This window comes from Devosia equisanguinis, assembly GCF_900631955.1.
In the GTDB taxonomy this organism is placed as follows: Bacteria; Pseudomonadota; Alphaproteobacteria; order Rhizobiales; family Devosiaceae; genus Devosia; species Devosia equisanguinis.
The window spans coordinates 230,204-345,546 of the sequence record NZ_UZWD01000038.1 but is presented as its reverse complement, the minus strand read 5'-3'; the positions used below and the strand labels follow the sequence as shown (position 1 = coordinate 345,546).

The 115,343-nt window shown below is 61.8% G+C and carries 103 protein-coding genes, 5 tRNA genes, 1 pseudogene and 1 riboswitch (2 of these 110 running past the window's edge); of the genes and pseudogenes, 66 read left to right on the top strand and 43 right to left on the bottom strand.

The window, feature by feature from the left end:
• The 5 genes from DEVEQU_RS16560 to DEVEQU_RS16540 all read left to right on the top strand — a co-directional run.
• On the top strand, positions 1–169 hold the final stretch of the coding sequence (locus DEVEQU_RS16560) for a sugar ABC transporter substrate-binding protein (RefSeq protein WP_126151686.1). The gene continues 782 nt to the left of window position 1, outside the view; the window shows 169 of its 951 coding nt (coding positions 783–951); the start codon falls outside the window, past its left edge; its stop codon occupies positions 167–169.
• 86 nt (positions 170–255) lie between these two features.
• Entirely contained in the window at positions 256–1,380 is a 1,125-nt protein-coding gene (locus DEVEQU_RS16555) for an ABC transporter permease (RefSeq protein WP_126151685.1), read from the top strand.
• A 2-nt stretch (positions 1,381–1,382) separates the two neighbouring features.
• Positions 1,383–2,165: an ATP-binding cassette domain-containing protein gene (locus DEVEQU_RS16550; RefSeq protein WP_126151684.1), complete on the top strand. Its 783-nt coding sequence runs from the start codon at positions 1,383–1,385 to the stop codon at positions 2,163–2,165.
• Positions 2,166–2,230: 65 nt separating this feature from the next.
• Entirely contained in the window at positions 2,231–3,268 is a 1,038-nt protein-coding gene (gene iolG, locus DEVEQU_RS16545) for an inositol 2-dehydrogenase (RefSeq protein ID WP_126151683.1), read from the top strand.
• A gap of 84 nt (positions 3,269–3,352) precedes the next feature.
• Complete coding sequence (locus DEVEQU_RS16540) at positions 3,353–3,823, top strand: hypothetical protein (protein WP_126151682.1); 471 nt, start codon at positions 3,353–3,355, stop codon at positions 3,821–3,823.
• A gap of 1 nt (position 3,824) precedes the next feature.
• On the opposite strand, the gene iolB is transcribed toward DEVEQU_RS16540, so the two are convergent.
• The 6 genes from iolB to DEVEQU_RS16510 form a co-directional block, all read right to left on the bottom strand.
• A complete protein-coding gene (gene iolB / locus DEVEQU_RS16535; protein WP_126151681.1) occupies positions 3,825–4,625 on the bottom strand; it encodes a 5-deoxy-glucuronate isomerase in 801 nt (266 codons plus the stop codon).
• Positions 4,570–4,821, bottom strand: a complete 252-nt coding sequence (locus DEVEQU_RS16530) for a DUF3329 domain-containing protein (protein ID WP_206437873.1) — start codon at positions 4,819–4,821, stop codon at positions 4,570–4,572. Before DEVEQU_RS16530 ends, iolB begins: the two co-directional genes overlap by 56 nt.
• Before the next feature lie 59 nt (positions 4,822–4,880).
• Positions 4,881–5,798, bottom strand: a complete 918-nt coding sequence (iolE, locus tag DEVEQU_RS16525; RefSeq protein ID WP_126151680.1) for a myo-inosose-2 dehydratase — start codon at positions 5,796–5,798, stop codon at positions 4,881–4,883.
• 221 nt (positions 5,799–6,019) lie between these two features.
• Positions 6,020–7,867, bottom strand: a complete 1,848-nt coding sequence (gene iolD, locus DEVEQU_RS16520) for a 3D-(3,5/4)-trihydroxycyclohexane-1,2-dione acylhydrolase (decyclizing) (RefSeq protein ID WP_126151679.1) — start codon at positions 7,865–7,867, stop codon at positions 6,020–6,022.
• Between the two features lie 260 nt (positions 7,868–8,127).
• The gene (locus DEVEQU_RS16515; protein WP_223214268.1) at positions 8,128–10,041 is read right to left on the bottom strand and encodes a bifunctional 5-dehydro-2-deoxygluconokinase/5-dehydro-2-deoxyphosphogluconate aldolase; all 1,914 of its coding nucleotides are present in this window, start codon (positions 10,039–10,041) and stop codon (positions 8,128–8,130) included.
• A 161-nt stretch (positions 10,042–10,202) separates the two neighbouring features.
• Positions 10,203–11,036, bottom strand: coding sequence for a MurR/RpiR family transcriptional regulator (locus DEVEQU_RS16510; protein WP_126151677.1), 834 nt, complete (start codon positions 11,034–11,036; stop codon positions 10,203–10,205).
• A gap of 125 nt (positions 11,037–11,161) precedes the next feature.
• On the opposite strand from DEVEQU_RS16510, the gene DEVEQU_RS16505 reads away from it, so the two are divergent.
• Positions 11,162–12,277 (top strand): Gfo/Idh/MocA family protein, encoded by a 1,116-nt coding sequence (locus DEVEQU_RS16505; RefSeq protein WP_126151676.1) that lies wholly within the window; start codon positions 11,162–11,164, stop codon positions 12,275–12,277.
• Between the two features lie 116 nt (positions 12,278–12,393).
• On the opposite strand, the gene DEVEQU_RS16500 is transcribed toward DEVEQU_RS16505, so the two are convergent.
• The gene (locus DEVEQU_RS16500) at positions 12,394–13,365 is read right to left on the bottom strand and encodes a DMT family transporter (protein WP_126151675.1); all 972 of its coding nucleotides are present in this window, start codon (positions 13,363–13,365) and stop codon (positions 12,394–12,396) included.
• A 99-nt stretch (positions 13,366–13,464) separates the two neighbouring features.
• A riboswitch (FMN riboswitch) is annotated at positions 13,465–13,614 on the bottom strand.
• A gap of 249 nt (positions 13,615–13,863) precedes the next feature.
• Here DEVEQU_RS16500 and DEVEQU_RS16495 point away from each other — a divergent pair.
• The 3 genes from DEVEQU_RS16495 to DEVEQU_RS16485 all read left to right on the top strand — a co-directional run bounded on the left by DEVEQU_RS16495 (position 13,864) and on the right by DEVEQU_RS16485 (position 18,757).
• Complete coding sequence (locus tag DEVEQU_RS16495) at positions 13,864–15,486, top strand: ABC-F family ATP-binding cassette domain-containing protein (protein WP_126151674.1); 1,623 nt, start codon at positions 13,864–13,866, stop codon at positions 15,484–15,486.
• 440 nt (positions 15,487–15,926) lie between these two features.
• The gene (locus DEVEQU_RS16490; RefSeq protein ID WP_126151673.1) at positions 15,927–17,345 is read left to right on the top strand and encodes an MFS transporter; all 1,419 of its coding nucleotides are present in this window, start codon (positions 15,927–15,929) and stop codon (positions 17,343–17,345) included.
• Between the two features lie 113 nt (positions 17,346–17,458).
• On the top strand, positions 17,459–18,757 hold the full coding sequence (locus DEVEQU_RS16485; protein ID WP_126151672.1) for a diguanylate cyclase: 1,299 nt from the start codon (positions 17,459–17,461) through the stop codon (positions 18,755–18,757).
• Positions 18,758–18,833: 76 nt separating this feature from the next.
• Here DEVEQU_RS16485 and DEVEQU_RS16480 read toward each other — a convergent pair whose 3' ends face one another.
• From DEVEQU_RS16480 to DEVEQU_RS16460, 5 genes are all read right to left on the bottom strand, one after another.
• Positions 18,834–20,837, bottom strand: a complete 2,004-nt coding sequence (locus tag DEVEQU_RS16480; protein WP_126151671.1) for an aldo/keto reductase — start codon at positions 20,835–20,837, stop codon at positions 18,834–18,836.
• Positions 20,838–20,865: 28 nt separating this feature from the next.
• Complete coding sequence (locus tag DEVEQU_RS16475; protein ID WP_126151670.1) at positions 20,866–21,945, bottom strand: ABC transporter ATP-binding protein; 1,080 nt, start codon at positions 21,943–21,945, stop codon at positions 20,866–20,868.
• Positions 21,946–21,957: 12 nt separating this feature from the next.
• Positions 21,958–22,776, bottom strand: coding sequence for a carbohydrate ABC transporter permease (locus DEVEQU_RS16470; protein WP_126151669.1), 819 nt, complete (start codon positions 22,774–22,776; stop codon positions 21,958–21,960).
• Positions 22,773–23,603 carry a carbohydrate ABC transporter permease gene (locus tag DEVEQU_RS16465; RefSeq protein WP_126151718.1) on the bottom strand — a complete coding sequence of 277 codons (831 nt, stop codon included), beginning with the start codon at positions 23,601–23,603 and terminating at the stop codon, positions 22,773–22,775. The genes DEVEQU_RS16470 and DEVEQU_RS16465 overlap by 4 nt, the downstream gene beginning before the upstream one ends.
• A 198-nt stretch (positions 23,604–23,801) precedes the next feature.
• Positions 23,802–25,076, bottom strand: a complete 1,275-nt coding sequence (locus DEVEQU_RS16460; RefSeq protein ID WP_223214267.1) for an ABC transporter substrate-binding protein — start codon at positions 25,074–25,076, stop codon at positions 23,802–23,804.
• A gap of 130 nt (positions 25,077–25,206) precedes the next feature.
• Here DEVEQU_RS16460 and DEVEQU_RS16455 point away from each other — a divergent pair, with 130 nt between their 5' ends.
• The 3 genes from DEVEQU_RS16455 to DEVEQU_RS16445 all read left to right on the top strand — a co-directional run bounded on the left by DEVEQU_RS16455 (position 25,207) and on the right by DEVEQU_RS16445 (position 29,418).
• Positions 25,207–26,094 (top strand): helix-turn-helix domain-containing protein, encoded by an 888-nt coding sequence (locus DEVEQU_RS16455; protein WP_223214266.1) that lies wholly within the window; start codon positions 25,207–25,209, stop codon positions 26,092–26,094.
• Between the two features lie 11 nt (positions 26,095–26,105).
• On the top strand, positions 26,106–28,190 hold the full coding sequence (locus DEVEQU_RS16450; RefSeq protein ID WP_126151667.1) for a CHASE2 domain-containing protein: 2,085 nt from the start codon (positions 26,106–26,108) through the stop codon (positions 28,188–28,190).
• A 220-nt stretch (positions 28,191–28,410) separates the two neighbouring features.
• The gene (locus DEVEQU_RS16445; protein WP_126151666.1) at positions 28,411–29,418 is read left to right on the top strand and encodes a DUF4214 domain-containing protein; all 1,008 of its coding nucleotides are present in this window, start codon (positions 28,411–28,413) and stop codon (positions 29,416–29,418) included.
• 78 nt (positions 29,419–29,496) lie between these two features.
• Here DEVEQU_RS16445 and DEVEQU_RS16440 read toward each other — a convergent pair whose 3' ends face one another.
• The 6 genes from DEVEQU_RS16440 to DEVEQU_RS16415 form a co-directional block, all read right to left on the bottom strand.
• Positions 29,497–30,477 carry a phosphotransferase enzyme family protein gene (locus tag DEVEQU_RS16440; protein WP_126151665.1) on the bottom strand — a complete coding sequence of 327 codons (981 nt, stop codon included), beginning with the start codon at positions 30,475–30,477 and terminating at the stop codon, positions 29,497–29,499.
• 58 nt (positions 30,478–30,535) lie between these two features.
• A tRNA-Pro gene (locus DEVEQU_RS16435) sits at positions 30,536–30,612 on the bottom strand.
• Between the two features lie 150 nt (positions 30,613–30,762).
• Positions 30,763–32,049, bottom strand: coding sequence for an O-antigen ligase family protein (locus DEVEQU_RS16430; protein ID WP_126151664.1), 1,287 nt, complete (start codon positions 32,047–32,049; stop codon positions 30,763–30,765).
• Entirely contained in the window at positions 32,046–33,569 is a 1,524-nt protein-coding gene (locus DEVEQU_RS16425; RefSeq protein WP_126151663.1) for an undecaprenyl-phosphate glucose phosphotransferase, read from the bottom strand. The genes DEVEQU_RS16430 and DEVEQU_RS16425 overlap by 4 nt, the downstream gene beginning before the upstream one ends.
• 66 nt (positions 33,570–33,635) lie before the next feature.
• Positions 33,636–34,772, bottom strand: coding sequence for a glycosyltransferase family 4 protein (locus DEVEQU_RS16420; RefSeq protein WP_126151662.1), 1,137 nt, complete (start codon positions 34,770–34,772; stop codon positions 33,636–33,638).
• 5 nt (positions 34,773–34,777) lie between these two features.
• Entirely contained in the window at positions 34,778–35,332 is a 555-nt protein-coding gene (locus DEVEQU_RS16415; protein WP_164550453.1) for a polysaccharide biosynthesis/export family protein, read from the bottom strand.
• Positions 35,333–35,483: 151 nt separating this feature from the next.
• Here DEVEQU_RS16415 and DEVEQU_RS16410 point away from each other — a divergent pair, with 151 nt between their 5' ends.
• Complete coding sequence (locus tag DEVEQU_RS16410; RefSeq protein WP_164550452.1) at positions 35,484–37,910, top strand: GumC family protein; 2,427 nt, start codon at positions 35,484–35,486, stop codon at positions 37,908–37,910.
• A gap of 13 nt (positions 37,911–37,923) precedes the next feature.
• Positions 37,924–38,964, top strand: coding sequence for a polysaccharide deacetylase family protein (locus DEVEQU_RS16405; protein ID WP_164550451.1), 1,041 nt, complete (start codon positions 37,924–37,926; stop codon positions 38,962–38,964).
• On the opposite strand, the gene DEVEQU_RS16400 is transcribed toward DEVEQU_RS16405, so the two are convergent.
• A complete protein-coding gene (locus tag DEVEQU_RS16400) occupies positions 38,954–39,181 on the bottom strand; it encodes a DUF2842 domain-containing protein (protein ID WP_164550450.1) in 228 nt (75 codons plus the stop codon). The genes DEVEQU_RS16405 and DEVEQU_RS16400 overlap by 11 nt on opposite strands.
• A gap of 78 nt (positions 39,182–39,259) precedes the next feature.
• Here DEVEQU_RS16400 and DEVEQU_RS16395 point away from each other — a divergent pair, with 78 nt between their 5' ends.
• The 6 genes from DEVEQU_RS16395 (at position 39,260) to DEVEQU_RS16370 (ending at position 44,352) form a co-directional block, all read left to right on the top strand.
• Positions 39,260–40,321 (top strand): COX15/CtaA family protein, encoded by a 1,062-nt coding sequence (locus tag DEVEQU_RS16395; RefSeq protein WP_223214265.1) that lies wholly within the window; start codon positions 39,260–39,262, stop codon positions 40,319–40,321.
• A gap of 208 nt (positions 40,322–40,529) precedes the next feature.
• On the top strand, positions 40,530–40,994 hold the full coding sequence (rplM, locus tag DEVEQU_RS16390; protein ID WP_126151657.1) for a 50S ribosomal protein L13: 465 nt from the start codon (positions 40,530–40,532) through the stop codon (positions 40,992–40,994).
• 1 nt (position 40,995) lies between these two features.
• Positions 40,996–41,475, top strand: a complete 480-nt coding sequence (rpsI, locus tag DEVEQU_RS16385; RefSeq protein WP_126151656.1) for a 30S ribosomal protein S9 — start codon at positions 40,996–40,998, stop codon at positions 41,473–41,475.
• A 186-nt stretch (positions 41,476–41,661) separates the two neighbouring features.
• The gene (locus DEVEQU_RS16380; RefSeq protein WP_126151655.1) at positions 41,662–41,943 is read left to right on the top strand and encodes a GIY-YIG nuclease family protein; all 282 of its coding nucleotides are present in this window, start codon (positions 41,662–41,664) and stop codon (positions 41,941–41,943) included.
• Positions 41,944–42,172: 229 nt separating this feature from the next.
• Positions 42,173–42,811 (top strand): SdpI family protein, encoded by a 639-nt coding sequence (locus DEVEQU_RS16375; RefSeq protein ID WP_126151654.1) that lies wholly within the window; start codon positions 42,173–42,175, stop codon positions 42,809–42,811.
• Positions 42,812–42,978: 167 nt separating this feature from the next.
• Positions 42,979–44,352: a dicarboxylate/amino acid:cation symporter gene (locus DEVEQU_RS16370; protein WP_126151653.1), complete on the top strand. Its 1,374-nt coding sequence runs from the start codon at positions 42,979–42,981 to the stop codon at positions 44,350–44,352.
• 215 nt (positions 44,353–44,567) lie between these two features.
• Here DEVEQU_RS16370 and DEVEQU_RS16365 read toward each other — a convergent pair whose 3' ends face one another.
• On the bottom strand, positions 44,568–45,824 hold the full coding sequence (locus DEVEQU_RS16365; RefSeq protein ID WP_126151652.1) for a cytochrome P450: 1,257 nt from the start codon (positions 45,822–45,824) through the stop codon (positions 44,568–44,570).
• Between the two features lie 135 nt (positions 45,825–45,959).
• On the opposite strand from DEVEQU_RS16365, the gene DEVEQU_RS16360 reads away from it, so the two are divergent.
• The 7 genes from DEVEQU_RS16360 (at position 45,960) to DEVEQU_RS16330 (ending at position 50,769) form a co-directional block, all read left to right on the top strand.
• Positions 45,960–46,208: a BrnT family toxin gene (locus DEVEQU_RS16360; protein ID WP_126151651.1), complete on the top strand. Its 249-nt coding sequence runs from the start codon at positions 45,960–45,962 to the stop codon at positions 46,206–46,208.
• Positions 46,205–46,489 (top strand): BrnA antitoxin family protein, encoded by a 285-nt coding sequence (locus DEVEQU_RS16355; protein WP_126151650.1) that lies wholly within the window; start codon positions 46,205–46,207, stop codon positions 46,487–46,489. Before DEVEQU_RS16360 ends, DEVEQU_RS16355 begins: the two co-directional genes overlap by 4 nt.
• 13 nt (positions 46,490–46,502) lie before the next feature.
• The gene (locus DEVEQU_RS16350) at positions 46,503–46,733 is read left to right on the top strand and encodes a hypothetical protein (RefSeq protein WP_126151649.1); all 231 of its coding nucleotides are present in this window, start codon (positions 46,503–46,505) and stop codon (positions 46,731–46,733) included.
• 4 nt (positions 46,734–46,737) lie between these two features.
• The gene (locus DEVEQU_RS16345; protein ID WP_126151648.1) at positions 46,738–47,064 is read left to right on the top strand and encodes a hypothetical protein; all 327 of its coding nucleotides are present in this window, start codon (positions 46,738–46,740) and stop codon (positions 47,062–47,064) included.
• A 242-nt stretch (positions 47,065–47,306) separates the two neighbouring features.
• Positions 47,307–47,936 carry an ATP-dependent Clp protease proteolytic subunit gene (locus tag DEVEQU_RS16340; RefSeq protein WP_126151647.1) on the top strand — a complete coding sequence of 210 codons (630 nt, stop codon included), beginning with the start codon at positions 47,307–47,309 and terminating at the stop codon, positions 47,934–47,936.
• Between the two features lie 173 nt (positions 47,937–48,109).
• Positions 48,110–49,387 carry an ATP-dependent Clp protease ATP-binding subunit ClpX gene (gene clpX / locus DEVEQU_RS16335; protein ID WP_126151646.1) on the top strand — a complete coding sequence of 426 codons (1,278 nt, stop codon included), beginning with the start codon at positions 48,110–48,112 and terminating at the stop codon, positions 49,385–49,387.
• A gap of 206 nt (positions 49,388–49,593) precedes the next feature.
• The gene (locus DEVEQU_RS16330) at positions 49,594–50,769 is read left to right on the top strand and encodes a GGDEF domain-containing protein (protein ID WP_126151645.1); all 1,176 of its coding nucleotides are present in this window, start codon (positions 49,594–49,596) and stop codon (positions 50,767–50,769) included.
• Here the strand turns inward: DEVEQU_RS16330 and rocF are convergent, their stop codons facing one another.
• The gene (gene rocF / locus DEVEQU_RS16325; protein WP_126151644.1) at positions 50,770–51,738 is read right to left on the bottom strand and encodes an arginase; all 969 of its coding nucleotides are present in this window, start codon (positions 51,736–51,738) and stop codon (positions 50,770–50,772) included.
• Positions 51,739–52,010: 272 nt separating this feature from the next.
• Between rocF and lon the strand changes: the two genes are divergently transcribed.
• The 3 genes from lon to DEVEQU_RS16310 all read left to right on the top strand — a co-directional run bounded on the left by lon (position 52,011) and on the right by DEVEQU_RS16310 (position 55,502).
• The gene (gene lon / locus DEVEQU_RS16320; protein WP_126151715.1) at positions 52,011–54,437 is read left to right on the top strand and encodes an endopeptidase La; all 2,427 of its coding nucleotides are present in this window, start codon (positions 52,011–52,013) and stop codon (positions 54,435–54,437) included.
• A 152-nt stretch (positions 54,438–54,589) separates the two neighbouring features.
• On the top strand, positions 54,590–54,862 hold the full coding sequence (locus tag DEVEQU_RS16315; protein WP_223214264.1) for an autorepressor SdpR family transcription factor: 273 nt from the start codon (positions 54,590–54,592) through the stop codon (positions 54,860–54,862).
• Complete coding sequence (locus DEVEQU_RS16310; protein ID WP_126151643.1) at positions 54,855–55,502, top strand: SdpI family protein; 648 nt, start codon at positions 54,855–54,857, stop codon at positions 55,500–55,502. The genes DEVEQU_RS16315 and DEVEQU_RS16310 overlap by 8 nt, the downstream gene beginning before the upstream one ends.
• A gap of 270 nt (positions 55,503–55,772) precedes the next feature.
• On the opposite strand, the gene DEVEQU_RS16305 is transcribed toward DEVEQU_RS16310, so the two are convergent.
• Positions 55,773–57,104: a glycosyltransferase gene (locus DEVEQU_RS16305; RefSeq protein ID WP_126151642.1), complete on the bottom strand. Its 1,332-nt coding sequence runs from the start codon at positions 57,102–57,104 to the stop codon at positions 55,773–55,775.
• Between the two features lie 411 nt (positions 57,105–57,515).
• Here DEVEQU_RS16305 and DEVEQU_RS16300 point away from each other — a divergent pair, with 411 nt between their 5' ends.
• The 14 genes from DEVEQU_RS16300 to DEVEQU_RS16235 all read left to right on the top strand — a co-directional run bounded on the left by DEVEQU_RS16300 (position 57,516) and on the right by DEVEQU_RS16235 (position 74,210).
• Positions 57,516–58,730, top strand: coding sequence for an LL-diaminopimelate aminotransferase (locus tag DEVEQU_RS16300; RefSeq protein WP_126151641.1), 1,215 nt, complete (start codon positions 57,516–57,518; stop codon positions 58,728–58,730).
• A gap of 70 nt (positions 58,731–58,800) precedes the next feature.
• Complete coding sequence (rlmC, locus tag DEVEQU_RS16295) at positions 58,801–59,949, top strand: 23S rRNA (uracil(747)-C(5))-methyltransferase RlmC (protein WP_206437871.1); 1,149 nt, start codon at positions 58,801–58,803, stop codon at positions 59,947–59,949.
• 80 nt (positions 59,950–60,029) lie between these two features.
• Entirely contained in the window at positions 60,030–61,010 is a 981-nt protein-coding gene (locus DEVEQU_RS16290) for an ABC transporter substrate-binding protein (protein ID WP_126151640.1), read from the top strand.
• Positions 61,011–61,111: 101 nt separating this feature from the next.
• A complete protein-coding gene (locus DEVEQU_RS16285) occupies positions 61,112–62,083 on the top strand; it encodes an iron-siderophore ABC transporter substrate-binding protein (protein WP_126151639.1) in 972 nt (323 codons plus the stop codon).
• A gap of 254 nt (positions 62,084–62,337) precedes the next feature.
• On the top strand, positions 62,338–63,678 hold the full coding sequence (locus tag DEVEQU_RS16280) for a homoserine dehydrogenase (protein ID WP_223214273.1): 1,341 nt from the start codon (positions 62,338–62,340) through the stop codon (positions 63,676–63,678).
• Positions 63,679–63,715: 37 nt separating this feature from the next.
• The gene (gene glpX / locus DEVEQU_RS16275; protein ID WP_126151637.1) at positions 63,716–64,702 is read left to right on the top strand and encodes a class II fructose-bisphosphatase; all 987 of its coding nucleotides are present in this window, start codon (positions 63,716–63,718) and stop codon (positions 64,700–64,702) included.
• Between the two features lie 47 nt (positions 64,703–64,749).
• Positions 64,750–65,124, top strand: a complete 375-nt coding sequence (locus DEVEQU_RS16270) for a VOC family protein (protein WP_126151636.1) — start codon at positions 64,750–64,752, stop codon at positions 65,122–65,124.
• A gap of 163 nt (positions 65,125–65,287) precedes the next feature.
• Positions 65,288–67,078, top strand: coding sequence for a single-stranded-DNA-specific exonuclease RecJ (gene recJ / locus DEVEQU_RS16265; RefSeq protein ID WP_126151635.1), 1,791 nt, complete (start codon positions 65,288–65,290; stop codon positions 67,076–67,078).
• Positions 67,079–67,314: 236 nt separating this feature from the next.
• On the top strand, positions 67,315–68,550 hold the full coding sequence (locus DEVEQU_RS16260; RefSeq protein WP_126151634.1) for an SAM-dependent methyltransferase: 1,236 nt from the start codon (positions 67,315–67,317) through the stop codon (positions 68,548–68,550).
• A 184-nt stretch (positions 68,551–68,734) separates the two neighbouring features.
• A complete protein-coding gene (locus DEVEQU_RS16255) occupies positions 68,735–69,676 on the top strand; it encodes an ABC transporter substrate-binding protein (RefSeq protein ID WP_164550449.1) in 942 nt (313 codons plus the stop codon).
• 3 nt (positions 69,677–69,679) lie between these two features.
• Positions 69,680–70,705, top strand: coding sequence for a FecCD family ABC transporter permease (locus DEVEQU_RS16250; protein ID WP_126151632.1), 1,026 nt, complete (start codon positions 69,680–69,682; stop codon positions 70,703–70,705).
• Positions 70,702–71,754 (top strand): FecCD family ABC transporter permease, encoded by a 1,053-nt coding sequence (locus DEVEQU_RS16245; RefSeq protein ID WP_126151631.1) that lies wholly within the window; start codon positions 70,702–70,704, stop codon positions 71,752–71,754. Before DEVEQU_RS16250 ends, DEVEQU_RS16245 begins: the two co-directional genes overlap by 4 nt.
• A 14-nt stretch (positions 71,755–71,768) precedes the next feature.
• Complete coding sequence (locus tag DEVEQU_RS16240; protein WP_126151630.1) at positions 71,769–72,596, top strand: ABC transporter ATP-binding protein; 828 nt, start codon at positions 71,769–71,771, stop codon at positions 72,594–72,596.
• A 126-nt stretch (positions 72,597–72,722) separates the two neighbouring features.
• A complete protein-coding gene (locus DEVEQU_RS16235; RefSeq protein WP_126151629.1) occupies positions 72,723–74,210 on the top strand; it encodes a hypothetical protein in 1,488 nt (495 codons plus the stop codon).
• 11 nt (positions 74,211–74,221) lie between these two features.
• Here the strand turns inward: DEVEQU_RS16235 and DEVEQU_RS16230 are convergent, their stop codons facing one another.
• The 5 genes from DEVEQU_RS16230 to DEVEQU_RS16210 form a co-directional block, all read right to left on the bottom strand.
• Positions 74,222–75,187, bottom strand: coding sequence for a glycosyltransferase family 2 protein (locus tag DEVEQU_RS16230; protein WP_126151628.1), 966 nt, complete (start codon positions 75,185–75,187; stop codon positions 74,222–74,224).
• A 394-nt stretch (positions 75,188–75,581) separates the two neighbouring features.
• Positions 75,582–75,656: transfer RNA gene (locus DEVEQU_RS16225), tRNA-Glu, on the bottom strand.
• 44 nt (positions 75,657–75,700) lie between these two features.
• A tRNA-Glu gene (locus DEVEQU_RS16220) sits at positions 75,701–75,775 on the bottom strand.
• A 74-nt stretch (positions 75,776–75,849) separates the two neighbouring features.
• Positions 75,850–76,326: a YcbK family protein gene (locus DEVEQU_RS16215; RefSeq protein ID WP_126151627.1), complete on the bottom strand. Its 477-nt coding sequence runs from the start codon at positions 76,324–76,326 to the stop codon at positions 75,850–75,852.
• A 147-nt stretch (positions 76,327–76,473) separates the two neighbouring features.
• Complete coding sequence (locus DEVEQU_RS16210; RefSeq protein WP_126151626.1) at positions 76,474–76,890, bottom strand: VOC family protein; 417 nt, start codon at positions 76,888–76,890, stop codon at positions 76,474–76,476.
• 240 nt (positions 76,891–77,130) lie between these two features.
• On the opposite strand from DEVEQU_RS16210, the gene DEVEQU_RS16205 reads away from it, so the two are divergent.
• Both DEVEQU_RS16205 and DEVEQU_RS16200 read left to right on the top strand, forming a co-directional pair.
• Positions 77,131–77,706 carry a cold-shock protein gene (locus DEVEQU_RS16205; protein WP_223214272.1) on the top strand — a complete coding sequence of 192 codons (576 nt, stop codon included), beginning with the start codon at positions 77,131–77,133 and terminating at the stop codon, positions 77,704–77,706.
• Entirely contained in the window at positions 77,706–78,284 is a 579-nt protein-coding gene (locus DEVEQU_RS16200) for a DUF192 domain-containing protein (protein WP_223214263.1), read from the top strand. The genes DEVEQU_RS16205 and DEVEQU_RS16200 overlap by 1 nt, the downstream gene beginning before the upstream one ends.
• 50 nt (positions 78,285–78,334) lie before the next feature.
• Here the strand turns inward: DEVEQU_RS16200 and trhA are convergent, their stop codons facing one another.
• Complete coding sequence (trhA, locus tag DEVEQU_RS16195; RefSeq protein WP_126151624.1) at positions 78,335–79,024, bottom strand: PAQR family membrane homeostasis protein TrhA; 690 nt, start codon at positions 79,022–79,024, stop codon at positions 78,335–78,337.
• 167 nt (positions 79,025–79,191) lie between these two features.
• On the opposite strand from trhA, the gene DEVEQU_RS16190 reads away from it, so the two are divergent.
• Positions 79,192–79,653, top strand: a complete 462-nt coding sequence (locus DEVEQU_RS16190; protein WP_126151623.1) for an ArsR/SmtB family transcription factor — start codon at positions 79,192–79,194, stop codon at positions 79,651–79,653.
• 56 nt (positions 79,654–79,709) lie between these two features.
• On the opposite strand, the gene DEVEQU_RS16185 is transcribed toward DEVEQU_RS16190, so the two are convergent.
• The 3 genes from DEVEQU_RS16185 to DEVEQU_RS16175 all read right to left on the bottom strand — a co-directional run bounded on the left by DEVEQU_RS16185 (position 79,710) and on the right by DEVEQU_RS16175 (position 81,825).
• On the bottom strand, positions 79,710–80,489 hold the full coding sequence (locus tag DEVEQU_RS16185) for an HAD hydrolase-like protein (RefSeq protein ID WP_223214271.1): 780 nt from the start codon (positions 80,487–80,489) through the stop codon (positions 79,710–79,712).
• Positions 80,490–80,615: 126 nt separating this feature from the next.
• Positions 80,616–80,692 (bottom strand) — tRNA-Arg (locus tag DEVEQU_RS16180).
• Positions 80,693–80,781: 89 nt separating this feature from the next.
• Positions 80,782–81,825 carry a LacI family DNA-binding transcriptional regulator gene (locus DEVEQU_RS16175; protein ID WP_223214262.1) on the bottom strand — a complete coding sequence of 348 codons (1,044 nt, stop codon included), beginning with the start codon at positions 81,823–81,825 and terminating at the stop codon, positions 80,782–80,784.
• 223 nt (positions 81,826–82,048) lie between these two features.
• Here DEVEQU_RS16175 and DEVEQU_RS16170 point away from each other — a divergent pair, with 223 nt between their 5' ends.
• From DEVEQU_RS16170 to DEVEQU_RS16135, 8 genes are all read left to right on the top strand, one after another.
• Entirely contained in the window at positions 82,049–83,278 is a 1,230-nt protein-coding gene (locus DEVEQU_RS16170; protein ID WP_126151621.1) for an ABC transporter substrate-binding protein, read from the top strand.
• A 75-nt stretch (positions 83,279–83,353) separates the two neighbouring features.
• Positions 83,354–84,244 carry a carbohydrate ABC transporter permease gene (locus DEVEQU_RS16165; protein ID WP_223214261.1) on the top strand — a complete coding sequence of 297 codons (891 nt, stop codon included), beginning with the start codon at positions 83,354–83,356 and terminating at the stop codon, positions 84,242–84,244.
• A 55-nt stretch (positions 84,245–84,299) separates the two neighbouring features.
• Positions 84,300–85,181, top strand: coding sequence for a carbohydrate ABC transporter permease (locus DEVEQU_RS16160; RefSeq protein ID WP_126151620.1), 882 nt, complete (start codon positions 84,300–84,302; stop codon positions 85,179–85,181).
• A gap of 4 nt (positions 85,182–85,185) precedes the next feature.
• Positions 85,186–86,271 carry an ABC transporter ATP-binding protein gene (locus tag DEVEQU_RS16155; RefSeq protein ID WP_126151619.1) on the top strand — a complete coding sequence of 362 codons (1,086 nt, stop codon included), beginning with the start codon at positions 85,186–85,188 and terminating at the stop codon, positions 86,269–86,271.
• Positions 86,272–86,444: 173 nt separating this feature from the next.
• The gene (locus DEVEQU_RS16150) at positions 86,445–87,194 is read left to right on the top strand and encodes a sugar phosphate isomerase/epimerase family protein (protein ID WP_126151618.1); all 750 of its coding nucleotides are present in this window, start codon (positions 86,445–86,447) and stop codon (positions 87,192–87,194) included.
• Between the two features lie 4 nt (positions 87,195–87,198).
• Positions 87,199–88,341, top strand: a complete 1,143-nt coding sequence (locus DEVEQU_RS16145) for a Gfo/Idh/MocA family protein (RefSeq protein WP_126151617.1) — start codon at positions 87,199–87,201, stop codon at positions 88,339–88,341.
• 162 nt (positions 88,342–88,503) lie between these two features.
• Positions 88,504–89,562 carry a sugar phosphate isomerase/epimerase family protein gene (locus DEVEQU_RS16140; protein ID WP_126151616.1) on the top strand — a complete coding sequence of 353 codons (1,059 nt, stop codon included), beginning with the start codon at positions 88,504–88,506 and terminating at the stop codon, positions 89,560–89,562.
• A gap of 132 nt (positions 89,563–89,694) precedes the next feature.
• Positions 89,695–90,846, top strand: a complete 1,152-nt coding sequence (locus DEVEQU_RS16135) for a Gfo/Idh/MocA family protein (protein WP_126151615.1) — start codon at positions 89,695–89,697, stop codon at positions 90,844–90,846.
• Positions 90,847–90,911: 65 nt separating this feature from the next.
• Here the strand turns inward: DEVEQU_RS16135 and DEVEQU_RS16130 are convergent, their stop codons facing one another.
• The 4 genes from DEVEQU_RS16130 to metC form a co-directional block, all read right to left on the bottom strand.
• The gene (locus DEVEQU_RS16130) at positions 90,912–91,778 is read right to left on the bottom strand and encodes a TraB/GumN family protein (protein WP_164550447.1); all 867 of its coding nucleotides are present in this window, start codon (positions 91,776–91,778) and stop codon (positions 90,912–90,914) included.
• Between the two features lie 127 nt (positions 91,779–91,905).
• The gene (locus DEVEQU_RS16125; RefSeq protein WP_126151613.1) at positions 91,906–92,211 is read right to left on the bottom strand and encodes an ETC complex I subunit; all 306 of its coding nucleotides are present in this window, start codon (positions 92,209–92,211) and stop codon (positions 91,906–91,908) included.
• A gap of 28 nt (positions 92,212–92,239) precedes the next feature.
• Positions 92,240–92,316: transfer RNA gene (locus DEVEQU_RS16120), tRNA-Pro, on the bottom strand.
• A 96-nt stretch (positions 92,317–92,412) separates the two neighbouring features.
• Positions 92,413–93,600 carry a cystathionine beta-lyase gene (gene metC, locus DEVEQU_RS16115; RefSeq protein WP_126151612.1) on the bottom strand — a complete coding sequence of 396 codons (1,188 nt, stop codon included), beginning with the start codon at positions 93,598–93,600 and terminating at the stop codon, positions 92,413–92,415.
• Positions 93,601–93,820: 220 nt separating this feature from the next.
• Between metC and DEVEQU_RS16110 the strand changes: the two genes are divergently transcribed.
• The 5 genes from DEVEQU_RS16110 to DEVEQU_RS16090 all read left to right on the top strand — a co-directional run bounded on the left by DEVEQU_RS16110 (position 93,821) and on the right by DEVEQU_RS16090 (position 99,330).
• Positions 93,821–94,837, top strand: a complete 1,017-nt coding sequence (locus tag DEVEQU_RS16110) for an amino acid ABC transporter substrate-binding protein (protein ID WP_126151611.1) — start codon at positions 93,821–93,823, stop codon at positions 94,835–94,837.
• Positions 94,838–94,945: 108 nt separating this feature from the next.
• Entirely contained in the window at positions 94,946–96,136 is a 1,191-nt protein-coding gene (locus tag DEVEQU_RS16105; RefSeq protein ID WP_126151610.1) for an amino acid ABC transporter permease, read from the top strand.
• A 9-nt stretch (positions 96,137–96,145) separates the two neighbouring features.
• Positions 96,146–97,273, top strand: a complete 1,128-nt coding sequence (locus DEVEQU_RS16100) for an amino acid ABC transporter permease (RefSeq protein ID WP_126151609.1) — start codon at positions 96,146–96,148, stop codon at positions 97,271–97,273.
• Between the two features lie 4 nt (positions 97,274–97,277).
• On the top strand, positions 97,278–98,078 hold the full coding sequence (locus tag DEVEQU_RS16095) for an amino acid ABC transporter ATP-binding protein (protein WP_126151608.1): 801 nt from the start codon (positions 97,278–97,280) through the stop codon (positions 98,076–98,078).
• Positions 98,079–98,307: 229 nt separating this feature from the next.
• On the top strand, positions 98,308–99,330 hold the full coding sequence (locus tag DEVEQU_RS16090) for a transporter substrate-binding domain-containing protein (RefSeq protein WP_126151607.1): 1,023 nt from the start codon (positions 98,308–98,310) through the stop codon (positions 99,328–99,330).
• 6 nt (positions 99,331–99,336) lie between these two features.
• Here the strand turns inward: DEVEQU_RS16090 and cls are convergent, their stop codons facing one another.
• On the bottom strand, positions 99,337–100,788 hold the full coding sequence (gene cls / locus DEVEQU_RS16085; protein WP_223214260.1) for a cardiolipin synthase: 1,452 nt from the start codon (positions 100,786–100,788) through the stop codon (positions 99,337–99,339).
• A gap of 241 nt (positions 100,789–101,029) precedes the next feature.
• On the opposite strand from cls, the pseudogene DEVEQU_RS20280 reads away from it, so the two are divergent.
• A pseudogene (locus DEVEQU_RS20280) lies at positions 101,030–101,194 on the top strand (glyoxalase superfamily protein); the annotation flags it as partial.
• A 633-nt stretch (positions 101,195–101,827) separates the two neighbouring features.
• Here the strand turns inward: DEVEQU_RS20280 and DEVEQU_RS16075 are convergent.
• The 5 genes from DEVEQU_RS16075 to DEVEQU_RS16055 form a co-directional block, all read right to left on the bottom strand.
• A complete protein-coding gene (locus tag DEVEQU_RS16075) occupies positions 101,828–102,874 on the bottom strand; it encodes a cysteine synthase A (protein WP_126151605.1) in 1,047 nt (348 codons plus the stop codon).
• A gap of 162 nt (positions 102,875–103,036) precedes the next feature.
• A complete protein-coding gene (locus DEVEQU_RS16070; RefSeq protein ID WP_126151604.1) occupies positions 103,037–104,449 on the bottom strand; it encodes a cryptochrome/photolyase family protein in 1,413 nt (470 codons plus the stop codon).
• A gap of 65 nt (positions 104,450–104,514) precedes the next feature.
• Positions 104,515–104,967, bottom strand: a complete 453-nt coding sequence (locus tag DEVEQU_RS16065) for an SRPBCC family protein (protein ID WP_126151603.1) — start codon at positions 104,965–104,967, stop codon at positions 104,515–104,517.
• Positions 104,964–106,184, bottom strand: a complete 1,221-nt coding sequence (locus DEVEQU_RS16060; RefSeq protein ID WP_126151602.1) for an MFS transporter — start codon at positions 106,182–106,184, stop codon at positions 104,964–104,966. The genes DEVEQU_RS16065 and DEVEQU_RS16060 overlap by 4 nt, the downstream gene beginning before the upstream one ends.
• A gap of 116 nt (positions 106,185–106,300) precedes the next feature.
• Entirely contained in the window at positions 106,301–107,806 is a 1,506-nt protein-coding gene (locus DEVEQU_RS16055; RefSeq protein WP_126151601.1) for an acetyl-CoA hydrolase/transferase family protein, read from the bottom strand.
• Between the two features lie 333 nt (positions 107,807–108,139).
• Here DEVEQU_RS16055 and ssb point away from each other — a divergent pair, with 333 nt between their 5' ends.
• Positions 108,140–108,664, top strand: coding sequence for a single-stranded DNA-binding protein (gene ssb / locus DEVEQU_RS16050; protein ID WP_126151600.1), 525 nt, complete (start codon positions 108,140–108,142; stop codon positions 108,662–108,664).
• A 72-nt stretch (positions 108,665–108,736) separates the two neighbouring features.
• On the opposite strand, the gene DEVEQU_RS16045 is transcribed toward ssb, so the two are convergent.
• A complete protein-coding gene (locus tag DEVEQU_RS16045) occupies positions 108,737–109,261 on the bottom strand; it encodes a hypothetical protein (protein ID WP_126151599.1) in 525 nt (174 codons plus the stop codon).
• Positions 109,262–109,389: 128 nt separating this feature from the next.
• Positions 109,390–111,789 (bottom strand): efflux RND transporter permease subunit, encoded by a 2,400-nt coding sequence (locus DEVEQU_RS16040; RefSeq protein WP_164550446.1) that lies wholly within the window; start codon positions 111,787–111,789, stop codon positions 109,390–109,392.
• A gap of 228 nt (positions 111,790–112,017) precedes the next feature.
• On the opposite strand from DEVEQU_RS16040, the gene DEVEQU_RS16035 reads away from it, so the two are divergent.
• The 4 genes from DEVEQU_RS16035 to gyrA all read left to right on the top strand — a co-directional run.
• On the top strand, positions 112,018–112,425 hold the full coding sequence (locus DEVEQU_RS16035) for a winged helix-turn-helix transcriptional regulator (RefSeq protein WP_126151597.1): 408 nt from the start codon (positions 112,018–112,020) through the stop codon (positions 112,423–112,425).
• Between the two features lie 66 nt (positions 112,426–112,491).
• On the top strand, positions 112,492–113,088 hold the full coding sequence (locus DEVEQU_RS16030; protein WP_126151596.1) for an ArsR/SmtB family transcription factor: 597 nt from the start codon (positions 112,492–112,494) through the stop codon (positions 113,086–113,088).
• Positions 113,085–114,308: an MFS transporter gene (locus DEVEQU_RS16025; RefSeq protein WP_126151595.1), complete on the top strand. Its 1,224-nt coding sequence runs from the start codon at positions 113,085–113,087 to the stop codon at positions 114,306–114,308. Before DEVEQU_RS16030 ends, DEVEQU_RS16025 begins: the two co-directional genes overlap by 4 nt.
• An 86-nt stretch (positions 114,309–114,394) precedes the next feature.
• A protein-coding gene (gene gyrA, locus DEVEQU_RS16020) for a DNA gyrase subunit A (protein ID WP_223214258.1) crosses the window boundary here: on the top strand, positions 114,395–115,343 show its 5' end (the start). Its footprint extends 1,802 nt past the window's final position; the window shows 949 of its 2,751 coding nt (coding positions 1–949); the start codon lies at positions 114,395–114,397; its stop codon lies off the right edge, out of view.

Below are 115,343 nucleotides of genomic sequence, written 5' to 3'. Positions count from 1 at the left end.
CTTCGCCATCGATCAGCAGCCCTTCCTGCAGGGCTATCTGCCGGTGGTCGTGCTGACCAATCTGTCGCGCTATGGCGTGGTCCCCGGCAATTCGATCAATTCCGGCCCTGGCTTCATCACCAAGGACAATATCGATCTGGTCGAGAAGTTTGCCGGTCAGTACCGCTAAGCCGAAAAGGGGCCGCGTCAGCGGCCCCATCCCTCTCGACGCGGCCGCAGCGTCCGGCGCGTTTTCCCCGATCGAGGAATGTTTCGATGAGTGAGCAGCCTGTGGCCGCGCCTCCGGTCGACGAGCGCGTTCAGCGCCAGTCGCCCCTGCGCCGGGCCTTCGTGCGCCCAGAATTGGGTGCCATGGCCGGCACCGTTCTCGTCTTTATCTATTTCGCCATCGTCGCCGGCGGCACCGGCATGTTTGCCGCTGACGGCATCATGAACTGGGGCGTGGTCTCGGCCCAGTTCGCCATCATCGCCGTGGGCGCATGCCTGCTGATGATCGCCGGCGAATTCGACCTCTCCGTCGGCTCGATGATCGGCTTTGCCGGCATCGTCATTGCCCTTCTGAGCGTCCATATGGGCCTGCCCATGTGGGTGTCGATCATCGCCGCCTTCATCACCGCCATGCTGATCGGCGCGGCAAATGGCTATCTGGTCATCAAGACCGGCCTGCCATCTTTCATCGTCACCCTGGCCTCGCTCTATATCCTGCGCGGCCTCACCATCTACCTGTCCATCTCCACCACCCGCCAGACCATTATTGGCGGCGTGCGCGAGGCGGCGCAGGGCGATTGGCTCGCTGCCCTGTTCGGCGGTAAGGTTTTGGGCTTCGTCTTCACCTGGATGGCCGATATGGGCCTGATCGCCACCTTCCAGGCCGGCAACAAGGCGGGGCAGCCGGTGGTCGATGGCATTCCCATGCTGATGGTCTGGGCGCTTGCCCTCATCATCTTCGCCCATATCCTGCTGACCCGTACCCGCTTCGGCAACTGGATCTATGCCGCTGGTGGCGATGCCAAGGCAGCCCGTTATGTTGGCGTGCCGGTAGACCGGGTCAAGATCGCCATGTTCGTGTTCTCGGCCTTCTGCGCCACGGTCTTCGCCACCTGCCAGGTGATGGAATTCGGCTCGGCAGCCGCCGACCGCGGCCTGCTCAAGGAATTTGAAGCCATCATCGCCGTGGTTATCGGCGGCGCGCTGCTCACCGGCGGCTACGGCTCGGTCATCGGCGCTGCGCTCGGCGCGCTCATCTTCGGCGTCGTACAGCAGGGTCTGTTCTTCGCCGGCGTCGAAAGCTCGCTGTTCCGGGTGTTCCTGGGTGTCATTCTGCTGCTGGCAGTGATCCTCAACACCTATATCCGCCGTCTCATCACCGGGGAGCGCTGATCATGGCCGATACGCCTCTCATTGAACTTGTCGATATCAAGAAGCAGTTCGGCCCCGTCATCGCTCTTAATGGCGTCTCCGTCTCGGTCATGCCGGGTGAGTGCCATTGCCTCCTGGGCGATAATGGTGCGGGAAAATCCACCTTCATCAAGACCATGGCCGGCGTCCACAAGCCGACCTCGGGCGAAATCCGCATGAACGGACGGAAGGTGGATTTCGCCAATCCGCGCGATGCCATGGAGGCGGGTGTGGCCACGGTCTATCAGGACCTGGCGATGATCCCGCTGATGTCGGTGACCCGCAATTTCTGGATGGGCCGCGAGCCGCGCAAGGGTTTTGGGCCGTTCCAGTTCCTCGACATGGACGAGGCCAATCGCGTCACCATGGCCGAGATGCGACGCATGGGCATCAATCTGCGCGAGCCCGACCAGGCGGTGGGCACCTTGTCGGGTGGCGAGCGCCAGACCGTGGCCATCGCCCGTGCCGTCTATTTCGGCGCCAAGGTGCTGATCCTCGACGAACCGACTTCGGCCCTCGGCGTGCGCCAGACCGCCAATGTGCTGGCCACCATCGACCGTGTCCGCAAGACCGGCATCGGCATCGTGTTCATCACCCACAATGTGCGTCATGCCATGGCCGTGGGAGACCGCTTCACCGTGCTCAACCGTGGCAAGACCCTGGGTACTGCTCGGAAGGGTGAGTTGAAGCCCGAGGAGTTGCAGGACATGATGGCTGGCGGCGCGGAACTGGCCGAGCTCAATACCTCACTGGGCGGCACCGTCTGACCCAGCGACCGCAGCGAAATTCCGGCCGGGCAGGGTGCCCGGCCGCTTGTTTGGAGAGACTACACATGACCGTTCGTTTCGGCCTGCTCGGCGCGGGCCGCATTGGCAAGGTTCACGCCAAGGCGGTGACATCCAATCCCCTGGCCCGGCTCGTCGCCGTCGCCGACGCCTTTCCCAAGGCCGCGTCCGATCTTGCAACCCAGTATGGCGCCGAAGTGCGCAGCATTGAAGAGATCGAGGCCGCCAGCGACATCGACGCGGTGGTCATCTGCACGCCGACCGATACGCATGCCGATCTGATCGAGCGCTTCGCTCGCGCCGGCAAGGCCATCTTCTGCGAAAAGCCGATCGATCTCGATGTCGAGCGCGTCAAGGCCTGCCTCAAGGTGGTTGATGCCGAAGGCGGTACGCTGATGGTCGGCTTTAACCGCCGCTTCGACCCGCATTTCCAGGCGGTCAAATCCGCCATTGCCGAGGGCCAGATCGGCGATGTCGAGATGATCACCATCGTCTCCCGCGATCCCGGCGCCCCGCCGGTCGACTACATCAAGCGCTCGGGCGGCATTTTCCGCGACATGACCATCCATGATCTCGACATGGCGCGGTTCCTGCTCGGCGAAGAAGTCGATACCGTCACCGCCTTTGGCTCGGTCCTGGTCGACAAGGCCATCGGCGAGGCCGGCGACTATGACAGCGCCTCGCTCATTCTCACCACCGCCTCGGGCAAGCACGCCACCATCTCCAATTCGCGCCGCGCTACCTATGGCTATGACCAGCGCATCGAGGTGCATGGCTCCAAGGGCTCGGTCGCGGCCGAAAACCAGCGTCCGGTCTCCATCGAAATCGCCAATGGCAATGGCTATACTCGCCCGCCGCTGCACGACTTCTTCATGACCCGCTATACCGAGGCTTATGCCCGCGAAATCAGCGCCTTCATCGATTGTGTTGAATCGAAGTCTCCGGCTTCGCCCAGCGGGGTCGATGGCCTCATCGCCCTCGCCCTCGCCGACGCCGCCCTGAAATCGGTCAAGGAGGGCAGGGCGATCAAGGTCAGCGAAATCACTGGCGCCATGGCCGACAAGAGCGTGTTCCAGGGGCGGTAACGGGCTCACAACGCTCGATATCTGGCGTATGGGAGAAGGCGTCCATCCGATGCCTTTTCCTTTTTCCGATAGCCTCAAGAGCCCATGAAATATCTTCCTCTCATCGCCAGCCTGCTGATCGTCTCACCCGCCTTCGGCCAGGGTGCCGAGCCACTCTCCGTCTTCACCCTGCGCGGCGACTGCGAGGAATTGCGTGTGGGCGAACAAGACCTGCTCGCCATCTGCGCCGACGAATTCATGCAGGTGTCCTATGACGGTGGCGCCATGGAGTTGTCGATCTGGACCGATGATCCGACCGGCCGCTTCTTCGTCTTCTCCGGCATGGCTGAGCGCACCGACGCCGGCTTTGCCGTGCAGCTCGACAGCATCATCGAAAGCAAGGACAGCGCCGGCGAGGATATCACCGAGCATCAGGCCAGCGGCCAATGCGCGCTGAGCGGCGACCCCGCCACCGCCCCGGCGCAATACAAGTGCACCGCCACCGACGCCAATGGCCGCGACTACGCGTTCGCCTTCCACACTGACGGCAGTCAGCCGGAAAGCATGCTCGACTGAATTACCCCAGCATCCACTCATGCTCAGGCGCATTGTGGAATTTCCACACGCGCTTCGGGCCTGCCATGACGTTGAGATAATAGAGATCATACCCCGCCGTCGTCGCCACCGGATGATAGCCGCGCGGCACCAGCGTCACGTCGCCATCCTCGATCGCCATCGCCTCATCGAGGCTCCGATCGTCGGTATAGACCCGCTGGAACGCAAAGCCCTGCGGCGGGTTGAGCCGGTGATAATAGGTCTCCTCCAGAAAACTCTCATGGGGGAGATTGTCCTGGTCATGCTTGTGCGGCGGATAGGACGAGGTATTGCCCTGCGGCGTGATCACCTCCACCACCAGCAGCGCATTCGCCGCCCCGTCATCCTCCGGCATGATATTGTGCACATGCCTGACATTGGCGCCCTTGCCGCGATGGATCTGCTTATGCGTCCCCGCCGGGATCGCCCGCGCCTTGAAATCGCCGCCCCCCGGCGCCGAGCAGATCGCCAGCTCCAATTCGGTGGTCGCATCCACCGCCCAAGTGGCACCCGCGGGCACATAGAGCGCCCAGGGCGCCCCCTCGAACGGGCTCATCCGCTCGCCGAGCTCACCGAAATGCTCGCCATCCACGGCAAAGCGCCCCTTGCCGCTCACCAGCACCAGGCACACTTCGCGCGCGCCGGTGGCCTCGCCATAGGCCTCGCCCGGCTTCAGCCGATGCAGGCCGAAGCCGACATGTGTCCATCCCGCCGAAGCGGGGGTCACATCATGGATCTTGCCGCTCGTCGCCGTCGGGCGCACGAGGAGGGGGGATTTGCTCATGGTTCGGCTCCTCCTTGGGGAAGGCGTAGAAGAAATTGTAGAGCGAGTAAGCCAGCGCTGCGCCGACCAGGATCATCCACAGCTGCTCGCCGGTATAGAACACTTCCCAGCCTAGCCAGATGCAGAGGAACACCACCACGGCAACCCGCCGCCACAGCGGCCGGAACCAGCTTACTTCGTTTTCCTTCAGCGCCATGCCATCGCCTCCCGCTTGATTCAATCCGGTAAGGCTTTAGCACAAGCGCTTCGAAAGACTCACCCTTTCGGGAAACCCTCGGTCTCGACGGTGTAGCCGGCCGCCGTCATCACCCGCATCAGCTCCTTGTGGCCCACCTGGGCCATTTTGAGCGGCGGATTGGCCACCGGGTCCTGCTCGGCCTCGACCACGAACCAGCCCTCATAGCCATAGTCCGCAAAGCGCTGCACGATAGCGCCGAAATCCAGCGATCCATCGCCCGGCACGGTAAAGGCGCCCAGTGCCACCGCATCGAGAAAGCTCTGCCTGCTGCGATCGAGCCCATCCACCACCGAGCGGCGGATATCCTTCACATGCACATGGTTGATGCGCGCATGATGCTTGTCGATTGCCCGCAGCACGTCGCCGCCGGCAAAGGCGAGGTGCCCTGCATCGAGCAGCAGCGGAATGCCTGCCCCGGACGCGGCCATGAAGGCATCGAGCTCCGCCTCGGTCTCGACCACGGCGGCCATGTGGTGATGATAGGAGAGCGGCATGCCCTGCTCGGCGCACCATTCCCCGAACGCCGTCACCTTGCGCGCATAGGTCTGCATCTCGTCGTCCGACAGGCGCGGCTTCTGCGCCAGCGGCACGTCTCGCTTGCCCTGGATCGAGCGGCCGACTTCGCCATAGACGATGCAGGGCGCGTTCACCGCCTTGAACAGCTCGATCATCGGCGCGATGCGGTCCTTGTTGGCCGCCAGTTCCTCGTCCACCAGCGTGCCCGAGAACCAGCCGCCGCACAGCGTCACATCGGCCGCGCGCAGGATCGGCAGCATGGTCGCCGGATCGTCCGGAAAGCGCCGCCCCTTCTCCATGCCGGTAAACCCGGCCGAGCGCGACTGCCGCAAACACTCTTCCAGCGACACGTCATCGCTGAGTTCCACCAGATCGTCGTTCCACCACGCGATGGGCGACATGCCAAGTTTGGCTTTCATGCTTCTCTCCTGCGCCCTACAGCGCCAAAACCCCTCACCCGTCTCGGCCTTTGGCCGATCCACCCTCTCCCGCAAGGGGAGAGGGGTGAGCCGGTGGATGTTCAAAACGCGGTGCCTCCCTTCTCCCCCACGGGAGAAGAATGGATCGACGGGCACCTTCTATTCCTCTCCCTCTCGGGGAGAGGGTGGATCGCGCGAAGCGCGAGACGGGTGAGGGGGCCTCACCCCGCCCGCTGCGCCCGCAATGCCTTCACATAGGCCTCGCGCGCCGCATTGACGCTGGGTCGTTCGCTCACCTCCGGCACTGCCACATCCCACCAATGCCCACCGGCCTCGGTGGTCACCAGTGGATCGGTATCGATGACGAAGACATGCACGCCACCGGCCCCTTCGCTTTCCGCCAGCGCCGTTTCCAGCTCTGCCACCGAAGCTAGCTTCTTCGCCTTGGCGCCCATGGATGCGGCATGCGCCGCAAAATCCACGTTCGGCATTTCGACATGGAAAGTGTCGCGGAACAAATTGTTGAAATTGGCGCCACCGGTGGCCATTTGCAGCCGGTTGATGCAGCCGAAGCCGGAATTGTCGAGCACCACGACAGTGAGCTTGAGGCCCATCATCACCGCCGAGACGATTTCCGAGTTCATCATCAGATAGGAGCCGTCGCCGACCATCACCACGACATCGTCTTCCGGCCGCGCCAGCGCCACGCCCAGCCCGCCGGCGATCTCGTAGCCCATGGTCGAAAAACCATAATCGAGGTGATAGCTGCCCGGCCCATCGGCGCGCCACAGCTTGTGCAATTCGCCCGGCAAACCGCCCGAGGCGCAAACCAGGGTGGCCTTTGTCCGGCCGCGCTGCACGGCGCCGATAACCTGCGCGTCGGAGGGCAGTTCGACATTGCTGGCAGCCCGTGCCGCATCGGCGTCAGCAAGCCAATCTTCCTTGAGTTTCAACGCTTTCTGCGTCCAGGCGGAATCAACCTGCCAACCCATCAGCGCCGCATCCAGCGCTTCGAGACCCACCCGCGCATCCGCCACCAGCGGCAGCGCGTTGTGCTTATGCGCGTCGAAGGGCTGCACATTGAGCCCGATGAGCTTGAGATTCTCGTTCTTGAACAGCGCCCAGGAGCCGGTGGTGAAATCCTGCAGCCGCGATCCCACCGCCAGCACCACATCGGCCTCTTCGGCCAGCGTGTTGGACGCCGAAGTGCCGGTCACGCCGACCGAACCCATATTGAGTTCGTGCACATGGGGCAGGGCGCTCTTGCCGGCCTGCGTCTCCATCACCGGAATGCCATGCTCCTCGGCAAAGGCGGCGAGGCTCTCGCTGGCTTCCGAATAGAGCACGCCACCGCCGGCAATGATCACCGGCTTCTTGGCCAGTTTCAGAGCAGCGGCCGCCATGGCGAATTCGTCGGCATCCGGCATGATCCGGCGCGGCACCCATACTTTTTCGGCAAAGAAGCTCTCGGGATAGTCATAGGCTTCCGCCTGCACATCCTGACACAGAGACAGCGTCACCGGGCCGCATTCGGCCGGGTCGGTCAGCACCTGCATGGCGCGGCGCAGCGCGGGAATGATCTGTTCGGGCCGCGTGATGCGGTCGAAATAGCGGCTCACCGGCCTGAAGCAGTCATTGACGCTCACCGTGCCGTCGCCGAAATTTTCGCCCTGCTGCAGCACTGGATCGGGCAGGCGATTGGCGAACACGTCGCCCGGCAGCAGCAGCACCGGAATGCGGTTCACATAGGCGAGGCCCGCCGCCGTAACCATGTTCAGCGCGCCGGGCCCGATCGAAGTGGTCGCGGCCATGAAGCGGCGCCGGAAACTGGCCTTGCCATAGGCGATGGCGGCATGCGCCATGCTCTGCTCGTTCTGGCCGCGATAGGTCGGCAGCTGATCTTTGACCGCATAAAGCGCCTCGCCGATCCCCGCGACATTCCCATGCCCGAAAATCGCCCACACCCCACCAAAGATCGGCAGCGTCTCGCCATCAATCACAGTCATCTGCGCCGTCATGAACCGCGCCACGGCCTGCGCCATCGTCAATCGAACAGTTTTTTGGCTCATTGCCGTTTCCTCAATAATCCTTCACCAGGGCTGCCCCCTCAATTCTTCTCACCCTTTGGGAGAGGGTGGATCGGCCGAAGGCCGAGACGGGTGAGGGGGATGCCGCAGCGCACTAGGGCGTTTCAAATTCTGGTTGGTGCGGTTCCATCGCTCCCTCCCCCCTTGAGGGGGAGGGCCGGGGTGGGGGGTGGTTCAGTGACACACCGATGGACCCCCACCCTCATTCCCTCCCCTCAAGGGGGAGGGAGGCGAAAGCACCACTAACCCGCACGCTCCCAAATCTCCACCAGCGCCCCGAACCGTTTCGCCATATCGGCAACGGCCTCCTCGTCGCTTATCTTCCCATCCAGCCAGGCCCGCGCCGCATCGGCAAAGATCGTGCGGCCCACGGCAAAACCCTTGACCGTGCGCGCCGACTTGGCCGCCTTGAACCCGGCCTCCAGCTGGTCCAGCGGCGCATCCAGCCCCAGCAGCACCACGCCACGACAGAGCGGATCGCGCGCTTCGATCACCGCGTCGGTCTGGGCCCAGGCCGCCACGTTGTTCTGTGGCTCGAGCTTCCACCAGTCCGGCTTGATCCCGGCATCGTAGATCTCTGTCAGCGCCCGCGCCACCGTATCATTCTCGAGTGGTCCATTCTTGCCGGCAATGATCTCGACCAGCAGTTCGCGGCCGACCTTGCGGGCGGCATCGAAAGCCGCGCGCAGCTTGGCGATCTGCTCCTGGCGCAACGCCGCCGGATCATCAGGATGAAAGAAGCACAATACCTTGATGCAATGATCCACCGGCCACTCGACCAGCCGCGAGCCCAGATCCTGGGTAAACTCGAACTGCAGTGGCCGCGACCCCGGCAGCTCGATCGGCTTGGCGACCCAGAAATTCTTGAGGGCACCTGCGGCATAAAGCGCGTCGCGCCCATATTTGTCGTCGAGCAGCGTGCCGAAGCCCTCCCGCCCATCGGCCACCTGCGCCGCCGCCTTGATCGCCAACACCTTGAAATCGGGAATGCGGGCCAGCTTCTGCGCATCACCCCCGACCATGTCCTCGAACTGGCTGCGATGGTCGATGGCCAGCGCCTTGAGCACAGGGATGGGACGACGACGCGTCGTGGCCCAGTGCACATGGTTGATCGCCTCGTCCTTGCGCAGCGCCCGCTCCTTGCTGCCATGCTCGAGGAAAAACTGCAGTTCGGTCCAGGTAGGAATTTCGGGTGCGCAGAGCAGCCGGCTCACCGCAAAAGCGCCGCAGGCATTGGCCCAGGTGGCGCTGGTGGCATGGCTTTCGCCGCGCAGCCAGCCGCGCAGGAACCCGCTCATGAAGGCGTCGCCGGCCCCCAGCACATTATAGACCTCGATCGGAAATCCCTTGCCGACAATGCCGTCTTCGAGATCGTCGGGAATGGCGCCGTCATAGACAATGCAGCCCATGGGACCGCGCTTCAGGACGATCACGGCGGAGGAGAGGGACCGGATCGTCCTGAGCGCAGCATGGAGATCGTCGGCACCGGCCGCGATCAAAACTTCTTCTTCCGTGCCCACGATCAGATCGCATTCTGGCAGCACTGTCTTGAGATGTGCCGAGACCTTGTCCGAGGCGATATAGCGGCTGTCACCGGCATCGTGCCCGGCCAGGCCCCAGAGATTGGGGCGGTAATCGATGTCGAAGACGATCTTGCCGCCATTTTCGCGGGCAATTCGCATCGCCTTGCGCTGCGCCCTGTCGCTATGCGGCTTGGAAAAATGCGTGCCGGTCACCAGCACCGCACGGGCCGAGCGAATGAAATTCTCGTCGATATCGCCCTCATCCAGAGCCGCATCGGCGCAGTTGTCGCGATAAAAGATCAGCGGGAACGACTTGTCATTCTCGACCGCCAGCAGCACCAGTGCCGTCAGGCGCTCGGGATCGGTGACCATCCCGGCCGTTTCGACACCCTCGCGCTCAAGTTGCTCGCGGATGAAGCGGCCCATCTGTTCATTGCCGACGCGGGTGACCAGCGCCGATTTGAGGCCCAATCGCGCCGTACCGACCGCAATATTGGTGGGGCAGCCGCCCACCGATTTGGCAAAGCTGGCAATATCCTCGAGCCGCGTGCCGATCTGCTGGCCGTAAAGGTCCACCGAGGCACGCCCGATGGTAATCACATCGAGCGGTCTGTTCGCCAATTCGGTAGTCACCCTTATCTCTCCCGCACTCTGTCGTCATCGCTTCGCGCTATGATGCGCTTCAGGAATAATGAAATACAGGTTCTGAAACTGCGTCAAGATAGAATATACGTTCCGAACGTGGAATGTTCAGAATTCGTTCATATCGCGGTCAGGAAACACGCATCGGAAGGTCAGCCGCGGCGGCGCTTTTCTGCGACCGACACGGTCAGCGCCATGGCAAAGGCCATGCTTCCCGACAGCGAGCGGAAGCCGGCATGGTCGGCCTCGACCAGTTCGAACCACACGGTCGAGCACTCGGCCAGCGGCGAAAATGCCGAGTCGGTCAGCGAGACCAGCGGCACATTGCGCCCAGCCAAAGCCCGCGCCTGCGCCGCGCTTTCCGAGGCATAGGGCGAAAAACTCACGGCGAAAGCGGCATCTTTTTCGCTGGCAAAGGCCAGGAGATCGTCATCGATTCCCGCCGCCGTCCCCACCAATTGGCACCGCACCTTCAGCTTCCCAAAGGCATAGGCCATGTAGTTGGAGATCGGATAGGAGCGCCTTTTGGCGATGAGGTAAATGGTCTCTGCTCGCGCTAAGATACTGACAGCACGGTCGAAATTCTCCGGGTCCACCGCATTGGCGAGGCTGTCGACGCTGCTATGCGCCGCTGAAATGAACTTGTTGAGAATGCCAGCGCTCTCCGAAAGCGCCGGCCCGCCTTCCTCGAGACTACGCAGCCGATCCTCATAGCTGGAATTGCGTTCGCGCAGGCGTAGTCGGAACAATTGCTGCAGTCCCGAAAATCCGTCGAAGCCAAAATGCTGCGCAAACCGCACCAGCGTGGAGGGCTGCACCTGCGCCGAACTGGCAATGCTCGCCGCCGTACCGAAGGCGATCTCGTCCGGATGATCGAGCGCATAGGCCGCCACCTGCGTCAGCCGCTTCGGCAATTCCGCCTTGCGCTCCAGGATCGCCATGCGCAAAGCCTCGAAATCCTGCGGCGGCAGCCCCGAACCCGTCATTTTCACTCACCCCATCACCAACACCCCCTCCTACCACAAACCCCATTTTCCTGACCAGCAGCCCCATTCCAAAAACGGAATAAATGTACTATTGAACATGCGTTTCATTGTGGCGGAGGGATGGAATGAAATCTTCGATCGGCGTTGGCCTCATCGGCACAGGCTATATGGGCAAGTGCCACGCGCTCGCCTGGACCGGCGTGAAGGCGGTTTTCGGCGACGGGCCGCGCGTGCGCCTCGAGCATCTGGCCGAGGTCAGCCAGGAGATCGCCGACCGCAAGGCCGAGGAATTTGGCTTTGCCCGCGCTAGCGGCGACTGGCGCACGCTGATCGCCGATCCCGCCGTCGATGTCGTCTCCGTCACCACCCCCAACGCCTTCCATGCCGAGATGGCCATCGCGGCTCTGGAAGCCGGCAAGCATGTCTGGTGCGAAAAGCCCATGGCGGTGGCGCTCGACGATGCAATGCGCATGGAGGCTGCGGCTCGGGCGAGCGGCCGGGTCGCCGTGCTCGGCTACAATTACATCCAGAACCCGATGATCCGTCACATCGGGCGGCTTCTGGAGGAAGGCGCCATCGGCACGGTCAACCATGTACGCCTCGAAATGGACGAAGACTTCATGGCCGATCCCGAGGCGCTGTTCTACTGGAAGAGCGAGGCCAGCTCCGGTTATGGAGCGCTTGACGATTTCGGCGTGCATCCACTCAGCATGCTCTCCGTGCTGTTCGGGCCGGTCACCAAGGTGTTCGCGCATCTGGCCAAGCCCTATCCCGACCGGCCGACCAAAGAGGGTACGCGCCGAAATGTCGAAACCTACGACATTGCCAGCGTGCTGGTCGAACTGGGCGATGGGATCAGCGGCGTGCTGGCCTTCAACCGCTCCGCCTGGGGCCGCAAGGGCCGCATCGCCGTGCAGATCTTCGGCTCCAGGGGCAGCATCACCTATGACCAGGAGCGGATGAACGAGCTTCAGCTCTACAGCACTGCCGACCGCGCCAGCGAACAGGGCTTTCGCACTATCCTCGCGGCTCCGGTGCACCCACCCTATGACCGCTTCATTCCAGCGCCCGGCCACGGCCTTGGCTTCAACGATCTCAAGATCATCGAATGCCACGAATTGCTGCGCGCCATTCGCGGCGAGCCGGCCCGGGTGATCGATTTTGCGGCAGGTCTGCAGATCGAGAAGACGGTGCACGCCATGGCCCGAAGCCATCATGAGGGGCGCTGGGTCGCGCTGTAGCCCTCTGCGCCGGAACCGCCGCAATCCCGCAAATCACCCCAATCGCCCTCGGGTTGACCCGAGGGGACTGTGTTTTGCGAACCTGTCGGAACGTGGCGAATACTGGAGGGAGCCGATCAGGCGGCCGCCAGGCTCGCCTTGGGCCCATTGTCGCGTTCAGCCCAATAGATCAGCGCTGACGCGGCAACGATCAGCAGTGCACCGGGCCAGAACCAGGTCGAGGGCATCTGGCCGAGAGCGATCCATCCGAGCAACCCGCCCAGCAAAACCTTAACATCGGCAAAGGGCTGCAGATAGGTAGCGTCGGCATTGCGATAGGCGAAGGCGAGCAGATATTGCGCCGCCGCGGTGAGCGCCCCGAGCAGGAGCAGCAGCACGAGGCCATTGCCACCCGGCAGGGCAAAGGGGAAGCCGGGCGCCATGCCAACGGGCAGCACGCCCGCAAAGGCATTTGCCGCCAGCAGAATCGCGAGGTGATTGGGCGTCATCAGCACCAACAGCGAAATAGTCAGCGTTTCCGGGCGCTCGCCCTTGCGGGTCAGGTGCTTGGTCAACACGTCTGTTGCGGCCCAGAGCGCAGCGGCGGTAATCGGGATCAGCGCCTGCAGGCCTATGCCTTCCGTCCCCACGCCGGAGATGATGATCGCACCGGCAAAACCCAGCGTTGCGGCAACGAGGCGCGCCAGCGACACTTTCTCGCCCAGCAGCAGCACCGAGCCGATGATGATGAACAGCGGACCGGTGGCCAGTAGCGTCACCATCTGCCAGATCGGCACGCCGGACGCGTAACCATAAACGAACACATGCACGCCCAGCGCCGATACAAAAGCCCGGATTTCGTGGGCGATCGGATGCGCCGTGCGCAGATTGTGGAGACCGATGCGCAGGATCAACGGCAGCGCCAGGATAGAGGCAATGAGATATTGCCAGAAGGCCATGCCAGTCGAACTCATGCCGATCCCGCCATACTCGACCGGGGTGGGCAGGATGGATTGCAATGTGTTGGAGCCTGCAAACACCACGCTTGCGGCCAACATGAACAGCGCGCCTGTAGTGGCGGCGTTGCGGGAAGAGGAAATCTGGTTCATTCGTCGTCCTTTCCGTAACCAGTTTCCTCAGGGTTACGGGAGACGACAGGCCGGAACAGCGCAGCCAAATAGGCCACGCGCGCCCGGCAAGGCGCTTGGTCCCGTTCTCTTTCATCCGGACTATACCGTCGGCTCCGGAGTCACACCGGATCTGCTGACCCCAGGGACCAAATGGTCCGAAGGCGCTCGCGGGCTTGGCATTGCTGCCTTACCGCCGGTGGGGAATTTCGCCCCGCCCTGAGAACAATGCAGGCGAACCTGCACGAGAATAATTAGGGCAGGGCGGGGCCTGCGGCAAGTAAGCACATAGGTGTAACTGTGCGGCTTTCGCGAACGATGTAGAAAATCTGTTCGCAAAACCGCCGGTTCGTTTCGCTCATGGCATGGCCGTAACACGATCAAAAAACCGTTCCGCCTTGCGTCTGGTGCCTTGGGGTGTTTAAGAGCGGCCCAGGTTTTTCGGCGCGCGATCTTGCGTGCATATCCAGGTTTTCGCGCATGATCCGCCTTGAGAGTATCGGCAAGCAGAACGGCAAGCAGATTGTCTTCATCGAGGCGTCGGCGACGCTGATGCGGGGCGAAAAGGTCGGTCTGGTCGGTCCGAACGGCGCCGGCAAGACCACGCTCTTCCGCATGATCACCGGCGAAGAACAGCCCGACGAAGGCCAGGTCTCCATCGATCGCGGCACCTCCATCGGCTATTTCAGCCAGGATGTCGGCGACATGTCCGGCAAGCCGGTAGTGGCCGAGGTGATGAATGGCGCCGGCCCGGTCAGCGAGTTGATGGCCGAAATGGCCGAGCTTGAGGCCGCCATGGCCGATCCCGACCGTGCCGACGAGATGGACGAGATCATCACCCGCTATGGCGAGGTGCAGGGGCGCTTTCAGGAGCTCGACGGCTACTCCCTGGATGGTCGCGCCCGCGAAGTCTTGGCCGGCCTGGGCTTCAGCCAGGAGATGATGGACGGTGATGTCGGCGCGCTGTCGGGCGGCTGGAAAATGCGCGTGGCGCTGGCCCGCATCCTGCTGATGAAGCCCGATGTGCTGCTGCTCGACGAACCGAGCAACCATCTCGACCTCGAAAGTCTCATCTGGCTCGAGAGCTTTCTCAAGTCCTATTCCGGCGCGCTGCTGATGACCTCGCACGATCGCGAGTTCATGAACCGCATCGTCAACAAGATCATCGAGATCGATGCCGGCAATCTCACCAGCTATACCGGCGACTACGACTTCTATCAGGGCCAGCGCGAGATCACCGACCGCAACCAGCAGGCCCAGTTCGAGCGGCAGCAGGCTATGCTGGCCAAGGAAATCGCCTTCATCGAGCGCTTCAAGGCTCGTGCCAGCCACGCCGCCCAGGTGCAGAGCCGGGTGAAGAAGCTCGACAAGATCGACCGGGTGGAGCCGCCCAAGCGCCGGCAGACCGTCGCCTTCGAGTTCCGCCCGGCGCCCCGTTCGGGTGAAGACATCGTCCTGGTGAAGGGCGTCGACAAGGCCTATGGCAGCCGAACCATTTATGACGGGCTCGATTTCCACGTCCGGCGGCGTGAGCGCTGGTGCATTCTCGGCGTCAATGGTGCCGGCAAGTCGACTCTGCTCAAGCTGGTCGCCGGCACCGCCGATCCTGATGCCGGCACGGTGAGCCGCGGGCCGAGCGTCAAGATGGGCTATTTCGCCCAGCACGCCATGGACGTGATCGATGGCGACGACACTGTGTTTCAGGCGCTGGAATCGGCCTTCCCCCAGGCAGGGCAGGCGCCGCTGCGGGCGCTGGCCGGCTGCTTCGGCTTCTCGGGCGACGATATTGAAAAGAAATGCCGGGTGCTCTCCGGCGGTGAAAAGGCGCGTCTTGCCATGGCGCTGATTCTTTTCGATCCGCCAAATTTCCTGGTGCTGGACGAACCCACCAACCACCTCGATATCCAGACCAAGCAGATGCTGATCGAGGCGCTGTCCGCCTTCGAGGGCACCATGCTCTTCGTCAGCCACGACCGCCATTTCCTCGCCGCCCTCTCCAACCGCGTGCTGGAACTGACCCCCGATGGCGTCCACACCTATGGCGGCGGCTACACCGAATATGTGCAAAGCACCGGCCAGGAAGCCCCGGGTCTGCGGAGCTAGGCCTTTCATGTTTCGGTTGAACTCAAGGGCCTGAGGGGCGCCAGTCGGTGCTGCCTGTCGGCACGCGGTATCCCACCCACCGTTCCGCCCTCGGGCTCGCCCCGAGGGTCAATCTCCGCGATCACCAGCGCCGCAAGGCGCCCGCCGACAGGCCCTCGGATCAAGCCCGAGGGCGGAGCGTCGCTCGGTGGCCCCGTGCGCCGAAACCTAAAGATCCCAAAACATTTCAAGCGCAGCTGGCCTCCCACGACGCGAAGCAGCTCCTCCCCCTTCTCTAGGGAGAGGCAGGGAGGGGGTGTGCAGCCCACTCAAATCCATCGGCGCTAACTCCGCCAACACCGGAGTGATATCCCCCTTGCACAAATTCTATGCATCCCCCGATTGCCTTCCGCCATTCACAGGTTTAAACAAGCAAAATCTTGTTTAATTGGAATGCCGAGATGTCTGAGACAGTCGAGGGCCGGTGGGCCGAGATTTTTGGACCGCGTTATCTGCCGGTCACCACCATTCTGGCGCTGGGCGTCACGCTTTTCGCCTTCAATGCCTTCCTCTCGGCTGCCGCATTGCCGTCCGCGGTACACGAGCTGGGCGGCGTCGAGGTCATCTCCTGGGCCACGACCCTTTATCTGGTCTTTGCCATTGTCGGCGGCGCCGCTGCCGCCATGCTCAAGCGCCGGCTCGGGTCGCGGGGGGCACTTGTTGGGCTCGCCCTGGTCTTTCTCGTCGGCACGCTGATCGCCGCCATTGCCACCGACATGACGCAGGTGCTGGTCGGTCGCGCCGTACAGGGGCTGGGCGAGGGCGTTGTTGCCGCACTCTGCTTCGCGCTCATCCCCGAACTCTTCCCCAGCCGTTTGGTGCCAAAAGTGTTTGGCATGCAAGCGGTGGTCTGGGCCGTGGCGGCCTTTGGTGGCCCCGCAGGCGCCGGTGCGCTCACCGAGCTGATTTCCTGGCGCGCCGCCTTCCTGATCAATGTGCCCTTTGTGCTGATCTTCGTCACCATGGTGTTCATGGTGGTGCCGCGCGCCGAGCGGGCTCCCGACGCCCATGGTTTCCCGGGCCTGCGGCTCCTGACCATTGGTGCCGGGACAATGCTGGTGGCGCTGGCAGCCGTGGCGGCTCCGCTGCAGGCGGCACTTTCGCTTGTGGGCGCTGCGGTATTGCTGGTGGCCGCCGTCTGGCTGGACCGGCGCGCCGACCACCGCCTGATGCCGCCCGACGCCTTCTCCTTCAACACCGCCGTCGGCTCCGGGCTCTGGATGTTCCTGTTGATGCCGGTCGCGGGTGCGGCCACGGCCGTCTATCTCATCATGCTCTTGCAGCAGCTCTGGGGCTACGGTCCCACCCAGGCGGCCATCACAGGTGCCGTGATGGCGGTAGCCTGGAGCCTTTCCTCGGTGACAGTGGCCAATGTGCGCCAGCGCTCCACCCGTCGCATTCTGATCCGGACTGGCCCGCTGCTGCTGGCCGCCGGCCTCGTCTTGGTGCTGATCGGGCTCGAAACGACCCAGTTACCGGTCCTGCTGGTCGGGCAGGTGCTGATCGGCATGGGTTTTGGCACCTGCAACGGCTACACCATGCTCACCATCATGGAGGCCAGCACCGAGGCCGAGCGCGATCGGACCTCGGCCCTGTTGCCGACCACCCAGTCAGCGGGCAATGCCCTCGGGGCGGCACTGGCCGGTGTGGCCGCCAATGCGGCCGGCTACCCTTTGGCTGTGGAAAAAACCGAGGTACTGAGCTCTATCGTTCCGCTCTTCGTCATGGCCGCTTTGTTCGCAGTTCTGGCATTTTTCGCAGCCTTGCGCATGGTGGCCCTGGCCAAGAAAACACCTGTGAACACCTTCGCCGAGGGTTAAATGCGATACGTTGGTTTTGGGTGTTGTTAACCCACCGAAAATAGGGTCCCAGACATTCCTTTGTCTGAGACCGACCCATCCATGGGAAGCTCATAGTTCAGCGAGATATTCCCATGCTCAAGCTCTTCAAGACGCGGTCGCTGCGCTTCTGGGTCGCCTTGGGCATGATCCTCTCCGTGGCGCCGCTCACCTTCTCGGCCATATTTGGCTATGTGGTGCTCAACCGCGGCGTGATCGCTGCTTTCCATGACGTGTCGGAACGGCAGAGGACCGAACTCGGTCCCCTGCAGGATCTGCGTATCTTGGTCTGGGATACGCTGGTGCCGATCGATGAGCACGTCAACGAGGGTGGTTCGCAGCGCCCCTTGCTCTATCGCGAATTGCGCGGCCGCATCGAGACCGGCTTTGCACAGGTGCGCGCGCAGTTTTCCAATGATCCGCAGGCCCTTATCCATCTCGACAATGCCACGGAAAGCTGGGCGACCGCAGACACTCATGCCACAGAGCTCACCGCCGAAACGCTGGTAGCCGACGATCCGGAAGCCGAGCGCAAGGCGCGCCTGTTCCATGGCCACATCGCCGCGGTATCCGACCGCCTGGGCCAGGCCTATGCTGTGATCGCCGGCGCGGTTCAGGCCGACTACGACAATGCGGTTGGATGGAGCGAGAGTGCCACGATCATCTTCGCCGTCTCCCTGGGGCTCTCGCTCCTGGCCATGATTGGCGGCGTGGCGCTGGTGGGCCTGATCATGTCGCGCAGCGTCGACAGGCTGGTCGATGGTGCGGCGCGCTTTGCCAGTGGCGACCGACACCACCGGATCGATATCAGTGTGCCACCGGAATTGAGCCGGGTCGCGCAGGAATTCAACCGCATGATCGCGCGCATCGAGGCCTCGGAAACCGCGCTGGCCGATCTGGCGCGCGTCGATGAACTGACCCAGCTGCATAACCGCCGCGCCTTCGACGAGGCTCTGGCCCGCGCCCATGCATCATATCTGCGCGGATCGGGTTCGGCCACGCTCGTAACGCTCGATATCGACCATTTCAAGCAGATCAACGACACCCATGGTCATGCCGCTGGCGACGCAGTCTTGCGCGCCTTTGCCAATACCGTGCGCAAATCCCTGCGCACGTCCGATCAGCTCTATCGCATTGGCGGCGAGGAATTCGCCATCATCCTCTCCCAGACCGAACCGGAAATGGCGATCGATCTCGCCAACCGCATTCGCGAGGCCGTTGCCGCCCAACCCATCGCCTATCGCGACCAGGATATCGCCATCACCATCAGCCTCGGCCTTGCCAGCCTCGCCGATGGTGCAAACCCCGCCGAAATCGTCGAAGCTGCCGACGCGGCTCTCTATCGCGCCAAGTCCGGTGGCCGCAACCGCGTGGTCTACTGCGCCGGCGCCTGACCCCACCTGCGTCCAAGCTCTCCACGCGCCATCACGCAAGCAAAAACGCCGCCCCTTGGGGCGGCGCTTGTTTTTGTCAGCCCTGTTCGAGCCATTTCACCTGTTCGGGCGTGAGCTGGATATCGAAAGCCCGAAGGCTGTCTTCGAGCTCCACCAGGCGACGCGGCCCGATCAGCGGCACGCTGGGGAAGGGCTGGGCCAGCACATAGGCCAGCGCCACATGGATCGGCGACTGGCCGAGCTTCTGTGCCAGTTCGATGGCTCGGTCGCGGCGACCGAAATTCTGCTCATTGTACCAGACGCGCACCAGTTCCTCATTGTCCCGCTTGTCGCGACCGGCAAGGTCGGTAAAGAAACCGCGGGCCTGGCTCGACCAGGAGAAATTGGTCACTTGGCTATCGATCAGCCACTGCTTGAAATCAGGGGTGGAGGCGGTAACGCACCCGCCCCAGATCGGGTCCAGCATTTCGGCCAAAGCGAAGTTGTTGGACAGCGCTTGCGGCGGCGTCTTGCCATTGGCCTTGGCATAGGCAATGGCCTCGCTCATGCGCTCCTTGGTCCAGTTCGACCCGCCATAAGGCCCGCGAATGCGGCCTGCCTTGACCTCGGCATCCATGGCATCGACGAACTCGCCCACCGGCACGTCGGTATTGTCGCGGTGCATGAAATAGACGTCGACATAGTCGGTCTGCAGACGATCCAGCGACTGCGTCAACTGCTTGCCGATCACATCGGGATAGACCAGCGGCGAATGCGCGCCCTTGCCGATCACCACGGCCTCTTCGCGCACGCCACGGCTTTTCTGCCACTCGCCGAACAGCTTTTCGGTATAGCCGCCGGCATAGATATAGGCGGTGTCGAAGATATTGCCACCACGTTCCCAGAAGGCGTCGAGCAGGATGGCGCCAGATGAGAAGGTGCGGAAATCTTCAAAGCCCATCGCTACGGCCGAGGCTGGCTTGTCGAGGCCAGGGATCGAGCGCTTGGGGATGACACCCTTGTTGGGGCCGAGGCTGCGATTGTCCAGGGTTTTGGTGCGCACGCTGGACTTCTCGACGGAGAACTCGATACCGGCGTCGCTGCGCCACTTGTCGAGCACGCGCAGATTGCCCAGCGTGTCATTCCAGCTCATGCCCGGCGCGTCGAATTCCTGCTTGCCGGCGAGGATGGCCAGCGAAGCCGCTTCCGCCTCGAACGAATAGACATGGGCGCTTTCATTGACGCTGATCACCTCGGTCTTGCCGCCCTTGATCACCTCGATCTTGCCCAGGCCCTGGTCGCGATTGCCGCCAGCGAACCAGAAGTCCGGCACCTCGATCCGGCCTTCAGAGCCATGGATGCGCAGCACATTGTCAAGATTGGCCATGACGGCGCAGGACACCTGTGCGACCACGCCATTGCCGAAGCTCAACAGCGCAGCTGCGAAATCGTCGGTGCCCTCGGCATTGAGATGGGCCGTGCCGGCGACCTTGACCGGATCGGCAAAGGGCTTGCCCGTAGCTGCCCCCACCAGCAGGCGCGCCATTGAAACGGGATAGCAGCCCACATCCATGATGCCGCCCCCGGCCAGTTCCGAGGCGAACAGGCGATGCTGCGGCTGGAACTTGCCCATGTTGAAGCCAAAGCTGGACTGGATCATCCGCACTTCGCCGATCACGCCGGATTTCACCAGTTCGATAATCTTCGCGGTCTGCGGATGCAGGCGATACATGAAGGCTTCACCGGCAAAGGTGCCAGCCTTGCGATGGGCATGGAACACCGCGTCGGCCTCATGTGCCGACAGTGCCAGCGGCTTTTCCACCAGCACATGCTTTCCCGCTTCCGCAGCCTTGATCGCCCATTCTGCGTGGCCGGTATGCGGCACCGCGATATAGACCGCGTCCACGTCCTTGTCGGCCAGCAGCGCGTCATAGCCATGCACGATGCGCGCGCCGGGAAATTCCTCGGCAAGGCCCGGCTTGCCGGGATTGCGGGTGGCGATGGCGTTCAATTCGCCATGTTCGGCCTGTGCCACGCCGTCGCGGAAGGCCTTGGCGATGCTGCCCGGACCGATAATGCCCCAGCGGATTTTCGACGTCATTTTGATAGTCCTACGAAAATGAGAAATTCTAGCGGAGCCGCTGGCCCTGTTTGTCGAACAGATAGGCCCTGGCGGGATCGATGGAGACGGTGATGCGCTCGGCGCTGGTTTCGTGACGCGACTCCTCGCGCTCGATGATCAGCGGATCGCCGTCGGTGCGGGCATAGACATAAGAGGTTGTGCCCAGATGCTCGGCCACGTCGACATCCACGGTGATGTCGACGCCGCCCATGCCGGCGGCCGCGAAGTGTTCGGGGCGCACGCCCAGCGTCACCGCTTCGCCCATTTCAGCTGAGGTGATCGGCAGGGTCAGGCGCACATTGCCCTGCTGCGGCAGCGCCAGGGTGACACCATCAGGCGATTTTGCCACCACGCTTGCCGGGATGAAGTTCATCTTCGGCGAGCCGATGAAACCGGCGACGAACTGGTTGGCCGGGTCGTCATAGAGGTCCAGCGGCCGCCCGGTCTGTTCCACCAGCCCATCGCGCAGCACCACGATCTTGTCGGCCAGCGTCATGGCCTCCACCTGGTCGTGGGTCACATAGATGATGGTGGTCTGCAGTTCCTTGTGCAGGCGGGCGATTTCAATGCGCATATGCACGCGCAATTCGGCGTCGAGATTGGACAGCGGCTCGTCGAACAGGAACACTTCGGGATTGCGCACGATGGCGCGACCGATGGCAACGCGCTGACGCTGGCCACCCGAGAGCTCCTTGGGATAGCGGTCGAGCAGCGGTCCCAGCGCCAGGATGCGCGCTGCGTCGTCGACCAGCCGGGCGATCTCGTCCTTCGGAACCTTGGCGAAGCGCAGGGCAAAGCCCATATTTTCGCGCACCGTCATATGCGGGTAAAGCGCATAGGTCTGGAACACCATGGCGATGCCGCGCTGCGACGGATCGACATCGTTCATGCGCTTGCCGCCGATCTCGAGATCGCCGCCACTGATGGTTTCGAGCCCGGCGATCATGCGCAAGAGGGTGGACTTGCCGCAGCCCGAGGGCCCGACGAACACCACGAACTCCTTGTCGCCGATGTCGAGATCAACACCCTTGATGACGTTCACCGCCCCGAAGGACTTGCGGACATTGTTGAGACGAACACTGCTCATGGGATGAAGACCTTATTTAACCGCGCCCAGCATGCCTTCGACGAAGCGGCGCTGGAGCAGGAAGAAGATGATGAGAGTGGGCAGGGTGGCGAAAATCGAGCCGACCATGACGACGGCGAAGTCAGGTGTGTAGCCCTGACTGAGCGTGGCGACGACCAGGGGCAGGGTCTTCATGTCGTTGGTCTGCAGCACGATCAGCGGCCACAGGTAATTGTTCCAGTGCGTCATGAACACGATGATGGTTGCCGCCGCATAGGTGGAGCGCATCACCGGCATGTAGACGAAAAGGAAGATCTGCCATTCCTTCAGCCCGTCAATGCGGGCGGCATCGCGCAATTCGTGGGGAAAGGCCTTGGTCGCCTGACGGAAGTAGAAAATGATGAAGATCGACGCCACCGAAGGCAGGATGATCGCCTGATAGGTGTTCATCAGCTTGAGATTGGCCATCAGGATGAACAGCGGGATCATCAGAGCCGCAAACGGTACCGACAGCATCAGGAGCAGCACTGCGAACACCCGCTCCTTCATCCGCGTGCGGAAGATCTCGAAGCCGTAACCGGCCAGCGACGAGATGAGAAGGGTCAGCAGCGTGCCCACCCCGGCAATGAAGAACGAGTTGAAGAACACGCGCGGCATGTCGGCCGAGGTGAAGAACACCTCGATATTGCGCCATAGCGCATCACCGAAAGTGGATTTGCCGCGAATGAGGTCGGCATTGGTATTGGTCGAGCCAACCACCATCCAGAAGAACGGAAACACCGACACGAAGGCCGCGAGACTGAGCGCCACATAGGTGGCGCCACGTCCGATAAGGGCGAGGGGATTGCTCATGCGCGGCGATCCCTGGCAGCGAGAAACTGGAAGAAGCTCAGGATGGCCACCAGGATCACGATGACATAGGACACCGTGGCGGCATAGCCGAAGCTGGGCATGAACTTGAAGCTGAGATTGTAGATATACATCGACAGCGTCAGCGTGGAGTCCGAAGGCCCGCCCTGGGTCAGCAGGTTAGGCTCGTCGAACAGCTGCAGCGTGCCGATCGTCGAGATGACGGCGGTGAACAGGATCACCGGCTTCAGCATCGGCACGGTGATGTACCAGAAGCGCGCCCAGGCAGGCACGCCGTCGATCTTGGCCGCTTCATAGATCGAGCGGTCGATATTCTGCATGGCGGCTAGGTAGAAGATCATGTTGTAGCCAGTCCAGCGCCAGGTGATGGCCGAAATGACTACGACCTTGGCCCAGAATGGATCGGCCAGCCACGGAATGGGCGAGCCGATGATGTGCAGCCCCATCAGCATCTGGTTGATAATGCCGTCGGCGGCGAACATCGCCTTGAAGGTCACCGAATAGGCCACGAGCGAGGTGACGCAGGGCAGGAAGATGGCGGTGCGAAAGAAGCTGCGGCCCCATAGGCGCGGATCGTTGAGCGCGCTGGCAAACAAGAGTGCCAGGATCAGCATGACCGGCACCTGGATAGCCAGGAAGATCAGTGTATTGGTGAGCGCCCGGATGAAGATCGGGTCTTGGGTCAGCCGGATGATATTGGTCAGCCCGCCGAAACTGAACTGCATGCCGCGCCCGACCTGGAAGCTCATCCAGAGCGACCAGATGATCGGGTAGATCATGAAAATGCCGATGAGGATCAGCGCGGGCATGACGAAAGCCCAGCCATTGATCCGCTCGTTGCGCGCCAGATGCGATTGCGCCACGCCGTGGTCCTCCCTTGCCGACCAAATCCCTGTCACCCCCGAGTTCCGAGCCTGCGGCCGCCCGCCGCCTGATCGATGACCCCCGCCATGACGGCGAGGGCCTCGGGGAGGCCGGAAGCGGCGAACCGCTTCCGGATGCCGGTGTTACTGGGTCTGCTGGCGAACCTGGGCGTCGATCTGGCCGATGATCTCATCGACATTGCCGCCGCTGGTGATGGCCGGAATCTGCGCGACTACGGCGGAGTCGGCTTCTTCGGTGAAGATGCCGTAGTTCACCGGCGGGATCGCAGCCAGCCAGTTGGAGAAGTTCTGCCACACAGGGGCGCCGCCGAAGAATTCGTCGGTGGCCTTGTAGGCTTCGCCTTCACGTGCGGCCAGCAGCGAGCCGAGCGCGCCCTGGTTGACCAGGATCTTCTGATAGAAGTCCACGTCCTGGCCCCAGACGGTGGCGAGGAAGTCGATCGCGGTTTCCTTCTCGGGCGCCGAAGCGAGCACGTACCAGCTCGAGCCGCCGAGATTGGAGGCATTGACCGACGACTCGATGTCGCCTAGGCGCGGCACCGGCGCCACGGCCCACATGCCGGACTGATCGGCATTGGCCTTGATCGTGGCGGTCATCCACACGCCGGTGGGCGTTGCCAGCGTATCGCCGGAGGTGAAGCTGCCGGTATATTCGGTCCAGCCGGCAACCGGCTTGGTGATGCCGGCGGTCAGCAGTCGCTGATAGGTCTCGATGGTGCTCTTGAAGGCCGGGTTGTCGGCGATGGTCACATTGCCGCTGGCATCGAAATACCAGGTGCCGGCGGACTGCATCATGATGCGGAACAGGTCAGAAGCGTTCGGGTCGATCGGCAGCAGGATCTTGCCGGTCTTTTCCTTCACGGCCTTGCCGATCTCGATCAGCTGGTCCCAGGTGATGTTTTCGAGGTCGGCCGCAGTATAGCCGGCTTCGGCCAGGGCGTCGGAGCGATAGAACAGGCCCGTCACGCCGGAGTCGAAGGGCATGGAATAGGTCTGGCCGTCGACGGTCGAGACTTCCACCTTATAGGGGGCGAAGGCCGAGTAATCGATCTTGTCGGTCAGCGGTTCGAACGCGCCGGGGAAGGACAGGAGGTATTTTTGCGCGCGATAGTCTTCGACCAGCACGATGTCGGGAAGACCGTCAGTGGTCCCGGAAGCCAGCTGCGCCTGCAGCTTCTGCTCCATCGCCGCCTTGTCGAAGATCTGGATGTCGATGGTGGCGTCGGGATGGGCGGCCTTGTAGCGCGAGAACGCCTCTTCCATCGTGGCCCCATTGAAGTTGGGGTCCCAGCACCAGACAGTGAGCTGCTGGGCCGTCGCAGCGGTAACGCTGAGCAGGCTGGCGCCGGTCATGATCGTGGCAAAGGTGCGCGTCCACCGCGAAGTGATGCGGGTCATCATAGTTCCTCCCTTTTCGTTTGCTCTTCCTCTGAGCGCTACCTAAGCTAACGGTCAGGTTGGTGCCGTCACTCTCAATGGGTATTCAGATTTGGCGGAAAGTAAGATTAGTCGTACTTATTACGAGCCTTTGATCGACGGCGTCGAGGGCCTCCCCGGCGAACTGCGGCTGTTTCATGCTGCGCCATTGGTGATGCGCGCGCCGCACTGGCATGCGCAGGTCGAGGTCAACTTCATCGTCAAGGGCTGGGCCCATTACAAGATGAGTGGCCACGAGGTCACCTTTGCGGCCGGCGACCTCGCCCTGTTCTGGGGCGGACTGCCCCACTGGCTGGATGATGCTTCCGACGATCTGGTCTATGCCGGCGGACATCTGCCTCTGGTGCATTTCTTCCGCCTGCGCCTGCCCTCGGCCATGCAGGCGCGGTTGATGCAGGGTGCGACGCTTCTGACCCATGCCACCGATTCCTCGGATCCGGTCAATTTTGCCCGCTGGAACAGCTATGCGCGCTCTGGCGACGCCATGAAAGCCAGCGTGGCCGTCGACGAAATGCTGCTGCGGATCGAGCGCATCCGCTTCGAGCCCTATGCCCTGCTGCCCGAGGCCACCGAAGTGCGCGAAAATGGCGAATTCGACCAGCACGCCTCACCGGTCGTGGTGCGCATCTGCGAATATATCGCCGAGAATTTCCGCGAGGACATCGACTCCATCGACATCGCCGTGGCTGCCGACGTGCATCCGAAATACGCGATGAACGTCTTCAAGAAATCCACCGGCATGACGCTGAACGACTATGTCAACCTCATGCGCCTCAGCTATGCGCAGGCACAACTGATGCAGGACGACACCAATGTGTTGCAGGTGGCCATGGATAGCGGCTTCGGCTCGCTCAGCGCCTTCAACAAGTCGTTTCGCAAGGTGGCAGGCATGTCGCCGAGCGATTTTCGCCGTGAGGTTCGCTGCCGCCCGCGCCTGTCCAGCCAAAGCCAGTCGGCCGCCGATGCGCGCGTGAACTGATCGGGCAGGGCATGGGCAAGAGGGGCTGGGCGGCGCTGGTTTTCGGCCTCATCGTCATCATCGCGCTCACCCTGCTGCGCGCGGCCGACCCCTATCCCGTGCAGATGGCGCGCGAAACCAGCTTCGATGCCCTCCAGCAATTGCGCCCGCGCGAAGCGCCGCCAGGCCTGCCCATCCGCATCATCGACATTGACGAAAACTCCCTTGCCGCCATCGGTCAATGGCCCTGGCCCCGCAACACCATGGCCGAACTTGCCGAACGACTGACCGAGTTGGGCGCGGCAGCCATCGCCTTCGACATGCTGTTCAGCGAACCCGATCGCTTGTCCGCCATGGCGGGGCAGGGCGGTGACAACGATGCCCGTTTTGCCCAGGCGCTGGCCGGCGGTCCCACCATACTCAGCCTGTCGCAGAGCGTTCGCGCCCGGCCCTCGACGCTGGTGCCCAAGGGGGGCCTGGCGATGACCGGCGGCGATACGCTGGCGAGCCTGCCCGAACTCGGCGGTACGGCGCAGCCGCTCGCTGTTTTGGCAGATGCCGCAACGGGACTCGGCATTGCCAGCCTCGGCCAGGGCGAGGCCGGCATTGCCCGCCGTCTGCCGCTACTCTGGCGCAAGGACAGTGCAGTTTTTCCAGCCTTGGGCATCGAGGCCCTGCGGGTCGCCATGGGGGAAACGACGCTGGTGGTGCTCGGCGGCGCGGGGGACGGCGCGGCGGTGGAGTCAGTCCGCGTCGGCGATTTTTCAGTCCCCACCGGCCCCAGCGGCGACATGTGGCTCTACTATCGGCGCTTCCCGGCCGAGATGTACCTGCCGGCCGAATCCGTGCTGGGCCAGGACTATCAGACCCTGGCGCCGCTGGTTTCCGGTCACATCGTCCTGGTCGGCACCTCGGCCAGCGGCCTTCTCGACATCCGCGCCAGCACCCTTGGCGAGGCCGTGCCGGGCGTTTCCATCCACGCGCAGGCGCTCGAACAGATCCTCAGCGGCAGCTTCCTTGATCGGGCCGACTGGGTTGGCGGCCTCGAAATCGTCAGCTTTGCCCTCTCCGGCCTCGCCATCGTGCTGGCCGTGATCGTCACCGGCCCGATCATCGGGCTGATGGTGTCGCTGCTGGTCGCAGCGGGGCAGGTGGGTGTCAGCTGGTGGGCCTTCACCGGTCCGGGCCTCTTGATCGATCCCAGCTTCGCCCTGTTCGGCGCGCTGGTTCTATACGCCGCCATGGCCTTCTTTCGTTTTGCCGTCACCGACGCCGATCGCCGACGCATCCGACGGGCCTTTGCCCACTATGTCGAGCCCTCGCTGCTTTCCCGCATCGAAGCCGACGGCAATCTGCTCAAGCTGGGCGGTGATGTGCGTGAATTGACGGTGATGTTCTCCGACGTCCGCAATTTCTCCGCTTTGGCCGAGCGCAGTTCCCCGTCCGAACTCGTCGCCATTCTCAATCGCCTCTTTGCCGCCCTCGGCGCTGCCATCGTCAAGGAATTGGGGACCATCGACAAGTTCATGGGCGACGCGGTCATGGCCTTCTGGAATGCCCCGGTCGATGTCGATCGCCATGCGCTCCATGCCTGTCGAGCGGCGCTTTCCATGCGCGCGGCACTGGAGACGCTGAACGCGGAAGCCGGTCGCGAGCCCATAGCCATTGGTATCGGCATCGCCACTGGCGCGGCTTTGGTCGGCAATATGGGGTTCGAACAGCGCTTCGATTATTCCTGCATCGGCGACACGGTCAATGTGGCCAGCCGCATAGAGGGCGCATGCAAGAGTGTTGGCCACGAAATCCTGGTCACCGAAGCAACGGCCAAGCAGGCGCCGGAGCTGGCATTTCTCGATGCTGGTGCGGTGACTCTCAAGGGCATGAGTGGCCGCGAACCCATCCTGCTGCTTGTCGGAGACTCCGAGCTGCGCGACAGCCCCGCTTTCATCGCCTTGAAAACCGCGCATCAAGCCATGCTGCTCGATCTCGCCAATGGCCTCGCGGGCTCGCCAGCCCTGGACGACTGCTTGCGCCTAGCCTTGCAGGTCGACGGCCGCCTCGTCTCCTTCTACGCCGCATGTCGCCACCGCCTCGACGACTTTGCGCGGCGCACCTAGGCAAATCCCCATAGAAAAAGCCTCCGTCACCGGGGGAAGGTGCTGGAGGCTTTCTCGCGTCATGTCATGGGCATGCGCGTCATAAACGCGACAATCGGCAAATGGTTCCCGATGCCGGAACGTTTTGCTTTTTCATCACGTTCATCCCCGGTTCAGGCTCGCGATGCCATACCGGCGCCGTACTCGTGTGGCCATATTAGGCTTGTAGTTGGAGGTACTTATGGCAAAAGTCGTCGTATCGGTTGGCACAGATTTCCTGCACCAGCCAAAATGGACCGGGCAGACCTATCTGCAGAACAGCACGCAGATCGCGATTACCGCCAATGGCCGCACCGACGTCTACGAGGGCTACGGCTTCAGGTATGACGGCAACGGCAATATCTATGCCGGGACTTTGACGTCCTATACGCAGTATGCCGGTAGCATCCAGACCTTCAAGATCAGCGAGCTGCAGCTGCCGATGACCACCGTGGCCAGCTTCGCGCGCACCGGCGATGTGCCCGGTCTCATCACCAACATGCTGAGTGGCAACGACACCATCTTCGGATCTCAGTATCGTGACGTGCTTATCGGAAGCAGCGGCAACGACTATATCTATGGCGGTGGCGGCAACGACGAAATTTATGCTGGCAACGGCAACGACACCATCACGCTCGGCCGCGGCAATTCCTTCGTCGATGGCGGCAACGGCTTTGATATAGTAAATCTTCCTGGAAATGCTTCCAGCTACTACAAAGCGGCTATTCCGCAAGGCTGGCAGTTCTCAAGCAACGTGCAAGGCGTCACTGTGGATGTGACTGCAGTTGAACGCGTAAAATTCGGGGATGGTGGGGTCCTCGCCTTCGATATCGCGGGCAATGCCGGTCAGGCCTACCGCCTCTATCAGGCAGCGTTCCACCGCACGCCCGACACCGAAGGGCTGAGCTACTGGATCAAGGAAATGGACAAGGGCGTCCGGCTCAATGCCATTTCCGATAGCTTCATTCACTCACCGGAATTTGCGCGCGTCTATGGCGATCAGAGCACCGTCAGCAACGGGCGCTTCGTAGAACTGCTCTATGTCAACACTCTCGGCCGTGTTTCGGACCAGCAGGGTTTTGACTATTGGGTCAACAAGCTCAACACCAATCAGACGAACCGTGCCGACCTGCTCGCCTTCTTCTCCGAAAGCAATGAGAACAAGGCCAATGTCGATCCGCATATCCATGACGGTATCTGGTACGTCTGATCAGACGATCTGCTTTGAGATTGAGCCGGGCCCGCACAATGATGCGGGCCCGTTCATTTTGTCCAAGGTAATAGGCGCTCAGCCTTGCGCCGCCCGCCGCACCGCCAGATAGCGTTCCGCCAGATCGGCTGTGCCTTTGGCGAAGCCGGGGGCGTGGGTCTGGGCCAGTGTGGTTTCGGCATGGGAGCCGATCCAGGCGAGCAGCGCCATGCGCCGCAATAGGATCATCGTGTCAAGCGTGGCGATGTCACTGGCTGAGAGCGGCCGCACCCCTCGATACCCATCCAGCCAGGCCGCCTTCAGTGCCGGCACGGATGCATGCGTTTCGTGAAACGAAATCGCCGCCGCAAAATCGTAGGTGAACCAGCAGAAGCCGCAATCGTCGAAGTCGATCAGGCTGACATGCTCGCCATCAACCAGCACATTACCCAGCCGCATATCCGCATGGATGAGGCCATAGCGGTCCCCAGACGTGCCATAGGCGGCAAGGTCCTCGCGCAGCGCGGCATCGAGACGATCGAGAGTGGCGCGAAGGGTGGCGTCCACATCTGGCCCGTTGCGCCAGTCACCCCATAGCCCGTCCGCGTCGAGAATGCTCTCGGCTGTCCAGGCCTGACGCTGAAAGCCCTCCGGTCGCTGCCAATCCATGACATGCAGGTGCATGCGCGCCGCATAACCGCCGAGCACGCGGAAGAGGCCCACGAGGTCCTGTTCCGGCGTTGGCTCGCTCCCCGGCAGGAGATCGAACAGGACCGCAAAGCGCCCCTCTCCATACGGCGTTTCGAACCGCTGCAGCAATTGGCCATCGGCGCCCGAAAGGGGCACGGGGATCGGCAGCTCTGTGTCCCGCCGCAGCGCCGCCATCCACATCAGCTCACTGCTGATCGTGTCGCCGTTCTGATAGTCCGGCCGGTGCACGCGCAGCATGTAGGATGGCCGGCCGGGCGCATCGAAACGGAAAGTGTGATTTTCGGAATGATTGACCAGGCGCGCAGTGGCGCCCTGCAATTGCGGCCACAGGGACATGGCGGCGGCCAGATCGCTTTCGCGCAGCGTCATCGGCAGTTCCGGCAATACGATGCCGGCTGGGACAAGGCGCGCGGCGGATTTGGTGAAATGGTCGGAGCGGCCGGATTTGAACCGACGACCCTTTGTCCCCCAGACAAATGCGCTACCAGGCTGCGCTACGCCCCGACTGCGCGGAGACATAGGCAAATGGGGCTTTTGAAGCAAGCCCCTAAATGGGCTTGTGAAAACAAAACGGACATTCTTCCCGTTTTGCACATGCCAGCTGCCTGAGCTGGAAGCGCTGGCGAGCCCGCGCACCCCCTGCATCAAATCAGGCTAGATCAGCATCTCGTCGCGGGGCGCGCTGCGGCGACGGTCGTTGTGAATGGCGGTCGACAGCCCCCAGACCAGTCCGATCAGCAGATAGATGTGCCGCCAATGGTCGGAATCGATGATCGCCGATTCGCCGACCACGAGCGCATAGGTCGCGACCACCGGAATGGCCAGCAATCGGTAGGGGGACGGCCGGGTGATGATGGCCACGCCCTTCCACAGCGTGCCGAACACCAGGATGTAGAAGAAGGCCGCGCCGCCCCAGCCATAGACATGGATGACCGAGACGAAAACGTTATGCGGCTCCTCGATGATGCGCAGATTGCGGAATTCGCCGGGGCCCAAGCCCCAGGGATTGTTGAGCGCCAGCTCGAAGGCATAGCCCTGGCGGCCAAAACGGCCGGTCTCGCCGGTATCGTAGTTCTGCGAGGTCAGGCGCGCCGCGAAGAGGTCGGAAACCTCGGGGATGGACAACAGCCCCGCCATGGCCACGACGAGGAAAAATGCGCCACCCAGTGCCATCAGCATGATGCGTGCCTTGTCGCGGGCATTGGCTTCCAGCAAGAAGACCAGTCCCAGCACGACCGCTGAGGACAGCGCGAAATGCGCCCAGCCAGCGCGCGAAAAGCTGACAAAGACGCCGATGAACAGCGCGACATAGACCCCGCCGGCGATAATCACCTGCCAGCCGCGACCAAGCAGAATGCGCTGCAGCGCGAACATGGCCGGCAGGACCAGGAAGGGGGCGAAGACGTTGGGGTCCTTGAAGGCGGCCTTGGCGCGGCCATAGCGCACGAACAGATCAGCAGCCGGCATGATGCCGAGATAGGCCAGCGTACCGATGACAGCCGAAAGCACAGCAACTGCCGTATAGGCCGTCATGATCAGCCGCATCCGCTTGATGGTGCATTCGGCGATGAAATTGGCGACGAAATAGCTCGTGATCATCAGGAAGATGGTGACGATCGAAAAGATCAGCGCCTCGCTGATGGTGTTGTACCGCACCTGGAAACAGGCGATCAGCGCGAAGGGCGTAAACCCCAATATGATGGCCAGGAGTCCGAAGGTTGAGCGATAGAGCCCAACCCCACCCATGAGTGCCAGCAGCAGCACGAAGACGAAGGCCAGCTCATAGGGCGAGGGCTCGAAGAAGACGATGCCACCTGAAAAGATCCAGATCGACACCATGATGTCGAGCAGCCGCGTGGCCCGGCGTTTTGCAGCAGCATGGCCGGCCCCAGCGGAGCCGGCCATCGCCAGGCGCCCGTCAAAGGTGGCCGTTGCGCTCAATATGCGTTCTCGTTCTTCGAGATCAGCGAGACCGGCGTCATCAGCAGGATGTAGAGATCCAGCAGGATCGACCAGTGCTCGATATAATAGAGGTCGTGGTTCACCCGCTGCATGATCTTGTCGATCGTGTCGGTCTCGCCGCGCCAGCCATTGATCTGGGCCCAGCCGGTCATCCCCGGCTTGACCCGATGGCGGGCAAAATAGCCTTCGACAGCCTCGTAATAGAGCTTGTTGTCCGCCTTGGCCTGCAGCGCATGCGGACGCGGCCCCACCACTGACAGCTCGCCCTTGAGCACATTGAACAGTTGCGGCAGTTCGTCGATCGAGGTCTTGCGAATGAAGCGGCCGACGCGTGTGACGCGCGGATCGCCCTTGGTCACCAGCTTGGCCGCGGCGCCGTCGAGCATGTCGGTCCGCATCGAGCGGAACTTGTAGATGCGGATCAGCTCATTGTTGAAGCCATGGCGGTTCTGCATGAAGAACACCGGCCCCTTGCTCTCGAGCTTGATGGCGATGGCGGTAATGATCATCACCGGCGCCAGCAGGATCAACGAAACAACTGCGACCACCTTGTCGAAGACCCACTTGAACACCAGGTTCCAGTCGGAAATCGGCCGGTCGGCCATGTCGAGCACGGGCACTTCGCCGATATAGGAATAGGCCTTGTCGGTGAAGCGCAGCTTGCTCATATGCGCCGAGAGACGAATATCGACCGGCAGCACCCAGAGCTGGGTCAGCATGTCGAGTACGCGCTTTTCGGCCGACAGCGGCATGGAGACTAGCACCAGGTCCACCCGCGTCCGCCGTGCGAAATGGATGAGGTCGGAGACCCTGCCCAGCTTGTGCACCCCGGCGACCATATCCGGCGAGCGCTCGCCATCGCGGTCATCGAACAGGCCCAGTAGATTGATATCCTTGTCGGCGCCGGCATGAATCTGGTTGATCAGCTGCTCGGCATCCTGGCCGCCGCCCACGATCACGGTGCGGCGCTTGAGCTGCCCCTGTTCGGTCCAGCGCTGCACCAGCCCGCGCAACAAGAGCCGATAGGCCACCAGCACCGCCGCGCCGGACAGGAACCAGGACAAGAGCCAGACACGCGAGACCATGTCGCTGGCCTTGAAGAAGAAGATGGTGACGGTGAGCAGGATCATCACTGCTGCCCAGCCGGCAAGCACGCGCCCCAGCTGTCCGAACAGATCGCGATAGGCCGCGATGCGGTGCGAGCGCACGACGTTGAAGGCCACATTGGCCAGGAGCGCTGTAACCAGCACCACCGGAATATAGAAATAGTCCTGCGCCGGATCGACATATGCCAGATGGATGCCATAGCCCAGCGCGGCAAGCAGGAAGGCCTCGACGATCTGCGCGATTCCGGAAATCACCGCGCCGGAAAGCGTCGGCTCTGGCTGCTTGCGAATGATCTCCTCGGCAGCCCAGGACAGGGGCTGGCTGTCGGCTTCGTCGACGACATGGCGCCTTGAATGGCGCTCTATGGCCCTTTTGGGATCAATCTTGAACATGATGCGACTACCGACAAACGCACTACCGTCGGTATCTTCCACATCAGGCGTTTAAAGTCGGTGAAGTCAGCCCTGTGCATTGCCGAGACTGCGGTAATACAAGGCTTCGATGGCGTCGGTCATCACCGCGAGCGAAAAGCCGGCCCGGATATGCTCGAGGCGACGGAGCATTTCGGACGCGGCCGCATCGGGTTTGTCCAGAAAAGCCTGCATGGCGCCGGCGAGCGCTTCGGCATCGTTGGCGGGCACCAGACTTGCCGCCGTGGGGCCGAAAATCTCGGGAATGCCCCCCACTTTGGTGGATATGACTGGCAGCCGCGCCGCCGCTGCCTCCAGCACCACATAGGGCAGTGATTCCGCCAGCGATGGCACCACGGCGCAGCGACCCATCGCGAACACCTTGCGGGCCGGCTGGGAACCCACCAATTGCACTGTGTCCGCAATGCCCAGACTGGCGAGTCGGTGTTCGAGCGCGGCGCGCTCCGGGCCGTCCCCGGCCATCACCAGCCGTACTGGACGACCATCCGCACGATGCAGGCAGGCCATGGCCTCTGCCAGCGGAAAAATGCCCTTGAGCGCGCGCAACTCGCCGACAAACACGAAATCGGCGGCATCGTCCACGGGTTGAACCGGCTCGAATTCCTCCGGCGCCAGGCCGTTGTGAATCACCTCGGTGGGACAGGTGGGGGCGGCGATCAGCCCGGCATAGGTTTTTTGCGCATAGGCGCTTTCGAAGATGATCGCCGCTGTCTTGGCCATCAGCATCTTCTCGAGCTGGTGAAACAGCCGCCCCGAAGCCGAACTGGCCGGAAAATGCAGCACCCCGCCATGCGGCGTATAGAAGGCAATGGCCTTGCTCGAGCCGTAACGGATCAGCCGGGCATAAAACCCGCCTTTGGCACCATGCCCGTGCAACACATCGATCTTGAGGCGACGCGCCAGCTTGGAAATGGCGAATGGAGTCGTCACATCGCCCTTGCCGAACAGCCGGGGCATGGGAAAGCGGTGAATACCCAGTGCGGCAAGGGGTTCGAGCGCGGCCAGCCGGCCTTCGGTCTGGGTATCATTGGTCAGCGTGTCGACCACCAGACCCACCTCATGCCCGCGGGCGCTGAGCGCCCGGGTGAGGTCGGCGACATGGCGAAACAGGCCGCCGACCGGCGCGCGCATGACCTGCAGGATGCGCAGGGGTTCTCGAGCCATCTTGCCTAGAACCAGCGTTCGTTCACGACGATGGTATCGCCCGGATAGATCGGGAAATCGAGGTCGACCCCGCCCTTCACCATTTCGGTGCCCTGGCGCCGATAGACCAGCACCTTGTTGCGGTCTGCGGTGTCGGTAAAGCCGCCGGCCGTGCTGATGGCGGCGCGGGCCGTCATGCCGAACACATAGGGGAACTGGCCAGAAGTGCGCACTTCGCCCTGAATGAAGAAGGGCCGATATTGCTCGACTTCCACGGCGACGTCGGGATTGCGCATATAGCCATTGGCCAGCGCGCCGGCGAGCCGGGAGGCGGCATTGGCTGTGGTGGCGCCACGCACCTGCACCGGACCCACCAGCGGGAAGGCGATGGCACCGTTATCGTCCACGCGATAGCTCTTGCTGAGTTCGGCGTCACCATAGACCGACACGCGCACGACGTCGCCGGTGTCCAACTGGTACGGCCCCTTGGTATCGACCAGATAGGTCGATGGTCTCGTGCTGACACAGGCAGCAAGCATGGGAACAAGCAGAACGATGAGTAGGGCTGAAAGCCAGCGCATGGCGGTCTCGCGCATTCGAAGATGGGCCCAGCATCGCTGTGCATGGTTAAGATTTTCCTTATCGGGAAATGCCCTCATGCGAATTGCGAAAGCGATTAACTGAATGTTGACCACGATTGGCCGACACTTCGGCAAATTCCGAGGGTTGGCCATGGCACACGATTCTTCAGCTTATTCCGACGCACGCATCGATATCGGTGCGGTGACCGGCGCTGTCGTCAAACGCTTGCCGCGCATCCTGCTGGTCACGCTGGTGCTGTTGGCGCTGACCTTCGTGGTGCTGATGTTCCTGCCACGGCTCTACGAGTCCTCGGCCTCGATCCTGGTCGAGCCGCGTTCCAATTCTTATTCGCGCGCCTCCAACGAGGCCGCGCCGTCGGTCAGCGGCAATGAGGCTGGCGTGGTCTCCAGCCAGATCGAGCTGATCAAGTCGCGCGACACGCTGCTTCAGGTCATTGACCAACTGGACCTGCGCTCGGTTCCCGAGTTCAACGGCTCGCAGGGCGGTTTTTCCCCCATGGCCGTCATTACCCAGCTGATGGGCCGCCAGTCGGCGCCGGTCAGCGTCGATGAGACCGTGCTCAATACGCTCTATAGCCGCCTGACAGTGGTGCAGGAGCGTGATTCCCGCCTTATCTCTGTGCTCGTGCGCTCCACCAATCCGCAGCGTGCCGCCGACATCGCCAATGCTATCGCCAATGCGCATGTGAGCCGTCGTGCCCAGTTGTCCATTTCCGACACGGCCGAAGCCTCGACCTGGCTGCGTGACGAGATTGCCCGGCTTCGCCTGTCGGTGCAGGAAGCAGAAACCGCCGTGGCCCAGTTCAAGGTCGACAACGACCTGTTCACCGGCCAGAACAATACCAGCCTGCTCGACCAGCAGCTCTCCACCATTGCGACCCAGATCAATTCCGCCCAGGAGCGCAAGAACACCGCCCTGTCGCGCGCCGCCCTCATTCGCGGCCTGATCGAGCGTGGCCAGCCCATCGAGGGTGTCAGCGATGTGCGCGCATCGGTAGTGATCCAGCAGCTTAGCCAGGAAAAGGCGCAGTTGCAGGGCGAGAGGGCCCAGCGCTCCGCCACGCTTCTGGCCAGCCATCCGGCCATCCGTGCCATTGACGCGCAGATCATCGAACTGGATCGCCAGATTCGCGCCGAAGGCCAGCGCGTCGCCTCGGCTCTCGAAGCCGAAGCGCAGATCGAGGCCGATCTCGAAACCTCGTTGCAGGCCGACCTGACCCGCGCCAAGACCGAAGCCTCTGTCGCCACCAAGGACACTGTTGCCCTCGATGGCCTGCAGCGCGAGGCCAAGGCCCAGCGCGATCTGCTCGAAGCCTATCTCCTCCGATACAACGAAGCCTCTTCGCGCGTCGAAACCAACTCGGCCCTGCCGGACGTGCGCGTGGTGAGCGTCGCTGCACCCTCGGTCAATCCGGCCTTCCCGCAGACCGCTCTCATCATGCTGGCCGTCGGCCTCGTCTCCTTCATGGGCCAGATCGGCGCCATCATCTTCCGCGAGCTGATGTCCGGCCGCGCCGTCGTCGAGACCCAGCAGGTCGAGCCACAAGTCGCTGCCGCCGTGGACCACGCCGCTCCCATCAACGCCGAAGACGAGGCATTCCACGAGGCCACACCTCTTTATGAGGCGCCGGCGATGGGTGAGCCGCATGACGTCGAAGATACTCCCGACCTCTACGAGGCGCCTGATATCTATGCCATGCCCGAGCGCCCCACCTTCGCCCATGCGCGCCGTGCCGCCGATGTCGAGGAGCCTGTCCTTGCGTCCAGCGAGGACGAGCCTGAACTGCCGATGTTCAAGGACGACGAGGCCGCCGTGGTCCCCGACGCGATCGATCATCAGCATGCCGCCGCCGCCAGCAGCTTCATGGAGGCGCTGATGTCCGAGCCGGAATACCAGCCGCGCCGTCCGGCCAAGGTCCAGCCGCAGGTCGTCGAGCCGGAACCGGTTGCTGCTGCTATCGCCGCGTCGGAGCCGGCTCCGCAGCCGCGCCGCGCCCCGCGCCGTCCGCCGGTGATCGTGCAGTATGACGATCTCGCTTCCGATCTCGTGCTGGGGCGCTCGCACCTGCTGCTGCTCGCCGACCACAGCGCCAGCCTGCCCAGCCGCTACCTCGCCGAAGACCTGGTGCGCGACTCGCTGGCCAAGGGTCTCAGCGTTGCCCTGGTCGATGCCGGCACCGGCCGCCAGACCGAGGAACTCGGCCTCACCGACCTCAGCACCGGCGAGGCCAGCTTCGGCGATATCGTGCAGAAGTCGGCCGACAACAGCTTTGCCGAAATCAGCTGGGGGCAGGGTCTGGCCATCGATGCCAAGTCCAGCAAGCCGCTGACCCTGGTCGACGCCCTCTGTGACATCTACGAGGTCGTGGTGGTGCTGACCGGCCGCGTCGGCCGTCAGTCCTCCCTCTATAGCTTTGCCGAGCTCGAAGGCCGCATCATCCTTGTGGCCGGCGAGGAAACCGATATCGAGGATGCCGAATTCGTGCGCGGGCGGTTGATGGATGCCGGCCTGCCGCGCGTCGAGGTTGCTCTGCTCGCCGAGTCGGTCGCCGCGTGAGGCGGAGCCTGGCATGTCGCTGAAATACACGGCCATCCGCGCCGCCTTCGAGGTGCTATGGCTCTCCGGCATGCCGCACCTGTCGCGGCTTTTGTCGCAATCGCGCGGGGTGATCTTCACCCTGCATCGGGTGCTGCCCGAAACCCCCGCCGCGTTCTCGCCCAATGCCATCCTGCAGATCACGCCAGACTTTCTCGATTACTGCATCGAGCGCGTGCGCGACCTCGGCATCGACATTGTGTCGCTCGATGAGGCCATGACCCGCCTCAGCGCTACCGAAAAAGGGCGGCCCTTCGTCGTCCTCACCTTCGACGACGCCTATCGTGACAACCTCACCCACGCACTGCCCATACTGCAGCGCCACGAGGCACCGTTCACCCTCTACGTGCCCACCGCCTTCGTCGACGGCGTCGGCCAGATCTGGTGGCAGGCCATCGAAGATATCATTGCCCGCCAGCAGGCCGTGGTTTTCACCGAGGATGGCGAAACCGAATATGTCGACACCATCACGACACGGCAGAAGGCGGACGCCTTCGCGCGCCTCTATTGGCGCATGCGCAAGCTGCCAGAGCCCGAGCGGCTCAAACTGCTCGAAGAGTTCACCGGTAATTACGGATATGACCTCGACGTGCAATGCCGCGAGCTGATCATGGACTGGCAGCAGCTGCGCCACTTTGCAGACAATCCGCTCTGCACCATCGGCGCCCATACCGTGAACCATTACGAACTCGCCAAGCTCCCCCCTCTACAGGCGGCGCGCGAAATGACCCAGTCGGCCGACATCATCGAAGCCCAGTTCGGTACGAGGCCGCAGCATTTTTCCTATCCGCTCGGCGGTCCGCTCTCCTGTGGTCCACGCGAATACGAATTGGCGCGGGAGGCGGGGTTCAGCACCGCGGTCACCACACGGCCGGGCGGGCTCTACGCCCACCATGCCCAGACGCCGTGGTCACTGCCACGCGTCTCGCTCAACGGCTACTTTCAGCAGCACCGCTATGTCGATATTTTCGCCAGCGGCGGGCTTTTCACCCAACTTGGCAAGATCACCGGCTAGTCTGGCCAGGCACGACGTTAGGCCGCGCCATCCAGCGGATGATGACCATCGAGGGCAGCAGCCACCCCATGCCGGCAATGACGAAATAGCCGATCAGCACCAGTCCCGGCAGCCCCTCGGGCAGCATAAGGTAGATCGCGGTCGCCAGCACGCACCACAAAACGATCGACCCCACCAGCAGGAAAGCTCCGATCAACTTGCGGTTACGCTGCGTCATGTGCGGCATCTGGGCTGTTGCGACTAAACTGAGCTGGCATTACCACTCCGCCAGCCCCACCGATACCGGAAAAGTGCCGTGACCTCTTTGCAAGATGCCGCACCAGGCCAAGTCAGCTTCGCCAGCGACCGTCTTCGTCCCGTTCGCATCTGGCTCTACGGCCTCGCCGCCTTCGTGCTGCTGATCGTGGTGGTCGGCGGCATTACGCGTCTCACCGAGTCTGGTCTGTCCATCACCAGCTGGAAGCCGATCTCCGGTGTCATTCCGCCGCTCAACGACGCCGAATGGCAGGCAGAGTTCCAGGCCTATCAACAGATCCCGCAATATTCGGTGGTCAATTCCTGGATGAGCCTCGATGATTTCAAGTTCATCTTCTTCTGGGAATGGTTCCACCGCCTGCTGGCGCGGGCGCTTGGCCTGGTCTTCCTCGTGCCCTTCGTCGTTTTCCTGGTGCAGAAGCGCCTGTCGCGCGAACTGGCGCTGCCGCTGTTCGGTCTCTTCATCCTTGGCGGCTTCCAGGGCGCTTTGGGCTGGTGGATGGTCACCTCGGGCCTCACCGAACTCACCTCGGTCTCCCAATATCGCCTGGCCGCCCACCTCACCGCTGCGTGTCTGCTCTTCGTGGCCCTGATCTATGTTGCCCGCTCCATCACCCCCGGCCGCGTCATCGGTCATGTCAGCGGCTTCCACATGGGCACGGCCGCGCTTCTCCTCTTGCTCGTGATCATGCAGATCGGGGCAGGGGCCTTTGTCGCCGGTCTCGATGCCGGCATGGGCTACCAGACCTGGCCGCTGATGGATGGTGCCATCATTCCCAAGGGCCTCTTCATCATGGAGCCTGCCTGGCGCAATCTGTTCGAAAACGCCATGACCGTGCAGTTCATTCACCGCGGCATCGCCTATCTCATCACCGCCTATATAGGCTGGCTGATCTGGCGGCGCCACAAGGATGGCGGCTTTGGCGGCGTCCATGGCTGGCTACCCCGCATCGGCGTCATCCTGCTGCTCCAGGTCTGCCTGGGCATTGCCACCCTGCTCGCGGGCGTGCCGATCGGCCTCGCCGTCGGTCACCAGGCGCTGGCCTTCATGCTGGCCGGCCTCGCCATCGGCTATATCGCCGACATGCGCCGCGTGCGCTGAATCCCCAAGCGAAGTGGCGCCACTTCAGCGTCACTTCCACTATTCCAGACGGTATGGGGTGGTGCGGTATTATAATACCGCTTTTATAAGCCACTGAAAACACTGATCTTTTTCAATGCACTTGACGGGTCATGGAATCTCCCATACACCCCGCCGCGAACGAGCCATTCCCCTGCGGTCTGGCTGCATGAATCTTAGGGATTTCAACATGAGCACTTACTCGGCAAAACCGAGCGAGATCGAGAAGAAGTGGATCCTCATCGACGCCGAAGGGCTGGTCGTGGGCCGTCTTGCTTCCATCATCGCCTCGCGTCTGCGCGGCAAGCACAAGCCGACCTTCACCCCGCACATGGACATGGGTGACAACATCATCGTCATCAATGCCGACAAGGTGAAGCTGACCGGCCGCAAGCTCGACCAGCACCGCTTCTACTGGCACACCGGTTATGCCGGCGGCATCAAGGACCGTACTGCTCGTGAGCTGCTGGAAGGCCGCTTCCCGAACCGCGTCCTCGAGAACGCTGTGCGCCGCATGATGCCGGGCGGTCCGCTGACCCGCGCCCAGCTCAAGAACCTGCGCGTCTATGCCGGTGCTGAGCATCCCCATGAAGCGCAGAACCCGGCTAAGCTCGACGTCGCTGCGATGAACTCCAAGAACGTCCGGGTGAAGTAATATGGCTGAAACCATCAACTCTCTCGAAGACCTCGGCACTTCCGCTGCCGCTCCGGCCAACAATGCTCCGGTTCACACCCAGAAGCTGGACAGCCTCGGCCGCGCCTATGCCACCGGCAAGCGCAAGAACGCCGTCGCTCGCGTCTGGATCAAGCCGGGCAAGGGCACGCTGACCATCAACGGCCGCGAATTCTCCAAATATTTCGCCCGTCCGGTTCTGCAGCTGATCGTCAAGCAGCCGATCGTCGCTTCCGAGCGCCTCGACCAGTACGACGTCAACGTCACCGTTGCCGGTGGTGGTCTCAGCGGTCAGGCCGGTGCCGTTCGTCACGGCATCTCCAAGGCTCTCACCTATTTCGAGCCGGCCCTGCGCCCGGTCCTCAAGAAGGGTGGCTTCCTGACCCGCGACAGCCGCGTTGTCGAGCGTAAGAAGTACGGTAAGGCCAAGGCCCGCCGCTCCTTCCAGTTCTCCAAGCGTTAATCGCTGGATCGAACCAAGTTCGAAAAGGGTCGCGAAAGCGGCCCTTTTTCTTTGTCACCCCACCAATCTTCGCCTGCTAGGCCCACTCGTTACCCTCGCACTGCCTGCCCCCACCGGTCGTCCCCCCCCCACCCGCTCGTCACCCTCGCGCTTGACGCGAGGGCTCTTTCTGCCGACCATCCTGCGATGGCGGGCTACATCCTTGCAAACCACCCACGCGGCGAAATCTATGTTGGCGTAACCAACAACCTTGTTCGCCGTGTTTGGGAGCATCGAGAAGGTGTCGCCGACGGCTATACCAAGGAGCACAACATCAAGCAGTTGGTGCACTTTGACGTCCTCGAGACCGTGCCGCTCGCGATCCAGAGGGAGAAGAACCTCAAGCATTGGATACGCGCCTGGAAGGTGGCGCTCATTGAGGAGCACAACCCTGAATGGCGTGATCTTTGGGACGAAATCACCCGATAAACGCCCTCGCGTCATGCGCGAGGGTGACGAGCGGCGTTTAGCGGTGCATGTTTTCACAAACTGGATCGTCACCCCCGCGCTGTCCGCTCTCCACCGCTCGTTGCCTGCGCATTGCTTCCCACCCACCGCGTGTCACCCTCGCCGTTATCGGTACCCCACCTCGCGTCACCCTCGCGCTTGACGCGAGGGCTCTTGCGGTTCGGCACTGGACTCCCATATCCATCCCGCCATGCAAAACCTAGTCACCCGCTTCCATGCCCTCATTCTCACCGTGACGGTCGCCATGGCCGCGGTGGGGTTCCTGCATATTCCGGCCGACTATGCCTTCCCCGCCCACTGGCAGGGCAGTACCCCGGATTGGCTCTGGCCGCGCGATGTGGCCCTGGTCGTGGCGCCCCTCATCCAGATCGCCCTCATGGCAGGCTTTTTCCTCCTCAGTCGGGCTCTCACCAAGAACCACTTCGCCAAGGTGCAGCACATTCTCGATCCCGCCCTGACCCTGGCACTCGCCGTGGCCGCCGCCTGCCAGCTTGGCCTGCTGGTCATGGGCAATGGCTCCGATCTCGACCTCATCCGCTTTACCGGCCTTGCTTTGGCCGGCGCGCTGCTGGTGCTTGGCCTTGTGCTGTTCGAGGCCGAGCGCCACACCTATGCCGGCATGCGCATGCCCTGGCCGATCGCATCCGATCGCGCCTGGCGCATTGTGCACCGCGTCGCCGGGCTCACCAGCGGCCTTCTGGCCTTCGTCCTTGCCGCCCTGGTCTGGATAGATCCCGGGCCGGGTCCCATGGTGATCGCCCTCGCCACGAGTCTCATCACCCTGCCAGTCATCGCTGCGCTCGCTACCCTCATTACCCGCCGCCTGTGAGCGGATTTTCTCGATGATTGGCATTGGGCGATAGAATTATCTTCCGCGCGCTACGCAAAGGGAATGTCATGCGCTGAACTTCGTCGGCGTCAGGCGTATGGTCCTGGCTAATTGTGAGGCAAGCTGCACAAGCCTTGTGCGAGCGGTCTTCTCTGACGAGGTTTGTCATGCCAACTACCGTTTCGGCCGGCGCTGCGCCACGCGCGCCAAAGCCGCTCTACCGCAATTTCGGCGTTCAGGTGCTTGCCGCCATGGTCATCGGCCTGGTCCTGGGCTTCATCGCCCGCACCATGGGTCCTGATGCCGCCGGCAATGCCAATTGGCTGACGGTCACCCTTGCCACCATCGGCTCGTCTTTCGTCTCGCTGCTGCGCGCTCTGGTGCCGGTACTGGTCTTTACCGCCATCGTTGCCTCCATCGCCAATCTGCGCGAGCTCAACAATGCCGCTAAGCTGGTGTGGCAGACGCTGCTCTGGTTCGCCATCACCGCGCTGATCGCCGTGGCCATCGGCATCGCGCTGGGCCTCATCATCCAGCCCGGCGTCCATACCGCTGTCACCGAAGCCGCGGCCCGCGCGCCATCCTCCACCGGCTCCTGGCTGGACTTCCTCAAGGGCCTGATCCCGTCCAACTTCATCGGCCTGCAGGCATCGACCCGCGTCTCCGATAGCGGCGCCACCACCAGCCTAAACTTCAACGTGCTGCAGATTCTTATCGTCGCCATCGTCGTCGGCGTTGCAGCCCTGCGCGTCGGCCCGGCCGCCGATCCGTTCCTTGCCTTCAACCGCTCCTTCCTCAAGATCATCCACAAGGTCCTGTGGTGGGTCATTCGCCTGACGCCCATCGGCACGATCGGCCTGCTCGGCAATGCCGTCGCCGTCTACGGCTGGGACGCCCTGGCGCAACTCGGCTGGTATGCCGCCGCCATCTATATCGGCCTCGTCCTGGTGCTGTTCGTCGTTTATCCGGCGCTGCTGCAGGCCAATGGCCTCAACCCCATCCGCTATTTCCAGAGCGCATGGCCCGCCATCCAGCTCGCCTTCGTGTCGCGCTCGTCTATCGGCACGCTGCCTGTGACTGAACGCATCACCGAAAAGAATCTCGGCGTACCGCGTGAATATGCCTCCTTCGCCGTGCCGCTCGGCGCCACCACCAAGATGGACGGTTGCGCTGCCATCTATCCAGCGATCTCGGCCATCTTCGTCGCCCAGTTCTTCGGCATCAGCCTGGGCATCGAGCATTATCTGCTGATCGTCTTCGTCTCGGTCATCGGCTCCGCCGCCACCGCCGGCCTCACCGGCGCCACGGTCATGCTGACGCTGACCCTCTCGACCCTCGGCCTGCCGCTCGAAGGCGTCGGCCTGCTGCTGGCCATCGACCCCATCCTCGACATGGGCCGCACCGCGGTTAACGTTGCGGGCCAGGCTCTGGTGCCCACCATCGTCGCCAAGCGCGAGGGCATTCTCGATCAGGCCACCTACGACCGCGGCGAAAGCGTCGAAAACCTCGACGCCGATGCGGACGCCGTTCCCGCGCAATAAACGCCCCGCACTGAGAATGAGAGAAGGGGACCGAAAGGTCCCCTTTTGTGTCTGCTCGCAGCATTTCCACCACCCCAGATCGTCACCCTCGGGCTTGACCCGAGGGCTCTTTCTTCGCGCAGGCCAGGCAGCCAAGACCCCTCGGGTCGATCCCGAAGGTGACGACTGGGGAGCGAATGAAAGAGGGGCGTATGGCCCACCGCGACGCCAGCGGCCTACTTCCAGCTCACCATCAGCCTCTCCAGCCCATGGAAATGATACACATTCCCATAGCGCGGCGGCTCGGCAATCCTGAGCTTCGGCAGCCGTTCGAACAGCACCTTCATGGACTCTTGCAATTCTATTCGCGCCAGCGGCGCGCCGATGCAGAAGTGAATGCCGGCGCCAAAACTGACATTGGCGCCATCGGTGCGGAACGGGTCGAACCGGTCGGCATGGGCGAAGCGTGCCGGATCGCGATTGGCGGCGCCGAGCATCAGCCCCACCACATCGCCCTTGCGCAGCGGGATGCCGTTGAGTTCGGTGTCGACAAGCGCATAGCGAGTGAACAGATGCAGCGGCGCGTCGAAGCGCAGGCATTCTTCCACCGTCGCCTCCGTCTGCTCCGGGGTCACGAACAGCGTCTTGGGATCGATGCCGCTTTCGAGGATGGATTTGACGCCATTGCCAGTCGTATGCACCGTCGCCTCATGGCCGGCATTGAGCAGCAGGATAGCGGTGGACATCACCTCGTCCTCGTCCAGCACATCGCCGTCGCGGTCGGTGGTCAGCATATGGCTGAGCAGGTCCTCGCGCGGCGCCTTGCGGCGCTCGGCGATCACTTCCCGCAGATAGGCAGTGAAATCTGCCGCTGCCTGATTGGCGTCGAGCTCGGTCTCGCGGCTGACATTGTACATGTACATCGTCACCATGCGGTTGGACCAATTGAGCAACTGCGGCGCCATCTCTGCCGGCAATCCGATCATCTCGGCAATGATGATGGCCGGGATCGGCGCGGCGAAAGCCTTGATCAGGTCGACGCTGTCCTCCCCCTCGAAGCCATCGATCATCTCGTGTGCCAATTGCCGGATGCGCGGCCGCAACTGCTCGACCTGGCGCGATACAAATGCCCGGTTCACCAGTGTACGAAGCCGTGTGTGGTCGGGCGGCTCGAGATTGAGCAGGGAATGCTTCTCAGTCAGATCGAAATCCGCGACATGCGGCTTGGGCGCCGGCAGGCCGATCTCCTCGCGGCTGGCGACATGCAGAATGTCCCGGCCGAACCGCTTGTCGCGCAGCAACAGGCTCACGGTCTTGAAGTCGGCGAAGCACCAATGGCCATATTCCTCCCAGAAGAAGGCCGGGTGGGTAGCATGCTGGCGGGCATAGAAAGGGTAGGGGTTCTGGTAGAAGTCCGGGTCCTGCGGTTGGGCGCTGGCGCGCAGCATGTCGGGGACATCGGTGATCGGCTTGACTTGAATAATGGCGGCCATGGATATGCGGGGGCTCTGCGACGCTTTTATCGATTGGTCAAATCTACGGCCTTCCAGCCGCAAAGCAATCGCCATCGACGCCTCTTTCGCCCTCTGGCAAAGTCATTGGATCGCCCTATTTAATGTGATACAAAAATGCAGATTGTGTGGGACGAACTGAAGCGACAAGCCAATCTGGACAAGCACGGCCTGGATTTTGCCGAGCTCACTCCTGAATTCTTTGTGGATGCCACTACGCTTCCGGGAAAGCTTGGAAGAAAAATTGCAGTTGGTTGGCACGATGGCGTTGGGATCGTGGTGGTACACGTGCGTTATGGGACGGAAGCGATTTCTGTTATTTCCATGCGTCCGGCGAGTGCTCGTGAAAGGAGACTTCTGCTGTGAAAGAATTTGTAGAAGGACGCGGCTACACGCGCGAAGATTGGGACGCTGTAGACAGCCCAGAGTTGACGGATGAACAGATAGCACAGGCCCGCCCCTTCGCCGAGGTCTTCCCGGACCTCGCCGAAAGCATCCGCCGCGCGCGTGGCCGTCCGCCTGTCGATACCCCCAAGCAGCAGATTTCCCTGCGCCTCGACCCCGACGTCATCGAAAAGTTCAAGGCCACAGGAAAAGGTTGGCAAGGACGCATCAATGATGTTCTGAAGGCAGCCAAACTCGACTGAGGATTCTCGACCCGTGAGCGACCTGACCGTTTCCGCCGCCATCGACGCCATCTACGCCTCGATCAAGAATGACAACGAAGACCTCGACGCCCACATCGCTGCCCTCAAGGCGGCAATGGCCAGGGAAGGTGTCAAGGAAGCCACTTTCCAAACCGCCAAGCTGGCCCAGGGCAACCGCCAGGGCCGCAAGCTGATGCAGGCCTATTTCCGCAAGAAGGGTGTTGCGGTCGGGTTCACCGACTAGCCCGATGGATTTTTGGCAAGGCGCGTTTCTGGTCTTCATACTGGTATCGCTGACCGGTGCGATTGCCTGGGACTCCGTGCTTGGCAACAAGTTCAAGAACATCGAGACCAGACAGCTGGCCGATCCCAGGCTGCGGCCGTACATGGACCTGTCGAAAATTCCCGGCTCGGGCAGGGCGTACCGCGCAAAAGACCAGGCATTACGCCTGGCCGAGCCTGAACGCAGCGCCGCCCTGCGGGAGTGCGCCAGGCTGCAGACCTATATACGCATTGTCTGCGGCCTTATCGGTCTGGTTTTCCTGGCCATGGTGGTCTCCCTGCTGATCCGCTAGGGGATGCGTTCACCCTGATCGGCGGTAGATCGATCTGCCTATTGAAGCGCGCCTCATTGCCGCCTATCTGTGCCTTTACCGCCCATTAAGGCGGCATAGCCTGCAATCGGCCTGTCGCGCTGATTCGATATTCCGACATGCCCTCTGACTTCGCCACATGCGCGTTCGGGGAAGGGGCATGGTCCATCCAACCAAGTGCACCATCCGGCTCGCGACGCGGACAGGTGCCAAGGGGCAATCATATGCGGGATCCGCACGATCTTTACATGAACACGCTCGTACCCATGGTGGTCGAGCAGTCGAATCGGGGCGAGCGCGCCTTCGACATCTATTCGCGCCTCCTGCGCGAGCGCATCATTTTCGTGACCGGTGTGGTCGAGGACAACATGGCCTCCCTCATCGTGGCACAGCTGCTCTTCCTCGAATCGGAGAATCCGAAAAAGGAAATCGCCATGTACATCAACTCGCCCGGCGGCGTGGTGACGGCTGGCCTTTCCATTTACGACACCATGCAATTCATCCGCCCCGCCGTTGCCACCATGGTGATGGGCCAGGCCGCGTCCATGGGGTCGCTGCTGCTCGCAGCCGGTGAAGCCGGCATGCGTACCTCGCTTCCCAACTCCCGCATCATGGTCCACCAGCCCTCCGGCGGCTTCCAGGGTCAGGTCACCGACATCCTGATTCATGCGAAGGAAGTCGAGGGTTTGAAGCGGCGTCTTAATCAGATTTATGAGAAGCACACGGGCCGCACTTACGAGGAAATCGAGAACGCCCTCGAGCGCGATCGCTTCCTCAGCCCGGAAGAGGCCAAGACCTTTGGCCTCATCGATTCCATCCACGAAAAGCGCGCCGTCCCCGAGGCTGCAAGCTGATTGCTGCGCGTTAAGCACAATGCTGGTGCGCCGTGGACTGTGATCCAAGCGCAATTGCACCCAGCCGGAACGGCCTTTAAGGTCGTTTCGGCTTAGACTTTCTTTATGTCTTGCGCGTTACGGTCTCCGTTAGCGCTTGAACAAGGGGGCCCTCAGTCCCCGGGAGTGACAGGATGTCCAAAGAGACAACGAACGGCGAAACCTCGAAGAACACGCTCTACTGCTCGTTTTGCGGCAAGAGCCAGCACGAGGTTCGCAAGCTGATTGCCGGCCCGACTGTCTTCATCTGTGATGAATGCGTCGAGCTGTGCATGGACATCATCCGCGAAGAGAACAAGACCTCCATGGTCAAATCCTCCGACGGAGTGCCCACCCCAGCTGAGATCTGCAAGGTGCTGGACGACTACGTCATTGGCCAGTTCCGCGCCAAGCGCGTGCTGTCCGTGGCCGTGCACAACCATTACAAGCGCCTGCACCACGCGACCAAGAACCAGGATGTGGAACTCTCCAAGTCCAATATTCTGCTGATCGGGCCCACCGGCTCGGGCAAGACGCTGTTGGCGCAGACGCTGGCCCGCATTCTCGATGTGCCCTTCACCATGGCCGACGCCACCACGCTGACCGAAGCCGGTTACGTGGGCGAGGACGTGGAAAACATCATTCTCAAGCTGCTCCAGGCCGCCGACTACAATGTCGAAAAGGCCCAGCGCGGCATCGTCTATATCGACGAAGTCGATAAGATTTCCCGCAAGTCTGACAATCCCTCGATCACCCGTGACGTGTCGGGCGAAGGCGTGCAGCAGGCCCTGCTCAAGATCATGGAAGGCACTGTCGCCTCCGTGCCGCCGCAGGGCGGGCGCAAGCATCCGCAGCAGGAATTCCTGCAGGTCGACACCACCAATATCCTCTTCATCTGCGGCGGCGCCTTTGCCGGCCTCGAGAAGATCATTTCAGCGCGTGGCGAAGGCTCTGGCATCGGCTTCTCGGCCACCGTCAAGGACCCGCAGGACCGCCGCGTCGGCGATCTGCTCAAGGACGTGGCACCGGAGGACCTGGTGCGTTTCGGCCTGATCCCGGAATTCATCGGCCGTCTGCCGGTTCTCGCGACCCTCGAAGACCTCGACATTCCTGCGCTGATCGAAATCCTCACCGCTCCGAAGAACGCTCTGGTGCGCCAGTACCAGCGCCTGTTCCAGATGGAAGAGGTCGAGCTCACCTTCCACGAAGATGCCCTCAAGGCCATCGCCGAGAAGGCCATCGAGCGCAAGACCGGTGCCCGCGGCCTCCGCTCCATCATGGAAGCCATCCTGCTCGACACCATGTACGACCTGCCTTCGCTTGAAGGCGTCGAGGAAGTGGTGATCAGCGAGGATGTGGTGAAGGGCAAGGACGTGCGTCCGCTCTACATCTATTCCGAGCGCAAGAAGGAAGACGAGCCGGCAACCGCCTGACGTCTGCATCCAGATCGAACCTTTGGGAACGCCGCAGGCTCCAACGAGCCGGCGGCGTTCCGCTTTTTCACCGGTTCATCTCTCGACGCCGCAGCCGCACAGGCCGCTCGGCGCTCGGTACTTCTACCTAACTAAAACCATTAATTTACGGCCTTTGGCTTAGCTTGCGCCAAGTGACGGTTGCTTGGGTCCGTCGGAGGCGCGTTTTGAGTACGGCATTGGAATTGGACATGCCGACATTGGTGGTGGCGCGTATCGTCAGCATCATCGTCTTTGCCATTGCTGTTCCGATCATGACGCTCCGCCGGGATCGTCCGGAAACCATCATGTTCTGCCTGGCGCTGTTGATGGCGGTGTTCAGTTGGGCGGCGGTCATTCCGGCGGTGCTCACCCGCAACATCTTCCTGGTGGCGATCTATGGCGGCTGCGTCACCTCTATCATTGCGCTGCAATGGGCCGCCGTCGTTGCGATGACTGGCCGGCGCGTGCATCGCGCCTGGTTCATCACCCCGCCCGTCAGCGCCGTGGCGGCCATATTGCTGCTACCGATCACCGCCGAACAATCGGCCATCGTCATCGCCGTGGTGCTCAGCGCGCAATTGGGCGCCGCAGCGGTGTTCGTGCTGATCCATGGGCGTCAGGTGGTGCGGCCCAGCACCGCCGTGCTGCTGGCCATGGGCTATAGCGTATCGTTCGTCAGTGCCATGTCCCGACCTGCCGAGGCCGTGTTTCTGGGGCGCATCGATCTCTACGCCATCAGCGGTGATCCCTCCAATACCTGGCCATTCTTTGCCAGCTATATCGGCACCACGCTCATTACGCTGTCCTGGCTCGCCGCCCTCAAGGACCGCGCCGAAGCCCGGCTCGCCGAGCTCGCCTTCCGCGACGAGCTGACTGGCCTGGTCAATCGACGGGCGCTGCATGAGGGGGGCTCGAAACTCTGGCACCAGTCGATGGGGCAGGGCACCGCCTTCACCTTCGTAGCGCTCGATCTCGACTTTTTCAAACAGGTGAACGACCGCTGGGGACATGATGAAGGCGACCGGGTCCTGGCGGCTTTTGGGGCCACCATCAGTGACGCCAAGCCCAAGCCGGCAATTGCTGCGCGCATGGGCGGCGAGGAATTCTGTCTCATCTATCAGGGCGCCGATGCCAACACCGTGCACGGCTTCGTCGAGCGGCTGCGCGATGAATTCGCCGCCGGCCTGCGCCTGCCCGATGGCGCGCCCGTCCGCTTCAGTGCCGGCATCGTTCAGTCCACCGATGCCGATGACGGCATCAACTCGCTCTATCGCCGCGCCGACCAGACACTCTACGAGGCCAAGGCCAGCGGCCGCGACTGCGCCATCATCGGCCTGCCGCAACAAGGCCGCGCCGCCTGATCATTGCTCCGAGGCGAACTCCATCGGCCCGGGCTCCTCGCCCATGATCGACCGCCCAAACAGGCTCGCCACCAGGTCCACCAGCAGCGTCGCGCTCTTGCCTCCGTGGTCGAGAAAGGGGTTGAGCTCGACCACATCGAGCGAGCCCACCACGCCGCTGTCATGCAGCATTTCCATCATCAGATGCGCCTCGCGATAGGTCAGTCCGCCCGGCACGAGCGTCCCGCCGCCCGGTGCAATGGCCGGGTCGAGACTGTCGACATCGAAACTGACATGCAGATGCGCGCCGGCAGCCTTGGCGCGGTCGATCACCTTGGCCAGCGCCGCCACCACGCCCAACTGGTCGATCTTGCGCATGTCGACCACATCGACGCCGCGCGCGTGCACCAGCCGGCGCTCGTCGCGATCCACCGACCGGGCCCCGAAAATGCAGACATTGCGCGGATCGATCCGGCCCAGCCAGTCGCCGGTAAAACTGTCATCGAAGCCGGGCTCGCCGCACAGCAGCGCCAGCGGCATGCCATGCAGATTGCCCGAGGGCGAGGTGTCCGGGGTGTTGTAGTCGGCATGCGCGTCGATCCACAGCACATGCACCGGGCGCCCCACGGGCAGGCAATGGCGCGCCACCGCGGAGACCGTGCCCATGGCAATCGAGTGGTCGCCGCCAATGAACACTGGAAAGTGACCTTCATCGAGAATACCGAGCCCCGCATCGCTGACGCGTTGCGCCAGGCTCAAGACGTCGGACTTGCGCTCGTCGGGGAGACGCCCGCTGGATGGGTTGGTGGAGATTTCCGGCTGCGGCCGGCGCAGGTCGCCGTGGTCGCCGACCATATGGTCGAGATCGATCAGCGCCTCGATCAAGCCAGCGACGCGCAGGGCTTCCGGCCCCATGCCACAGCCGCGCACCGAGGCGCCGGAGGCCGTTGCGACACCCAGAAGGTCGATGCGTTTTGGTCGTGCGGTCATAGGGGCTGTCCGTCCTCTGGTTTCGATGGGCGCCGATATCCCGGTGCGTCGCCCAACGCCTTGTTTCCTAGGCACATTGGTGTTTCCGTCATTCGGCACATATCTCCTGTGCGAAGTAACGCTAACGGTCACAAAAGCGCAAAGGTTGACTTGCGGCGCACCCGGTCCACCCTATTTATTAACCTGAATCGCCCAGCCTTTCGTGACTGGGCAGTCGCAATAGGGTGCGCCAACCAGAATTCCTCCCCGGCGCACCCCGGAAAGGAAATATGATGTCGGACGTCAATCCCACCGGCGAAATCGGCCGGGACCGGGTTTACCCGGTTCTTCCCCTGCGCGACATCGTCGTCTTCCCCGGCATGATCGTTCCGCTCTTTGTCGGGCGCGAAAAATCGGTCAAGGCTCTGGAAGAGGTTATGCGGGACGACAAGCACATTCTTGTCGTGACGCAGAAGAACGCGCAGGACGATGATCCGGCGCCGGACCAGATCTATCCCACGGGCACCATTGCCACCGTTCTGCAACTGCTGAAGCTGCCGGACGGCACCGTCAAGGTGCTGGTGGAAGGCCTGCATCGCGCTGTCATCGACCGCTATCTGCAGACGGACGAATATTTCGAGGCCGAGGCCTCCGTGCTGCCCGAGCCCGTCGAAGACGCCACCGAAGTCGAAGCTTTGGCCCGTTCGGCCCAGAGCGAGTTCGACAACTACGTCAAGCTCAACAAGAAGATCTCCGCCGAGGTCGTCGCCGCGGTCGGCCAGATCGAGAACGCTTCCAAGCTGGCCGACACCATTGCCAGCCACTTGGTCATCAAGATCCCTGAAAAGGAAGATCTGTTGTCCACTGTCTCGGTCATCGAGCGCTTCCAGAAGGTCATCGGCCTGATGGAAGGCGAGATCGGCGTGCTGCAGGTCGAAAAGCGCATCCGCTCCCGCGTCAAGCGGCAGATGGAGAAGACCCAGCGCGAATACTATCTCAACGAGCAGATGAAGGCGATCCAGCGCGAGCTGGGCGATGGCGAAGACGGCGCCAACGAGATCACCGAGCTCGAAGAGCGCGTCGCCAAGACCAAGCTCTCCAAGGAAGCCCGGACCAAGGCGGACGCGGAGATCAAGAAGCTCAAGGGCATGAGCCCGATGTCGGCCGAAGCCACGGTCGTCCGTAACTATCTCGATACGCTTCTCGGGCTCCCATGGGGCAAGAAGAGCAAGGTCAAGCGCGACCTGGCTCTGGCCGAGAAGGTGCTCGACGCGGATCACTATGGCCTCGAAAAGGTCAAGGAGCGCATCCTGGAATACTTGGCCGTGCAGGCCCGGACCGGCACGCTCAAGGGCCCGATCCTCTGCCTCGTCGGTCCTCCGGGTGTCGGCAAGACCTCGCTGGGCAAGTCCATCGCCAAGGCCACCGGTCGTGAATTCGTCCGCATGGCCCTCGGTGGCGTGCGCGACGAAGCCGAAATCCGCGGTCACCGCCGCACCTATATCGGCTCCATGCCCGGCAAGATCATCCAGTCGCTCAAGAAGGTCGGCAAGTCCAACCCGCTCTTCCTGCTCGACGAGATCGACAAGATGGGCCAGGACTTCCGCGGCGATCCGTCTTCGGCCCTGCTCGAAGTGCTCGATCCGGAACAGAACAACACGTTCTCCGACCACTATCTCGAGGTCGATTACGACCTCTCGGACGTGATGTTCGTGACCACCTCGAACACGCTGAATATTCCCGGCCCGCTGATGGACCGCATGGAGATCATTCGTCTCTCCGGTTACACCGAAGAGGAGAAGCATGCGATTGCCAAGCAGCACCTTATTCCCGAGGCGGCCAAGGAAAACGGCGTGGCACACGGCGAGTTCGTGATGTCCGACGAGATGCTGATGAAGGTCATTCGCGGCTATACCCGCGAAGCCGGCGTCCGCAATCTCAAGCGCGAAATCTCCAAGCTGATGCGCAAGGCGATCACCGACATCGTGCGCACCAAGGTCAAGTCGATCACCATCGACGATGAGCGTCTGGCCAAATATCTCGGTCCGGCCATCTTCAAGCATGGCGAGATCGAAGCCGAATCCCAGATTGGCTTGGTCACCGGCCTGGCCTGGACCTCGGTGGGTGGTGAAATCCTCACCATCGAAGGCGTGATGACGCCGGGCAAGGGCCGCATGTCGGTCACCGGCAACATCAAGGAAGTGATGAAGGAGTCGCTGACCGCGGCCACGGCCTATGTGAAGTCCCGCTGCATCGAATACGGCATCAAGCCGCCCATGTTCGATACGCGCGATATTCACGTCCACCTGCCCGAAGGCGCCACTCCCAAGGATGGTCCCTCGGCCGGTATTGGCCTGGCCACCGCCATCGTCTCGGTGATGACCGGTATTCCGGTGCGCAATGATGTCGCCATGACCGGCGAGATCACGCTGCGGGGCAGGGTGCTGCCCATCGGCGGCCTCAAGGAAAAGCTCCTGGCGGCGCTGCGCGGCGGCATCAAGACCGTGCTGATCCCCGAAGAGAATGTCCGCGATCTCCAGGAGATCCCGGATATCGTCAAGGAAGGCATGGAAATCGTGCCGGTGAGCCGGATGGAACAGGTGATCGAGCGCGCGCTGGTGCGCAAGCCCGAAGCCATCGAATGGAATTTCGATGAGCAGCCGGCGGTTGCCAGCACCACCGAGCCCACCGACGACGCAACGGCCAACATCACCCACTAAGCCCTTGCACACCAACCAGAAAATGGCGGCCTCCGGGCCGCCATTTTTGTTTGTGCATGGCGTTTCGAAATTGAATACGACGAGTTATATTTAGCGTTGACTCTAATTATCTAAAGAACTAATTAGATGGACAGCGAAAGAGAGATCCCGAATTGAGCATCAACACGGTTTTCGAAGCGCTGTCCCATCCGGTCCGACGCAAGGTTCTGGCCTTGCTCAAGCGTGGCCCAATGAGCGCGGGCGAACTGGCCGAACATTTCGACATCAGTAGACCCACGCTCTCGGTTCACTTCAACAAGCTCAAGGAGGCCGAGCTTGTGGCCGTCGAGCGCCAGGGGACGAGCCTGATCTATCACCTCAATACCAGTGTGCTCGAAGACGCACTTGCCGGTATTTTTGACCTTACGGAGCCCAAAGATGGCTGATCGTCCAATCCTCAACCTGTTCAACCGCGTGCTGTTTGCCGTGCTCGTGGCGATCACGATCGCCGGCTTCTTCCTTGTGCCGCTTGACCGGGACCTGCCTGTGCACTGGGATATCAGCGGCGTGCCTGACGCCTTTGCGCCCGCCGCCTTCACGCTTTTGATGCCATTCGCCCTAGTGGTCTTCATCGTCGCTGGCATGGCCATCCTGCGCCCCGCCGGCCTGCGCCAAGACTTTGAAGCCGGACGCCACGTCATTCATGCCACCATCAGCCTGATGCTGGTACTGGCCATGGTCATCGCCGGTTCGACCATCGCCGTCGGCCTCGGTCAGATCGTCGACATGCCGCGCCTCATTGCCTTCGTCGTCGGCGCCATGGCCCTCGTCATCGGCAATTACACGCCCAAGATGCAGCAGAACTGGGTCGCCGGCATTCGCCTGCCCTGGACGCTGCGTGATCCCCACAACTGGCGCGTGACCCATCGCTGGGGCGGTCGCCTGATGATGATTGCCGGCGGGGTGATCACCGTCGCTGCGATCATCAACCCACCCTCCGAAGTGCTGTTCATGATCATCATGATCTCGCTCATGCTCGCCAGCGCCACGGCCGTCGTCATCAGCTACGCTCTGGCCCGGCGATGAACCGATAGGGATTTTTGATCTCCGACACGCCAGGCACAACGATCACCACGCCGCCCTCGGGCTTGATCCGAGGGCCAATCTCAGCGCGAACCGGTTCCCATGGTGTTTGCCGACAGGCCCTCGGGCAAGCCCGAGGGCGGCATGGTGGGGGGCATCTACATCTCACCGCAAACACGATAATGCTCCTCCCCCTTCTTCAGGGGGAGGTTGGGTGGGGGTGTATCAACTCCGATCCCTCAATGCTCCCGATCAGGCGGGTGCAACCCAACCCTAAACCGCCTTCTTCAGCGGCAGCTTCTTGCTCTTGGCCTTCGCCTTGCCGCGCTTGACCTTGACGGCGCCAGGCACGAAATGGGCCATGACGCGCTCGATCACCTTGATCGCCTTGTCGCAGCCATCCTCGGCATGCAGTTGCTCCGCCACATCGGCGGCGCTGCGGCGATAATGTTCATTGGAACTGAGATCGGCCAGCGCCTCCGCGAGCGCTTCTGCCGTCAGTTTGCGCAGCCGGATCGGTTTGGGGCCACAGCCGAGCTCGTAGACGCGGCGGCCCCAATAGGGCTGGTCGATGGCCTGCGGCACGACGAAAGTGGGCCGCCCCAATTGCAGGCCCGCCGCCGTGGTGCCAGCGCCGCCATGGTGAACTACGGCGCTGACATAGCGGAACAGCTTGTCATGCGGCGCCTTCTCGATCGGGAAAATGGTCTCGGGCAGGTCGCTGGGATCGATGCCACCCCAGCCGCGCGCCACCACTGCGCGACCACCCCATTTGGCCACCGCTTCCTTGAGAATGCGGGTATTGCGTTCCGCGCCAAACGGCATCGAGCCGAAGCCGATATAGACCGGCGCTTCCCCGGCCGACAAAAACGCCTCGAACTCCGGCGTCGGCTCCCAGCCGGTGCGGTCGCGCAGCGTCCAGTAGCCGGTGACCAGCGCTGTCTTCGGCCAGTCACGCGGTCGCGGCGACACGATCGAGGAATAGGCATAGAGCGTGGTCAGCGGCGAGCCGTCGGTATTGGTGAAGACGCCGCCCATCTCGCGCGATTCGAGCCCCATCAGCTCGCGTCGCAGGCGATTGCGCGGCAGGTTCCAATAGGCCTGCTGCATGGCAGCGGCAGTATAGGACAGCTTGTTGAGCGTCGGGCCCAGATCGTCGGCGACATAATACATCGACAGCGGGAATTCGCTGGTCGAATTGAGCGGCTGCAGCGCCGTCATGATCGCCGGTACCTTCAGCGCCTCGGCAATATCGATGCCGAAACTGGTATTCATGTTGACGATAATGGCTTCGGCGCCCTGGCACATGCGCCAGGCCGCACGTGCCGCGGTATCGATGATCTGCTGACCCTGCTTGAGCATCCATGGGCCATTCATGAGCATGGAACTGCTCATGGCGTTCTCGAACCGGGTCTCCTTGAGGAAGGACTGAATCGAGGGACCCAGCGAGTGAAACTCGAGGCCGAGACCGGTAATCAGGCCCTCGAAATCCTCCGTCGCCCCCAATACCGGCGTGTAGCCGCGCTCCTGCAGGGCAATGGCGAGCGCGAGATAGGGCTGAACGTCGCCTTGCGTGCCGATGGTCACCAGGGCAATACGTTTCAACTTAAAACCTCACTCTGTACCGTTCATCCGCCGAACGTTGGCACGCATCGGCCCATTTACAAGCCCTCGGCGAGGATTTATGAACGGCGTATCGATAGCTGTTTTGATTACAAAAATCGCATCTGAAGGGCAAGAGACATGGCGTCTCCGTTCACTACTGCAATGGTTGGAGCAATGCTCGCCGGCATGGTGACCGCGGCCGTCGCAGCCGCCGCTGCGAACGCCCGATAGCTCTTCCCATTGGCCACAGCGTGGCCGGGAGGAGCCGAATAAGCCAGTTTCTTCACCAGCCGGGTTGCTTAACCCGTTCAGAACCATAATTCCGCGATAATCGGGCTCTTAAGGTCGAGCCCAGCGTTACCGGACGCGTCGCGGCCAGCTAGGCCCCCATCCGGGCCACCGAGGAATCACATGAGCGAAGTTTTCCATCGCATCCGCCGTCTGCCCCCCTACGTTTTCGCCCATATCGACCCGATCAAGGCCAAGCTGCGCGCCGAAGGCGTCGACATCATCGACCTGGGCATGGGCAATCCCGACATGCCGACGCCCGAGCACATCGTGGCCAAGCTGCAGGAGACGGTGAAGGATGGTCGCACCCACCGCTATTCCACCTCCCGCGGCATTCCCGGCCTGCGCAAGGCCCAGGCCAGCTATTATGGCCGCCGCTTTGGCGTGAAGCTGAACCCGGACACGCAGATCGTGGCGACCTTGGGCTCCAAGGAAGGCTTCGCCAATATGGCATCGGCCATCACCGCCCCCGGCGATGTGGTGCTGGTGCCCAACCCGACCTATCCGATCCATTCCTTCGGCTTCATCATGTCCGGCGGCGTCGTGCGCTCCATGCCGGCCGATCCGAATGAGGATTTCATGCGCTCGCTGGATCGCGCCGTGCGGCACTCGATCCCCAAGCCGATCGCGCTGGTGCTGAACTACCCGGCCAACCCCACCGCCTATACCGCCGATCTCGATTTCTACACCGAGGTCGTCAAATATTGTAAGGCCAACGACATCTTCATCCTCTCCGATCTCGCCTATTCCGAGATCTATTTCGATGAAGACGCCCCGCCGCCATCGGTGCTGCAGGTTCCGGGCGCCATCGATATCACCGTCGAATTCACCTCCATGTCCAAGACCTATTCCATGCCCGGCTGGCGCGTGGGTTTTGCGGTCGGCAATGAGCGGTTGATCGCGGCGCTGGCCCGCGTCAAATCCTATCTGGATTATGGTGCCTTCACGCCGATCCAGGTCGCCGCCGTCGCCGCCCTCAACGGCTCCGACGAGGTGATCGAGGAAGTCCGCAAGGTCTACAAGAACCGCCGCGACGTCATGGTGGAGAGCTTTGGCCGCGCCGGCTGGGATATTCCGGTCCCCAAGGCCACCATGTTCGCCTGGGCGCCCATTCCTGCTCAATATGCGCATATGGGCTCGCTCGAATTCGCCAAGCTGCTGATCCAGGAAACCGGTGTTGGCGTCGCGCCCGGCGTCGGCTTCGGCGAATATGGCGATCAATATATCCGCCTGGCCTTCGTCGAAAACGAACACCGCATTCGCCAGGCCGCGCGCAACGTCAAGAAGTTCCTCGGCGGCAAGGCCAGCCAGGGCAATGTGGTGCCGCTCACCGCCTGATCCACAGGCAGGTTTGATGTAATCCGAGGAGGCGGTGATCCCGCCTCCTTCCATTTTACGGGGTCGTCTGGTGCAGGCAGGGGCGAGCGCCACCATGCAGTGCGGCTATTACGATCAGGGCGTCTGCCGCTCCTGCACGCTCATGGGCATGGACTATGCCGCCCAGATCACCCGCAAAAGCGAGCGCCTGCACACTCTTCTCGCCGCCTGGCCCGGTGCGCATTGGCTGCCGCCGCAGCTCTCCCGTCCCGCCGGCTTCCGCAACAAGGCCAAGATGGTCGTTGGCGGCAGTGTGGATCGGCCCACACTCGGCATTCTCGATGCCACCCAACACGGCGTCGATCTCACCGCCTGCGGCATTGTCTCCCCCGGCCTGCGCGCCGCCTTTGCGCCCATCGTTGCCTTCATCACCCTGGCGCGCCTCACCCCCTATGATGTCCCCAGTCGCCGCGGCGAACTCAAGCACGTGCTGCTCACCGAGGCGCCCGATGGCGCGCTGATGCTGCGCTTCGTGCTGCGCTCCACCGAGCCGCTGGGCCGCATCCGCAAACACCTGCCGAGCCTCCTCACCGCGCTGACGCAACTGCATGTCGTCACCGTCAATCTCCTGCCCGAGCACAAGGCCGTGCTCGAAGGCGAGGAGGAAATCGTGCTTGGCGACAACGACACCCTGCCGATGCGTCTGGGCGATCTGGTGCTGCATCTGCGCCCGGCCAGCTTCTTCCAGACCAATACCGATATCGCCACCGGTCTCTATAATCAGGCCCGTCAGTGGATTGATGAAGTCGGCGCCGCCTCGGTCTGGGACCTTTATTGCGGCGTCGGCGGCTTCGCCCTCCATGTTGCCGCGCCCGGCCGGACGGTGCACGGCGTCGAAGTCAGTGCCCCGGCCGTAGAGTCGGCACGCAAAAGCGCTGCTGAGGCGGGGCTGGCCGATGTCACATTCGCCGTCGGCGACGCCACCGCCCTCACCGCCGAGCACGCCCCCGACGCCGTCATCGTCAATCCGCCGCGCCGTGGACTTGGCGGACGCCTCTGCGCCACACTCGAAGCCTCCGGGGCGCCAACCATCGTCTATTCCAGTTGCAATGCCGAGACCCTTGCCAGGGATATTGCCGCGCTGCCGTCCTACATGCTCGACCGTGTGCGGCTTTTCGACATGTTCCCGCAAACCGACCACTACGAAGTCATGGTTCTCTTGACCCGCCAGGCGGTCTGAACGCTGCCGCCAGTCAAATAATACATGACATATAATATCACCTTTTGTATGGAGAGCCATCTCCACGCAAAGGGTGACCCATGTCTCTCCGTTATCTGCTGCTCTCCACGGCCATCGGCCTTGCTTTCGCCGGCGCCGCCGCCGCCCAGCAATTTCCCGTCACCATCGAGCACGCTTTGGGCTCGGCCACCATCGAGACCAAGCCAGAGCGGGTCGTGACCTGGGGGTGGTCGGCACAGGACGTGGTGATCGATCTCGGCATCGCCCCGGTCGGCATGCCCTTCTTCGCCTATGGCGGCGGCGAGGACGGCATTCTGCCCTGGACCGAGGAGGCCATCGCGGCGCACGGCTTTGCCATGCCCACTATCCTCCCCAACACCAATGAGCCGCCGCTCGAGGCCATTGCCGCGCTCGACCCTGACGTGATCATCGCGCCCTATTCGGGCCTGACGCCCGAGGAATACGAGGTCCTGAGCGCCATCGCGCCGGTGGTCGCCTATCCCGACAAGCCCTGGTTCGCCAGCTGGCAGGACGTGGTGACGCTCACCGGCCGCGCTGTTGGTCTCGAGGCGGAAGCCGAAAAGCTCATCGCCGATACCCAGGCCCATATGCAGGCCGAAGCCGACAAATATCCCGAGACCAAGGGCATGGTCTTCGCCAATATCGTCAACCGCAATGACGGCCAGGTGGCGGTGCGGATGGAGGGCGATCCGCGCGTGCAGATGTTCGTCGATGTCGGCATGGCCGCGGCGCCGCACCTTGATGGCACCGGCACGAACGACACCGGCATCGCCTATTTCGTCAGCTACGAGAATTTCGACCGCATCCCGGCCGACATGCTCATCAGCTTCTTCAACGATCAGGCGTCCTTTGATGCGTTCTTCGCCATGGACCTGATCAAGCTGTCGCCGCTGGTCGCCAAGGGCGCTTATACCAGCCTGATCGGCGAGGAACTCACCATGGCCGTCGGTGGTGCCGTCACGCCCCTGTCGATCCGCTGGGGCTTTGACAAGGTGATGGCCGAAGTCGGCCGCGCCGCTGCCGCAGCCAAGGCTCAGTAACCCGCAATCCACCGGCCACCCGATCCGCCTCTGCACAGGCGCAGGAGGGCAGGGCGGCCGACCCCGGACGGCGAGACCGTCGCAACAGGAGTGTTCCCAAGATGATCAAGCAGGTTTTCCGCCTCGCCGTGGTTTTGGCCAGTGCGGTTATCGCTCACGCCGCCCAGGCCCAGGATTTCCCGGTCACCATCACCCACGCCTTCGGCGAAACCACCATTCCCGCCAAGCCGCAGCGCATCGTCACCTGGGGCTGGGGTGCGCAGGATGCGGTCATCGCTCTGGGCGAAGTGCCGGTTGGCGTACCCTTCTTCAGCTATGGCGCCGATGCCGAGGGCGTCCTGACGTGGACCCGCGAGGGCGTCGAAGCTCTGGGCGCCGACTATCCGACTATTCTCCCCAATGCCGCCGAGCCGCCGGTCGAAGCCATCGCCGCCCTCAAGCCCGATCTGATCGTCGCCGTCTATTCAGGCCTCACCGAAGACGAATACAATGTGCTGAGCGGCATCGCTCCGGTCGTCGCCTATCCGGAAGGGCCCTGGGCCACCACCTGGCAGGACACCATCACCATTACCGGCGAGGCCATGGGCAAAAAGGCCGAAGCCGAGGCCCTGGTCGCCGACCTCACCACCTTCATCGGCGAGGAAACCGCGAAATATCCGGAAGTCGCAGTCATCAGCTTTGCCAGTATCATGGACTATAATGGCCAGGTCGCCGTCTATGCCCCCCTCGATGCTCGCACAAAGTTCCTCGTCGATGCCGGCCTGTCCACGCCCCAGAGCGTCATCGACCGCGCCGAAGGCAGCGAGTTCTATTTCTCGGTGAGCTACGAGAATTTTGACCAGATCGGCGCCGACATCATCATTTCCTATTTCGATACGCCCGAAGCAGATGCGGCCTTCTTTGACAATCCGGTCATCGCCTTGGCGCCGCCTGTCGAAAAAGGCGCCGTCGCCCATGTCATCGGCCCGGATCTGATCTCGTCCATGTCGCCGCCCTCCGCGCTGTCGCTAAAATGGGGATATCCCCGCTATATCGAGCTGATTGCCGGGGCTGCCGAAGCCGCGCGGCGCTAATCCTGTGCGCTATTGTCCTGCGGCTTCGGCCGCAGGCAAAACTCCTATTGACGGCTAGGCACTTTCCTATGCACATGGCGGCCATTATGAGCGATATCCAGTCTTTCCGCCAATCTGTTGAAACCTTCATTTCCGCCCGGGGGTGGACACCCACCCGGTTTGGTCGAATCGTGGCGGGCGATCCGCTCTTCGTCTTCGATCTGCGGGACGGGCGGGAGCCGCGATCCGAAACCCGGGCGCGTATCCTCAAGGCCATGGCCGAATTCGGCGATGCCGATGGTCAGGCGCCGCTGCGCATTGGCGTGGCCGGGCTGGGCAATGTCGGCGCCACTTTGGTGCGCATCCTGCAGAAGGACGGCGCCGAGCTGACGCGAAAACTTGGCCGTCAATTGCAGGTCGTCGCCGTTGCCGCGCGCTCGCGTTCCCGCGACCGCGGCATTGATATTTCCGGGCTCGAATGGTTCGACGATCCGGTCGCCCTCGCCAAATGGGACGGGATCGACCTTTTCGTCGAGCTGATCGGCGGCGAAGACGGCCCCGCCTTTGCAGCCGTCAAGGCGGCGCTCGAAATTGGCCGCCCGGTGGTCACCGCCAACAAGGCGCTGCTGGCCAAGCACGGTGTCATCCTCGCCAAGATGGCCGAGGAAGCCGGCGCGCAGCTCGGTTTCGAAGCGGCCGTCGCCGGCGGCATTCCGGTCATCAAGACCCTGCGCGAAGGCCTGGGCTCAGCCCGCATCGCCAAGGTGTTCGGCATCATGAACGGCACCTGCAACTACATCCTCACCCGCATGGGCAATGAAGGCATCTCTTTTGCCGATTGCCTCAAGGACGCGCAGGCCCTCGGCTATGCCGAGGCCGACCCGACCTTCGACGTCGAGGGCTTTGATACCGCCCACAAGCTCTCCATCCTGGCCACGCTGTGCTTCGGCTACGAAATCGCGCCCGATCGCATGCGCATCGAGGGCATTTCGCGCATCACCCAGCATGACATCCAGGTGGCCGCCGATCTCGGCTACAAGATCAAGCTCCTGGGCATTGCCGAACGCACCGAAAACGGCATCGAGCAGCGTGTTCACCCCACCTTCGTGCCCAAGGGCTCGGCCATTGCCGGCGTCGATGGGGTCATGAACGCCGTGGCGCTGGAAACCGACCATGTGCATGAGCTGCTGCTGGCCGGCCCCGGCGCCGGTGGTCCGCCCACCGCCTCCTCGGTGCTCTCCGATATTCTCGATATCGCCCGCGGCACCCGCGTGCCGCCTTTGGGCGTGCCCAGCGCCGAACTGATGCCCTATCACGAGGCGCCGATGCGGGCCCATCCGGGCGGCTTCTACATCCGTCTCAGCGCCAAGGACGTCCCTGGCGCCCTGGCCGCCATCGCCACGCGCATGGGGGAAAAGTCGATCTCCATCGATTCCGTCATCCAGCGTTCCGATTTAAGCGCTAAGGCAGTGGCCGTCGATGGCTCCCCGACGCGCACTGTTGTGATGATTACTCAACAGACTTTGGAATCATCCGTGCGCGAAGCGCTTGCGGAGATTGCGGCGGACGGGTTCATTGTCGGCGAACCGCAATTGATCCGTATCGAAAAGCTCTGAGTCCGGCGCGGGCCGGGGCCCGCTGCCGGGAGGCAAAATGAAGCTCAGCAAGGTCGAAGACCGCAAGAACCCGGCCAATCTGCATCGCACGCTCACCCTGGAAATGGTGCGCGTGACCGAGCGCGCCGCCATTGCCGCCGCCGAATGGCGCGGCAAGGGCAATGAGCGCGCTGCCGACGACGCTGCCGTCGCCGCCATGAAAGCCGAGCTCGATCGCGTCGCCATCAGCGGCCGCATCGTCATCGGCGAGGGCGAGCAATATGAGTGCGACGATCTTTATGTCGGCCAGCCGGTGGGCGAGGGCGACGGGCCCGCGGTCGATATCGCCGTCGATCCCCTGGAAGGCGTCACCCTCTGCGCCAAGAACCAGCCCGATTCTCTCGTCGTGCTGGCCATGGCCGAACGCGGCGGCCTGCTGAATGTCGCCCGCAACGTCTATATGCACAAGATCGCCATCGGCGCCGGCTACGCGCCCGATACCGTCCATGTCGAATGGTCGGCGACCGAAAACGTCACCTCGCTGGCCAAGGCCAAGGGCGTGCCCGTTTCCGAAATCACCGCCGTGGTGCTCGATCGTCCGCGCCATGCTGGCCTCATTGAAGAGCTGCGCGTGGCTGGTGTTTCGGTGAAACTACTCAGCGATGGCGACATCGCCGGCGTCATTCACGCGGTGAACACAGAGGATACCGGCATCGATATCTATCTCGGCTCCGGCGGTGCCCCCGAAGGCGTGCTCGCCGCCGCTGCCCTGCGCTGTATTGGCGGCCACATGCAGGGCAAGCTCATCCTCGACACGCCCGACAAGCGCCTCCGCGCCAAGGAAATGGGTATCGAGGACCCGCACCGCATCTATCAGGTCACGGACCTTGCTTCCGGCGACGTACTCTTTTCGGCCACCGGCATCACCGATGGCTCCCTGGTCGATGGTGTAAAACTGCGCCGCAGCACTGTCGACACCAGCACGGTCGTCATGCGCTCCTGGAGCCAGACCACCCGCTGGATCAGGGCTCGCCACGCGCGATAGGCTTGTTCCCAAACGCTTCGCCTCTGCAAACTTTCCGGAGTTGAACCATGTTCTCCCACGTCATGATCGGCAGCAACGACCTCACGCGATCTAAGGCATTTTACGACGCAACCTTCATTGCCCTTGGCGGCAAAGCCGGCGAAATCGATGCTGGCGGCCGGCTGGTCTATGCCCGCGACGGCAGCCGCCTCATGATCACGACGCCGATCAACGGCCAGCCGGCTACCGCTGCCAATGGCGGCACGATCGGCATTTTCGCCGAATCCGCCGACCAAGTCCGCGCCTGGCACACTGCCGGCACCGAAAACGGCGGCACCTCCGCCGAAACCCCACCCAATCTGCGCCCCAATGGTGTTTTCGTCGCCTATCTGCGCGATCCCGATGGCAACAAACTCTGCGCCCGAACCCCGGCGCCGAAGTAAGGCCGGCCTATCAGCACCTGAATCGTCTCGCTCTTCCCCTTTCAGGAGAAGAGCCTCGATAACGCGATCCGGGGTGGCGGGCCGCACCGGACGACGGGCCCGTGCTGCCCCTGTCGTCGTGCAACCCCTTCCCACCCCGATCAAAATCGCCTAACCCATCGCCATGCCCGAAACGCCGCGCCCATTTCTCGACGTCTCACGGTCTGTCACGGGACGGGCCTGGGTGGATCGTCTGGACAGTGCGGCGGCGCGCATGGCGACGGCGATCAGCCAGCGCAGCGGCGTGTCCGATATTCTCGGCCGCATCCTGGCGGGCCGCGATGTCGGCCTCGAGGACGCGGCCTCCTATCTCGACCCCACCATCCGGGCCCTGATGCCCGATCCCTCGACCCTGGCAGATATGGACGCCCTGGCCGAACGGCTGGCCGAGGCCATCGTGGCAAAGGAAAAGGTCGCGCTGTTCGGTGATTACGACGTCGATGGCGCCTGTTCCTGCGCGCTGATGCTGCGCTTCCTGCGCCATTTCGGCCTCGATCCGCAGGTGCACATTCCCGACCGCATCTTCGAAGGCTATGGCCCCAATAGCGGCGCCATGGACAAGCTGATCGACGCTGGCGCCAGCCTGATCGTGACGCTGGACTGCGGCACCACCAGCGACCAGCCGATCGCCCATGCCCGTGGCCGCGGCGCCGATGTGCTGGTAATCGATCACCATCTGTCCGATCATGAGCTGCCCCAGGCCAATGCCCTGGTCAATCCGAACCGCCCCGACGATATTTCCGGCCTCGGCTATCTCTGCGCCGCTGGCGTCACCTTCATGGTGCTCGTTGCCGTTAATCGCGCCTTGCGCAACCGTGGTGTTACCGGTCTGCCCGACCTCCTGAAACTGCTCGACCTCGTGGCCCTGGCCACGGTCTGCGATGTGGTGCCGCTGGTGGGCCTCAATCGCGCCTTCGTGCTGCGCGGGCTGGAAGTGGCGCGGCGCGGCGAACGGCCGGGCCTTGCCGCACTCGGTCTCGCCGCGCGCATCAGCGGTCCGATCAATCCCTACCATTTGGGCTTCCTCATCGGCCCGCGCATCAATGCCGGCGGCCGCATCGGCGACGCCGCGCTCGGCACCCGGCTTCTGGCGCTGGATGACGAACTCGAAGCCATGGCGGTCGCAGAACGGCTGGACGATCTCAATACCGAGCGGCAGCGCATCGAGGTCGAGGCGGTCGAGCAGGCCTGCGCCACCGCCGAAGCCGAGATCGGTGCGGGGGAGGGGCCTCCGGTGCTGATTCTCGCCTCCGCCGACTGGCATCCCGGCGTTGTCGGCCTCATTGCCGCGCGCCTGAAGGAGCGGTTCGAGCGTCCCAGCTTCGCCATCGCGCTGCATCCCGACGGCACCGGAACCGGCTCTGGCCGCTCGGTCCCCGGTGTCGATCTCGGCAGCGCCGTCATCGCGGCCGTCGAAACCGGCCTCATACCCAAGGGCGGTGGCCATGCCATGGCGGCGGGCGTCTCGCTGCGTCCCGGTGATATCGGCCCCTTGCGCGCTTTCCTCGCCGAACGGCTGGCCGCCAGCGTCTCCGTGGCCCGCGCTGCCTCTGCCCTCAAGGTCGATGCCGCGCTCACGGCGCGCGGTGCCTCGCTTGATCTGCTGCGCGCCATCGAAAAAGCCGGTCCCTTCGGAGCCGGAAATCCCTCGCCGGTTTTCGTCTTCCCGGCCCATCGCGCCCGCTTTCCGCAGATCGTCGGCAAGGGCGGCCATGTCAGCTTCACCCTGACCTCCGACGACGGCGCCCGCCTCAAGGCCATCGCCTTCCGCGCCGCCGGCACGCCCCTCGGCGACGTGCTGATGCGCGACAGCGATCAGCCGCTGCACTTTGCCGGCAGCCTGTCCCTGGACCATTATCAGGGCCGCGAGCAGGTGCAATTCCGCCTCATCGACATCGCTCGCCCCGAACGCTGACCACACCGATGGATCCAAACGGCCGGTTCGACCGTATAGAGTGGTTGAACCGGGTCCCGCGCGGTTTGGATAGCTCGATGTGCCGCTTGCATCTGGGTGCATCACAGCTAAACTGGACCCATGGCGTCATCGGGAAGGGTGTGTCGCCCATCTCCTAACGACGCCGTCGACGCTGAACCCTTGGCGATGGATGCACTTCGTCGCCGACTGAACGCTATAGTTGGACGACGCGGCTAATGACCAAGACGGCGGTAGATCACTCTGAAACCGGCGCATCGGCCTGGACCCACTTCGTGTCCTGGCTCGTGGACTCGATTGGCTTCCGGCTGATCGGAAGTCCGAAATATGGCTCGGTGACAGTTATTTTTCCCAATGGTCACACCAGGACCATCGGCCAGGGCAATGGCGGCGAACACGCCACGCTCCGGCTCAACAATTTCAAGGTCATCACCGAGGCAATGCAGCGCGGCACGGTCGGCTTCGCATCGGCCTATATGAATGGCGACATCGACATTGATGATCTCACCGCGCTGTTCCGCTTTTTCCTGCAGAACCGCGACATGTTCGACAATGCCAATAAGGGCTTCTTCCACCGCGCCGCGTCGGACCTGCACTACCATATGTCGCGCCGCAACACGCTCGAGGGCTCCAAGAAGAACATTGCCGAGCACTATGACCTCGGCAACGACTTCTACGGCCAGTGGCTCGACCCCTCCATGACCTATTCCTCGGCCATCTTCACCTCGGGTGACCAGAGCCTCGAGGAAGCCCAGCGCATCAAATATCGCCGCGTTGCCGACATGGCCGGCATCACGCCGGGCTCCAGCGTGCTCGAGATCGGCTGCGGCTGGGGCGGCTTCGCCGAAACCGTGGCGCGTGACTACAAGGCCAATCTGCGCGGCATCACCTTGTCTGCCGAGCAGCTGAAATTCGGTCTTGAACGCCTCAAGCGTCAGGGCCTCGACCAATACGCCACCCTGGTGTTTGAAGACTACCGCCACACCACCGGCCAGTTCGACCATATCGGCTCCATTGAGATGATCGAGGCCGTGGGCGAGGACAATTGGCCGAGTTATTTCCAGACCCTGCATGACCGGCTGAAGCCGGGTGGCACCGCTGCGATCCAGGCCATCACCATCAACGAGGCGGAGTTCGACGCCTACCGCTCCGGTCCGGATTTCATCCAGCGCTACATCTTTCCCGGTGGCATGCTGCTGACCAAGCAGGTGATGAACGATTTCGGCGAGCGCTATGGCCTGGTGCTCGAAAATGTTGAGACTTTCCGCCATTCCTATGCCCGCACATTGCGTCTCTGGCGCGAGCGCTTCCTCGAGCGCTGGCCGGTCATTGCCCCCATCGGCTATGACGAGCACTTCAAGCGCAAGTGGATCTATTATCTCAGCTATTGCGAGGCGGGTTTTGCCGAGGGCTCGATTGACGTCGGCATCTATCAGTACCGCCGGCCGGCATAGCACCTGTACACCAAATGTCCCGGTCGAACTTCGGCCGGGGCATCTCCCCAATCATCCCTTTCCGCCCACCGCATTGCCATCCGCAAACCATCCAGGGCAGCCGCGCCGCGTGCGTAATTAAAACATGACTTGACCCATCAGATTATGGCGGTTAGGAAACCGTCAAAAATGGATGGCTTTTGTCATGTTCAAGCTCCTCTCCGTCACCGCACTGGCCACTCTGGTCGCTCTGGTTCCCGCCCACGCCGAATGGCGCTATGTCGGGGGTGACGGTGTCGAAGTCGTGCTCGACGCCGTGCCCGACCGCATCATTGCCAGCCAGGACGCTGCCGCCGGTCTGATCCCGCTCGGTATTCGCCCCGTCGGCATCTATGCCGATAGCGTCATTTCCGACGCCAAAGCCTTGCAGGGGCTGGACCTGACCGGCATTGAGATCATCGGCCAGGCCTGGGGCGAGGTCGATATCGAAAAGGCCGCCGTGCTGCAGCCCGATCTGATCATCGGCGAGTTCTGGCCGCTCGAAACCACCTGGAGCGGCGGCAACGATGTGGTCAATGCCCTCACTCCGCTGGCGCCGCTTACCGGCCCCAAGCAGGGCGACTCCATCCTGACGCTGATCGAGGACTATGAAGCCCTGGCGCAAAGCCTGGGCGCAGATCTCGGCCAGCCGCAGATCGCCGCTGATAAGGCCGCATTCGAAACCTCCCTTGCGGCGTTCAAATCCGCCCTCGCCGCCAAGCCCGACCTGACGGCGCTGGCCGTATGGGCGGGCTCCGACGCGCTCTATGTCGCCGTCACGGCCGGCGCCGCCGAGCTGATGGATTTCGCCAATTGGGGCCTCAAGCTCATCGATCCCGAAGTCGCCGACGGTCGCGGCTATTGGGAAACGCTGAGCTGGGAAAACGCCGACAAATACCAGCCCGACCTGGTCCTCGTCGACAATCGCTCCCCCAGCACCATGGCAACCGCTGAAGCCCAACCCACCTGGACCACCATCAAGGCGGTTGCCGCCGGCCAGGTCGCTGAATGGCCCGCCTTCTGGCTCCGCAACTACCGCGCCTATGCCGGCGCGCTCGACCAGCTGACCGCCGCCATCAATGGCGCTGACGCAGAAATCGCCCCCTGATCCATGGTCGAAGCCCAGCACCAGCACAGGCGCCTCGCCCCGCTGATGCTGGGCCTTGGCGTGCTTGCCGCCGCCCTTTTTGCCTTGGTCGTCCTCTCGCTGACGGTGGGCGCGCGCCCCATCGCCTTTGAGACCATGTGGAACGCCGTCGTGGCGTTCGACCCCAATTCCACCGAACATCGCATCATCTGGGATCTGCGCCTGCCGCGCACCCTGGCCGGGCTGCTGGTCGGCGCTGCGCTGGGCCTGGCCGGTGCCGTGCTGCAGGGCGCCACCCGTAATCCCCTGGCCGATCCCGCCATTCTCGGCATCCATTCGGGCGCCTCGCTTTTCGTCGTGGTCGGCGTCGCCCTGTTCGGCCTGTCGCAACTCAGCGCCTATGTCTGGTTCGCCTTTGCCGGCGCCGCTGCGGCCATGCTGGTGGTCTATTCCGTCGCTTCGCTCGGCCGCGAAGGCGCCACCCCCATCAAGCTGGCTCTGGCCGGCGCCGCCACCACCGCCGTCATGCAATCCTTCATCAGCGCCATTCTCCTCACCAGTACCCGCACCCTGGACGAAGTGCGTTTCTGGCAAGTGGGCTCACTGGCCGGGCGCAGCATGGATATCGTGCTGCAGGTATCGCCTTTCCTCGTTGCCGGCGCCATTCTGGCGCTCGCCTCCGCGCGCATGCTCGATGGCCTGGCCATGGGCGAAGATGTCGCGCGGGCGCTGGGACAAAAGGTCGGCCTGTCGCGGGCCGTCGCCGCGCTCGCCGCTGTGGTCCTGGCCGGAGCCAGCACCGCGGCTGCTGGTCCCATCGCATTTGTCGGCTTGACCGTGCCCCATGTCGCCCGCGCCATAACCGGTCCCACCTATCGCTGGATTTTGCCCTATTCCATGCTGCTGGCGCCGATCCTGCTGCTGGGCGCCGACATTCTCGGCCGGGTGATCGCGCCGCCCGGCGAGGTGCAGGTCGGCATCGTCACCGCCTTTATCGGCGCACCCTTCTTCATCGCGCTCGTCCGCCGGCGCAAACTAGCTTCGCTATGAGCTTCGATCTCGGCCTCTCTCGTCTTGCCGGCGTGCGCAATGCCAATCGCCAGCGCCGCCGCCGCGTCAATGGTGCGCTCGTCCTCGCCATCGTCCTGGTTTTCACGCTGGCGCTCTATCTCGGGGATTATCCCCCCCCCCCCGGCGAAATCCTCCGCTCCCTGCTGTCGCCACTCACTGGCGTCGTCGACAAGGGCATTGATTTCATCGTCTTGCAGGTGCGCCTGCCGCGCGCCGCGCTCGCCATTCTCTCCGGCGCCGCCTTCGGCCTTGCCGGAATCATTTTCCAAACTCTTTTGCGTAACCCCTTGGCCAGTCCCGACATTATCGGGATTTCCCACGGCGCCAGCGCCGCTGCGGTATTCTGCATCATCGTACTCGGCTGGTCCGGGCTGGCCGTGTCGCTGGGGGCGCTGTCCGGCGCGGTATTGACGGCCCTGGCCATCTATTTCCTCGCCTGGCGCGATGGCATCACCCCCTATCGCATCGTCCTGATCGGCATCGGCATGGCCGCCATGCTGGGCGCCGTCATTTCCTACATTTTCACCCGCGCCCGTATTTTCGATGTGCAACAGGCCATGGCCTGGCTGGTCGGCAGTCTCAATGCCGCCCGCGCCAGCGACTCGCTGGTGCTCGGGCTGGCCATGCTGGTGCTCATCGCCGCGCTTCTGTTTTTCGTGCGTGGCCTCGATGCGCTGGAACTGGGCGATGATTCCGCCCGCGGCTTGGGCGGCAATATAGAGCAGACCCGTGTCGGCCTCTTGCTGGTGGCCGTAGGGTTCGCGGCCTTTGCTACCGCCGCCGTTGGCCCCGTGGGCTTCGTCGCCTTCGTTTCCGGCCCCATTGCACGGCGATTGCTGGCCGGGGCAGGGCGCGGCCTTGCTCAGGCGGCTGGCGTTGGCGCTGTGGTCATGCTCGGCTCGGACCTGGTGGCCCAGCATGCCTTGCCGTCCGTGCAATTGCCTGTCGGCGTCGTCACCGGCGCCTTTGGCGCGATCTTCCTGCTTTGGCTGCTCATGGCGTCCGGTCGCTCCGGTCGCGTCAACTGAATGGAGTGCGGTTCATGACCCTTTCTCACCAATTGCTCGCAGCGGGGCTGGATCTGGGTTATGGCGACCGCAAGATCGTCTCTGCCCTCGACCTCACAGTGCCGCCGGGCAAGCTGACAGTGATCGTCGGTGCCAATGCCTGCGGAAAGTCGACCCTGCTGCGCGGTCTGGCGCGCCTCCTGGCCCCCAGCCGCGGCGCCGTCTATCTTGATGGCAAGCCCATCCACCAGATGCCGACCCGCGACGTTGCCACCGTGCTCGGCGTCCTGCCGCAATCCCCGGTGGCGCCCGATGCCATTGTCGTGGCCGATCTCGTCGGCCGCGGCCGCTATCCCCATCAAGGCTGGTTCCGTCGCTGGACTCCCGAGGACGACGCCGCCGTCGCCGAGGCCCTGGCCGCGACCGATACCGCCGAACTGGCCGATCGTCCCGTTGATGAACTCTCCGGCGGCCAGCGCCAGCGCGTCTGGATCGCCATGGCCCTGGCGCAGCAGACGGACCTCCTGCTGCTCGACGAGCCCACCACTTTCCTCGACATCAACCACCAGGTCGAAGTGCTCGACCTGCTGACCGACCTGGTCAGGAATCGCGGCCGCACCGTCGTCGTCGTGCTGCACGACCTCAACCTCGCCTGCCGCTACGCCGATCACATCGTGGCCATGAAATCCGGCACCATCGTCGCCGAAGGCCGCCCCGCCGACGTCATGACCGAAGCCGTCGTCGCCAACGTCTTCGGCATGGCCTCCCGCATCGTCCTCGACCCCATCTCCGACACCCCCCTAATCCTCCCCATCGGCCGCCACCACGTGGAAATGGCGGTGACAGGGGAACGGGTGGTGTGAGGGGCTGAAATGCTCTTCTGAAGTGTCGACATCGCGCCGCCTACAGATGAATCCGGCGTCACTATTTCCTGTCGGGCCCATTTCGTCTATACGCCGGTAGATTTCACTGTTTAGGGCAGCTCAGGCATGCGGCGATTTTCTCTGGCCAGTTCGTCCCGTACATCTGTCGTGATTGGGGTGTGTTTCGCAACATACTTGTTGGTGCACGGGATTAACCTGATCCCGTCCGGCTATAACATAGATGACTGGGGGCACGCCGCCGAAGGGTCTGATTGGGGGGTATTGGGGCGATGGGGGCTGGAGGTTTTTTACCGCCATGGCCTTGGATTGTCGTTCAGTGTCACACTGCAGATAGCAATCGCCTTCCTGTCCTTCCTGGCGATCAGCTTCCTTTTGGTCGAAACCTACTGTGACACCTGGTCCAAATCGAAGAAGAACCTTGCGGTCGGCGCGATATTTCTCGTTGGAACCAGCCATCCCTACTGGCTGGATAGCAACAATTTCTCGACGGCGATTGGGGCATACCCTTTTGCGGCTGCCTTGGGCGTGCTGGCGTTTTATCTCCCGGTAGCGGCGAGACGTTCCCGTATCACCCTGTCTGTCGGGGCGTGCGTGTTAGGAGGAGGCTTGTTCGGAGCAGCCCTGGCGATCTATCAGCCGGCGGGGTTGTTCGGTCTGGTTATGGCAGGCGCTGTATTGTTCAAGCCAGAAATGAGAAGCGCCGGCCACTTCTTTAAGGTGGCCTGCCTAATTCTCGTGACCATTGCGGTAGGTCTGGTGCTCTACCGCCTGCAATCCCAGTATTATTTCATCCTTCACCCGGAGAAGGTGCCGAACGAATTATTGTCTTTCGCGGGTGTTTCGTTGTTTTTGCAAAAAGCTTCGCAGCTTTTCTCGCTGTATTTTTATTCTCTTTCCGCGGGGCAGTTTGCGGCTTGGACGCCAGCCTATGATTGGGCAATGAAGTTGCTCGTTGTGGCGCTCGCTCTGGCAACTCTGTGTCTCGTGAAGGTGCTGGTCGGGAATAAGCGATATTGGGAAGCGGCGAGAGCGTGCGTGGCCGTAGGGGCCTGTGCGGTTCTGCCGATCCTTGGCGGGTGGCTGTTTATCGAGCCTGACTTCCCCATCCGGTCGCTCAGCCTCATCGCTTTTCCCGTGGTTTTCCTAATCTTCGTAGTGCTTCATGAGACCAAATCACCTGCCGCGGTTGAAGACAAAATCTTCGCAGCTGCTCTGATCGTGAGTGGCACCGTCTTTGCCGTTGGATTGATGATGTCATCTGTAGGTTGGACCAAGCAGCAGCGATCCTATGAGCGAGACTTGGCTGTCGCTTATGCCGTGTCCGGAGCCCTTGCGGCATATCCTCCAGGCCTGGAAATTAGGTTGGCCGGAAGTCGCAGCTACAATGATTTGGTGCCGATCGCTTCGGTGGGTCAATCGATCTACGAAAATTACTGGGCGAAAATTTTCATTTTTTGGGAGCTGTTTCGCCTCAGTGTACAACCGGTCGAAACCAGCCCTGTGGCTTGCCAGGCCGCTCCGAAGCCTGGTTCGATCGTGCGGGTGGACAACGTTGTTTACGTCTGCCTAGAGGCATTCCAAGACGCAAGCTAGACCTTGGCAGGTTATCTGCGTTGTGCCGACGTTTCCGCCCGTATTACGGTTCTCACCACGTAGAGTGGACGGCCCTTGACCTCGATATAGATCCTGGACACGTACTCGCCGATAACACCTAGGCCAGTAAGGATAACACCGCTGGAAAACAGGATCGCCACCATCAGTGAGGCGTAGCCCGGGACATCGATGTTATCCAGAATAAGAGCCCGGAAAATCATCACTCCCCCATAAATGAGCGCGAACGCAGCGAAGGCGAGGCCGACATAGGTCCAGATGCGGATAGGCAATGAGCTGAATGCGGTGATTCCATCGACTGCAAATGACCAGAGCCGCCTATAGGCCCATTTGGACGTTCCCAGCTCACGTTTGGGACGCTCATAATAGACCACCTCTGTCCGGAAGCCGAGCCACGCGAAGAGGCCTTTGTTGAACCGATTGCGTTCAGGTAATGAGAGCAACGCGTTCACGACGGGGCGTGACATCAACCTGAAGTCACCAGCATTGTTCGGAATGCTGACTTCGCTCATCTGGTTTATGGTTCGATAGAATGCGCTGGCGGTCCAGCGTTTGAACGCGCTGTCCGTTTCACGCTTGCTGCGTACAGCGATCACGACCTCCGCACCGCTGTCCCACTTTGCAGTCATCTCCGGAATGATCTCTGGCGGGTCCTGTAGGTCCGCATCCAACGGAATCACCGCGTTGCCCCGGGCATGCTGAATACCCGCAGTTAGCGCTGCTTCCTTGCCGAAGTTGCGACTGAGATCGACAATGACAATTTCCGGATGTGCTCGCTGCAGTCCAACCAGACCCGTAACTGTGTTGTCATGGCTACCGTCATTTACGCACACCACCTCAAACGACCTGCCAAGTGATCTCAACGTCGGCAAAAGCCGAAAGAAAAGAGACGCCAGCCCATCTTGCTCGTCCTTCATCGGGATGACGATGGAAAGTTCTGGGATGGTAGGTGCAGTCATTGAGGCGTCTCAGGATAATGGCGAGTGAAAAATAGCTTGGGGTACTGCCGCGATGGCAAAACCAACCTTGAATAGGCGGTGAACATCATTTGCTCCAATTTGGGTGCGTACAGGTCCCCGCTGGCTCGCAAAGAAGGAGATGTCGAGTCATCACTTCCAATGTCTGTCGGAAAACTATTCTAAAAGCGGCTTCATTTTGGCGATACCAGATCCGATTGGCAAAAGGTACCTGTCAAAACTACCACGTCCAAAAGGGGCCGCTATTGGCGTCCCTCCGAGCGTCATCTGGCTTAGTGTCGGATGACACTCCCCAAGAGCCACGCTGCATTAGCGCATCGCACAGGGTCAACCGTTCAGATTTCGTTCATAATGCGGTCATGTAGGGGATTTGATTTGGTACGCCCAAGGGGAATCGAACCCCTGTTTACGCCGTGAGAGGGCGTCGTCCTGACCGCTAGACGATGGGCGCACAATCTATCGCTTTTGTCTCCAACCGCCAAAAAGCGGGAGGAGTGGTACGCCCTAGGGGAATCGAACCCCTCTCTGCACCGTGAAAGGGTGCCGTCCTAACCGATAGACGAAGGGCGCATCAGCGCGATGGCTGTCGTATAGTTGGGCTCTTCACGCGACGCAACCCATTTCGTTGTTTCGCATCATTTTTTTCAACAGCCTGAGAAGGTGACCGGTCGATTATAGCCGCGCGGCCGGTCGCGAACATCGACGTGAATGAAGGTTCTGCCGGGGTAACAGCCCAATCCGCCTACGCCATTGGTGCGCATGGCGAATTCGATCAGCCGCGACTTATCCACACCCGGGATGTAGAAGTCCGCCGCCATGCACTTCATGTGGTAGGAATTGTCGGCGCCGCCAGCGGCCGAATTGTTATGCGTGTCGCGATAGCCCGACTGCATCACCACCTTTTTCCCGAAATGCCCCTCGAATTCCCAGATCAGGAATCGCAGTTTCGGCGTCAGGCAAAACGCATTCACCGATTTGGACGAGACATAGGTGCCCCAATCCGAGCGCAGCCCGGAATAGGACGGGCCGCTGCCGCTGGCGAACATGGCCATCGGCACGCAGGCCGTGAGTGTGGCTGCCGTAGCGAGAGTGGCAATGGCGGAGCGGAGCAGGGAGGGCATGGCGACTTTCCCGAGGCCGGATGTGGCGCGCGCGCAACAGGCAATGGGCCGTGGTTCTGGTCGCTAAAATTAGAACTGTTTCGCTAACCGCCCGCTAAGCGGCACGGTTAGCGTTTGCTTAATGACGCAATTTGCGCCGGCCGTGGCCTACCAGCTGCCGGTATTGGGCATGGACGCCCATGGCTCCTGCGGGTCGAGGCGGCCATCCTGGATCAGTTCGATGGAGATTCCGTCCGGAGAGCGAACAAAGGCCATGTGGCCATCGCGCGGCGGGCGGTTGATGGTGACCCCCATCCCCTGCAGATGCGCGCAGAGCGCGTAAATGTCCTTTACCCGGTAAGCGAGGTGGCCAAAATTTCGGCCTCCGCCATAGGTCTCGGGGTCCCAGTTATAAGTCAGCTCAACTTCGCCGCCCTCGTCGCCGGGGGCGCGCAGGAAGATGAGCGTGTAGCGGCCCTTCTCGTTTTCGGAGCGGCGCACTTCTTCGAGGCCGAGCCCGTCGCGGTAAAAGCGCAGGCTGTCCTCGATATTGGTGATCCGCACCATGGTGTGCAGGTATTTCATAGCTTTCTCCTCGACTAGGCTGGGTTCAGAAGGGGGTAACAAGGCTTTCCCAAGCGAGCAACGCCGCAGTGGCGATGCAGTGCCAACTATTTCGAAAGACCTTCTTAACTTTTGAGCCTGAATCGGCCAGAGTGATTCAAGAGTGTGAGGAGTACCCGCGGTCGCAGCGGGCGCGTATGAGAAGGCGTTGCAATGGGGGCCAAGATCAACGGCGAGGGCGGTGAGTCCGACAGCCTGTCCATGGAGACTGGGCCGGATCACCATGAAAGCGGCAATGCCGCCGGCAGCCAGCAATCGCTCGATACGATCGAGATTTCAGGCTCCATCAAGTGGTTCGACGCTGGCAAGGGCTTCGGCTTCATCGTGCCGGACAATGGCATGGCCGATGTACTGCTGCATGTCACCTGTCTGCGCCGCGACGGCTATCAGACGGCCTATGAAGGTGCGCGCATCGTTGTCGAGGCCTTGAACCGCCCTGGCGGGCTGCAGGCCTTCCGCATTGTCTCGATGGACGAATCCACCGCGCGCCACCCCTCCCAAATGCCCGCACCGCGGACCCATGTCGTGGTGGAAGCCAGCTCCGGCATGGTGCGGCTTGAGGTGAAGTGGTTTAACCGCATTCGCGGCTTCGGCTTCCTGTCGGCCGGCGAAGGCAGTCCGGACATCTTCGTGCATATGGAGACGCTGCGTCGCTTCGGAATTACCGAGCTCCGCCCGGGCCAGTTCGTGCTGGTCCGCTACGGCAATGGCCCCAAGGGCCTTATGGTCGCCGAAATTCGTCCTGATGGTTGGGGTGAGGCGCCATCCTCGCATTGATGGCGATGCGCTTGCGCTGCCTGTCATTTTCGGCACCGGCACTAGCTGGGAGCCACCACGACCTTGAGGATAAACCCGCCGTGAGCAGCATTTCTGTTTCCACTTCATCCCCGTTTGCCGGGATGCGCCTCCTGCGGTCCTTGGGCGCGGCTGGGGTGGCGCTCCTGGTGGCCATGCCTTTGGCGGCCTGCAGCGACGAAAGCCGTCTGGTCCTCAAAACCGCTTCCGGCGATCATACATTCACGGTCGAAGTGGTTGATACGCCGGAATCGCGGGCGCGTGGGCTCATGTATCGGCAGGAATTGGCCGATGACGCCGGCATGCTGTTCGACTTCCAGTCTGAGCACCCCGTGTCGTTCTGGATGCAGAACACCTTCATTCCGCTCGACATGATCTTCATTGGGGCCGATGGATTGGTGAAGACCATTCATGTCAATGCGCGGCCGCACGACACCACCTCGATACCCTCACAGGTGCCGGTGCAATATGTGCTGGAGATTCCGGGCGGCCGTAGTGAGGAAATTGGCCTTGAGCCCGGCGATCGCGTCGAGCATGTGCGGATCAAGCCAGCAAACTGAACCGCTTTTCGCGAGCAAATACGCTCTTGGCCCTTGCTCCACGGGCTTGGTCAGATGCGCGCTACGATCATGCAGTCGATAACCGCCCACAGGTGCAGGCTGGCGCCGGCGACGACGCAGACATGCCACAAGGCATTCTGGAAGCGCAGCTTTTCCCAGAGATGGAAGATGATGCCGGCCGAATAGGTGACGCCACCTGCCAGCAATAGCCACAGCGTCGTTGCTGGCAGCACAGTGGCCAGCGACTGAAAGACGAGAACGCCGCTCCAGCCGATGGCCAGGTAAAGCACGATGGCAAGACGCCCAAATCGTTGCGGCATGATAAGTTTGAGGGCCACGCCAACCAGGGAGGCGCCCCAAACCAGGCTCATCATGACGGTGCCGACCGGCGTACCGCCGATGACAGCCAGAAATGGCGTGTACGACCCGGCAATGAACAGGAAAATGGCAGCCTGATCGAGCCGCGCCAAATGGCGTTTGATCGGCGAAACCGGCCAGAGATTGTAAGCCAGCGACACCCCGAGCACGACGATCAAGGTGCTGACATAGACCAGCAGTGCCGGAAATGCCTCTGGCGCGGTGTGCAGCAGGGTCAGCGTCAGCAGGATGGATCCCGCGGCCACAGCCACGACCAGGCCCAGAATATGCACCGCAGCGTCGACGACGAGTTCTGCGACGGTGAACGGCCGCTGCTCGCGGCTCCACCAGGAATAGGATTGTGGTTTGCTGGTAATGGTCATGGCACTCTCCCTAGCCGCATCGTGTGGCGGAGAAATGACCAGTTCCTTGCCGGGGGCGCTCGAAAAGCGGTGACGGTAAAGCCGCGCCCAACAATCCTGGTGAACAACAGCTTGTTGTTCGCGCCAAGTGCTTGACGCGTAACGCTGCGCTTACTTTAACCGCTGGGATGAGCAGGAAATCCAAAGCCCCGATCGACGTCTTTTCCGCACTGGCCGACGCGACGCGTTGCCAGATTGTCGAGATCTTACGCGACGGGCCCGTGCCCGTTCACGAATTGGCCGAGCGTTTCCCAATCAGCCGCCCGGCCATCTCTCGCCACCTGCGCGTCCTGAAAGCGGCGGGTCTGGTCACCGAAGTGAAAAAGGGGCGAGAAAATTTCTACGCCTTCCAGCGCGGCCGCATTGCTGGTGCCGAGCGCTGGCTTGTCGCGATTTCGACCGCTCCACAAAAGCCTGGTGCCAACGCGAGCGAGGAAAAGGCGGCTCCCAACCGGAATGGGGCCAAGATCGCCGGAAAGAACGCAAGGCCGGCCCGGCCGGAGCCAGCAGCGCCGCCGCCGGCAACCAGGACGAAAAAGCCCAAGACTGAGCTAGAGCCCGCCCTGAACCAGATGGGTTTTGATTTTTAGCACTGCCCCGCAAGCCAAACGCGCGTCGTCAGAGAGTGACGTCCGGAAGTTTGCGCTTAAAGCATCGGTGCGGGCAGGGGGTCGATCATCGACATCGCGTGCTCGTCGGGTTCGAACATGGTTTCGACGGCGCGCTGAAAGTCGGACGGCGTCCACATGATATGGCTGGGATTAAGCCGCGCCTCCACGGCCCCCAGGGCTGCGCGCGCACCCAAGGCGATCGGGCGGATCTGATAGCCGGTGACCTTTGAGGCAGCAAGGGCCGCAGAAATGTCCTTGCGTTGGTCGCCGATATACCAGACCACGTCAGAGCGCCGCAGTTCCCGCCCGATATCGCCAAGTGCCGTAACGATGGAGTCGGGCCAGGGCTTGCCGCGCGGGACATCCTCGCGAAACACGCATTTGGAGAAGTACTTGCGCAGGTCGAAGGCATCGATCACGTCGTGGCCATAGCCGCGCCCAAGCCCATTGCTGACCAGGCCCAGTGTTACGCCTTCGGCCTTCAAGCGCTCGAGCGTCTCGCGCATGGCTTCGCATGGCAGCAGCATCTGCTCGACCGACTTGCGCCGCACTTTGTGAATGGCTTTGTGCACCAAAAGCTTGGGAGCCTTGGCCGGAGCAACGCTCATATTGCGGCGGCGCAGGCGGAAACGTGCGACCAGTCGGCCGCCCCGGTGCGAACAATCGTCCAGGAATTCCAGCATCTGCAGCACCCGCGGATTGACGTGGTGCACCAATGTTCCATCGAGATCAAAGAGAACGATGGTCGGTCGCTTCGCGTGTAAAGCCAGTGGATCAGCCCCCGTTTGTGGCAGCAAAGTGGCGCAAAACACCATCGAGGGCAAGCGCGCCGGGCCGCAAGAAGCCGTTACCCCAGGATTTCCGCGACTTTTCACGGGTCGGCTTACCAGCCTCGGAGACATCCAAGAACGGCGGTCGCGAATCGGTATGTGAGGAGAGGGTGGCGATCCCGACAGGATTCGAACCTGTGACCAACAGCTTAGAAGGCTGCTGCTCTATCCAGCTGAGCTACGGGACCGTTGCTGATATTTGCGGGTTTCCTTTAGCGCATTTTGGCGCAAAGAAAACCGCAAATGCCGCTGACGTGCCCGGTAGCTTGCGAATTCGCTAGGCGCTGGCAAGCTCGGCAGGGCGGCCGGTGCTTTCGCGGGCAATCAGTTCGGACTGCAACACGATCCGCAGGGGCGTGCCATTGCCCTGCCGCCCTTCGATCAGGTCTATCAGGGCCTCCGCAGCCATCTTTCCAAGAGTCTCGCGCGGCTGGCGCATGGTTGAAAGCGGCGGTGAGTAATGCGGCGCGACGCCGAGATCATCGAATCCGATCACGGAAATGTCGCGAGGGCACAAGATGCCGTGACGGCGGAGGCCGGAGAGAAAACCGATGGCGGATTCGTCATTGGCGGCAAAAACAGCGGTCGGCCTGTCGGCCAAGGTCATGTAGCGCGCCGAGGCGGCAAATCCACTATCCATCTCGAAACTGCCGCGAAACACCCATTCGGGTGCAATTGGCAGGCCCTCGCGATTCATGGCGCGGTTAAAACCGGCCAAGCGGTCACGCGCGACAACGTTCTGCTCGGGCCCGAAAATATGACCGATGCGGCGGTGCCCCAGCTCGATGAGATGCCTGGTGGCGCGCTCGGCCGCCTGGACATTGTCGGTCACCACCGTGTGAAAACCGGAATTGGGAATGTCTTCGCAGGCGACCACGAGGGGCACGGAGTAGGGGGCCGAAGTGATAACCCGCAGGTCGTCGGCGTTCAGCGAGCCATCGAGCAGCAATAGCCCGTCGGCCCTGTTGGAGAGCAGGTAGTCCTGCAGTCGTGTAGCCTGGTGGCCGAAATAGAGGTTGGCCACCAGCATGCCGTAGCCGCGCGCCGTCACCTCACGCTCGATGGCATCGAGGATCGACGAGAAGAAAGGATTGCGTATATCGGGCAGCGCCACGAGGATGGTGCGCGCCGAACGCTGGCGCAGCGACCGGGCTGTCTGGTTAAGCGTGTAACCGGTTACACGGACCGCCTCCGAAACACGGGCACGTGTGCCATCACTTACCCTCTCTGGCGAAGACAGGGCGCGACTGACCGTGGCGGTGGACACCCCTGCTGACCTCGCAACATCTTGAATCGTCGGCGTTTTTCGCTCTGGACGCACGCTGTCAGCGCCCCCTCTCGCCGCCAGTTATGCAATCTGTCTAAATCGATCTTGACATGTCCGCAAGACGTGTATGAAACTCCTGAAATCGATTGCACAACCTGTTTAGGCGGTCTATGCAATCGATTACACCGCGTTGCAGTCTTGCGCCTGAGGAAGGTTAGGGTTGCAGCGGGTGCATCGCTGGGGCGAATGCCCCTCGTGTTCGTTGGGAGGACAACCTATGAAAAAGTTTGCAGTGGTTGCCACATTGGCAACTGCTTTCCTCGGCTCAACCGCCGTTTTCGCAACCGACCTCGAAGTCACCCATTGGTGGACTTCCGGTGGTGAAGCTGCTGCCGTTGCCGAACTGGCCAAGGCATTCGACGCTTCGGGTGACAAGTGGATCGACGGCGCTATCGCCGGCGGTGGTGGCACTGCCCGCCCGATCATGATCAGCCGCATCACCGGTGGTGATCCGATGGGTGCAACCCAGTTCAACCACGGCCAGCAGGCCCTGGAACTGGTTGAAGCCGGCCTGATGCTCGACCTGACCGACGTCGCCGAAGCCAACAACTGGAAGGAAGTGATCTATCCGCCATCCCTGTTGGACGCCTGTACCGTCGATGGCCGCGTCTATTGCGCTCCTGTGAACATCCACTCGCCCGAATGGCTCTGGCTGTCGAACAAGGCATTTGAGGATGCCGGCATTCCCGTCCCGACCAACTGGAACGAGTTCGTTGCTGCAGGGCCTGCCCTCGAAGCAGCAGGCAAGATCCCGCTGGCACTGGGTAACCAGCCCTGGCAGTCGGCCACCGCTTTCGGTGCCATCGCGATTGGCGTTGCCGGTCTCGATGTCTGGAAGCAGGTCAACATTGAAAAGAACATGGACGTTGCCGCTGGTCCGGAATATGCCGCAGTCTTCCAGGCTGTCGCCGACGCCCGCGCGCTGGCTGCCAATTCCAACGTCCAGGACTGGAACCAGGCCACCAACCTCGTGATCACCGGCGAAGCCGGCGGCCAGATCATGGGTGACTGGGCTCAAGGTGAATTCCAGGTTGCCGGTCAGGTTGCTGGTGAAGACTATACCTGTCTGCCGGGTCTGGGCCTTAATGCCTACCTGTCGACCGGTGGTGATGCGTTCTACTTCCCCAAGCTCAACGATCCCGAGAAGGAAGCCGCCCAGAAGCGTCTTGCCGCCCTGCTCGTCTCGCCTGAAGTCCAGGTTGCGTTCAACCTGAAGAAGGGCTCCCTGCCGATCCGTGGTGACGTCGATCTCGGCGCCGCGAATGACTGCATGAAGAAGGGTCTGGAACTGCTCGCTTCCGGCAACATCCTGCCGTCGGGTGACATGGTCTGGTCGCCGGACGTCCAGAAGCAGAACGAAGACCTGATGGTCGAATTCTGGAATTCTGACATGGCTCCGGAAGTCGCTCACCAGCAGTGGGTCGCCAACCTGAAGTCGGGTCTCTAATTCCGAACTAGCGCCGGGGCCAATCCTCAAACGGATTGGCTCCGGCTTTGTCTATTTGGGGCTTAGGAGCGCACGGTGGCAGGTTTGCATCCCGCACGATTGTTCAAAAATATAAACGCCAAGATCGCGGCCATTCCGATGGTTTTCACCGCGCTGGTGGTTTTCTTAGGCGGGACGCTCTGGACCGTCGTCTATTCTTTCACCAACTCGAAACTGCTGCCGCGGACGACCTTTGTCGGCTTTGAGCAATATGAGCGTTTGTGGGCCACCAGCCGTTGGGTTGTGTCGATCCAGAACCTCTTGCTTTACGGCGTTTTCAGTCTTGTCTTTACCATCGGCATTGGTTTCCTGCTGGCCGTACTCATGGATCAGAAGATCCGCTTCGAGGACGCCTTCCGCACGGTCATGCTCTATCCATTCGCCCTCTCGTTCATCGTGACGGGTCTGGTCTGGCAGTGGATTCTCAATCCGCAGTTCGGCATCCAGCACATTGTGCGCGGCTTCGGGCTGGAATGGTTTACCTTCGATCCCCTGAACAACCCGCAGACGGTGATGTTCGGCCTGCTCATTGCCGGTCTCTGGCAGGGCACGGGCTTTGTCATGTGCCTGATGCTCGCCGGTTTGCGCGGCATTGATGAGGAAATCTGGAAGGCGGCGCGTGTCGATGGCATTCCGCGCTGGAAGGTTTACCTCTTCATCATCATTCCGATGATGCGTCCGGTATTCATCACCACCCTGGTGATCGTCGCGTCCGGCATCATCCGCCTCTACGATCTGGTGGTCGCGCAGACCTCCGGTGGTCCCGGCAATGCCAGCCAGGTCCCCGCCATGTATGTCTATGACTACATGTTCCAGGCCCAGAACCTCGCACAGGGCTTCGCCGCATCCTCCATGATGCTGCTCTCGGTGCTCATCGTGCTCATTCCGTGGGCCTACCTCGAATTCGGAGGCAAGAAGCGTGGCTGATCTCACTGCATCTTCAGCGCCCGCGACCGCACAAGCGTCGTCCGCCGCGTCTGCTATGAACGGCCCGCGCGGGGCCAAGCCGAAGCGTCGCCTCTCGCCGCGCAATATCATGCTCTATGGCACGCTGTTCGTGGTCTGCGTCTATTATGCGCTGCCGCTCTGGGTCATGATCATGACCTCGCTCAAGGGCATGCCGGAAATCCGGCTGGGCAATATCTTCTCCCCGCCTGTCGAAGTTACCTTCCAGCCCTGGGTCAAAGCCTGGGCCGAAGCCTGTACAGGCCTCAACTGCGATGGCCTGTCGCGCGGCTTCTGGAACTCGGTGCGCATCACCGTGCCGTCCACCATCATCTCGATCCTGATTGCTTCGGTGAATGGCTACGCGCTGGTCAACTGGAAGTTCAAGGGCTCGGACATCTTCTTCACCATCCTGATCTTCGGCTCTTTCATCCCCTACCAGGTGATGCTCTATCCGATGGTGATCCTGCTGCGTGAACTGGGTGTCTACGGCACCCTGCAGGGTCTGGTCATCGTGCACTCCATCTTTGGCATGCCCATCCTGACATTGTTGTTCCGCAATTACTTCTCGTCATTGCCGGAAGAACTCTTCAAGGCGGCGCGTGTGGACGGGGCAGGGTTCTGGGGCATCTACTTCCGCATCATGCTGCCGATGTCGATCCCGATCTTCGTCGTCGCCGTCATTCTGCAGGTTACCGGCATCTGGAACGACTTCCTGTTCGGCGTGGTGTTTACCAAGCCCGAACTCTACCCGATGACGGTGCAGCTCAATAACATCGTGAACTCGGTCCAGGGTGTGAAGGAATACAATGTGAACATGGCAGCGACGGTTCTCACCGGCCTGGTGCCGCTGTTCGTGTACTTCGTCTCTGGCAGGCTCTTCGTGCGCGGTATTGCCGCCGGTGCCGTGAAAGGCTGAATGAATGGACTACTCAATCCAGGTCAAAAACCTCAAACTCGACTTTGGCTCCGTACATGTGCTCAAGAGCCTTGATCTCGACGTGAGCGAGGGCGAGTTCATCGTTCTGCTCGGCTCGTCGGGTTGCGGCAAGTCGACCCTGCTCAACTGCATCGCCGGCCTGCTCGACATCACCGACGGGCAGATCTTCATCAAGGGCAAGAACGTCACCTGGGCCGAGCCGTCGCAGCGCGGCATCGGCATGGTGTTCCAGTCCTATGCGCTCTATCCGCAGATGACGGTGCGCGGAAACCTCTCCTTCGGCCTGCAGAATGCGCGCATGCCCAAGGACGAGATCGCCAAACGCGTCAAACGCGCCTCCGAGATCCTGCAGATCGAGGCGCTGCTCGATCGTAAGCCGGCGGCCCTCTCCGGTGGCCAGCGCCAGCGTGTGGCTATCGGCCGTGCCCTGGTGCGCGATGTGGACGTCTTCCTGTTCGATGAGCCGCTGTCCAACCTCGACGCCAAGCTGCGCAGCGACCTCCGCGTCGAGATCAAGCGTCTGCACCAGCGCCTCAAGAACACCATGGTCTATGTGACGCATGACCAGGTGGAGGCCATGACGCTGGCTGATCGCATTGCCATCATGCGTGATGGCATGATCCTGCAGCTCGATACCCCGCACGCGGTCTATAACCGGCCGGTCAATCTTTACGTGGCAGGCTTCATCGGTTCGCCGGCGATGAATTTCCTCAAGGGCTCGATTGCCGATGGGTCCTCCGTCGTCAAGCTCGACGGTGTTTCGGTGCCGATGAACAACTACGCCTTCGACAGTAAGCCGACCGACGGACAGAACGTGGTTCTTGGCATCCGGCCCGAGCATATCAGCGTCGGCGCCGATGCGGCCAAGGCGTCGTTCCAGTTCGAAGCCGAAATCGAGATTGTCGAGCCCATGGGCTCCGAGCAACTGGCCTATACCCGCCTTGCGGGTCAGCCCGTAACCATCCGCTGCTCGTCCGATATTCCGATGGAAGCGGGCCAGAAGATCAATCTTGGCTTCGACGTGGCACGTGGCTCGCTCTTCGACGCCACCAGCGAAATGCGGCTCTAGTCGTTCCTTAACCATGGCGGCGCCCCAGGCGGGCGCCGTCGCGTCGTTTGTACGGCAAACCTTACTTTTGCGGTGCTCGGCCTGACCAGAGAGCGCGACAGTTTTTTGCCTGTCGGCTAACTCCATCGGCAGGCAGATGCGGCACCGCATCCCAACCCCGAAAAGAGGCCGAAATGGACTTTTCCTACCAGCTTTACAGTGCACGCAACGAAGCGTCGCTGGATGAAACCCTCAATACCCTGGCCAGCCTGGGTTACAAGCAGGTCGAGGGCTGGGGTGGCCAGTTCGCTGATCCCGCCGCGCTGGCGCAGAGCCTCAAGAATGCAGGCCTTACCATGCCGACCGCCCATATGGGCTACGGCCAGCTCGAAGACACCGATGCCGCGCTGAAGATCGTCGATCAGGTCGGCATTCAGACGGTCTATTGTCCGGCGCCCCCGTCGGAAGCCTTCCGCACCGGCGGTGGCAATTGGCAGGAATTCGCCGAAGGCCTGGCCAAGATTGCCGCCGCCTTCAAGGCCGCCGGCAAGGGCTTCGGCTATCACAATCACCACTGGGAGTTCGCCAAGGATGCCAACGGCAAGACGCCGATGGAACTGATCCTGGACGCCTCGCCCGACACACAGTGGGAAATGGACCTGGCCTGGGTGGTCAAGGCCAGTGAAGATCCGCAGTTCTGGCTGAGCAAGCTGGGCAGCCGCATCACCGCCGTCCACGTCAAGGACATCGCCCCCGCCGGCCAGAATGCTGACGAAGACGGCTGGGCCGACGTTGGTCACGGTACGCTCGACTGGAAGACGCTGATCGCTGACGTCAAGGCCAAGACCCAAGCGAAATATTTCGTGCTTGAGCACGACAAGCCGCTCGACGCCATCCGCTTCGCGCGCCAGTCCATGGACACTCTCAAGAGCTACGGAGTCTAAGCCAATGGCCAAGACCTATGGCGTCGGCATCATGGGTGCCGGCAATATTTCTGCCGCCTATCTCGGCCTTGCGCCCCTGTTCAAGGGCCTCGAGGTGCGTGCCGTGGCCGATATCGTTCCGGAGGCGGCCAAGCGCCGCGCCGACGAATTCAAGGTTGCCGCGCAGACGCCCGACGAATTGCTCAAAAACAGCGAGATCGACGTCATCGTCAACCTCACCGTTCCGGCAGCGCACTATCGCGTCTCGATGGACATCATCTCTGCCGGCAAGCACTCATATTCGGAAAAGCCGTTTGTGCTTTCCGTCGAAGAAGGCCTGTCGCTGAAAAAAGCTGCCGACGAGCGCGGTCTCAAGGTCGGTTCGGCGCCCGATACTTTCCTGGGCGGCGCACACCAGCAAGCGCGTGACATCATCGATAGTGGCAAGCTCGGCAAGATCATGAGTGGCACCACGCACGTGATGAGCCGCGGCATGGAGCATTGGCATCCCAATCCGGACTTCTTCTTCCAGCCCGGCGGCGGCCCGATCCTCGATCTCGGCCCCTACTACATCACCGACCTCGTACACCTGCTTGGGCCAGTGAAGAAGCTTTCCGCGTTCACCAATATGGCGCGCAATGAGCGCGTCGTGACCGCCGAAGGCCCGAACAAGGGCAGCATCATCAAGGTTGGCACTCCGACCACCATCCACGGCATTCTCGAGTTCCACAATGGCGCCATCGTCACCATCGGCGCCAGCTGGGACGTGGCGGCGCATGGCCACCACAATATTGAGCTCTATGGCACGGATGGCTCGATCTTCGTACCCGATCCGAATTTCTTCGGTGGCGATCTCGTCACCGCGGCTCTCGATGGCACCCGTACGCCGGTGGCCGCATGGGATCACCCCTTCGGCAAGCCGAACCAGGGTCTCGACCAGCCCAATCCACGTGCCAATTACCGTTGTGCCGGCCTCGCCGACATGATGATTTCGCACGAAACCGGCCAGACCGCGCGTTGTGGTCTCGATGTGGCTTTGCACGTCGTGGAAGTCATGACCGGGCTGCTCAAGGCCGGCGAGACCGGCGAAGTTCTGACCCTGCAGACCACCTGCGAGCGTCCCCGCGCCCTCAATATCGAAGATGCTCGCGCTCTTCTAAAGGCTTGATGGACGTACCTCATTGACAGGCGCTCGGCGCCGGTCAACACTGCTGAATAAAATGTTGGGCGGCGAGCAATCGTCGCCCGACTAGCATGCGGCCCATACGCCGAAATCATAAGAACAAGCCCCGGCAGTGCGGTGTGCGGGGCCTCGAGAGGAGACCTCCCCATGGCCACCACTGTTAAAGGCCCCGCCATTTTCCTCGCCCAGTTCGCGGGCGATCAGGCGCCGTTCGATACGCTCGACAATATTTGCCGCTGGGCTGCCGGCCTGGGCTATAAGGGCGTGCAGATTCCGACTTGGGTTTCGAGCTTCATCGATCTCGAAAAGGCCGCCAATTCCAAGACTTACGCGGACGAAATCAAGGGCATTGTCAACAGCCACGGGCTGGAGATCACCGAGCTTTCGACTCACCTTCAGGGGCAGCTCGTCGCCGTCCACCCCGCTTATGATACGGCGTTCGATGGCTTCGCCCCGGCGTCCGTGCATGGCAACCCGAAAGCCCGCCAGGAATGGGCGGTGCAGACCATGATGAATGCGGCCAAGGCGTCAAAGAACCTTGGCCTTAATGCGCATGCAACCTTCTCCGGTTCGCTGGCATGGCCCTATATCTATCCTTGGCCACAACGCCCGGCGGGCCTGGTCGAAGAGGCATTCGATGAGCTGGCACGCCGCTGGACCCCGATCCTCAATGCCTTCGACGAGGCAGGTGTGGATGTCTGCTACGAAATCCACCCCGGGGAAGACCTTCATGACGGCGTCTCCTACGAGATGTTTCTCGACCGCGTGAAGAACCATCCGCGCGCCAATCTGCTCTACGATCCGAGCCACTTTGTGCTGCAGCAGCTCGACTATCTCGACTACATCGACATCTACAAGGATCGCATCAAGGCCTTCCACGTCAAGGATGCCGAATTCAATCCGACCGGACGCCAAGGCGTCTATGGCGGCTTCCAGTCCTGGGTAAACCGGGCAGGGCGCTTCCGCTCTATCGGCGATGGCCAGGTGGATTTCCCGGCGATCTTTGCCAAGATGGCGGCCAATGACTTCAAGGGCTGGGCCGTGCTCGAATGGGAATGCGCGCTCAAGCATCCCGAAGATGGTGCCCGCGAAGGCGCGGAACTGATCCAGAGCTATATCATCAGGGTCACCGAAAAGGCCTTTGACGACTTTGCGTCCGGCGGCACCGATCAGGCGGCGAACCGCAAGATGCTGGGCCTGAGCTAAGCACCATCAAGGGGATTCACCCCGGCGAATGCCGGGGCCCATCTTGACATGGCGAGATGCATCCCGGCCTCCGCCGGGATGACATCCGCTGCAGGATGAGGTTTGGTACCCAATACGTATCGGGAGAGAAAAATGGCAGAAAACGGCGCAAAGCGCATTCGCTTGGGCATGGTTGGCGGCGGCACTGGAGCTTTTATCGGCTATGTGCACCGCATCGCGGCCCGCCTTGATGGCGATTACGAACTGGTGGCAGGCGCACTGTCGTCGCGCCCCGAAGTGGCCAAGGAATCAGGCAAAAACCTCGGCCTCGCCGACGACCGCATCTACACCTCCTATGAGGAGATGGCCAAGGCAGAGGCGGCGCGACCCGATGGTATCCAGGCGGTCGCCATCGTCACGCCCAACCATATGCATTTCGGCCCGGCAAAGGCCTTCCTCGAAGCCGGCATCCACGTGATCTGCGACAAGCCGATCACCTCGACGCTGGAAGACGCTCGCAAGCTGGCCGAAATCAAGCCGAAGAACGGCGCCAAGTTCCTGCTGACCCACAATTACACGGGCTATCCATTGGTGCGCCAGGCCCGCGAACTGGTTGCCTCCGGTGCACTCGGCAAGATCCGCGTCGTGCAGGTTGAATATCCGCAAGACTGGCTTACCGAAGCGGCCGGCGATGACAACAAGCAGGCCGCATGGCGCACCGACCCGGCCCGTTCCGGCGCCGGCGGTTGTATCGGCGATATCGGCACCCACGCCTACAACCTCGCCCGCTTCGTCACCGGTCTCAAGACCGATTCCGTGTCGGCCGATCTCACTGCTTTTGTGCCGGGCCGTCAGCTCGACGACAATGTGCACATCATGTTGCGTTTCGAGGGTGGCGCCAAGGGCATGCTCTGGGCCAGCCAGGTTGCCGTGGGCAACGAAAACGGCCTGCTGCTGCGCGTTTATGGCGAGAAGGGTGGCCTTGAATGGCGTCAGGACAACCCGAACTACATGTGGTTCACCGAGTTCGGTAAGCCCAAGCAGCTTCTGACCCGTGGTGGTTCGATTTCGGTACCGCCGGCCGCGTCGATGAACGTGCGCATCCCCTCCGGCCACCCCGAAGGTTATCTCGAAGCCTTTGCGACACTCTATAGCCAGTTCGCCGCCGTCATCCGTGGCGAGGGTGCTGATTACGAAAGCCTCTTGCCCAGCATGGCAGATGGCATCGAAGGCATGCAGTTCATCGTTGCGTCGGTGCAGTCGAGCCAGAACGACAGCAAGTGGACCAAGCTAAGCGCCGTTTAAGCGCTTGTCCCCCGCTCCAATAATGAATGCCCTCCGGCTTTGCCGGGGGGCATTTGCTTTTGCTGCTATTGTATGCGCTCGCTGGCATAGCCGCGCTTTTGCAGCATCTTGACCACGCTGGTCGAGCCGGTCATATGCGCGGCGCCGACAATCAGGAGCGCCTCCTCGTTTCGCTCCAGCATGCCGGCAATCTGGTCTGTCCAATTGGCATTGCGCTGATCGATGAGCCGGCTGACCATGCCACTGTCATATCCGCCCATCTGTTCCATGAAGATTTCGCCCAAGGCATCCGGATCACCGTCCATCCATGCGGCAACCATGGCGTCGAGGTCGGTCATCATGACGTGGAGCGTGTCGAGCGTGGCCTCGAGCATGGCAATCTGCTCGTCCATGGTTCCGCCGCCGAGAAAGCCGATCTGCTCCTCCGGTGTTTCCAGAAAGCCCTGACGCTCTTTAGGCACTTCGCGGCCCAGCACATTTTCGACGCCGAGGGTCGGATCGTATCCCGACCCCGCCATGACGCCGACAGAAATGGTGGTAGCGGCCATCCATGGCTGCATGGTGAGAAGGAAGGGCATCGGCATGTCATAGGCCTTGGCGGCCTCGCGCAGCCGATCGGTCAGTTCCGGGCCGATATGCTGGTTGAGCAGGGTGCCGTCATTGCTGAACCCCAGCTTGATTGTCAGGGGCGTAATCGTCAGCTGCGCTTCCGGACTGATGTCGGTTTCGAAGTAGACCCGGTCGGCCGTCTGCAGAAGATCGTCCAGGGCTTCGCTGCGCCAGTCGATGTCGGGAGGCAGCAAGTGTACGGAGCCAAACAGCCAGATTGAACTGTCCTCGTCGCTGATCTTCCAAAGCGCGGGTGCCGCTGACGCTGACGTGCACATGGCCAGAACTGCGGAGAAAGTAGCGAGGAAATGTCGGGCTTTCATGGGATCACTCCGGCAAATGGAACATCTGACCAGCCGGCGAACCGAGCTGAACACGCTTACCGTAGTGCAAAAAAGCAAAGCGCCGCAATCTCTTGCGGCGCCAGACGGAATCACAATGTCAGCCGGATCAGTGCGTCCAGGGCGTCTTGCGGTCGGACCTGAAGTTGTCCGGATAGCTGACGCGCTTGGGCGTCGGCTCATGCGCAGGCTGGACGGTATAGGCAATGCCGTTACGCTGAGCATAGGCCTCGGCCAGCTCAAGCGTGTCGAACGACAGGCGTACCTGCTGCTCCATGTCGGATGAGCTAGTATAGCCCATCAGCGGATCGATGGTGCGCGGAACCGCCAATTCATGCACCAGAACCCATTGCTTCGACTTGCCCCTGCCGGACTGCATGGCGTTGCGGGCAGGGCGGTAGATACGGGCGGTCATGCAGAATCCTCAACACGATGCGGTGCGATGGTCGGAGTACAAAGATTCGAACTTTGGACCCCCGGTTCCCAAAACCGGTGCTCTACCAGGCTGAGCTACACTCCGAGATCACGTGCATCCGTTAGCCTGTTCCTCGGCAAAGGGCAAGTGCCGAGCGGCCGATGCGGGCAGATGTTCACCGCCCGCAAAAATACTCTTGGCTTACCGGGCCTTTGCGTAACGCTCCAAGCCATCGGCGAGGTCGGACTTGAGGTCTTCCAAGTCTTCGAAACCGATATGCAGGCGCAGCAAATGACCTTCACTGTTCCATGGGACAGCCGTACGGTTCTTCACCAGCTTGGCCGGTAGGCACAGGCTTTCATAGCCGCCCCAGGAATAGCCCATGCTGAAGATGCGCAGATCATCGACAAAGGCCGCAAGGGCCGAGCGTGGACCACGCGGCAGGACGAAGGAGAAAAGGCTGCCCGAACCGGTGAAGTCGCGCTTCCACAAGGCGTGGTCGGGGTGGCTCGGCAGGGCAGGGTGCAACACGCTCGCAACGCCCTCCTGTTGCTCCAGCCAACTGGCAAAATCGAGCGCACGCTGCTCATGCTCGCGCATGCGGATGGCAAGGGTCTTTAAGCCACGCGACAGCAGGAAGGCTTCGTCGCCTGAAGTGTAGAATCCAAGCAGCCGGCGGGTGCTCTCCACATCTTTCCACGCGGCCTCCGTGGTCGAGATGGTGCCGCCAAAGGTGTCGGAATGGCCGGAAAACATCTTGGTTGCCGAATGCACCACAATGTCGGCACCGAGCGCCAGCGGCTTATAAAACAGGGGGCTCGCCCAGGTGTTGTCAACGATGACCCGGATGTCGTGCTTGTGGGCGGCGGCGGCGATCGCCGGCAGGTCCTGTACTTCAAAAGTCAGCGACCCCGGACTTTCCACGAAGATGGCGCGCGTATTGGCCTGAATCAGCTCGGCTATGCCTCCGCCGATGCGCGGGTCGAAATAGCGGGCCTTGATACCGGCCTTGGCCAGGTAGCCGTCGGCAAAGGCGCGGGTTGGCTCATAGGCGCTGTCGCTGATCAGTACCTCGTCGCCTGAGCGCAGGCAGGACATCAACGCGACAGTGATCGCCGCCAGGCCTGAGGGCACCAGCTGGGTACGATGAGCGCCCTCGAGTGCCGTCACCACTGATTCGACACCTTCGGTGGTGGGATTGCCTGCTCGCCCATATAGATAGGGCTGCTGCTGGGAATCCAGATCCGCCAGAGTTTTGAACAGCACAGTCGAGCCCCGGAAGACTGGTGTGTTCACAAAGCCGAAATGGTCGTTCGGCTCACGGCCGCCATGGGTCAGGATCGTCTCGACCGCCGTGTTTGCTGGGATTTTGTTGTTCTGGTCGCTCATGTATCGACTGCTCAAAAACGGATCACATTCATCATCTGTCTAAAAAAGAGACAGAGATGCTGTCCCAATGTACCTTCTGCCCTTGACGTTACGGTCAATAGACGCTTGCATGCTTAACAGCATCACAACCGTCACACAAAGGCGGTGGTGCAATCGGAGCCTCGGCAAACTTGATAGGTTCCGAATAGACGACAGGGTCAGGAAACAAAAAGGCAAATAAATGCAAAAAGCGCTCGTATCGATCGCAGTCGCGGCCTCGCTGGGGCTCGGCGCGACCGCCGCACAGGCGGCAATCCTTGATGATGTCAAGGCAAAGGGATTTATCCAGTGCGGCGTGACCGGTGGCGTCGCCGGTTTCTCTGCTCCCGACTCCAACAATGTGTGGACTGGCCTGGAAGTCGACTTCTGCCGCGCCATGGCTGCCGCAATCTTCAACGACGCGGACGCCGTTCGCTTCACCTCGCTGACCAGCCAGGAGCGTTTCACCGCCCTTTCCGCTGGCGAAGTGGATGTTCTCTCGCGCACCACGACCTGGACCATGAGCCGCGATACCCAGCTGGGCATCAGCTTTGTGGGCACCATGTTCTATGACGGTCAGGGCTTCATGGTGCGCAAGGAAGACGCCATCGATTCCGCACTCGACCTCAGCGGCGCTGCTATTTGTATCGAGTCCGGCACCACCACCGAACTCAACGCCGCCGACTATTTCGCCGCCAACAGCATGGAATTCAACACTGTTGTGTTCGTTGATCAGGACGAAGTGGTGAAGGCCTACGAAGACGGCCGCTGCGACGTTTACACCACCGACTCCTCTGCCCTCGCGGCGGAACGTTCTAAGTTCGCCAATCCAGACGATCACATCATCCTGCCCGAGATCATTTCCAAGGAGCCGCTCGGCCCCGTGGTTCGCGCCGGTGACACGCAGTGGTTCAACATCGCTCGCTGGACCTATTTCGCGCTGCTCGAGGCCGAAGAGCTTGGTGTAAGCTCGGCCAACGTCGATGAACAGCTCGGTTCGGACAACCCGGCCATCAAGCGCCTGCTTGGCGTTGAAGGCGAGTTCGGTGCGCCGCTCGGCCTCGACAATGCCTGGGCCTACCAGATCATCAAGCTGGTCGGTAACTACGCAGAGAGCTACGATCGTAACGTGGGTCCGGATACCCCGATCGGGCTGGAACGCGGCCTGAATGCCCTGTGGCGCGACGGCGGCATCCAGTACTCCCCGCCGATCCGCTAAGCCGAACGAATTGAGCCGGCGCTCCCTTGGAGCGCCGGACTTTTTGTTCCGTCGACTGCGCGCCGTCTTGGCTGCGCGGCGGCTCTTCGCGGCCAAGGGACAGCATAAATGACAACTTACGATACGGGCCCTCAATCGGCCCCACGGCCCAGCTTTTTCAACGACCCGATGATCCGAGGGATCATTTACCAGGTGGTCGTGGCTGGCATCATCATCGCCTTCATTTCATGGATCATCGGCAACACCGCCGCCAATCTGGCAGCGCAGAACAAGACCACCGGCTTCGACTTCCTGTGGCGGACCGCCGGCTTCGACATCTCTTTCTCGCTGTTGCCCTGGTCCCGCGCCTCCTACTACTGGGAAGCGTTTCTGGTCGGGCTCTTGAACACTTTGCTGGTTGCCGTGGTGGGCATCATCTTCGCCACCATTCTTGGCTTCACCATCGGCATTGCTCGGCTGAGCACCAATTTCATCGTCTCCAGCATCGCCACCGTCTATATCGAGGTGATCCGCAACATCCCTCTGCTGCTGCAGCTGTTCTTCTGGTACTTCGCCGTCCTCAAATCAATGCCGGCGGTTCGTAACTCGCTGGAACTACCCTTTGATTCCTTCATCAACCAGCGCGGCGTGATGGTGCCGCGACCCATACCGGACGAGCAGTTCAACTTCGTCTGGCTCGGCCTGCTGTTGGCAATTATCGGCGTCATCGTGCTGAGGCGCTGGGCCAAGAAACGGCTCGAGGCTACCGGACAGCGCTTTCCGGTGTTCCTGACGTCCCTTGTGATACTCTTCGGCGTAACGGCGCTGGTCTTCTGGGTCAGCGGCGCCAGCGTGGCTTTCGAAATTCCAGTGCTGGAGCGTTTCAATTTCCGCGGTGGCCTGCAATTGCCGCCGGAATTCGTTGCCCTCGCCTTTGGTCTCACCATCTATACGGCAGCCTTCATTGCCGAGACGGTTCGCGGCGGTATCCAGTCAGTCAGCCATGGGCAGACTGAAGCCGCCGCATCGCTTGGGCTCAAGGAGGGCGACAGACTGCGTCTGGTCATCGTTCCGCAGGCCATGCGGGTGATCGTGCCACCGCTCACCAGCCAATATCTCAATCTGACAAAGAACTCATCGCTGGGCGCCGCCATTGGCTACCCCGAACTGGTGAACGTCTTTGCCGGCACCTCTCTCAACCAGACTGGCCGGGCGATCGAATGTATCGCCATCACTATGGCCGTCTATCTCACATTCTCACTGCTCACCTCGGCGATCATGAATTGGTACAACGCCCGGGTTAAGCTGGTGGAACGGTAGGAGGGCGCCATGACAGATATTGGTTTCGTCCGATCCGAAATTGTTCCTGCGCGTCCTGCGCCGATCCGCACCAGCGGCATTGTGGCCTGGGCTCGCAAGAACCTCTTCGCAACGCCGCTCGATTCAGTGCTGACTGTGCTCGGCGCGGCTTTCCTGCTCTGGGTGGTGCCGCCGCTTTACGGGTTTTTCTTCGGCAATGCCGTTGGCCCTGGTGGCACGGTGGAACAGTGCCGGCTTGAAAATGCCGGTGCGTGCTGGGCCTATATCGCTGCTGAGATGAACTTCTTCATCTACGGCTTCTATCCGGTGCAGGAGTTCTGGCGTCCGAACCTGGTATTTGCGCTGGGTGCACTGCTCCTGACGCCGATGCTGATCCCCAAAATGCCGTTCAAGCGCCTCAATGCGGTGCTATTGCTGATCGTCTATCCGATCGTCAGCTACATCCTGCTTGCTGGCGGCCTGTTCGGCCTGCGAGTTGTGCCAACCGAGCAGTGGGGTGGTCTTCTGGTCACCCTGATCATCTCGGTGGTCGGCATCACCTTATCTTTCCCCATGGGCATCGTGCTGGCGCTGGGGCGCCAGTCCAACCTGCCGATCATCAAGACCGTCTGCATCATGTTCATCGAACTGATCCGTGCGGTACCGCTGATCACCATCCTGTTCATGGCTTCGGTGATGTTGCCGCTGTTCATGCCGCAGGGCATGACCGTGGACAAATTCCTCCGTGCGCTCGTCGGTGTCACGCTCTTCACCTCGGCCTATATGGCTGAAGTGGTGCGCGGCGGCCTGCAGGCCATCCCGCGGGGGCAATATGAAGCGGCGGCGGCCTTGGGTTTGGGCTATTGGAGACGGATGTGGTTCATCATCCTGCCCCAGGCGCTCAAGCACGTGATCCCGGGGATCGTGAACAACTTCATTTCCTTGTTCAAGGATACGTCGCTCGTCTACATCGTCGGCATGAGAGACCTGCTCGAAGCGGTTAAGACCAAGAACGACTCCGCCATTGAATGGCAGTCGGCCAATACTGCGACCACCGGCTATATCTTCGCCGCCATGGTCTTCTGGGTCTTCTGTTTCGGCATGTCCCGCTACTCCATCTTCATGGAGCGCCGTCTTAACACTGGCTACAAGAGGTAGCTCTATGTCTCAGGTTTCCGAAACCACCGTCGACCGTGTCGTCAACACCAGCCACATGCAGGTCTCCCAGACCGAAGTCGCGATCGAAGTCATCGACATGCACAAATGGTATGGCGATTTCCACGTGCTGCGCGACATCAACCTCAAGGTGATGAAGGGCGAGCGCATCGTCATCGCCGGACCTTCCGGGTCCGGCAAGTCGACGCTCATCCGCTGCATCAATCGCCTGGAGGAGCATCAGGAAGGCCAGATCATCGTCAACGGCACCGAGCTGACCGCTGATCTCAAGCGCATCGACGAAGTGCGCCGCGAAGTGGGTATGGTGTTCCAGCACTTCAACCTCTTCCCGCATCTCACCATCCTGCAGAACCTCACCCTGGCACCGATCTGGGTGCGCGGCACTCCCAAGGCCGAGGCCGAGGCGACGGCAATGCACTATCTCGAGCGGGTGAAAATCCCCGAGCAGGCCAACAAATATCCCGGCCAGCTTTCTGGTGGGCAACAGCAGCGCGTTGCCATTGCCCGCTCGCTCTGCATGCAGCCTAAAATCATGCTGTTTGACGAACCCACCTCCGCGCTCGATCCCGAAATGGTCAAGGAAGTGCTCGAGGTGATGATCAGCCTGGCCGAGGAAGGCATGACCATGATTTGCGTGACCCACGAAATGGGGTTTGCCCGTCAGGTCGCCAACCGCGTGATCTTCATGGACCAGGGCCAGATCATCGAGCAGAACGAGCCGGAGGCGTTCTTCTCCAATCCGCAGCACGAACGCACCAAATTGTTCCTCAGCCAGATTCTGCACTGAGGCCAGCGGAACTCCTGCCCATTCCGGGCATGCCTTGCGGCACAATTAGTAGGGGGTCGAGCCGGTCCACGGCTTGACCCCATTTTTCTGGCTGCCAATATGCGGGCAGGGACTGAAGCGTTCCGGCCGAAGCAGCAATTGAATTGCGGCCGGCCGACGCGCCAAAACAAGGACTTAGATCGTTCGCTGATTCAGGGAAACCGGCGAAACGACCTGGAAAGCCGGCAGATTGATCCGTTTTTGCAAGCCATTGCTGCTTCTGGCCGCGCTTTCGATCGGCCTCGCTGCGCCGCCGGCCGCCGCCCAGACGCTGGCCGCTGTGCGTGAACGGGGTTTTCTGGTCTGCGGATCGGCCAATCCGTTGGCCGGCTTTGCCCAGCAGGACAGCGATGGCCGCTGGTCCGGTTTCGATGTGGACCTGTGCCGTGGCCTCGCGGCGGCGGTGTTTGGCAATCCCGATCTCATTGAGTTCCGGGCCTTTCGCGGCGAAGCGCGTTTTGCGCCGCTGCAAACCGGCGCCGTGGATGTGCTGATGCGGAACGGCGCCTGGGTTGCCGGGCGCGATATCCGCTATGGCGCCGAATATGTGACGCCCAGTTTCTTCGACGGCCAGGCTTTCCTGGTGCCGCAATCGCTGGGGGTGGTTTCGGCCTATGAACTCGACGATGTGAGCATCTGCGTGGTCGACGGTTCGGGCGAGTTGCAGGCGCTGGACGAGTTTTTCTTCGCCAATCAGACCAGTTTCAATGAAGTGGTCTATGAGGAGGTGGCCGATCTCATGGTCGCCTACCGCTCCGGCCTCTGCCAGGTCGCATCGGCCTCCGGGCGGCAGTTGCAGGCCATTCGTCGGGAACTGCCCGATCCCGCCCAGCATCGCATCCTGCCCGAGCGCATTTCCAAGGAGACGTTGGCCCCGGTTGTGAGACAAGGCGATATCGAGTGGTTCAACATCGTGCGCTGGACCATTTTTACCTTGATCACCGCCGAGGAGGTTGGGGTGACCAGTCTCAACATCGACTCCCTGGCGGCTACGCGTACCCCGGCGGTCAAACGCCTGCTTGGCCTTGAGGATGATTACGGTGCCGCGTTCGGCCTGCGCCCCACCTTCATGGCCGACATTATCCGCGCCATCGGCAATTACGCCGAGCTCTATGACCGCCACTTCGGCCCGCAAACCGGCGCGGCCATGCTGCGGGGCCAGAACGCCCTGTGGAGCAATGGCGGGCTTCTCTACGCCCCGCCGATCCGCTAGGCCGATTTACAGCAGTGGCGACAAGAGCCGCGCTGCCTGTGTCAGGAAATAATGCGGCAAGGAGCGTGTTTCTACCTCGGCCTTGCTGACCTGACGGCAGGATTTGAAGTCGGTCAGCAACATGTCCTCGATCGTGTCCAACACAGTCTTGCCGGTGAACCAGAGCGTAATCTCGAAATTGATCGCGAAGGAGCGGTTGTCGAAATTGACGCTGCCGACCGTGGCGATTTCATCGTCCATCAACACGACCTTCTGATGCAGGAAGCCGTCGACATAGCGATAGACGGAGATGTCGTGCTGCACCATGGCATCGGCATGGGCCATGCTGGCGAGCCAGACCATGGCGTGATCGGGATTGTCGGGCAGCATGATGCGCACATCGACACCGCGCAGGCGCGCGGCGAACAGTGCGGTGCGAATATCGGTATCGGGCACGAAATAGGGGCTGACGATCCAGAGACGCTTGCGGGCCCGCCCGATCAGGTCGGTATAGGCGATTGCGCACTCTTCCAGCTTGTCGGCAGGGCCCGAGCCCATCACCAGCACTGACTGGTCCCCTGGCGTATCCACAGTTTTGGGCGGCGTCGCTGGCAGCAATTCGCCCGTTGCCCACTCCCAGTCCTCGCGGAACAATAAAGCGCAGCCCAGGGCCGCCGGTCCTGACACGCGGACATGCGTGTCCCGCCAGTGACCGAATTTCGGATTCTCGCCGAGATATTCGACGCCAACATTGTGGCCGCCGACCCAGGCATGCTTGCCATCGGCCACCACGATCTTGCGATGATTGCGGTAATTGATGCGGGTCGGGCCATAAAGACGCATGAACTTATGGCGCTGATTGAAGCCTGCCACCTTGATCCCGGCATCGCGTAGCTGCGTGCGGAACCGCTTGGGCATGCCCGTGCTGCCGACATCGTCATACAGCAGGTAGACAGAAACGCCGGCCTTAGCGCGGGCTATCAGCCGCTCGGCCAGTTGCTGGCCAAGCTTGTCGTCACGGATGATGTAGAACTGGACCAGCAAATACTCCTGGGCCGCATCTATGCCTTCGAAGATCGATTGGAACGTCGCCTGCCCATCGATCAGCAGTTCGACGTCGTTTCCGTTGAGAAAAGGCAGCTCCGACACGGCCACCTGTACCGGCCATTTGTCGTCGGTCTCTCGGTCGATCAGCGCAAGATCCTTGGCGCGCAAGGGCCGGTTGGCGCGGCCGTTCTTGATGCGATCAGTGGCGTAGTCGTCGAATAGTTTCCAGCCGAAGATCAGGTAGAGAAAAGCCGTTGGGAACGGCAGCAGGATCAGTGACAGCAGCCAGGCGATGGACCCCTGGGAGGTGCGTGAATTGAGAATTTCCCGGATCGCGCAGACGATTGCCAGGGCGTAGATCGCCGCCATGACCAGGGCGACTATATGTAGATCCGCCACGATGGCCCGCAGAATATCGTCTATGCCGAACACCTTGCCCCCGGGACACTGATTTGGAGCTGCAGTGTATCAGGCAGCAGACCCGCGACAATCCCGAGTTGACAGCAACCTTCATGGGAGTAGCATCGACGAATGGCTTCGTGCAGCCAGCCGCTCGCACCCGAACGGGGGTGGTGAATGCACGATCTGAACTTGGTTTGACCCTGACCTCACGGGCAAGCCGTCAGCAATGCGAGCACTGACTACGAAATTGCCCGTCCGAAAGGATCAGACCATGCATAGTTTCATGGACGCAAAGCTCATGGCCAAATTACTTCGACAGGGGTTGGCAGAGCGAAATGTCAGCCTCAGCCATAGCGACTGTCTGGAACTGGTGGCCCGCCAGTTCGGGCTAGCCAACTGGAACATATTAAGCGCCCGTATCGACCTTGCCGAAGCTGATATGCGACCGCTGGCCATGCCGGAGGGTTGGCTCGATGCAAGCGTAAACCGCGACGGCTATTTTCGTATGGGACTTGATCCCGACAGGCCTGGCTGCGCCATGATCCAGAGCACACCGGTGGCATATCATGCTCGGGATGCTCAGTTTGGCTCCATGGCACAAATCATCAGTGCCGAACCGTATCGGGAGGCAGCGGTCCGGGTGGCTTGCGAATTGTCGTGCCGCGATCTTGATGGGGGCGTAACCATGTGGATGCGCATCGACGATGCTCAGGGCCGCAAGTTGCGCTTCGAAAATCTGTTGGATCGCCCGGGCATTGCCGCAAGAGGTTCCGAGGACTGGAAAGGTTTCGCGATCACGCTTGATGTCCCGGCGACCGCTGAAAGCATCTATTTTGGCTTTCTGTTGACGGGGCGGGGCACCGGCTGGGCTCGTAATTTCACGGTGGGGGCAGCTGAAGCCACTGAGGCGCTGAAGCGGCGTCGGCCTTATCGGTTTGACCGGCCAACCAACCTCGGATTTGGCCAGTGATGGCCAACGACCGGGCTGATCAGCCAGCCCGGGGTCGACGTAAACAGCGCCCTCGGGACGATCCGAGGGCGGTCCTGCCAAGCGGGGCGCGTTTGCCCATCAAGCCTCTGGCAGGATGACGCTCGAAATATCGATGGGCGTGCGTTCGACCATCCAGCGCGGCACCGGCAAGTTTTTCTCAACGAGGAATTCCGGATTATAGATCTTGCTGGCGTAGCGATTGCCATAGTCGCAGAGGATAGTGACGATGGTTTTACCCGGGCCCAGATCGCGGGCCATGCGTACGGCGCCAGCTATGTTGATCGCGCTCGAGCCGCCGAGGCAAAGTCCCTCATGTTCGAGCAGGTCGAAGATGTAGGGCAGGGCTTCTGCATCGGGGATCTGGTAGGGCAAGTCGACCTTGAGATCCTGAAGATTGGCGGTGATGCGGCCCTGACCTATCCCCTCGGTGATCGAGTTGCCCGAGGACTTGAGCTCGCCATGGGCGTAATATTCGTAAAGCGCCGCCCCCTCGGGGTCAGCCAGCCCGATTTTTACATCAGGATTGCGCGCCCTCAGCGCCTCGGCGACGCCGGCAAGTGTGCCCCCGGAACCGACTGCGCAGATGAAGCCGTCAATGCGCCCATTGGTCTGCTGCCAGATTTCTGGACCCGTGGTTTCGATATGGGCGCGCTTGTTCGAGACATTGTCGAACTGATTGGCCCAGACGGCGCCATTCGGCAGTTCGGCATTGAGCTTTTCGGCCAGGCGCCCGGAAATCTTGATGTAGTTATTGGGATTCTTGTAGGGCTTGGCGGGCACTTCAATGAGTTCGGCGCCGTAAAGGCGCAGGGCGTCCTTCTTTTCCTGGCTCTGCGTCTCGGGAATGACGATCACCGATTTGAAGCCGAGCGAATTGGCCACCAGCGTCAGGCCGATGCCGGTATTGCCCGCAGTGCCCTCAACAATAGTGCCACCGGGCTTGAGCGCGCCCGATTTGACCATGTCATGGATGATGAACAGCGCCGCGCGATCCTTGACCGACTGGCCAGGATTGAGAAACTCCGCCTTGCCCCAGATGTCGCTACCGGTAAGAGCCGAGACGCGATTGAGACGGATGAGGGGCGTGTTGCCGATTGCGGAGATTAGGTCTTGGTGCTTGGCCATGGTCGAATTGTCGGTGGATCAAGCACTTATGGTAGGGGCGCCACCGGGGCGGCGCAAGCGTTGCGGCGACTGAACGGCACGGCTTTTCCTCGCTCGCCCCTTCGGCGCAAGTGAGCTCGCCGGCTGATGCTCGCCGTGGAATAAGTTTTCGCCAGGTCCGGTTCAGCTTAGGGCCGCCGATGCATCAAGAGCCCGTTGCCGCGTGTCTTTGAGATCGGCGATAGGCCTTGGATAGGTCTTGCCGAGGACGATGCCTGCAGCGGTGAGGTCCGATGCCGGTGCCTCCCAAGGCTTGTGAACAAACTTGTCGGACAGTTCTGCGATCTCGGGCACCCAGCACCTGACATAGTCTCCAGACGCGTCAAAACGTTCGCCCTGGGTTACGGGATTGAAGATGCGGAAATAGGGCGCCGCATCCAACCCGGAGCCGGCGACCCACTGCCAACTGGCGGGATTGTTGGCCATATCGGCATCGACCAGGCAATCCCAGAACCACTTTTCGCCCAGGCGCCAGTCGGTCAGCAGGTTCTTGCTCAGAAACGAAGCCACGAGCATACGCACCCGATTGTGCATGTACCCGGTCTCCCAAAGCTCGCGCATCCCGGCGTCGATGATGGGGATGCCGGTCTGGCCGGCTTGCCAGGCTGCAAGATCGTTCGGCGCGTGACGCCAGCGCATACCTTCATATTTGCCCTGCATGGATATCTCGGCGATATCCTGGCGGTGGTAGAGTTGGTGATAGCTGAACTCTCGCCATGCCAACTCGGACAGGAATTTTTCCACCGACCCCGCCAATGTGGGCTCGGCATCGGCGCGCATGCGCGCGGCACGCCAGATCTGACGCGGACTGATTTCACCGAAACGTAGATGTGGGGATAGTCTGGAAGTGAGATCTTTGGCTGGGATATCGCGACCATCGGGGTAATCGGCGAGACGCTCATCAAGGAAGGCTCCAAGCGCATCTCGTGCGCCTGCCTCGCCGATTGTCCAGTATTGCGCCATTTTCGGCGCCCAGAATGGAATGTCATAACCCCCGTCGACTGATCTGGTCTTGCGGGCTGCGCGTTTCTTGGGGGCCGGAAGCGGTGCTTCAATCGGTATGTTACGGAGCGATTTCCAGAACGGCGTAAACACCGAATAGGGTTTGTGCTGGCCGGTTTCGATCATCCACGGTTCGACCAGCAAATTGCCCGGATGCGAGGTGACGGTGATCCCAGTTTCGCGCAGTTTCAATTTTGTCGCCGCGTCGAGGTCACGCTCTGCTGGCGCATAACGCCGATTCCAGTGGATTGCCGCAGCATCCTTATCGTGGACGAATTTTTCAAGCACCGCCCCCGCCCGGCCCGACAAAACCTCGAAGGCGATCCCGTGCTGGGCCAGGTCTGCTTCCAGCGCGACCAGACTATGGTGCAGCCACCACCGTGCTGCCGCACCCACGGGGCGCAGTTCCGGGTCGGTTTCATGCACGTAGATGGCGATAACAGGCCGGCCATCATGCGCGGCAGCATGAAGGGCAGGATTGTCGGTCAGGCGCAGATCGTTGCGCAGCCAGACGAGTGTAGGAGATGCGGTCACGTTCGGCTCCGGATGTCCGAGGAGATACGCCCGAAGCCCGCTTCCGGTTCACCCGCGCCGGATGGTTATTCCATCAATTCGGCCAAGGTCTCGAGCGCCGCGCTCCAGGCTTCCATGGAGAAGATGCGCGTCTGTGCATCGGCGTGCGGCAAGCCCCGCTCGGTGAGCGTGATGCTGGTGCTGTCCTGGTCGATGGCCTTGAAGGTGAGGTCGAGCACGAACAGCAGTTCTTCACCCTCTTCCTCGTCACGATGGACCCAGGAAAGCACAAGGCGCTCATCTTCGAGATAAGTCAGCACTTCGCCGCTGACCTCGTGGTCGGCTTCATCATCCTCGTCGGCAAAAGTGACAAAGCGATATTGTCCACCCTCGAACGCGTCGAACTCAGCCTCATCGGCCTGCCATTGCTCGATCAGTGCCGGATCGGTCCAGGCTGCGAATACGTCGCTGACATTGGCCTCAATGGTCCGCGTCAGGGTGATCTGGCTGTCGCTATCGCCTTCGAGTGCGGAGGTCATGCACGCTTTCCTTCAGGATAGAGTTCTGCGGTTCTCGGCAGGAAGATGGTGAGGATACCCAGCGCCGGCAAGAAGGCACAGATCTGGAACACGGCGATGATGCCGATCCAGTCTGCCAGCGCGCCCATGACCGCGGCGCCGAGCGCACCGATGCCGAAGGCGAAGCCGAAGATGAAACCGGCGATCATACCCACCTTGCCGGGCACCAGTTCCTGCGCATAAACCACCATGGCCGAGAATGCGGACGAGAGAATGAGGCCAACCATGACGCTCATCACTGCCGTCCAGAACAGGTCCAGATAGGGCAGGGCGAGGGTGAAGGGCAGGGCACCCAGGATCGACACCCAGATCACCGCGAGCCGGCCATAACGGTCGCCGATGGGCCCGCCGAAGAACGTGCCTGCGGCCACTGCGCCCAGGAAGGCGAAAAGATAGAACTGGGCCTCCTGTGCGGACAGCTGGAATTTCTCAATGAGGAAGAAAGCGTAATAGCTCTTCAGCCCCTCGATATAGATGAACTTGCTGAGCAGCAGCGCCCCGATGACCACAAAGGCGGTGATCAACCGCTGGCGGGACAGCGCCGGCTTGGCGAGGGCCACTTTGGGGCGGCTGGCCGCCTGGCGCTGATGCTCGGCGTACCAGCGACCGACATAACTGAGAAGCACCACGCCGAGCGCCGCCACGGCGAGGAAATAGAACACGCTCGACTGGCCCAGCGGCAAGAGGATGAACGCGGCGGCAAGTGGGCCCAGAGCAGTGCCGGCATTGCCACCCACCTGGAATAGCGATTGAGCAAATCCCAGCCGACCGCCCGAAGCCATGCGCGCCACGCGCGATGCCTCCGGGTGAAACAATGCCGAGCCGGTGCCGACGATAACGGCGGCGATGAACAACATCCAGAAGCCACTAGCCGCAGCGAGCGCCGCCACGCCGAGGGCCACGATCATCATGGAGATGGCAAGCCAATAGGGTTTGGGCTTGAGATCGCCAGACAGGCCGAACAGCGGCTGCAGCAAACAGGCGGTGATCTGCTGGCCCAGTGTCAGCAGACCAATTTGCAGATAACTCAGCCCGTACGTCTCCTTCAGCATCGGATAAAGCGCCGGGAGAAGGAATTGCAGCAAGTCGTTGAGCAGATGGGCCCCGCTCACTGCAAGAATAATGGTCAGGGCCGTACGCTGCGCTTCGGGCGCAGGTGGGGAAGAAACGTTGGTCATGGAAATGCTTCAGGACAGTTTGCACTGTCCTACCCCGGCGGCAGGGGAAGAGCAATCATTGTTGCACAAGAACTAGGCAGCCGCTTGTTGGCCCACGGCTTGCCGATGGGAGCGCCTCAGCTTTCCCGCATGCTTCCGGTCTTTTGGCGGCGCACATGCCAGGCGAAAGCTTCCTCGATGAGATGCGGGGTATGTCCGCCTCGCGCCACGGCCCGCTCGAAATAGTCGCGCAATTGTGGGCGGTAATCTGGATGGGCGCAGTTCTCGATGATCAGCGCGGCGCGTTCGCGTGGCGCCAGCTCGCGCAGGTCGGCGAGCCCACATTCGGTGACCAGAATATCGACATCGTGTTCGGTGTGGTCGACATGGCTGACCATCGGCACCACTGAGGAAATGGCACCATTTTTCGCCAGTGACTTGGTAACGAAGATCGAGAGATAGGCATTGCGCGCGAAATCGCCGGAGCCGCCGATGCCGTTCATCATCATGGTGCCGTCCACATGCGTCGAGTTGACATTGCCATATATGTCGAATTCCAGCGCAGTATTGATGCCAATAATGCCCAGCCGCCGGATGATCTCGGGATGGTTCGAGATTTCCTGCGGTCGCAGGATCAGCTTGTCCTTATAGGCCTCGAAACTGCCGAACACCCGTTCGGCATAGGGCGCACTCAGGGTGATCGACGACGCCGATGCAAAGCTGAGCTTGCCGGCGTCGAACAGGTCAAAGGTCGAATCCTGCAGCACCTCGCTGTAGAGACGCAAATGGTGGAAGGGGCCGTCTGCGAGACCCTGCAGCACCGAGTTAGCGATCGAGCCAATGCCGGCCTGTAGTGGCTGCAGCGTCAGGTCGAGCCGGCCGCTCGCGACTTCTCTCTCGAAAAAGGCGATGAGATGACGGGCGATAGCGCTGGTCTCAGCATCGGACGGCAGCACGGAGGATGCGCTGTCGGTTTCGTTGGTGATGACAATCGCCGCGATCTTCTCGGGTGGGATCGGTACATAGGGCGTACCCACGCGGCTGTCGCAGGCCATCAGGGGGATAGGCGCACGGGTCGGGCGCTTGGAGGGGATATAAATATCGTGCAAACCATCCAGTCCCATTGGCTGCGACAGGTTGATTTCGACGATGACCTTCTTGGCCAGGATGGCAAAGCTCGCCGAATTACCGATTGATGTGGTTGGCACCAGTCCCCCGTCTTCATTGATGGCGGCCGCTTCGACGATGGCATAGTCGATGGGCCCGAGCTGGTTGGAGCGCAGATGCTCCACTGTTTCGCTCAGGTGTTGGTCGATGAACATCACCTCGCCGCGATTGATGGCTTTGCGCAGCGTAGGGTCGGCCTGGAACGGCATGCGCCGGGCGAGCACTTTCGCCTCGGTGAGCATGCGGTCGATATCGTGACCGAGGGAGGCGCCGGTAATCAGGGTGATCTTGAACGGATCGGCCTTGGCCCGTTCTGCCATCGCGACGGGAACGGCCTTGGCATCGCCGGCCTTGGTGAAGCCGCTCATACCAACCACCATGCCATCCTTGATCAGCGCCGCCGCTTCATCGGCGGAGACAATGCGATCGAGAAGCGCTTTGTTGCGGATGCGGGCGGAGAGGTCGGCAGGGGTCATCGCAAACTCTGAATTAAAACGTCACGACTCCTCCTTGCCACGACTGTGTGGCAGCGCCTTGATCCCGGTCAAGCTCAACATTGTTGACACAGAAGTCGTGAGAACATAAAGTGAACAAAATGCATAGGCACGGTTTTTTGGGAACGGGGAAGGGCGCGCCATGTCGTGTCCGGGCCTGTTGAGAACCGCAGAATTGGACAGACTGACTTGCCTCGGAAAAGCTATGGTGCGGTCGAAGGGCAGGGCCGTGCACTGACGGCTATAGTCCTGCCCAATGGATCGAAAGCGTCCCGCGACAGGGCAGACCGGGACTGAATTGGAAGGAAGTGCGCCATGGCTGGCAGCGTGAACAAGGTCATTCTGGTGGGCAATCTGGGCAATGACCCGGAAGTCCGGAACCTGCCCAATGGCGGCAAAGTGGTTAATCTCAGTATCGCCACATCTGAAAGCTGGAAGGACCGCAATACCGGCGAGCGCCGCGAAAAGACCGAGTGGCACCGCGTGGTGATCTTCTCCGAAGGCTTGGTCCGTGTGGCCGAAAGCTACCTGCGCAAGGGCAGCAAGGTCTATATCGAGGGCCAGTTGCAGACCCGCAAATGGCAGGACCAGTCCGGCCAGGACAAGTACTCCACCGAAGTGGTGCTGCAGGGCTTCAACTCCAACCTGACGCTGCTCGATGGCCGCGGTGATGGCGCTGGAGCCGGCGAGGGCGGCGGTGGCTACCGCAGCAATGACGATGGCGGCTTCCGTGGCGTCAGCGATCGTGGCGGCAACGGTGGTGGCGGCGGCGGGCGTCGTCCGTCCTCCAACGCTCCAGCCTTCGAGCCCGGCGGCATGGATGACGACATTCCGTTCTAAGCGAACACAACAAAAAGGGCGGCCTCGGAGCCGCCCTTGTCATTCCATGGCTTTGCCCAAGGCTCGCCGATATCAGCGGCTGAACGGCACTTCGGCGCGCAGGCTGTCGCCGGATTCAACATAGACGACGTCGAAGGACACCTTGATGGCGTCGGCGCTGAGATGGATCTGCGCCGAAATATTGAGGTCCTTGCCGGCCTCGTCCTTGTTGCGTTCGCGCAGGTTGAAGGTCAGGCCGCCGCCCCGCTTCTGACCGACCGCGATACCGCTGAACGAGGCGTTCGAGGTCATTGCGGCTTCGAACCGCTTGTTGGCATCCACATAGGCCAGCGTACCGGCCACCGACAGATTGCTGCCGGCCAAAGTGCAGCGGCCATTATAGTTGACCTTGTCCTGGTTGCCCTGGCTCAGCGTCAACCGGCAGACCACGGTCTCCTGGTTGGCGCCGACCAGTACGCCACGGCCGCGCCACTCACCGATATAGGACTTGAGAAGCGCCACGTCGGCCGGCGCGGCGATAGCCGGACCAGCAGCGCCTGCCGTCGCCACCACCGCAGCCAGGGCGGCGGCTTGGGTCAGGTGTCCAAGTTTCGTCATGCTACAAAACCCTCCAGGATTCAAAAACCGGCCCCCCGGCAAAATCTCAGACCTTCTAGATAACAATAAATCGCGGATTCGGCGCGACGTTTTCGTGCGGCGCCGAACTGGTGGAAACAAGCGCCACCTCAAACGGGCCGCGGTTCCCGCGCTTCGCCATCGGTGCCGCCATCGCCGGTGATCGTGTCGCCGGTAGGATCATCGGGCGTGGCCTCGTGGTCGGCGGTCCGCACCCTGATTTTTCCAAGCGGCTGGAAGAACTTGCCACCCGCCATCAGCAAAGCGGGTAGGATGAACAGGTCCCCCAACACCGCTAGCGCCAGCGTAATCACGAACAGCGAGCCAAACAGCGCCACCTGCGGGAGCTCGGCGAATACCAGAATGGCCGTGCCGGCGCAGAGGATGATCGTCGTCGCCACGATAGCGCCGCCGATGCGCAGCAGCGTGTGCTTGACTGCATCCTCATGGCTACGCTTTTCCTCTCGTCGGCCGTGGAGATAGTGCGACAGGAAGTGGACCGTGTCGTCCACGGCAATGCCGAAGGCGATGGTCAGCGCGATCACCGTGGTCAGTTGCAGGCCAGAGCCTGACCACCACAGCCAGGCCTCGGTGCCGAGGATCGGGAACAGGTTCGGGATGGCCGACGCCGCCGCGACGCGGAACGATTGGAAAGCGAAGCCGATCAGCGCCAGATTTACCAGCACGCTGACTGTAAGGTCACCCTGCAGGCCGCGCACGATATCGTCGGTTGCGAAGGTCGTGAGGATGTTAAATCCGCCCAGTTCGGCCTCCGGGATGCCCGAGGCGTGCAGTTCCGCCTCCACCCGTGTCACCAGCGCCTTGAGATCGTTGCTGGCGATGACGGTGGGCATGAAGCCGGTGACCAGTGCCTGCGAGCCGTCTTCGGTGACAAAGCGTTTCCGCATGAATGGGCCGACAGCATTCAGCACCTCTTCGCGGGTGAAACCGGTATCGGTGTAATTGGTCATGCTCGCCGCCGAGATGACCTTGTTCTGACCGAGTTCCTTTTCCAGGATCTGGTGCACGACGCGAATGCGCTGGTAGTCGACCTCACCGATATTGGGATCGTGCTCGATCAGCGGCACACGCACATATAGCGGCGCCACGCCGCCGACGCCTTCGTCGATGCTTTCGGCAGCGGTCAGCGCCGTCGACCCCTTGGCGACGAAATCCTCGAATGAAAAGCGCGGTTGAATCAGGAAATAAGGGATGAGCAACAGGCCGGTGGCGACAATCGCCGCGATGGCGATGGGGCGCCCGAAGCGCTTGGCCAGAAACCAGCTGACCGGCAGTGGCGCGGTCAAGACAAGGCTGGTCTTGGGCGGCGCCCTGAAGCCCAGGCGCAGCGCCAGCTTGAGCAGGAGCGGCTGGAAGGTCATGGTGCATGCAAACAACAGGAACGATCCCATGGCGCCGGCCATGGAAAATTCGCGCACACCCTGGCCTGGCGTCAGCGATAGCGAGGCGAAGCTGACAATGGACACCAGCATGGTGAGGGCGGTAGCCGGCCCCACCAGCTTGATGGTGGCATCGACAGCCTTGTTCGGCTCCATGCCGTCCCGCCAATAAGCCAGCCAGTTGAAGGTGAAAAACATCGACTCCGCAAAGGAGATGACGAGCACGAGCGTGGTGACGATGATGGTGAGGAAGGAGAATGATCCGAAGAAGAGCAGGATCATGCCCATAGACCACATCACCGCCAGGAACGGTGTCGCGGCCACGATGAGCGCGCCGAAGAGCGACCGCAGCGCCACCAGCGCGATGATAGATCCCAAGGCGAAACCGTAGACCGTGAACTTGACCTGGTCGTCCACCGCCGCGTTGAGCATTTCGGTGGTCCATACCGGCGGACCGGTAATGTCGATGGTGAGATCTTCGCTTTGATAGGGTGCGATTGCGGCGCGCAAATCGGCGATCATCGCCTTGGCGCCGCGCTCGAGCACCGCCTCGCGGTTGGGAAACATGATGATCACCACGCCTGTGAGGTCTGGGGTGATCAGATTGCGCATCATCGGGTCATTGGCCTGCAGATCGGCCAAGGACATGGCCACCTCGTCTGCGGTCAGCATGCCTTCGGGAACAGCCGGGACAGAGCCGCCCTTGCCGTCGGGCTTGCGCAAGGTGAAGGGCGACATGGTGCCGACGGCAAAGTCGTTCAGTTCGAGATCGAAGGCGAGATTGCGGACCCTTTCGATCACGTCCGGATCGACCAGGTTCGGCGAGTTCACCAGCACATAGATGTCGTTCTCGAAGGTGCCGAACGTATCCGACAGTTTTTCATAGGCATCGTAATAGTGCCCCGAATGCGCATAGACCCGCAGCAGGTCGCCATCCACGTTGGCCTTCGGAATCTGCGAAAAACACAGGATCGAAAAGGCCAGCACGGCCAGCGCCATGATGCGCGGCCACTTCACCGTGGCCAGTCCTATATGCTCAAGGCCAAAACCGATGGACCGGTCATAAGTGATGCGGGCGACGATACGCTTGAACAAGGAAGGAGAAGACAACTGCACCCGACTCCGCACCACGGCGACAATTTGGCGCATTTTCTAAGTGTTTGTGGGTCAATCGTCCAGCGATCCCGGTGATCTCGCGCCAACTGCGCCTGCGGGTGACGCAAGGCTGCAACTTGCAAGGCGGCAATGTGGAGAGTAAGTATCCAAAGGTGAGTTTGTGCGCGGATTGTGCAATCTGTTCCGCCCAGCTCAGCCAGACAGCCGTGACGAGGAACAACCATGCAGCATGCCGATCCGATAGCCGCCGCCTATGTGGAGCGCTGGAACGAGGCAACGTCTTCCAGCACGCCTGGAACCTGTCCCATCCGGCATGTCCTCGACAAGATCGGCGACAAATGGAGCATGCTATTGGTGATGACCCTGGCATCGGGCCCGCGCCGCTTTAATCAGCTGCACCGCGAAATCCCCGACATTTCTCAGAAAATGCTGACGCAGACCCTGCGCGACCTGCAGCGCGATGGCCTCGTGGCCCGTCAGGTCTTCGACACCAAGCCGCCTTCCGTCGAATATCGCCTGACAACGCTTGGGCAGTCGCTGATCGTGCCCTTCGGCCGGCTGATCGAATGGGCGAATTCTTCAATGCCGGGCATTGCTGCGGCGCGGAGCCATTTCGACGCGTTCTCCTGATCGCAAACAAATGTTTGCAAAGATATGTTTGTGATGTAGTTTGCTCCACACCATTTGGAGCATGCCATGTCCGAACGCCGAACCATCAGTCGCGTGAAGCCAGACGCTATGGCGCTACGAGCGCTGGCGCATCCGCAGCGTTTGCGCATGCTGGGTATGCTGCGCATTGACGGTCCTGCCACCGCCACGCGGCTGGCAGAGCGAATGGGTCTCAACAGCGGCGCGACCAGCTACCATCTCCGCCAATTGGCACGCCACGGCTTCATCGAGGAGGACATCGAGCGCGGCAATGGGCGCGACCGCTGGTGGAAGGCGGCCCACGAGACCACGACGTTCCTGGAGGAGGGTGATGACGAGGATGCGCTCGATGCGGGCCTCGCTTTCGCCGAAGCAGCTCTAAGCGCCCAGATCAAGGAGATGCAGCGCGCTCTGGCACGACATCCCCAACTGTCGCCCGAATGGCGCAAGGCATCCACGATCAGTGACTATGTCATTCCGCTCACCGCAGAGCGGACCGAGTCTCTTCTCCACCAGATCAACGCGCTTTTGCTTGATGCCATGGCACACGCGCCAAAAGCCGGCGCAGCTTATGCGCCTGGAGTCGAGCCGGTCAGCTTCATTTTGCACGCCTTTCCACGCGCTCCGGAGGAGGAAGGGGCATGAGTGGGAAGGGGCCTCTTGTCGCGCTGGCATCAGCGACCATTGCCTCTGTCGGTGGAACCCGGCTTTCGGTCATCGCCCTTCCATGGATGGTGCTGACCACGACCGGCAGCCCGGTGCTGACCGGCCTGGTCGGCCTGGCCGAGCTTCTGCCCTATGTCATTGCCAAGGCCTTGGCGGGGCCCTTGATTGACCGGATAGGCGCACGCCAGATCGCCATCTGGAGCGACTGCCTGTCCGCTCTGGCACTTACCCTCATCCCACTGCTGTTCTGGCTCGGAGTCCTTTCGCTGTGGGTGCTACTGCCAGCGGTCGCACTGGTTGGGGTGTTGCGTGCGCCTGCCGATGCGGCAAAGCAGGCCCTGGTGCCTTTGGTGGCCTCGATCGGCAATATGCCGCTTGAGCGGGTTACTGGCATCCTGGGCGCCAGCGACCGGCTAGCCGGCACACTGGGCGCTGCCGGGGCCGGGGTGCTGATTGCACTTATGGGCAGCGCGCCGGCTCTCCTCGCCAATGTGGCCGCTTTCGTCCTATCGGCCCTCCTTGTCCGGTTCGGCGTACCCGATCAGGAAGAACCGGGTGCCCAAAACAGGGCGAAAAGTTATGGCACCGATTTCACAGAAGGCTGGCATGCCTTGCGCAGCGATCCGGTGCTGGTCGGGCTGGTGGTAATGATCGCCATCACCAATCTCTTCGATCAGGCCTACGCCATCGTCTTGCTGCCAGTCTGGGTGCAGGCCATGGGGCTGGATGTCAGCTGGGTCGGCATCTTGCTGGCGACATTCTCTGGTGGCGCCATAGCGGGAGCCGCCTTGGCAGCGGGCCTTGCCGATCGCCTGCCGCGCCTCCTGATCTATGTCATCGGCTTTATCTGCGCGGGACCCATGCCCATGCTGTCATTGGCCTTCGCTCTGCCTCTGCCCGCCATCATCGCGCTGTTCGTCATCGGCGGATTCATGGCCGGTTTCCTCAATCCAATTGTCGGCGCCATCCTGTTCGAGCGCATTCCCAAGCCCATGGTCGGGCGGGTAATTGCGCTGGTTGGTGCGCTGGCCTGGGCGCTGATGCCCTTTGGTGGCCTCTATGCGGGCGTCCTGACTGACAATCTGGGGGTTTTCACTGCCTTGTCGGTAACCGGCGTGCTTTATCTGGCCGCGGCCTTGTCGCCCATTGCCATCCCCGCCTTTCGGCAGATGAAGCGGCCTGTCCCGGTTTCGGGCTGATCTCCACAGGGTGGATAGGCGAAATTGGTGTTTTGTGCCGGAATGGCCTATATTTCCGGTCAACAAAACCAACGTAGAATCACAACGTGACAGATACGCCTGAAGATGTGAGCGGCGCCGCGCCGTCCTCCGACATCGCACCCATTTACATCACCGACGAGATGCGCAAGAGCTACCTCGATTACGCCATGAGCGTGATCGTGAGCCGTGCTCTGCCGGATGTGCGTGATGGGTTGAAGCCGGTGCACCGGCGCATCCTGTTCTCGATGAGCGAGAACGGCTACGAGTACAACAAGCCGTTCCGTAAATCGGCCCGCGTTGTCGGTGACGTTATCGGTAAATACCACCCGCATGGCGACAGCGCCGTCTATATGGCGCTGGTGCGTATGGCCCAGGAATTCTCCATGGGCGAGATGCTGGTGGAAGGGCAGGGCAATTTCGGTTCGGTGGACGGCGATATGCCGGCCGCCATGCGTTATACCGAAGTGCGCATGCAGCGCATCACCAATTCCATGCTCGATGACCTCGACAAGGACACGGTGGACTTCCGGCCCAACTATGACGGGTCCGAGCATGAGCCGACGGTTCTGCCGGCGCGCTTCCCCAATATGCTGGTCAATGGCGGTGGCGGCATTGCAGTGGGCATGGCCACCAATATCCCGACGCACAATCTCGGCGAAACCATCAACGCCGCCTTGGCCACGCTTGAAAACCCGGCCATCACCACCGAAGAACTGCTGGAGCACCTTCCGGGCCCGGATTTCCCGACCGGTGGCATCATCCTCGGTCGTGCCGGCATTCGCCAGGCATACGAGACCGGCCGGGGGTCGATCATCGTGCGCGGCCGCTCGAGCATCGAGGAAGTGCGCAAGGAACGCGAAGCCATCGTCATCACCGAGATTCCCTATCAGGTGAACAAGGCGGCGATGGTTGAAAAGATTGCCGAGCTGGTGCGCGAAAAGCGTATCGAAGGCATTGCCGACCTGCGCGACGAATCCAGTCGTGAAGGCATGCGCGTCGTTATCGAGGTAAAGC

Coding starts and splice junctions, on each gene's coding strand:
- DEVEQU_RS16125 (WP_126151613.1), bottom strand. CDS start 92,211: ATGACCGCCCGTATCTACCGCCCTGCCCGCAACGCCATGCAGTCCGGC.
- iolG (WP_126151683.1), top strand. CDS start 2,231: ATGACCGTTCGTTTCGGCCTGCTCGGCGCGGGCCGCATTGGCAAGGTT.
- rplM (WP_126151657.1), top strand. CDS start 40,530: ATGAGCACTTACTCGGCAAAACCGAGCGAGATCGAGAAGAAGTGGATC.
- DEVEQU_RS16285 (WP_126151639.1), top strand. CDS start 61,112: ATGATCAAGCAGGTTTTCCGCCTCGCCGTGGTTTTGGCCAGTGCGGTT.
- DEVEQU_RS16445 (WP_126151666.1), top strand. CDS start 28,411: ATGGCAAAAGTCGTCGTATCGGTTGGCACAGATTTCCTGCACCAGCCA.
- metC (WP_126151612.1), bottom strand. CDS start 93,600: ATGAGCGACCAGAACAACAAAATCCCAGCAAACACGGCGGTCGAGACG.
- DEVEQU_RS16035 (WP_126151597.1), top strand. CDS start 112,018: ATGCAGCATGCCGATCCGATAGCCGCCGCCTATGTGGAGCGCTGGAAC.
- DEVEQU_RS16505 (WP_126151676.1), top strand. CDS start 11,162: ATGAAATCTTCGATCGGCGTTGGCCTCATCGGCACAGGCTATATGGGC.
- DEVEQU_RS16135 (WP_126151615.1), top strand. CDS start 89,695: ATGGCAGAAAACGGCGCAAAGCGCATTCGCTTGGGCATGGTTGGCGGC.
- DEVEQU_RS16145 (WP_126151617.1), top strand. CDS start 87,199: ATGGCCAAGACCTATGGCGTCGGCATCATGGGTGCCGGCAATATTTCT.
- DEVEQU_RS16425 (WP_126151663.1), bottom strand. CDS start 33,569: ATGTTCAAGATTGATCCCAAAAGGGCCATAGAGCGCCATTCAAGGCGC.
- DEVEQU_RS16440 (WP_126151665.1), bottom strand. CDS start 30,477: ATGACGCTGCGCGAAAGCGATCTGGCCGCCGCCATGTCCCTGTGGCCG.
- DEVEQU_RS16345 (WP_126151648.1), top strand. CDS start 46,738: ATGGATTTTTGGCAAGGCGCGTTTCTGGTCTTCATACTGGTATCGCTG.
- DEVEQU_RS16200 (WP_223214263.1), top strand. CDS start 77,706: ATGGCGATGCGCTTGCGCTGCCTGTCATTTTCGGCACCGGCACTAGCT.
- DEVEQU_RS16230 (WP_126151628.1), bottom strand. CDS start 75,187: ATGACTGCACCTACCATCCCAGAACTTTCCATCGTCATCCCGATGAAG.
- DEVEQU_RS16490 (WP_126151673.1), top strand. CDS start 15,927: ATGTCTGAGACAGTCGAGGGCCGGTGGGCCGAGATTTTTGGACCGCGT.
- DEVEQU_RS16205 (WP_223214272.1), top strand. CDS start 77,131: ATGGAGACTGGGCCGGATCACCATGAAAGCGGCAATGCCGCCGGCAGC.
- DEVEQU_RS16380 (WP_126151655.1), top strand. CDS start 41,662: ATGGCGGGCTACATCCTTGCAAACCACCCACGCGGCGAAATCTATGTT.
- lon (WP_126151715.1), top strand. CDS start 52,011: ATGTCGGACGTCAATCCCACCGGCGAAATCGGCCGGGACCGGGTTTAC.
- DEVEQU_RS16060 (WP_126151602.1), bottom strand. CDS start 106,184: ATGACCAACGTTTCTTCCCCACCTGCGCCCGAAGCGCAGCGTACGGCC.
- DEVEQU_RS16465 (WP_126151718.1), bottom strand. CDS start 23,603: ATGCCCGCGCTGATCCTCATCGGCATTTTCATGATCTACCCGATCATC.
- DEVEQU_RS16065 (WP_126151603.1), bottom strand. CDS start 104,967: ATGACCTCCGCACTCGAAGGCGATAGCGACAGCCAGATCACCCTGACG.
- rpsI (WP_126151656.1), top strand. CDS start 40,996: ATGGCTGAAACCATCAACTCTCTCGAAGACCTCGGCACTTCCGCTGCC.
- DEVEQU_RS16540 (WP_126151682.1), top strand. CDS start 3,353: ATGAAATATCTTCCTCTCATCGCCAGCCTGCTGATCGTCTCACCCGCC.
- DEVEQU_RS16375 (WP_126151654.1), top strand. CDS start 42,173: ATGCAAAACCTAGTCACCCGCTTCCATGCCCTCATTCTCACCGTGACG.
- glpX (WP_126151637.1), top strand. CDS start 63,716: ATGAAGCTCAGCAAGGTCGAAGACCGCAAGAACCCGGCCAATCTGCAT.
- DEVEQU_RS16370 (WP_126151653.1), top strand. CDS start 42,979: ATGCCAACTACCGTTTCGGCCGGCGCTGCGCCACGCGCGCCAAAGCCG.
- DEVEQU_RS16500 (WP_126151675.1), bottom strand. CDS start 13,365: ATGAACCAGATTTCCTCTTCCCGCAACGCCGCCACTACAGGCGCGCTG.
- DEVEQU_RS16215 (WP_126151627.1), bottom strand. CDS start 76,326: ATGCCCTCCCTGCTCCGCTCCGCCATTGCCACTCTCGCTACGGCAGCC.
- DEVEQU_RS16480 (WP_126151671.1), bottom strand. CDS start 20,837: ATGACGTCGAAAATCCGCTGGGGCATTATCGGTCCGGGCAGCATCGCC.
- DEVEQU_RS16360 (WP_126151651.1), top strand. CDS start 45,960: ATGCAGATTGTGTGGGACGAACTGAAGCGACAAGCCAATCTGGACAAG.
- DEVEQU_RS16460 (WP_223214267.1), bottom strand. CDS start 25,076: ATGACCCGCATCACTTCGCGGTGGACGCGCACCTTTGCCACGATCATG.
- ssb (WP_126151600.1), top strand. CDS start 108,140: ATGGCTGGCAGCGTGAACAAGGTCATTCTGGTGGGCAATCTGGGCAAT.
- DEVEQU_RS16485 (WP_126151672.1), top strand. CDS start 17,459: ATGCTCAAGCTCTTCAAGACGCGGTCGCTGCGCTTCTGGGTCGCCTTG.
- DEVEQU_RS16075 (WP_126151605.1), bottom strand. CDS start 102,874: ATGGCCAAGCACCAAGACCTAATCTCCGCAATCGGCAACACGCCCCTC.
- trhA (WP_126151624.1), bottom strand. CDS start 79,024: ATGACCATTACCAGCAAACCACAATCCTATTCCTGGTGGAGCCGCGAG.
- DEVEQU_RS16420 (WP_126151662.1), bottom strand. CDS start 34,772: ATGGCTCGAGAACCCCTGCGCATCCTGCAGGTCATGCGCGCGCCGGTC.
- DEVEQU_RS16475 (WP_126151670.1), bottom strand. CDS start 21,945: ATGAGCAGTGTTCGTCTCAACAATGTCCGCAAGTCCTTCGGGGCGGTG.
- recJ (WP_126151635.1), top strand. CDS start 65,288: ATGCCCGAAACGCCGCGCCCATTTCTCGACGTCTCACGGTCTGTCACG.
- DEVEQU_RS16055 (WP_126151601.1), bottom strand. CDS start 107,806: ATGACCCCTGCCGACCTCTCCGCCCGCATCCGCAACAAAGCGCTTCTC.
- DEVEQU_RS16280 (WP_223214273.1), top strand. CDS start 62,338: ATGGCCGAATTCGGCGATGCCGATGGTCAGGCGCCGCTGCGCATTGGC.
- DEVEQU_RS16510 (WP_126151677.1), bottom strand. CDS start 11,036: ATGACGGGTTCGGGGCTGCCGCCGCAGGATTTCGAGGCTTTGCGCATG.
- DEVEQU_RS16260 (WP_126151634.1), top strand. CDS start 67,315: ATGACCAAGACGGCGGTAGATCACTCTGAAACCGGCGCATCGGCCTGG.
- DEVEQU_RS16130 (WP_164550447.1), bottom strand. CDS start 91,778: ATGAAAGCCCGACATTTCCTCGCTACTTTCTCCGCAGTTCTGGCCATG.
- iolD (WP_126151679.1), bottom strand. CDS start 7,867: ATGAGCCAAAAAACTGTTCGATTGACGATGGCGCAGGCCGTGGCGCGG.
- DEVEQU_RS16340 (WP_126151647.1), top strand. CDS start 47,307: ATGCGGGATCCGCACGATCTTTACATGAACACGCTCGTACCCATGGTG.
- DEVEQU_RS16555 (WP_126151685.1), top strand. CDS start 256: ATGAGTGAGCAGCCTGTGGCCGCGCCTCCGGTCGACGAGCGCGTTCAG.
- iolB (WP_126151681.1), bottom strand. CDS start 4,625: ATGAGCAAATCCCCCCTCCTCGTGCGCCCGACGGCGACGAGCGGCAAG.
- DEVEQU_RS16155 (WP_126151619.1), top strand. CDS start 85,186: ATGGACTACTCAATCCAGGTCAAAAACCTCAAACTCGACTTTGGCTCC.
- iolE (WP_126151680.1), bottom strand. CDS start 5,798: ATGAAAGCCAAACTTGGCATGTCGCCCATCGCGTGGTGGAACGACGAT.
- DEVEQU_RS16415 (WP_164550453.1), bottom strand. CDS start 35,332: ATGCGCTGGCTTTCAGCCCTACTCATCGTTCTGCTTGTTCCCATGCTT.
- DEVEQU_RS16470 (WP_126151669.1), bottom strand. CDS start 22,776: ATGAGCAATCCCCTCGCCCTTATCGGACGTGGCGCCACCTATGTGGCG.
- DEVEQU_RS16405 (WP_164550451.1), top strand. CDS start 37,924: ATGTCGCTGAAATACACGGCCATCCGCGCCGCCTTCGAGGTGCTATGG.
- clpX (WP_126151646.1), top strand. CDS start 48,110: ATGTCCAAAGAGACAACGAACGGCGAAACCTCGAAGAACACGCTCTAC.
- DEVEQU_RS16150 (WP_126151618.1), top strand. CDS start 86,445: ATGGACTTTTCCTACCAGCTTTACAGTGCACGCAACGAAGCGTCGCTG.
- DEVEQU_RS16140 (WP_126151616.1), top strand. CDS start 88,504: ATGGCCACCACTGTTAAAGGCCCCGCCATTTTCCTCGCCCAGTTCGCG.
- DEVEQU_RS16110 (WP_126151611.1), top strand. CDS start 93,821: ATGCAAAAAGCGCTCGTATCGATCGCAGTCGCGGCCTCGCTGGGGCTC.
- DEVEQU_RS16030 (WP_126151596.1), top strand. CDS start 112,492: ATGTCCGAACGCCGAACCATCAGTCGCGTGAAGCCAGACGCTATGGCG.
- DEVEQU_RS16530 (WP_206437873.1), bottom strand. CDS start 4,821: ATGGCGCTGAAGGAAAACGAAGTAAGCTGGTTCCGGCCGCTGTGGCGG.
- DEVEQU_RS16025 (WP_126151595.1), top strand. CDS start 113,085: ATGAGTGGGAAGGGGCCTCTTGTCGCGCTGGCATCAGCGACCATTGCC.
- DEVEQU_RS16450 (WP_126151667.1), top strand. CDS start 26,106: ATGGGCAAGAGGGGCTGGGCGGCGCTGGTTTTCGGCCTCATCGTCATC.
- DEVEQU_RS16235 (WP_126151629.1), top strand. CDS start 72,723: ATGCGGCGATTTTCTCTGGCCAGTTCGTCCCGTACATCTGTCGTGATT.
- DEVEQU_RS16365 (WP_126151652.1), bottom strand. CDS start 45,824: ATGGCCGCCATTATTCAAGTCAAGCCGATCACCGATGTCCCCGACATG.
- DEVEQU_RS16095 (WP_126151608.1), top strand. CDS start 97,278: ATGTCTCAGGTTTCCGAAACCACCGTCGACCGTGTCGTCAACACCAGC.
- DEVEQU_RS16100 (WP_126151609.1), top strand. CDS start 96,146: ATGACAGATATTGGTTTCGTCCGATCCGAAATTGTTCCTGCGCGTCCT.
- DEVEQU_RS16410 (WP_164550452.1), top strand. CDS start 35,484: ATGGCACACGATTCTTCAGCTTATTCCGACGCACGCATCGATATCGGT.
- rocF (WP_126151644.1), bottom strand. CDS start 51,738: ATGACCGCACGACCAAAACGCATCGACCTTCTGGGTGTCGCAACGGCC.
- DEVEQU_RS16250 (WP_126151632.1), top strand. CDS start 69,680: ATGGTCGAAGCCCAGCACCAGCACAGGCGCCTCGCCCCGCTGATGCTG.
- DEVEQU_RS16300 (WP_126151641.1), top strand. CDS start 57,516: ATGAGCGAAGTTTTCCATCGCATCCGCCGTCTGCCCCCCTACGTTTTC.
- DEVEQU_RS16270 (WP_126151636.1), top strand. CDS start 64,750: ATGTTCTCCCACGTCATGATCGGCAGCAACGACCTCACGCGATCTAAG.
- DEVEQU_RS16245 (WP_126151631.1), top strand. CDS start 70,702: ATGAGCTTCGATCTCGGCCTCTCTCGTCTTGCCGGCGTGCGCAATGCC.
- DEVEQU_RS16255 (WP_164550449.1), top strand. CDS start 68,735: ATGTTCAAGCTCCTCTCCGTCACCGCACTGGCCACTCTGGTCGCTCTG.
- DEVEQU_RS16400 (WP_164550450.1), bottom strand. CDS start 39,181: ATGACGCAGCGTAACCGCAAGTTGATCGGAGCTTTCCTGCTGGTGGGG.
- DEVEQU_RS16210 (WP_126151626.1), bottom strand. CDS start 76,890: ATGAAATACCTGCACACCATGGTGCGGATCACCAATATCGAGGACAGC.
- DEVEQU_RS16160 (WP_126151620.1), top strand. CDS start 84,300: ATGAACGGCCCGCGCGGGGCCAAGCCGAAGCGTCGCCTCTCGCCGCGC.
- DEVEQU_RS16190 (WP_126151623.1), top strand. CDS start 79,192: ATGAGCAGGAAATCCAAAGCCCCGATCGACGTCTTTTCCGCACTGGCC.
- DEVEQU_RS16045 (WP_126151599.1), bottom strand. CDS start 109,261: ATGACGAAACTTGGACACCTGACCCAAGCCGCCGCCCTGGCTGCGGTG.
- DEVEQU_RS16240 (WP_126151630.1), top strand. CDS start 71,769: ATGACCCTTTCTCACCAATTGCTCGCAGCGGGGCTGGATCTGGGTTAT.
- DEVEQU_RS16495 (WP_126151674.1), top strand. CDS start 13,864: ATGATCCGCCTTGAGAGTATCGGCAAGCAGAACGGCAAGCAGATTGTC.
- DEVEQU_RS16550 (WP_126151684.1), top strand. CDS start 1,383: ATGGCCGATACGCCTCTCATTGAACTTGTCGATATCAAGAAGCAGTTC.
- DEVEQU_RS16290 (WP_126151640.1), top strand. CDS start 60,030: ATGTCTCTCCGTTATCTGCTGCTCTCCACGGCCATCGGCCTTGCTTTC.
- DEVEQU_RS16170 (WP_126151621.1), top strand. CDS start 82,049: ATGAAAAAGTTTGCAGTGGTTGCCACATTGGCAACTGCTTTCCTCGGC.
- DEVEQU_RS16105 (WP_126151610.1), top strand. CDS start 94,946: ATGACAACTTACGATACGGGCCCTCAATCGGCCCCACGGCCCAGCTTT.
- DEVEQU_RS16310 (WP_126151643.1), top strand. CDS start 54,855: ATGGCTGATCGTCCAATCCTCAACCTGTTCAACCGCGTGCTGTTTGCC.
- DEVEQU_RS16185 (WP_223214271.1), bottom strand. CDS start 80,489: ATGGTGTTTTGCGCCACTTTGCTGCCACAAACGGGGGCTGATCCACTG.